Source organism: Rhizobium sp. SRI_017 (genome assembly GCF_057586295.1).
The window spans coordinates 167638-280444 of record NZ_JBYCZP010000002.1 but is presented as its reverse complement, the minus strand read 5'-3'; the positions used below and the strand labels follow the sequence as shown (position 1 = coordinate 280444).

The window sequence follows — 112807 nt, the reverse complement described above, 5'->3', positions numbered from 1 at the left end:
CATGTATCTCGCGGGCTCGTTTCTGATGTTCCTGGCCTTCCTGACTGTCATCGGCGTGCTGATCTCCGATATCGCGCTCGCCATCCTCGATCCGCGCATCCGGCTTCAGGGTGGGAGCACCAAATGACCCACGCTCCCCTGCCCGCGGCCGGCGCGCCGCTCGAACACTATGTCTCCGACGCGCCTTTCGATCCTTACTCGATCGAGAAGATGACGCCCGAACAGGAGCACGTCTTCCGTGCATCCCAGCTCCGGCTGACCTGGTGGAAATTCAAGCGCCACAGACTCGCCGTCGTCTCGGCGATCTTCCTGCTCCTGCTCTATTTCGTCATCGTCATCGTCGAGATTCTGGCGCCCTATAACCTGCATTCGCGCAATGTGGATTTCATTCACGCGCCGCCGCAGCGCGTACGCCTGTTCCATGACGGCAACTTCGTCGGGCCTTTCGTCTATGGCCGCGACATGACGCTCGACATGGACACGCTGAAGCGCAACTACGCGGATAACCCGAACAAGGTCGAGAAGCTCCGCTTCTTCTGCTCCGGCGACAAATACAAATTCTGGGGCATGTTCGAGAGCAGCTTCCATGTCGTGTGCCCAGCCGAGGGCGGTCAATTTTTCTTGATGGGAAGTGATCGGCTCGGCCGCGATGTCTTCTCGCGCTTGCTCTATGGCGCCCGCGTTTCATTGACGATCGGCCTGTTCGGCGTTGCCGTCAGCTTCGTTCTCGGCATTGTGATCGGCGGTCTGGCCGGATACCACGGCGGGTGGTTCGATCTTATTGTGCAGCGCATCATAGAGGTGTTACAGTCCATCCCTAGTATCCCCCTCTGGATGGCGCTCGCGGCCATCATGCCCGTCACCTGGAGTCCCATGCTGATTTACCTCGGCATTACCGCGATCCTCGGCTTGCTCGACTGGACCGGACTGGCCCGCGCTGTGCGCTCGAAGCTGCTCTCGCTGCGGGAAGAGGATTACGTGCTGGCGGCCCAACTGATGGGCGCCAGGTCCGGCCGCATCATCGGCCGGCATCTTGTGCCGGGCTTCATGTCGCACTTGATCGCCACCGCAACGCTGGCTATTCCAGGCATGATCCTCGGCGAAACGGCGCTCAGCTTCCTTGGCCTTGGCCTCCGGGCGCCGATCACCAGCTGGGGCATTCTGCTCACAGAGGCTAGGAGCGTCAGCGTAATTGCCTTCTATCCATGGCTGATGTTCCCAGTGATCCCAGTGATCCTGGTCATCCTTGCCTTCAACTTCCTCGGCGACGGTCTGCGCGATGCCGCGGACCCCTACAAGTAAAGCGGAGTTCGACATGCGGATGCGTAGAGAACTGATTTCCGTCATGCGTGCAACCAAGCCGGAGTGGCAGTCATGACTCGTCGAGTGGAAGACGCCCGTATCCTGATGTACAGCCACGACACGTTCGGCCTCGGCCATCTGCGCCGATGCCGCACGATCGCGCATGCACTCGTGGAAGACTATCGCGGGCTCGAAATCCTGATCATCTCGGGCGCCACGATCGCCGGCGCCTTCGACTACCGCGCGCGCGTCGATTTCGTGAAGATTCCGAGCGTGATCAAGCTGCGCAACGGCGAGTATGAATCGATGGAGCGTCACCGCGGCCTCGAGGAAACGCTCAAGATGCGCGAGTCGATCATCCGCCACACCGCCGAGACCTTCCAGCCCGACATCTTCATCGTCGACAAGGAGCCGATGGGCATGAAGGGCGAGGTCGAATCCACCCTCACCTATCTCAAGACCCGCGGCACGACGCTCGTTCTCGGCCTGCGCGATGTGATGGACGCCCCGCATCTGCTCGACGCCGAGTGGAAGCGCAAGAATGTCATGCCGAAGATCGCGCAATATTACGATCACATCTGGGTCTATGGTCCGCCGGATTTCTACGATCCGCTCGTCGGCTTGGAGGTTCCGGACTCCGTCCGCAACAAGATGAATTTCGTGGGCTTCCTGCAGCGAAGCGTACCGCGTGAAGAGACCACCTCGCGGCGGCCAGACAGCGATTACGTTCTCGTGACCACGGGCGGCGGCGGAGACGGTGCCGATCTCGTGCGCGACGTGCTCAACGCCTACAAGGAGGACCGCAGCCTAGACCACCGGGCGCTCGTTGTTCTCGGCCCCTACATGCCCGCCCGCAAACGGTTCAAGCTCACCCGCAAGGCATCAAGCCTGCCCTTTGTCGAGGTCATCGAATTCGACAACCGCATGGAAGAGCTCGTCGCCGGCGCCAAAGCCGTGGTCGCCATGGGCGGCTACAACACCTATTGCGAGATCCTCTCGTTCGACAAGCCGGCGTTGATCGTACCGCGTGTCCAGCCGCGCGAAGAGCAGTTGATCCGCGCCACCCGAGCGACCGAACTCGGCCTCGTCGACATGCTGCTCCCCGAAGAATCGGCCGACCCGATGCGTCTGGCCGATGCGCTTCGCCGCCTGCTCATCCGGCAGCCGCCGTCGGTGACGGCCCATGAGAGCATCCGCCTGGAGGGTCTGCCGCACATTTCGCAGATGGTCGGCCGGTTGCTCGACCGCCGCCATCCCGATCATCTCGCCGTCGTCAAGGGATGACGCTGGAGCTGTTGCTTGCCTGAACGCCGCAGAACCGCGATCGTGCTGAAGGGCTATCCGCGCCTTTCGGAAACCTTCATCGCACAGGAAATTCTTGGGCTCGAGCGCGCCGGTCTCGACCTCGTGCTCGTCGCGCTTCGCCATCCGACCGATACCAAGCGCCACCCCGTCCACGACGAGATCAAGGCACCTGTGCTCTATCTACCGGAATATCTGCATAAGGAGCCGCTGCGTGTTCTCAAGGCCGTCCTGAAGTGCCTGCCGCGATCTGGTTTCTGGAAGGCGATCGCGGCTGTCTCGCGCGATTTCTCGCATGATCGGACCCGCAACCGGATGCGCCGCTTCGGCCAGGCCGCTGTTCTGGCCGCCGAACTTCCGGAACGCGTCGGCTGGCTGCACGCGCATTTTATCCATACGCCCGCCTCGGCGACAGCCTATGCCAGTCTGATCACCGGCATTCCGTGGACCTGCTCAGCGCACGCCAAGGACATCTGGACGTCGCCGGACTGGGAACTGTCAGGCAAGCTGACCAGCAATCGCTGGACCGTCACCTGCACGCGCACCGGCTACGAGCATCTCCGCGATCTCGGCGGGGCCAATGCCAATGTCCATCTGAGCTATCACGGTCTGGACCTCGCCCGCTTTGGCCATTTCGAGGGCGAACACGCGCAGCGCAATGGCAGCGATCCAGATGATCCTGTCCGCATCGTCAGCGTCGGACGTGCTGTGCCGAAGAAGGGCTACGACATCCTGCTCAAGGCGCTCGCGCGGCTGCCGAAGGAACTCCACTGGCGTTTCGAACATATCGGCGACGGCGAGGTCATCAAGGCGCTGAAGGTTCAAGCCGGGGAGCTCGGCATCGCCGACCGGCTAGCATGGCGCGGCGCGATGGACCAGAAGGATGTTCTGGCGACCTACCGTGCCTCCGACATCTTCGCACTCGCCTGCCGCATCACGCCCGACGGCGACCGCGACGGCCTGCCGAATGTCATCGTCGAAGCCTGCAGCCAGGGGCTCGTCTGTGTCTCGACCACGATCTCGGGCGTACCTGAACTGCTGACGGATGGAGTCAACGGCAGGCTCGTACCGCCGGAAGATCCTGAGGCTCTGGCCGCAGTGCTCGAAGAACTGATCCGCAACCCCGGTCAGCGCCACGTCCTTGGTGCAGCCGCGGAAACGCGCGTCCGCTCCGATTTCGACTTCCATACCAGCATCGACCAGCTCGTCTCGCTCTTCGAAGCAGAATGGGAAAAGGCGTCGTGAGCGAGCAACCCCGCAAGATCTTCTTCTATGTCCAGCACCTGCTCGGCATCGGTCATCTGGCACGCGCGAGCCGCATCGCCGGCGCCGCGGCCCGACACGGCCTCGACATCACCGTCGTCACCGGCGGCGTGCCGGTCGAGGGCTTTCCCGCGCCTGAACTCAAACACATCGCCCTGCCGGCCATTGCATCCGGCGATGCCGGCTTCTCCGGCCTCGTGGACAGCGCCGGCCGTCCAGTCGACAAGGCCTTCGAGGCGATGCGCCGGGAAGCACTGCTCGACGCCTTTCGCCAGTCGAAACCCGATATCGTCGTCATCGAAGCTTTCCCCTTCGGCCGTCGACAGGTCCGCTTCGAACTGTTGCCGCTGCTTGACGAAATCATGGCCATGCCGGATCGTCCCTTGGTCGCCTGCTCGCTCCGCGATATTCTTCAGCAGCGCAGCAAGCCCGGCCGTGACGAGGAGAGCGTGTCGCTTGTCGAGCGCTATTTCGATCGCGTGCTGGTGCATGGCGATCCCGCCTTCGTGCGCCTTGAAGAGACGTTTCCGCTCGCGAGCGGCATCGCCGACAAGATCGTCTATACCGGCATGGTCAGTGCGCCGCCGCCACCTGCACCAAGCGAGACCTTCGATATCATCGTCTCAGCTGGTGGCGGCGCGGTCGGCGCAGGGCTGATCAAAGCGGCTGCCTCAGCCGCGCATCGATTGCCGGGCGACCTGCATTGGGCGCTGATATCAGGCCCGAATCTGCCTCAGGCCGACTTTGACGAGATCGAACGAACGAAGCCTGCAAACGCCGAGCTCTTCCGCTTCCGCCGCGATTTCGCGAGCTTGCTGACGGCGGCCAAAGTCTCGGTCTCGCAAGCCGGCTACAATACAGTCTGCGATATTCTGCGCGCCGGCTGTGGTTCGGTTCTCGTGCCCTTTACGACCGGGGGTGAGACGGAGCAGCACGTACGCGCAGAGCGGCTGCAGGCGAAAAGTCTCGCCTCGATCGTTGCAGAAGAGACCCTCACGGTCAACGAAATGACCACCGCGATCACCGCCGAACTCGCTGCCGGCCGCCGGCCAGAACATGGGCTCGATCTCGAGGGCGCGGACAGGACCGCCGAGATCCTCCGCGATCTCAGGTGATCAAACTGTCCCGATCAGCATGAAGCGTGTATATTTCTTCATCTTGAGACTGCCGGAAAAATCAAGCGTCGAGAGCTGCGCCTGCTCGGCGAAGGCCTCCAGCGAGGGCACGCAATTGATGTGGGTCGGCTCGCTGAAATAGTCGTTCGACTGCAGCATGACCCGTGCGCCCTTCGGCAGCAAGGCGAGCCAGGCTCGGAGGTCGGCAATGTGTTCGCAGCTCGTATTGACGATCAGGTCGGCACCCATCGCAGCATAGTCGAGCCCGTACATATCCGCCGTCACCGCCGAAAAGCGGTCCGCCCATTCCCGGTTTAGCGTTTCCGCGACAGCTCCGACCGCGGGATCGATGTCGTAGCTCGTGATGGCGCCGATCTCGAAGCGCGGATCATCGAACAGGATCGCCGCCAGGATTCCGTACCAGCCGCCGAGAAGCACGACCTTCTCCAACCTTCCACCGAGCGCCTCATGGAGTGAGTCCCGCGCCCACATCTTGCTGCCAATCTGCTTGTGGTTGAAAGCATTGCCGAGATCGGCGTCGGGATGCTTGCCAAGGACGCTGGCCAGTCCCTTCATCAGCGGGCTGCCCGTATAGGCGGCGACACCACGCATAAGGTCGAAAGCACTGTCGCGCCAATCGGTTGCGGAGGGCGGAGCGGGATGGATGGTGTTTGTCATGGCGCTGTTGTAGGCTGGCTCTCAAGGGAGCGCAAGCGATGCCGGAAGCTTGGGGAAGGAAGAAAGGCGGCATGGGACCAGCACATGACCGGGCGCGTTTGCGCCATGCCGTAGGGCCCGTGGAAGACCTTGCGCCGGCTCACAATTTTCTTGACTTCAGTCCATTTTTCGCGACCGTTCAAGGCCGACAGGCGGGCTTGGTTTTTGCGATCTGGCCTCCTATCTTCTGCTCGCCGGTCGTTCGCAAGCCGGTTTCCAATCCCAAGGCTTTTTGATGGAAAATCGCCTTTCCCGATACATCTGGACGCACACGAGGAAGCAGCAGCTTTACATCCTCTTCGTCGTAGCGATTTCGATGATCCCCTATTTCATGTCGTTCGATCTGCCCAAGCAGATCGTGAACGGCCCGATTCAGGGCAAGGGCTTCGATGATCCCTCGGCAACACAGACCTTCGGCGCGATCTCCTTTGATCTGCCGTGGATCGGCCAGCTCAACATTTTCGATGGCTTCGAACTCGGCCGCTTCGGCATGCTCTATGCGCTGAGCGGCGTGTTCCTCCTGCTGGTCGTTATCAATGGCCTCTTCAAGTACTACATCAACACCTACAAGGGCCGCCTCGGCGAACGGCTGCTGCGCCGCATCCGCTTCGAGCTGGTCGATCGGGTGCTACGCTTCCCGCCCGGACAGTTCAAGCGCGTCAAGGGCGCCGAAGTCGCCAGCATGGTCAAGGACGAGGTCGAGCCGCTCGGCGGGTTCACCGGTGAAGCCTTCGTCTCGCCTGCGCTGCTCGGCGGGCAGGCGCTGACGGCGCTTGTCTTCATCTTCGTCCAGAATCTCTGGCTCGGGCTGATCGCAGCCTTCATGGTGGGCATCCAAGGCTTCATCATTCCGCGTATGCGGCGGCGGCTTCTCATTCTCGGCCGCGAACGGCAGCTGACGGCCCGCGAACTTTCCGGTCGCATCAGCGAGATCTTTGACGGGATCGGGACGATCCGCAGTTACGACACCACGAACTATGAGCGAGCGGACATTGCCAGCCGGCTCGGACGGATCTTCAAGATCCGCTACGACCTCTACCAGTGGAAGTTCATGGTGAAGTTCATCAACAACTTCCTGGCCTCGGTCACGCCCTTCCTGTTCTACATCGTTGGTGGCTTTTTGGCGCTCAAGGGCCAGCTCGACGTCGGCCAGCTCGTCGCCGTCATCACCGCCTACAAGGACCTGCCCGGACCGCTCAAGGAACTGATCGACTGGGATCAGCTCCGCCAGGACGTGCAGGTAAAATACGTTCAGGTGGTCGAGCAGTTCAGCGTCGACAACATGATCGACAAGTCGGTGCAGGCGGTAAACGGCGAGGACTTGCCGCTGCGCGATGAGCCGATCTCGGCCGTCAATCTCTCGATCAGCGACGATTCGGGGGCGCGGCTGATCTCGAATGTCTCGATGCAGGTGAAGCCCGGCGAGACCGTCGGCGTCATCGGCACCGCCGCGGCTGGCGGTGAAGCCCTGGCGGATGCCTTCGGACGCGTTCTGTGGCCCGAGGCCGGCAAGCTCACCTTCGGTAGTGACGATATCCTCGCGCTTCCGGATTCGGTCATCGGCCGGCAGCTGACCTATGTGTCGGCCGAGCACTATCTCTTCCAGGGAACCCTGCTCGACAACCTGCTCTATGGCCTCAAGCATGCGCCGCTCAAAGCGGCAGAGTATGATGCCGAGCAGACGGATCACCGCAACTGGGAAATCCGCGAAGCCAAGCTCGCGGGAAATCCCGATCTCGACATTCATGGCGACTGGATCGACTACACGGCGGCCGGTGTCGAAGGGCCCGATATGATGCCCGGCGCGATCCGAGCGGCGCTCGACGCCGTCCAGCTCTCTCGTGACATATTCGAACTCGCGCTGCGTTCTGCAGTCGACACCAATGCCCATTCCGAATTTGCGGAAAACATCGTCCATCTGCGCGCAGCACTACGCGAAGCGCTGGAGAAGGAGGACCTCAGCAGTCTGGTCGTCCCCTTCGACCCCGAGACCTACAATACCGAGGCGACGGTGGGCGAGAACCTGCTTTTCGGCTCGCCGATCGGCCCGGAGTTCGCGGGTTCCGCAATCGGCAAGAATGCCTATTTCCTCGGCGTAGCGATGCGTTCCGGCATCGACCGCGAGCTCTACGGGATGGGCATGGAGATTGCCGAAAACGCGGTCGATCTGTTCAGCGACCTGCCGCCGGACCATCCCTTCTTCCAGCAGCTTACCTTCATGACCGCTGACGATATTCCGCAGTATCAGTTGCTGCTGCAGAAGCTGAAGGGCCGGCCCTTCGAGGATGTCGCCATTGAGGACCGGGTCCGAATCATCCGGTTGAGCTTCCTCTATGTCGAACCCCGGCACCGTTTTGGCCTGCTGACGCCAGAGCTGATGGCGAAGGTTGTCGCGGTCCGCAAGGAATTCCATGCCGGCATGCCCGATACGCTCAAGGGCGCAATCGAGCGGTACGATCCTCAGCGTTTCACCGCATCGGCCACGTTGCTCGACAATGTGCTCTTCGGCCGTATCAGTCACAAATACACCGATGGTTCGGAGCGCATCCGATCAATCATTCTCGACCTTCTCAAGGCGCAGGACCTTTACGAGAACGCGCTTGCCATCGGCCTCGGCTACAATGTCGGCGTCGGTGGCCGCCGCCTGACATCCGTGCAGCGACAGAAACTCGGCATGGCCCGTGCTGTCATGCGCCGGTCGATCCATTATATTTTCAACAGGCCGCTGCCGAGCCTCGACCATCGCGTACAGCAAAAGATCATTGCCAGCACGCAGGAACTGATCCGCAAGCGTGATGCCAACGCATCCATCGTTTGGGTGCTGAGCAGCGCCGAACTGGCGGGCATGTTCGATCGCATCCTCGTCTTCGACAAGGGCAAGCTCGCCGCGGATGGCAGTCACTCGAATCTTGTTGAAAAAAGCGCTATCTTTAAAGAACTTGTATCCGGATAGTCACATCACGCGACTATCAGGAGCAAAACGAACTGGACGACTTTGATGCTCAAGGATGAAGTACAGACATTGCGGCAGGTGCCATTGTTCGCCGGGGTCGCCCCCGCCAAACTGAAGCTGCTTGCCTTCGCCTCGGACCGCGTCAGCTATCGTCCCGGCGAGATCCTTTTTCGTCAGGGCGATCCTGGTGATGCGGCTTACGTCATCCTCGAAGGCAAGGCCGATATTCTCGCCGAATCGAATGGCAGCCTGATCAAGATCGCCGAGCTGGCCGACAATGCGATTGTCGGCGAAATCGCCATCCTCTGTGACGTCTCGCGCACCGCGACCGTCAAGGCCTCCGGCCCGCTCGAAGCACTCCGCATCCGCAAGGACGTTTTCCTGAACCTTCTTGCCGACTATCCCGACATGATGTTCGAGATCCTGCGTTCGCTCGCCCAGCGCCTGACCCGGACAACATCCGAGCTGACCGAAGCGCGTGCCCAGATAAAGAGCGCAAGCTGAGTTCTCCCCGCGCAAAATACGAAGCTCCCGATTCGTCCGTGGTATCCCCCTTGCGCGCGGTTACCAAATATGGCGAAACTTCGACCTGTTCAAAAATCGGACTCAGCGTTTGCGTGATTTCCGTATATTGAGAACGTGACGTGCGGCGGGCAGTATCGGTCCGTCGGGCGGAAGGGAGCAGACGGGTGTTTCGAGTGCATTGTTGGGGCGTGCGGGGCAGTTTGCCCGTGTCCGGCTCCGAATTCCAGCGATATGGCGGCAATACCTTCTGCATTGAGGTTCAATGCGGCGAGAACCGATTGCTGTTCGACGCTGGCTCCGGCCTCCACCCGGCCGCACGCGCAATGATGAGCGAGGGCGTGAAGAACTACAATCTCTTCTTCACCCATTGTCACTACGACCACATTATCGGCCTGCCCTTCTTCTATCCCATCTACATGCCCGGCAACCGCATCCAGATCTGGGCCGGTCATCTCGGCGACACGATGACGACGCGCGAAATGATGGATTCTTTCATCCAGCCGCCATGGTTTCCTGTGCGCATGGAAATGTGCCGTTCCAAACTGGAATTCCACGACTTTAGCGCCGGCGATACGCTCGATATCGCGCCGGGCCTGGCGCTGCAGACGCGGCCCCTGAATCATCCCGGCAACTCGACCGGATACCGGATCGAATGGGAAGGCAAGACCTTCGCTCTCATCAGCGACACCGAGCATGTCCCCGGCGCGCCCCTCGATGAAAACGTGCTGCGCCTCATCGAGGGCGCCGATCTTTTTCTCTACGACTGCATGTATGTCGACTCGGAAATGGAGAAGCATCGCGGCTTCGGCCATTCGACCTGGACGCATGCGATCCGTCTCGCCCAGGCTGCCGGCGCGAGGAAAGTCGGCTTCGTCCATCACTCGCCGCTGCGCAACGACGACGAGCTCGACGAGATTGCCCGCGAGGCCGCAAAGGTCATGCCGGGGGCCTTCCCCGTGGCCGATGGCACCGTCTTTCACCTCTAGAAGTCCTCTGATTTCACATCGCCAAGGCCGTCATATTCGTGGCGCGGCGAACCATTTGCGCCAGCGATAACAAACGGGTTGACTCATTCATATCTCACTGGTTATAGGTTAAATCCATAGCCAGCGAGTTATACGTCTAATGCAATACGCCCGCGACACGCTCTTCCGCACGCTAGCCGACCCGACCAGGCGCGCACTGTTCGAGCGGCTTTGCCGTGAGGGTGAGCAAACCGTCGGAGCACTGACGGCTTATGCGGGCGTATCCCAGCCGGCGGTCTCGAAGCATCTTGGAGTATTGAAGCAGGCCGGGCTGGTGCTTGACCGCCCAGAGGGCCGCCTCACGCATTACAGCGCCGTGGTCGCCGCGCTTTCGCCCTTGATCGACTGGACCAGCGAAATGACCGGCTTCTGGGAAAATCGTTTTGATCGTCTGGAAGACCTGCTGAACAGGATGGACCAATGACCGAAAATGCAACCGCCAAGACCAAGCAGCCCTCCCGATCCGCCGCGAAGTCAGGCAAACCGGCATTGGAGTCGCATACGACGGCCGGCGAGAAGCCAGTCGTGTTGCTGTCCGGCGGCAATCCTCAGATCCCCAAGGGCTATGGCGACGAGCCTGTGCAAGCCTATATCGCTGCCATGCCAGACTGGAAACAGGAAGTCGGCCGGCGCCTCGACGAGATCATCGTGCGAACGATTCCCGACGTGCAGAAAGCCGTAAAGTGGAACACGCCGTTCTATGGCCTCGATGGCAAGCACTGGTTCCTGGGTTTCCACTGCATCACCAAATACGTCAAGGTTGCCTTCATGCAGGGCGCGTCGCTCGATCCGAAACCACCGGGCACGTCGAAGCAGAAGGATGTGCGCTATCTCGATATCTATGAAAATGACGAGATCGACGAGGCGCAGTTTGCCGTTTGGGTCAAGCAAGCAAGCCTGCTGCCCGGCGAAAAGCTGTAGCCTATCTAGCCCCAGAACATTTCGAAGAGAGCCAGGCCCGTACTGATGAATGTGAATTCCACAGAAACGCGCTCCGTCGTCGTCGAGCGTGACTTTCCGCATCCGCCGGAGAAGATCTGGCGTGCGCTGACCCAGCCCATGCTGATCGAGGAATGGCTGATGAAGAACGACTTCGAGCCCGTCATTGACCACCGGTTCAGCCTGCGTGCCGATTGGGGCCATGTCGACTGTCAGGTGCTGGCCGTCGAGCCGCACCGGACGCTGTCCTACACATGGGGCGATACCCGCCTCAAAAGCATCGTGACCTGGACCCTGACGCCCACTGGCAAGGGCACGCGGCTCTCGATGGAGCAGACCGGCTTCCGGCACGATCAGCCACGCTACTTCCAGGGCGCGACTGCGGGATGGCCCAAGTTCCTCGACAGCCTCGAGCAGGTTCTGGAGCGAATGGCCTGAACCCGGGCGACGCTCCGAATGCAACAGCTTGGCATCTGCCGGTCATCGCAGCAGCCGGCGGAACGTCTGCTTTATTCTCGAATGTTGCGTGAAGACGGCGCCAGGCGGCCCGCATGTCCTGAGGAGGAAGTACATATGAACAGATGGATACGGCAGATTCACCGCTGGCTGTCGATAGTCTTTACGATCGGCATGATAGCCAACATTTTCAACATCTTCGTAATGGGCCAGGAACAGCCGGCCGTCTGGGTCGGCCTGATGGCGCTGATCCCGCTCATCCTGCTGTTGCTGAGCGGGCTGTACCTGTTCGCCCTGCCCTATATTGCGCGAGGCGGCAGCCGGCGGGCCACACCGGCCGAGTAGGAGCATAGTGAGGGGCAATCGGGGCGCCGGATCATGGCGCGTCTAATAGCTCACCAAGACCACACCAGCGGCAGGCCGGATGGCCCGCCGTTGCCGCAAGGATCTCGTCGATGAATGTCCAGGCAGCCTCGTCATGCACGAGGTGATGGGTCAGCAGGCCCATCGTGCCGCCGCTACCCTCCATCTCGCCGAGCCGCTTGATGATATTGGCCACGATATCGGCGGTCGGCCGGCAGCCACGCGTGCCGTGCCAATCCATGATGTCGGCATGCGTGTTGACAACGGTCAGGGCGCCCGCTTGTTCGGGACCGAAGACCGAAAGGCCGCTGATTCCGATATCGGCAAGGTGCGGGAGCAGGGTGTTGTCGATCCGGTTCCACGGCGGGACGAGCACGGGCACGAACTGCGCGCCGAACAGCGCGCCTAGACTTTGGACGCCCCTCGCGAGTTCATCGAGCACGACATCCGCTGCCCGATGCGGTCCGAGCTCCTGCTTTTTCTTGTCTGGTGGCGCATAGTTCTCATGCGACCAGCCGTGCAGTGCGACCTCGACGCTGTCCCTTCCACGGAGGGACGCCGCCAGCGCCTCACCGGCATGCGCCGGTATGACCGCCAATATCGCCGGCACGTGATGTCGATCGCAAAGATCCAGCAGGCGCGCCAGAGCAGGCGTCGGCTCCACGGCATCGTCATCCCGGAGCCAGAAGCGCGCGACGCGTCCTTCGGCCTGCCATGTATCGAGGGTGGAAATAAGGGGCACCCAATCCGCCTTGCGCATCACGTCAGACCTGTAAATTCATGGATGATGGACATGAGCCGCTGCGATCCCGCCTCGAGCGACCGTTCGTCTCTTACGAAATCGCGTGCACCCCTTGCAAGCCGGGACCGTTCCTGCTCGTCCGACAAGAGCCGGCGGATCGCTCCGGCATAGGCCGCAACATCGCCCGCTGGCGTGAGAATGCCCGTGCGTCCGTGGATGACCACCGACGGCACGCCTGCAATCTCCTGCGCGATGACCGGAAGCCCAGCCGCTTCTGCCTCGAGATAGGCCAGCCCGTAGGCCTCTCCCACGCCCGGCCAGAGATAGACGCTGCTCCGAGCGAGGAGACGTGCGATCTCTTCCTGGCCCAGCTGACCGTGCCAGACCATCCGCTCCGCCGGAATGCTGCCAAACAACGCCTCGACCTCCGCCCGCACCGGGCCGTCGCCAACGACCGAAAGCGACCAGACCGTGTCCTTCATCTCCGCCAGCGCCGCCGCCAGCATCTTGTAACTGTCGAGTTTGTCGCCGGGCCGCATCATCGCCACGGTGACAAGCCACCCCCGCTCTGGCTCAGGCCTATGCACGAGAAAAGGCGCTGCGTCGAGGAACGGCGGAAGGATGGCCGTGCGCGCGGCAGGGAAGTTGGCGAGCAGTCCGTCACGATCGCGCTCGGTCATGGAAATGTTGACGGAGGCCGCCTCGACAGCGCCGGCGACGAAAGCCTGCATGTCCCGCCACCCGCTCTCGTTCCGGCGCCGCGAATAGGACGCCTCCACCGTCACGTAAGGGATAGCGAAGCTGCGAGACAGCGCCGGCCCGACCAGATCCGGCGCCTTGTAATAGGGATGGTAAGCGAAGAAGAGATCCGGCACGCCATGACGCCGCCAGCCCGCAGCAATTCGTGAGAGCTCTGTCTCAGCCTGAGCCCTCAATTCCGCCAACCCGTCTACCGGCGGCGCCTTGCGGAACGAGCGGAATTCCGAGACGACCTCGACATCCGCCCCCCCCAGCTCCAGCGCCTGGATGAGGAGCCGCGCCATCAGGCGATCGCCCGACGGCACTGGATGGCCCGGCGGCTTGATCGGCGAATAAAAGGCTACCTTCATTGTGGATTTTGCTGGGTTTGCAGCGCTGCCTCGGCCGCCGCCTTCTGCTTCTGGGCAAGATGGGCGGCAGCGGCCACATCGCCCTTGTCGTCGCCACCGACCTGTACGGTCGGCTGGGCAAAGTTGATACCGTTTTCCGCAAAGGATTTCCGGATCATCGCATAGGCGCGGCGGCGGATCATCGACTGGTTGCCGGGCTTTGCCGTGAAGGCGAAGCTCAGCTCGATGCCATATTCACCGATCTCCTCGACGCCCTTCATCTTGACAGTCTCGATGATCAGCGGACCGAGCTCCTCGTCTTCCCGGAGTTCCGCGCCGATGGTCTTGGTCAGCTTCTTTGCCTTGGCGATATCGGTATCGAACGCCACCCGCAGCCTGAACTTGTCGATTACCCAGTCACGGCTCATGTTCTGAACGGCCCCCAGCACGCCGAAGGGCACGGTGAAGACCGGCCCGCGGTGATGCCGCAGTCGCACCGAGCGCAGGCTGAAGGATTCGACCGTGCCCATATAGCTGCCACTCTGGATATATTCCCCAACGCGGAAAGCATCGTCCATAAGGTAGAACACGCCCGAGATCACATCCTTGACCAGCGTCTGCGAACCAAATCCGATCGCAACACCAACGACCCCGGCGCCGGCGACCAACGGCCCGATCTCGACGCCGAGCTCGGCCAATACCATCAACGCCGTCACTACGAGCAGCGTCGCTGCAAGCGCGTTCTGGAAGATCGGCAGCAATGTGCGCAGCCTTGCGCGTCGCGCGGCCTCTTCGCTCATATCATGCTCCTGCCCGCCCGCGACCGTGGCGAGCTTGCGGCTGATCGCAGCCTTGGCCAGCGCCCAACCGAGATCGGCGATCAGCATGACGATCACGCTCTTGAGCAGCCCGAGGAAGATCGAGTCGAATACCGTGTTGCCGTCGCCCAACGCACGCGGATTGATCTGCCACACGACCGAGAGCCAGGCCACGGCAAGGCCGATCACGACGGCCCTGACGCCACGCACGAGAAGAACCGTAGGAATGCTCGTCTCCGCATCGCCAGGCCAGCGGGTCGCGGCAAAGGCGCGCGCCAGGCGGTCGATCGCCGGCAAAAGTTTCGGCAGCATCACGGCATAGAGAAGTGCCCAGAACAGCAGCAAGAGACCCGAAACCCATATCAGCCAAAGCGCCACTAGGCCCAGAATCTTGAAGAGCCTCATTCGGAAGGTCTGCTCTGTCGGGCTGGTGATGACGGCTTCGATGCTGATCGCCAGCAGGATGAGCGACCCAAAGACGGCGAGGACGCGCAGCACATCCTGATCGACCGAAAACGCCCGCGCGATCCCGATCGTTGCCAGCCCGAACACGAATACGGCCGCGAAGGCGACGATGCGGCGAAATCGGTGCCGGCTCAAGCTCCCCACCGAGAGCGCCATGGCATGCAATGCGACGATGATGCGAAAGGCGATTGCCGCAACGAGATAGTGCACGATGACCGTGTCGAAGGCCGGCGGCCAGTCGAAAGAGAAAAACACCACGGCCGAGACAATTGCGAAGACCAGAAGCGGCCCGATCTGCCCGACCGCCTGGGCGACTACGGGAGAAACCGAGGCGGTCGCCGTGCGAAACAGCCTTCGCGACTGCCACTCGCCGACCAGCGCGATCAGCACGATACCGACGATAATAAGCCCAGGCGGCGGCAGTCCCCGCTCCTTCGCCTCCGCCAGCACACGGCCTATGACGCCGGCAACAGCTGTGGGCGTCTGCGGAAATGCCGCGACAAGAGATCGGAACCGACCGCGGAGATCCAGTCCCACCGCATGGAGATCCACACTTGCAGAGGACTCGGTTTTGGTCGCCTGCACCTGCTTCTGCTGGCTTTCGATCCAGGCCTTGACTTCGGGGTCGCTCATCAGCTTGACGAGTTCCGATATCTTCTCCGACGGCGGCGGCGCTGTCTCAGCACGCACAGACAGGCCGAAAGCGACCGCGAACAGGCACGCCAGTACCATCGTGAAAAAGCCGCGCCGCATGAATGCCCTCAAGAATCCCACCCAATGCCAGCCGGATAACACACCAGCCGGCCATTTTCGCGTACTCTATCGCGAGTCATTGGAAGAAGAAACCGCTGACCATTCGGGCCATTTCCCGGTGCCGCCACTGGGCTTTTCAAGGTCTCCATGTGGCTGCAGCCAAGGCACGTTCCAGCAGCTGCCGGCGGAGCCGGTGACGTGTCTCCGCCGGCACAACAACTGCTTCGGACAGCTGCTGCTTCGGCCACAATGGGGCCGCAAGACCGCAACGCGGGGGATGCGGGTGGGTTCCCGTAAGGATGGGCGGAGGATTTCGGACGGATATGATTGTCGGCCGCCACTTACGCGCGGCTTCAATTTCTCGATTTCGCTACCATGACGGCCAAACACGTCGCTCGAAGCGAACCTTGCTTCAAGAATGCAAAATCGCGCGTCCGGCTACGATGGAAAAGTCCAGAGGTTCGTGGGAAAAGTCCGACCTTGCGCGACCGGCTACATACGCGAATAAGGAATTTGGTGGGCCCGGAGGGACTCGAACCCCCAACCAAGCGGTTATGAGCCGCCGGCTCTAACCATTGAGCTACAGGCCCGCGCAGCCCGGGTCCGGGCGGCATGCAATGGTTCGGTGGTCGGGCTCTAGCGGAATTTTTCCACCCCGGCAAGCGGCCGCCGCAAAAGGCGCACAATCGGTTGCGAGCACTGCTTGAGACAATCCGTCGAACAAAAAGGTTCCGCCATGCGCTTCGTCCGCCTTCTCGCCGTCACGCTCGTTGTCGCCACGGCGCTGACACCCCTTGTCCTTTCTGCCCAGGAGCGCGACCGCAAGGAACCAGCCATCGTCGTCAACGGCGTAGGCGATGCGGCGATCGCGCCCGATCTCGCGATCATCTCGCTCGGTGTCGCCGAGACGCGAAAGACGGCGCGAGAGGCGCTCGATGTCGCCAATGCCGCGATGAGCGCGGTCATCGACGCGCTGAAGAAGCAGGGCATTGCGCCGCGCGACCTGCAGACATCAGGCCTTTCGATCCAGGCGCAGTACAACTATCCGCAGAACGAGGATGGCACGCCGAAACCGCCTGTTCTGACCGGCTACATGGTCTCGAATACGTTGACTGTGCGCATCCGTGATCTCGCCAAGGTCGGCGCCGTTATCGACCAGGCGGTGACGCTCGGCGTCAATCAGGGTGGCGATATCCGCTTCACCAATGTGGATGCGGCAAAGACCGTGACCGAAGCACGGACGGCGGCGGTGAAAGATGCCATCGCCAAGGCGCAGACGCTCGCCGATGCCGCCGGCGTCAAGCTCGGCCGCATTCTCGAGATCACAGAGTCGAGCCATACCGAGGACCCGCGTCCGCTGATGAGTGCGCGTATGGCAAAGCAGGCGGAGGACGCCGTACCGGTTGAAGCCGGTGAGAACAGTTACTCGGTCAATGTGAACGTGACTTTCGCCATCGATCAGTAAATGGGCCTGTCGGCCGTTGGCCCGCGTCCTCGGCCGTGCTCCGACCATGCTGCACGGCGTGGATGCATGTCGCAGCGATCATGATCCTCGACCCTCTGGAGGGAGCGACGGCTGAAACACAGTTCCCAAAAAGAGGCGGGCCGGTTCACTTCTCAGTGAACCAGCCCTCGGGCAGGGTAAGACACCACTCAACATCCCTGCCCTTTCGGTCGAGCCCTTCAGATGAGATCATGAAGGGCGGACTCTCCGCTGCTCCGGGGGGACGGCCTTGCAGCGAACGCGACCGGATCAGCCTTTAGAGGCGCGGGCAGCCGCGGACATTGGCGAAGGAAACCTTGGCCCAGCTGCCATGAGCCTTGCCGGATACGACCACGCGGTTCGGACCGATATGGCTGATGGCAACCTTGTTGAGGCCATTGCGCGATGCCTTGGCGAGCGCAAGGCCCGGCTCGCAGCGGCCGTAACCCTTCTTGATCACGATGACCGGGGCGGGTTTCACGATGAAAACCCTCGGCGCCGGCTTGACGATGACATGCGGGGTCTTGATCTTGACATTGACGTCGACGCCACCGGCCTGTGCGGGGGCGGTCATGCCAAACGCACCGATAGCAACGGCAGCGGCAATGGCAATCTTGGTCACGATGGAAGTCATTTTACACTCTCCTGAAACTCTGTCCTGCTTCGCCGGGTGGTCGGGTTTTCGTTCCACCCCGAAGCGTTGAGATGACAATAGGATCGAGCGGCTGAACGGATTTGGAACCAGGTGTTCATGCATGGTTCATCGCGGTAAATTTCCGTTAGCAGACACGCACCGAAGGCGATGACTTGTCTTTGCCGGATGTGCTAGTTTGCTGATATTTCAAGGAAACACACTAAGGACCAGCACACGATGGCCGCCTGCTTTTCGACCGACCGCATGCTCAATTTCGGTGACTGCGACATTTCGGGGACCGCCTACTATCCTTCATATCTCAATCTCCTCAACGGCGTCATCGAGGAGTTCTGGACCTGGATGGGCTATCCCTGGCATGAAATTATCTGGAACGAGCGCTGGGGCACGCCCACGGTCCACCTGACCTGCGATTTCTCCAAGCCTTCCTTCTTCGGCGAAAAGTTGACCTTCGCGCTGACCGTGACGCGCGTCGGGCGCTCGTCGGTGACGATCGAACACACGGTACGCTGCGGCGACCAGGATCGCTGGTCGGGCCATCAGGTACTGGCGGCGAGCCGACTCGACGAGCATATTTCGATGGCCTGGCCGGAAAACGTCAAGGCAAAGCTCGAGAGCTTCCTCACCGCGCCCGCCTGAAGGCCTTTCGGCATTTTGGACCAAGATCACACAAAAATGGCGGCCCATGGCCGCCATTTTCACATTCAGGGTCTGGGTGCCTCAGCTGTCGAGGAAGCTGCGCAGCTTCCTGGAGCGGCTCGGATGCTTGAGCTTGCGCAGCGCCTTGGCTTCGATCTGGCGGATACGCTCGCGGGTGACCGAGAACTGCTGGCCGACTTCCTCGAGCGTGTGGTCAGTGTTCATGCCGATGCCGAAGCGCATGCGCAGCACGCGTTCCTCGCGCGGGGTGAGCGAGGCGAGCACGCGGGTGGTCGTCTCGCGCAGGTTCGCCTGGATCGCTGCATCGATCGGCAGCAGTGCATTCTTGTCCTCGATGAAGTCGCCGAGATGCGAATCCTCTTCGTCACCCACGGGAGTTTCGAGCGAAATCGGCTCCTTGGCGATCTTCAGCACCTTGCGCACCTTTTCGAGCGGCATGGCGAGCTTTTCTGCCAGTTCTTCCGGCGTCGGCTCGCGACCGATCTCATGCAGCATCTGGCGCGAGGTTCGGACGATCTTGTTGATCGTCTCGATCATATGCACCGGAATGCGGATGGTACGGGCCTGGTCGGCGATCGAGCGGGTGATCGCCTGCCGGATCCACCATGTCGCATAGGTCGAGAACTTGTAACCGCGGCGGTACTCGAACTTGTCGACCGCCTTCATCAGGCCGATATTGCCTTCCTGGATCAGGTCGAGGAACTGCAGGCCGCGGTTGGTGTACTTCTTGGCGATCGAGATCACCAGGCGAAGATTGGCTTCCACCATCTCCTTCTTGGCGATGCGCGCCTCGCGCTCGCCCTTCTGCACCATCTGCACGATGCGGCGGAATTCGGTGATCGAGATGCCGGTTTCGCTGGCGAGGTTCTGGATCTCCTGGCGGAGGTCCTTGATCGTCTGGTTCTCGCTCTTGGAAAAATCCTTCCAGCCGCGGCCGGAGAGATTGCCGATCGACTTCATCCAGTTCGGATCGAGCTCGGCGCCCATATACTGGTTGAGGAACTCGTCGCGCGCGACGCCGAAGCTCTCGGCGAGACGCAGCAGCTTGCCCTCGTTCTGCACCAGGCGCTTGTTGATCTCGTAGAGCTGCTCGACCAGGCTGTCGATGCGGTTCTGGTTGAGCGACAGCGACTTGACAGCCGTGATCAGTTCGTCCTTGAGCTCCTTATAGCGGCGCTCCTGGGCGGGCGACAGCGTGGCGGAGGCGGCAAGGCGGGCTTCCACCTGCTGGTCCTGCAGCTTGCGCAGCTTCTTGTAGGTCTCGGCGATCTGGTCGAGGGTCTCCATCACTTGCGGACGGAGTTCCGCTTCCATCGCGGCGAGCGAGAGGTTGGATTCGTCTTCGTCCTCTTCCTCTTCCTCCGTCGGCAGGCCTTCGCCGCCGACATTGGTGATGTCGTCGTCGTCGCTGCCGCCACGGCGTATCCTGCGGGCCGTTTCCTTCTCTTCAGCCGCCTTGCGGTCGGCTTCGATCTTCTCGGGCGACTGGAACTGCGGTGCCGCCTTGGCTTCCGGGCCGGAATAGGTGGTTTCGAGGTCGATGATCTCGCGGAGCAGCGTGGTGCCTTCGTTGAGCTCATCACGCCAGATGATCAGCGCCTGGAAGGTCAGCGGGCTCTCACAGAGGCCCTGGATCATCGTCTCGCGGCCGGCCTCGATGCGCTTGGCGATCGCGATTTCGCCCTCGCGCGAGAGCAGTTCGACGGAACCCATCTCGCGCAGATACATGCGCACCGGATCGTCCGTGCGATCGGTCGGTTCTTTCTTCTTGGTCGTGGCGACGGCCGTGCCGGAGGAGACCGCGATCTCGCCACCTTCGGACTCGTTGTCGGAATCCGTGTCGGTGTCGGTGTCTTCCTGCGCCTGCTCCTCGACGTCCTCATCCTCGACGACATTGATGCCCATGTCGGACAGCATCGCCATCGTGTCTTCGATCTGTTCCGACGTGACTTCCTCGGAAGGCAGCACGGCGTTCAGTTCGTCCATGGTCACATAACCGCGCTTCTTGGCGGCCTTGATCATCTTCTTGACGGCGTCATCAGAAAGGTCCAGAAGCGGGCCATCGGGTGCGCTTTCGCGTTCGGTTTCCGCTTCTTCGTTTTCTTTGACTTTGGTTGCCATATTCCGCGACTTTCTTTACGCCAAGGACGGTTGCGATGCTGTAAGGCCCAAGGTCACCTCGGCCAGACGAATCGACTGCGTCGAACTAACAGGATGACGGATTAAGAGCCGATTAATCGCCAGGCGCCGCTTAAGCAAAGCGACGCTTTCCTGGCGCGCGATTGTAATCGTGCCGATCCTGCCAAGCCTACGATGGATTTATTCTCGGTTTCTGCCAGAGTTGGTGATTCCCGCAATTTCATGTCCCGTCAAGCCAATTAGCTGAAAAAGACGCAAAAAGCCCGATTCAGCGGGCCGGATGGTCGTTCACCGTGTCGCTTATTTAGGAAGCATCGCACGCGAGACAAGACCCGCACCCACGAAAGCCTGCCGCAAACTTGTCCCGTCAAAGTGATTCCCGGCGCATGTTCTGACATGAGCGCCGCAGAGAGCATCAGCGGGAAGACGTCAACATGACGAAGACGACACGCGGGACGATAGGCAGCGACCATCTCGACGGCAGGGCCAAGGCCGACTACATCCTCGGCCTGGACGGTGACGACGTGATCAAGGGCAATGGCGGCGACGATACGCTGAATGGTGGTGCAGGCAACGACTACGCCTTTGGCGGCAACGGCAACGACAAGATCTATGGCGATATCGGCAACGATTTCCTGTTCGGCGATGGCGGCAACGACACGATCAAAGGCGGCGAGGGAAGCGACATCATCGTCGGGGGAGAGGGTGACGACACCCTCCAGGGCGACACCGGCAACGACCGGATGTTCTCCATAACGGGCGACGACAAGATGCAGGGCGGCGTCGGCGACGACTATTATGAGATCGGCGTCGGCTTTGTCACCGCGCTGGATGTTTCCGGCAATGACGAATACTTCATCATCGCCGGCAGCAACGCGACCATCGACGACACCGGCGGCGTCGACAAGATCCGCTTCAAGGATCTCGACAGCGCGACCACAGTCACGATCGACGACCTCATCCTGGAGCGATTCGGCAACGACCTTGTCGTCTCGATCGATGGCGTTGAAGGCCGGACGACAATCACCTCCTTCTATGAAGAAGACAAGTCGCACCGCATTGAACGCCTGTTTGACGAGAACAAGGACGCATCCACGGGCTACAGTCTCGCCACCCAGGCCATCCTCGATCTTGAAAGTGGCGGCTCGTCGATCCGCGGCTCCGACATCTGGGATCTCTAGCAGGCGGTCAGAAGCGCTTTTTCATAAATGATTGCCCTGCAGCGCCCTGATCTCCTTCAAGGCAGCCGAATTCGACAAATCCCTGCCTTTCGTAGAATCCCCTCGCCTGGAAATCATAGGTGTTGACCCACATGCCGATGAGACCCAATTTTCGCGCAATCGCCTCCACTTCATGCAGCAAGCGCGTTCCCAGCTGCTGTCCTCTCATGTCATCCGGTACATAGAGCAAGTCCAGGAAGGCCCAGCCGCAATCGTCGACGGCCCAAGCTCCGCCGACCACCTCGCCGTCGGCGCCGGTCTTTATCAGAACAGCAAAATTGCCCGTGTCCCCGAGGCCCGACTTTCGGCTGTTATCCTCGCCGAGCAACTCGTACAGGACCGTTCTTGCCGCTGGATCCGGCTCGTTGTCCACGATTTCAATGACGATTTCCAATTGCCTAATCCCAGTCCATCACCACCTTGCCTGAATTGCCCGACCGCATCGCCTCGAAGCCGTCGCGGAACTCGTCGATCTTGATTCGATGAGTGATGATCTGGCCGACATCCAGCCCGCCCTGCACGAAGGCGATCATCTTGTACCAGGTCTCGAACATCTCGCGTCCATAGATGCCCTTGAGTGTCAGCATCTTGAAGATGACCTTGTTCCAGTCGATGCCGAAACCATCAGGCGCGATGCCGAGGATGGCGATCTTGCCGCCGTTGTTCATCGTGTCGATCATAGAGCGGAAGGCCGGCGGCGCGCCGGACATTTCAAGGCCGACATCAAAGCCCTCCTTCATGCCGATGGCGTTCATCACATCCTTGAGGTCTTCCTTGGATGCGTCGACCACATAGTCGATGCCGCATTTTCGGGCCAGTTCCAGCCGGTTCGGATTGATGTCGGTTATTACCACCTTGCGCGCGCCGGAGCGCTTGGCGACCATCGCTCCCATGATGCCGATCGGGCCGGCACCGGTCACCAGCACATCCTCGCCGACGAGATCGAAGGAGAGCGCCGTGTGGACGGCATTGCCGAAGGGGTCGAAGATCGCCGCGACTTCATCCGGAACGTCATCGGGTATCGAGACGACATTGTGCTCGGGAATGCAGACGAACTCACCGAAGGATCCCGGACGATTGACGCCGACGCCCTTGGTGTAGTGGCAGAGATGCCCCCTGCCCGCCCGGCAATTTCGGCACTTGCCGCAGACGATATGCCCCTCGCCCGATACCCGCTCGCCAACGCGATATTTTGTCACCGAAGAGCCGATCTCGGCAATCTCGCCGACGAATTCATGGCCGACGACCATCGGCACGGGGATGGTCTTCTGCGCCCAGGCATCCCAGTTCCAGATATGGACGTCAGTGCCGCAGATCGCCGACTTCTTCACCTTGATGAGGACGTCGTTCGGGCCGGGCTCGGGCACAGGAACGTTTTCCATCCAGAGGCCGACCTCGGGTTTGGCTTTGACCAGTGCGCGCATCATGTTGGACATTTCAGATTCCTATCGCATCCCGTCGGGGCAGCTTACCCCTCACCAACTTCGGCCAAGGGTTCGCGTTGCTCACCCGGCCTTTGTATCCTCTCCCACAAGGGGAGAGGTAAACCTGCGGCACCGCCTCGCCTCAAGTGAAGGCCGAACGCATGGCACCCTACCTCTCCCCTTGTGGGAGAGGATAGTTCGTCCCCAAGAGCCGCAGGCGATTGGCTGGACGAACTTGGTGAGGGGTTAGCTCACCAGGCAAGGTACTTAGATCACACCCAGCTCTTTGCCCACCTCGGCAAACACCGAAATCACCTTCTCCACATCGGCCCGCGAATGCGCGGCCGACATCTGCGTCCGGATACGCGCCTGCCCCTTGGGCACGACGGGGAAGGCGAAGCCGATCACGTAGACGCCCTTCTCCAGCATCCGTGCCGCCATCGCCTGCGCGAGCGCCGCATCGCCCAGCATGACGGGAATGATCGGATGCCCCTCGCCGGCAAGCGTAAAGCCAAGCTTGGTCATCTCGGTGCGGAAGAGTGACGAATTCTCGTAGAGCCGCTCGCGGAGTGCACCGCCATTCTCGATCAGGTCGAACACTTTGAGCGAGGCCGCGGCAATGACCGGCGCTAGCGTGTTGGAGAAGAGATAGGGCCGCGAACGCTGGCGGAGCCAGTCGACGACATCGCGCTTACCGGATGTATAGCCGCCTGAAGCACCGCCCAGCGCCTTGCCGAGCGTGCCGGTGATGATGTCGACCCGGCCCTCGACGCCGCAATGCTCGGCCGACCCGCGGCCATGCTTGCCGACGAAGCCGACAGCATGGCTGTCATCCACCATGACCATCGCGCCATATTTCTCGGCCAGATCACAAACGCCGCCGAGATTGGCGATGATGCCATCCATCGAGAAGACGCCGTCCGTCGCAATCATCTTGAAACGACTGCCCTCGGCCTTCTTGAGTTCCTCCTCAAGCGCCTTCATGTCGTTGTTGGCATAGCGGAAGCGCTTGGCCTTGGAGAGACGCACGCCGTCAATGATCGAAGCGTGATTGAGCGCATCCGAGATGATGGCATCTTCCTCGCCGAGCAACGTCTCGAACAGCCCGCCATTGGCGTCGAAACAGGACGAATAGAGGATTGTGTCCTCCATGCCGAGGAAGGAGGAAATCCGCGCCTCGAGCTGCTTGTGCTCCTCCTGCGTGCCGCAGATGAAACGCACCGAGGCCATGCCATAGCCATAGCGGTCGAGCGCCTTCTTGCCGGCTTCCGCGAGTTCCGCATTGTTGGCGAGACCGAGATAGTTGTTGGCGCAAAAATTCAGCACATGGGCGCCTCCGGCGACTTCAATCATGCCGGCCTGCTTCGAGGTGATCACCCGCTCGGCCTTGTAGAGGCCCGCGGATTTCAGCCCTTCCAGCTCTGTCTTGATATGTGTGAGGAAGGTGTCGGTCATGCTGTCATCCCCGTCATTTGATGTGGCACGGATATAGCAGAAGCCTTCGCGCAATGCTGCATTTGCGACGCCGGATTTCTGCCGTTTGAAGGATAGCGGTCAGTAGCGCTCCGGTCGGAACGGCTTCATGTCGATATCAGGCGTCGCGCCATCCATCATTGCGGCCAGCAGCGCGGCACTGACCGGCCCCAGCGTAAAGCCCTGATGGCCGTGGCCGAAATTCATCCACAGGCCCTTCTGATAGTGCGAGGCTCCGATGACCGGCAGCATGTCGGGCATGCAGGGTCGGGTGCCATGCCAGGGCTTGTCCTCGACGCGCGCGCCGAGATCGATGAGCTGCTTGGCGGCGCTTTCGGCGCGCTCGAGCTGACTGTAGGCCGGCGCCGCATCAAAACGGGCGACATGCGCCCCGGTGGTGATCCGCGTACCCGCTGCCATCGGCGCCATGACATAACCGTTCGCCGTATCGAAAACCGGCGCCTGCAACGGAAGGGGCGAACGATAATGCGCGTGATAGCCGCGCTTGCGTACCATAAGAAAGCTATGGCCAAAGGGCTTCAAGAGGTCCGACGACCACGGCCCGAGGCAAACGACGGCCTCCTCGGCCGTGACCTTGCCATTGTCCGTTTCGACCGACCAGCCGGCCCCTTCGCGCTCCAGCGACTCGGCCTTGCCATAAGCGAAGTGCCCGCCCCCGCGGGTGAACAGTTCGCCATAGGCCTCCACCAGGGCGCCCGGATTGCTGGCGGTCCAGGAATCCGTCCAGTGAATGGAGCCGAAGCCGGCATTTGTGAGCGCCGGCTCATCCTGTAGCGTCTCCTGCGGCGAGCGGATGAGGAAGGGCACGCCATAGGTGGCGCGAATCCGCTCGGCTTCGACAATCCCCGCTTCGAGATCCGCCTGGTTGCGGTAGAGCACCCGCCAGCCGGAGCGCCGGACGAGATTGTCGGCGCCCGCCCGCTCGATGAGTGGCTGATGGGCCTCCGTCGAGCGGCGGATAAGGCTTGCCCAGGACTGTGCGATGCGGAGATGGCGCGACGGCTTGGAATGCCACCAGTAGCGCATCAGCGCGCGGACATGGAACGGCAGCTCCTGCAGGGAATAGTGGACGTCATTGCTGCGGCCGGTGACGATGTTGAACAGCTCGCGCAGTGTCCGCGGCATGGCATAGGGCTCGACGGCCTCGGCTTGGATGATACCGGCATTGCCGAAGCTGGTCTCCTGGCCCGGCGCCTTGCGGTCGACCAGCGTCACGTTCCAGCCGCGGTCGCGGAGCGCGAGCGCCGTGGACACGCCGACCATGCCGGCACCCAGAACGATCGCACTCTTCATTGTCCTATCCTATCGGCTCTGCTTCTTGCCCCGCCTTAGTAGATACGGACGCCCTGCCGTTCAAGCTCCCTCTGAACCGGGGCAATATCGATTTCATGGAAATCCCGGCCCGACTTGACCGAAAGCGCCGCCGCCACGCCCGCGCCCTGCCCCGCCACCGCGCAGCAGGCCATGTTGCGGGTCGCGGCATGGGCAATCTTGTCGCCGCCAATCGCCCGGCCGGCGACCAGCAGGTTCTTGACGCCCCTGGGCAACATGGAGCGATAAGGGATCTGCATATAACGGCCCGTGGTCGGCAGAATCAGCACGCCATAACCGTCGATGAATTCGGGATAGATGCCGACCGTGTCCTCGAAGCGGCCTTCATTGCGGGCGTCATTCTCGGTCATGTTGTAGACCGCATCGAGCTTCCGCGTATCGCGAATGCCGATCGACATGCCGAAGTTTCTCAGCCGCGCACCCTCGCAGCCCGGCGTGTAGCGGCGCAGGGCCTCGATCGCCAGCATTGCCTGCTTTCGGCCCTCGATCTCGAATTTCGTCATGCTGTCAGGATCGGTGCCGTCGCAGCCGGCGAGATGGACGAGATTCATATAGGTCAGTTCGCCGGAGTCATGCATCGCGCCCCAGGTGCCCGCGATCGTGTTGAGATGCTTCGGGATGATCCCTTCCTTGATCGCCTGGGCAAACGGCTTTGCCAGGAAAGGCGAGAACATCTCGTCCTCCTTGCCCGAAGTCTCGATCTGCCATTCGCCGGTCGACCAGCTGCCATAGGTCTGCGGGTCGGCCTTGATGCCGTCCATGAACTTCTTCTTGTCGACTCCAGCGAGATGGAACATCACGGACGCTGCCTGCATCTCCTCGACCGGCGTCTTGAAGGCGGGTGCCCCCGCGCGCGTCGCGACATCTGCATCCCCCGTTGCATCGATCACGCGCTTGGCCAGGATCGCCTCTCGCCCTGCCTTGGACTCGACGATGATGCCCGTGATCGTATCGCCATCCATGATCGGCGCGACGAACTGGCGATGCAGCATCGCGTGGATTCCGGCCTCCTCGACCAGAGCATCGGCCACGAGCTTGAAGCCCTCGGAGTCAAGTTCGTAGGACAGCGACTGGCTCTCGGGCACCGCCGCACCCATCGCCTTGGCCCGTTCCTCGAACTCACGGCCGATGCCGTTGGCCTCGACTGTCTTCTCATGCCGATACCAGGCAAAGCCCTCGACACCGACGACGGTGATATTGCCACCGAAGCAGCCGAAGCGCTCGACCAGTGTCACCTCGACACCCACGCGGGCCGCGGCCAAGGCGGCCGCCAGCCCTCCCGGTCCTGAGCCGACCACCAGCACGTCAGTCGCGCGGATGACGTCGACCTGGCGTGCGGGTTCTGTGATGAACTTAGGATGGGCCGGCATGGATACTCCTCCCGAATCTGGGCACTGCCGCAAATTATCCATTTGCATAGCAGCGAAGAAGCACCAGCCGCGACAAAGCTCGACGATTTTCCGGCTGACGAAGCAGCCGATCAACGCCGCTTGCTCGCCGCTTTTCATTGAAAAATCGCGAAATCGAAAACTATTGGTTGTTTGGCCTGCGAAAAAGCCTATATGTCAGCCATCGATGTTTGCTTGATTGGCTTTGTTACCGCACGTTGGCACGTGCCTTAGACGAACTCTTCCCTTCAAAAATCGCGACCAAGAACCGGTGCGCATGGGGCGTCCCGGAAGTTCAAATTGCCAAGAAAGGGTTCGTTATGATCACCGGCACAGTTAAATGGTTCAATTCCACCAAGGGCTTCGGCTTCATCCAGCCTGACAACGGCGGCCAGGACGCGTTCGTCCACATCTCCGCTGTCGAGCGCGCGGGCATGCGCGAAATCGTCGAAGGTCAGAAGATCTCCTACGAACTGGAACGCGACAGCAAGTCGGGCAAGATGTCCGCCACGAAGCTGCAGGCTGCCTAATTATCACATGCCCCGCGCCAACCATGAATGTACTGGCGGCGCCCGGGCATGTATCGACCAAGGAAAGTCAGGCAGATCGCCTGGCTTTTTCTTTTTGGTCTCCGCCCTTCGGCACAAGCGCCTGAAAGAAGTAAAATGTCCCAAATGAACAAGAACCGGGAGCGCGCTGAATCCGCTTTTGGCAAGACTCAGTCACAATCCCTTTCCAAAAACAGGACATTGTCCGAACAGGACGCCGTGGTCCGGGCACGCGATGAAAAGACGACGCGCCTCCGGGAACTGCGCAAGGCAAAGGAAGCGGAAGACCTCGCTGCAGGCCTGACGAAGACTGAACCCAAGAAATCCAAATAGCGGTGGCAAGGCTGCCGGCTGCAAGACAACGGAACCGAACTTGAAGAATCAAAGAAACACCGACCTATCCGACCGACTGAACGGATCTGCCAACGCCAAGAAGGCGCTGCTGGAAAACTACCGCGCGACGCGCGAGGCGCAAGCGCCGCAACTGGCGGCAAAACTGGCTGAACGCCAGGCGATCGCCGCTGCCCGCGAAGAGCGCCGGCTGGAACGCGAGGCGATCAAGACCGCCGAGCAGGAGCGCCTCGTCGCGCTGGAACAGGAAAGGCTCGCCGAGATCGAAAAGCTCGCAAGAGCCGAGACCGAAGAACGCGAAGCCGCCGAAAAGAACCGCATTTCGCGCGTCATCGAAGACGAAGCTGCTCGCAAGGCCGAGCGCGACCGCCGCTACGCTGCCCGCAAAGCACGAAAGAACTAGGCGTTACGCTGCGCCATCCCCGATGGCGCACCCACCCCTCATCCTTGGCACAATCCTCGATCCATGCTGCCATTCTAGAACGGCGGTCGAATCGACGATGCCGGACCGCAGGGGACAGCCATGACAACAGACACTTTCTATTATCCCTCGGGCGGAGAAGATGCCTTCTTCGAAAGCATCACTGCGCTGGCGAAGAAGTATCCGCATGATGTCAGGCACTATCTCGATCTTTTCACGGTCTATACCAGCCGCCGCAGCTTCATCCGGCAGCTCGCTCATTACGAGCTCTTCAAGCTGACGATTGACCTGCCGGGTCACTATCTCGATTTCGGAGTCTATTACGGCAAGTCCTTCTTCAGCTGGCACAAGTTCCTCGAAGTCTTCACGCCAACCGCGACCCACAAGAAGGTCTTCGGCTTCGACACATTCTCGGGCTTCCCGAGCTTTGCGCCGGAGGACGGCACCGAGGACGCAACGATCCAGAAGAAGACGGGCGGGTTGAGCTCGAAAACCTTCTTCGACGAATTCAAGGAACTGCTCGAAATCCACAACAAGGACGGCGTCATCCCCGCCAACCGCGGCAGCATCATCGTCGGCAACATTACCGATACGCTGCCGGAATGGCTGGAAAAGAATCCCGAAGCCCGCTTCTGCCTGATCAATATCGACGTCGACATCTACGAGCCGACCACGGCCATTCTCGAACTCTGCTGGGACCGGATGCCGAAGGGCGGCGTGCTCATCCTTGATGAATATGGCACCAGCAAATGGCCGGGCGAAACCCGCGCCTGGGACGAATTCGCCGCCAAGCGCGGCATCAACGCCGGAGTGAAGCGGTTCCCATTTGCCAATGCGCCGGGTGGATATGTGGTGAAGGAATGAACGGGCACAATCTGCCCTCTTCGGCAGACGGTTCTCAATCATGCTTGACGCTGAGGCTCACGCCTCTCCGCCGTTCAGGCTACTGCCGGTTTATGCGGTGAAACGGTTAGGTCAAAACCCAGCGCTTTGACGACGCGGAGAACGGTAGCGAATTCCGGGTTGCCGTTCTCACTCAGCGCCTTATAGAGGCTCTCACGTGACAGCCCCGCCTGGCGGGCGACCTGGCTCATGCCACGCGCCTTTGCGATCTCGCCGATCGCTGCGGCGATGACGCGAGGATCGCCATCTTCAAAAACTGCTTCGAGAAAAAGCGTGATCCGCTCCTCGTTGTCGAGGTGTTCTGCCAGATCCCATTTGGTCGTTTCTGTCATCGTCGAACCTACACGGTTTCCGCCAAATTCTTTGCCTTGGCTATGTCTTGCGATTGGGAGTCCTTGTCACCACCACAGAGCAGAATGACAATGCTGTCTCCTCGTCGAGTAAAATAGAGCCGATAGCCGGGGCCGTAATCAATCCTCAACTCGCTCACTCCATCGCCAACACTTTTGACGTCACCAAAAATGTCCAATGAGAGGCGCAGCACGCGAGCATCAATGCGTGCTCGCGCCCGTTCGTCGCGAAGCCGATCGAACCATTTTCGGTAGTGCTCGGTCTCACGAACTTCGGCCATATTGTATCCTATGGGCTACGAAAATCAATGCCCGCCGCCGGCTGGTCCCTTCACTCGTCCGGACATTACCCCGAAACCATCGACGAGCGCCTCCTGGTTTTCCAGCCGCGTGATTTCCTGCTGCACTTCCTTGAGGGTCAGCATCAGGCGCTCCGAGTCGACCTCGGCGCTGTCCTCGACGGCCTCGGCGAGTTCGCGTTCGATCTCGTGACGCTGGCGCAGAAGGGCACGGGCTCGGGTCTGGAGCGCAAGCGCCTGCTGGTAGCCCTCCCTTGCATCCTCGATCGCCGCATGTTCCGTGGCAGTCCAGAGCCGTGCGAAGCGGATCTGCTTGTCGAGGCTCGCAAGCAGCGCGTCGAAGCCCTGTGTCTCGAGCGCGGTCAGCAGTTCTTCGCGGGTGAGGTCCGGGCCACTTGCGGCCGCAACGCCCATCATGGCCTGCCAGAATTGCCGCATGTCACGGCTTTCAAACTCGATTTGATGCAACGCCTCGAAGTCTTCAAAGAACAGCGCGGGATGATTGACGATCGTCATGACGAGCGCGCACTCCCTGAGCGACGGCATGCCGCTATAGCCCGCGACCAGCCCAGTGCGCGCCAGTCGGTCCGAGATCGGCGCCGAGCGGCCTAGGCCTTGCGGCTGCTGCGGTCGACCGGTTTGCGGTCCCCTTTGCGTGAATGGCCGCCGCTGTTCGTTGTTGGATTGGTTGGCCGGACGGAAGAATGCATAGAGGCGATCGCGCATGTCCTGCTGATAGTGGCGACGCACACTCTCGTCGCCGATCACCTGGGTCACCTGCTTCAGCCTCGCCTCGAGCTCGGCCCGCCTCTCCGGCGTCTCGAACACGGTCCCCGATGTTTCGCGGAGCCAGACCATGTCGGCCATCGCTCTCGCCTCGGAGATCACCTTGTCGAACGGCGCCCTGCCCTCGACCTTGACGAGATCATCTGGATCCTTGCCGTCGGGCAGAAGCGCGATGCGCAGCGATTGGCCCGGCTTGAGCATGGGGAGTGCGATATCCACAGCTCGCGATGCCGCCCGCATGCCGGCGCCGTCACCATCGAAGCAGAGGACCGGCACCGATGTCATCTTCCAGAGAAGCTGCAACTGGTCTTCCGTCAGCGCGGTGCCGAGCGGCGCCACGGCATTCTCTACGCCGGCCTGGGCGAGCGCGATGACATCCATATAGCCTTCGACGACGATCACAGTGCCGGAGCCATCCGTCCCCATGCCACGCCGCGCCCTGGCGAAGTTGAACAGAACCTGCCCCTTGGAAAAGAGCTCGGTCTCGTTGGAATTGAGATATTTGGCAGGGGCATCGGGCGAAAGCGCGCGACCACCGAAGGCGATCACTTTCTCCCGCGACGACAGGATCGGGAACATGATCCGGTCGCGGAACCGGTCATAGGAGACCGGAACGTCCGGCCCGTGCACGACCAGTCCGCAAGCCTCGATCTGCTCTTTGGCGACGCCCTTGGATGCCAGGAATTCCTTGAGCGCATTGCGGCTGTCCGACGCGTAGCCGAGCCGGAAGGTCTCGATCGTCCGCCCTGTAAGGCCGCGGTCCCGCAGATAGGCCCGTGCCTTCGCGCCGCCCGCCGACTGAAGCTGGTCCTGGAAGAAGCGAGTCGCCAGTTCCATTACGTCGAAGAGATTGTGACGCTCGCGCTCGCGCCGCTCGGTTTCGGGGTCAGGTGCCGGCAGCGCCACGCCGGCAATGTCGGCGACCTGCTGGATAGCCTCGTTGAAGCCCAGGCCATCCAGTTCCATCAGGAAGCGGAAATGATCGCCCGAGACGCCGCAACCGAAGCAATGATAGCGGCCCTTGCGATCCTCGCAGTGGAAGCTCGGCGACTTCTCGCCATGGAATGGGCAGCAGGCCCAATAGTCTCCGCGACCGGGATTGGTCTTCTTCCGGTCCCAGGTCACGCGACGGCCGATGACCTCAGAGATGGTCACCCGGTCGCGCAACTCGTCGAGGAACTGTTGGGAAAAGCGCATGGAGCATCGGATCCTGTTGGCCCGATATAAGCATTACGAGAGGCGCATGCAAAGAAGGCGGCCCGCCATACATGCGCCGCCCGGCACTCAGCCGAGGAGTGACTTGATCTGGCCCGAGGCCTTGCCGAAATCCATCTGGCCAGGATGACGCTCACGCAGCACCGCCATGACCTTGCCCATGTCCTTGATGCTCGCTGCACCTGTCTCCGCGATAACACCCTTGATGACTTCCTCGGCCTCGGCCTCGGAAAGCTGCTTGGGCATGAATTCGGAGATGATCGCGATCTCCTCGCGCTCCTTCTGCGCGAGTTCCGGCCGGCCGCCTTCGTCATAGATCTTGGCGGATTCCTCCCGCTGCTTGACGAGCTTGGCGAGCAGCAGCGCAATGTCGCCATCCGTGGTCTCGGAATTCGGCTTGGTGCGGTTGGCAATCTCGAGATCCTTGATGGCGGCCTGCACCATGCGGATCGTCGAAATTCGCGTGGTTTCCTTCGCTTTCATCGCCACCTTGAGGGCGTCCATCAACTTTTCGCGCATGGCCGGATTCTCCTTTGTATGACGGCGCTTATGGCGAAGGCGGCAAACAAATGCAACGCGATTCACCTAACCATCTGGAATCGCTTTGAATTTAATTCGAGGGAAAAACCCGGCGCGCATTGACCCTTGGGATCACCATGACTATTTTCCCGGCTCAACCATAAAGAAGGGAAACTTGGCAACGCCGGACGAGATGTCCGTGCGCCATTTTTCGCGAGCACGAGGCGCCAGCCACCCCCGAGTGGCGCCGGAATGGAGAAGCATGACTCAAGGATGGACCCGGGAAAAGCCCACAGCGCTCCTCGTACTGGCCGATGGCACCGTCATCGAAGGCAAGGGCATCGGCGCTACGGGCCGAGTCCCGGCCGAGGTCTGTTTCAACACGGCGCTGACCGGCTACCAGGAGATCCTCACGGATCCGTCCTATCTCGGCCAGATCGTCACCTTCACCTTCCCGCATATCGGCAATATCGGCACCAATGACGAAGATGTCGAGGATCTGACGCCCGCCGCTCGGCGCGGCGCCGTCGGCGTCATCTTCAAGGCCGACATCAGCGAACCTTCGAACTATCGGTCCGCGAAGCATCTCGATGCCTGGCTCAAGGCCCGCGGCATTATCGGACTCTGCGGCATCGACACACGTGCGTTGACCGCCTGGATCCGTGAGAACGGCATGCCGAACGCCGTGATTGCACATGACCCGAACGGCGTCTTCGACATCGAGGTGCTGAAGCAGGAAGCCAAGGCCTGGAGCGGGCTCGAAGGCCTCGACCTCGCCAAGGATGCCACCTCAGGCCAGTCCTCGCGCTGGACCGAGAAGCCCTGGGTCTGGAATGAAGGCTATTCCGAACTCGGCGAGACCGAGACCAAGTACCACGTCGTCTGCCTCGACTATGGCGTGAAGCGCAACATCCTGCGCCTGTTCGCTGGCCTCAATTGCAAGGTCACCGTCATGCCGGCGACCGCCTCGACCGAGGAAGTGCTGGCGCAGAAGCCCGACGGCATCTTCCTGTCGAATGGCCCGGGTGACCCGGCAGCGACCGGCACTTACGCCGTGCCCGTCATCAGGGACCTGCTCGGAACCGACATCCCGCTCTTCGGCATCTGCCTCGGCCACCAGATGCTGGGCCTGGCGCTCGGCGGCAAGACGGCGAAGATGCACCAGGGTCATCATGGCGCGAACCACCCAGTCAAGGATCACACGACCGGCAAGGTCGAGATCGTTTCGATGAACCATGGTTTCGCGGTGGATTCGAAGTCGCTGCCCAAGGGCATCGAGGAAACCCACGTCTCGCTCTTCGACGGCACCAATTGCGGCCTGCGCGTTTCCGGCAAGCCGGTCTTCTCGGTGCAGCACCATCCCGAAGCCTCGCCCGGCCCGCAGGACAGCCACTATCTCTTCCGGCGGTTCCTGAACCTGATCCGGGAAAAGAAGGGCGAACCGGCACTGGCCGAGCGCTGATAGAAAAAAGGGAGGCTCAAGCCTCCCTTTCCTTATGTGGATCGGGCCGGAAGACCGTCGATCAGGAGCCGCGCGCCCAGGGCACCCAAGACAGCACCTGCGACGCGATCCACCCAGGTTTTGGAGCTGAGATAGGCCGCCCGCGGGCCGCTCGAAGAGAAGGCGAGCGCGACGATGGCATACCATCCCGCCTCGATCACGAAGATCGTCGGCGGCAGGGCGAAGAGCAGCCACTCGGCCGGCCTGGCCGGCAGGAGCGCCGCGAAGATGCTCGCATAATAGATCGCCGTCTTCGGATTGCTGAGTTGCGTCACCAGTCCGAGCCAGAAGGAACGTAAGACCGGCCTCTTTCGGCCCGCCCCCATGTCATCGACGACGAGCGGCGTGGTCGCGCTTCGCCAGATGCGGATGCCGAGATAGACGAGATAGGCGCCGCCGAGGATCTTGAGTGCGAGATGGAGCCACTCGACCTGTTGCAGCAGTGCGCTGAGCCCCGCGAGAGCCAGCATGCCGAAGATGGCGCCGCCAGCGCCCATTCCAGTCGCCGCCGCAAGTCCATTGGCCCGCGAGGCAGTCACCGCGACCCGCGACACGAGAACGAAGCTCGGCCCCGGGCTGATCGCGCCGATGGCGAGTGCACCGGCAATCGTCAGGAGAATGGCAAGATCAGGCATCGGCGAACTCCTTCATGGCGGGCATATCGAGCCGACGCCGGAGCGGCGTCAGGCTTCGATACGGCGAATGAGAATGACAAATCGGCCCAGCAGCAGGAACGACGCGGCGAGCAGGCCGAAAACGAAGCCCATCCAGATGCCGATGCCACCCCAGCCCAGCGGAAATGCCAGGACATAGGCCAGGACGAAGCCGATCCCCCAATAGGAGATCAGGGCAAGAAGCATCGGTATGCGCGTGTCCTTGATACCGCGCAGCAGTCCCGCTCCAATCGCCTGCAACCCGTCGACAAGCTGGAAGATACCGGCGACGATGACGAAGGTCGTGGCGATGCCGAGCACGGCCGCCGCATCTTCCTTCGTGCGATCCAGGAAAAGAGCCGCGAAGAAGGCGGGGAAGATCGCAAAGAGCAGCCCGCCAATGATCGCGATCCCGGCCGAGATAATCACAACGACCCAGGATGCCCGGATCAACGCTTCGCGGTCGTTGGCACCTGCAGCAATGCCCACCCGCACCGTTGCGGCCTGCGCTAGGCCGAGCGGGATCATGAAGGCGAGCGACGCGCATTGCAGCGCAATTCCATGCGCCGCGAGCTCGGCTGTGCCGATCCAGCCCATCAGCAGTGAGGCAACCGTGAACAGGCTGACCTCGGCGAGAATGGTAAAGCTGATCGGCATGCCGAGGTTGAAAACCTCCTTTAGCACGTGCCAATCGGGCCGCCAGAAGCGGACGAAGATCTCGAAGCGCTGAAGATCGGCCTTGGCGTGTATGTACCAGACAGTCAGCACGAGACTCAGGACATTGACGCCGAGCGCCACGATGGCCGCGCCGCGCAAGCCGAGCGCCGGCATCCCGAAATGGCCGAGAACCAGCGCATAGGCAAAAGCCGCATTCACGACGAGAATGATCAGCGTCACATAAAGCACGAAGCCGGCCTTGCCGACCGCACTCAGGAATGATCGCAGCACCATGAAACCAAGCGCCGGGAACATGCTCCAGCCTGCAATATGAATATAGCTTGCCGCCAGCGCGGACACATGCGGGTCCTGCCCGAGCGCAAGCAGCACCTGCTCGCCGAGATAGATCAGCGGCATGGTCAGGGCCGAGAAGGCAAGGACCACCCAAAGGCCCATGCGCACCGCACGGCGGACCCGCTGGATGTCGCCCTGCGCGAAGGCCTGGGCAGCGAGCGGCACGACTGCGGCCGCAAAGCCCGACCCGAAGATGAAGATGGTAAAGTAGAACTGCGCCGCCAGCACCATGGCGGCCAGCTCGTTTGTACCGATGCGGCCGATGATGACGATGTCGGTGACATGGATGGCGTTCTGCGCGAGCTGGGCACCGATCAGCGGCAGGCCAAGGGCGAGCGTTTCGAGGAAATGGTTCTTCCAACCATTCTCGATCGCTATCTCAGCCCTTTCAGCCACATCCGCCATAGACCTTTCTCTTTCGTTCGCCGCCAAATAAGCGAGTGCAAGCCGCAAATCCACCCAAAGCGACCATGCAACTCAAACTTTCATGCCCCCCATCGGTATCAGTGATGCGTTGCGGCTGCCATTACGCTCGTGCCGCGCCAGTGCGGAACACGGAACACGAAGATCACGAGCCCCACCACCGTCACGAGTGCCGCGGCAAAATAGGGCGCGCCGGGGAAATGGATCGTGGCGCCCGGTCCCGAGAAGGTGGCGAAGATGTAGGAGAACAGCAAAGGCCCACCAATCGATGTGATGCTCGACAGGCTCGTCAGGGTGCCCTGCAGGTCACCCTGCTCGGATGGCGGCACGCCGGCCGCTGTGATTGCCCGCAGTGCCGGATCGGTAATGCCCTCAAGGCAAGCGATCAGGATCACCACGAAGACCATCCAGCCTTCCCAGGCAAATGTGTAGCCGAGAAAGCCGACGGCACAGAAGACGAGGCCGATGACCGATGCGTTCCACTCGCCGTAGCGCTTGACGATTTGCGGCAGCGCCAATCCCATGACGACAGCGCTCATGATGCCGAAGGCGCCGAGCGACAAGCTGATCATCAGCGGGCCCCAACCATAGCGGTAGTCGGACACGAACGGCCAGACGACGGGATAGACGACATGCGCCAGCCAGAACAGGAACATGACGGAGACGATCCAGCCGATTCCGTGATACTTCCGCAGTTGCAGCAGGCCGCCGAGCGGATTGGCGCGCTTCCATTCGAATTTCCGCCGCTGATGCGGCTCTAGCGTTTCCGGCAGAAAGAAGATCGCGACGACGAAATTCAGGAAGGAAAGACCGGCTGCGACATAGAAGGGCACGCGCGGCCCGAATTCGCCGAGCAGCCCGCCGATGACAGGTCCAAGCGTGAAGCCCACGCCGAAAGAGATGCCGACGAGGCCGAAATTCTTCGCCCGCGTCTCGTCCGTCGAGATATCGGCGACATAGGCCGAAGCCGTCGCATAGCTCGCGCCGGAAATGCCGGCCAGCACGCGGCCGACGAAGAGAATCCAATAGCTGCCGGCGAGTGCGCAGATGAGGTTGTCGATCGCGAAGGTCAGGACAGAGGCTAGCAGGATCGGCCGGCGACCGAAGCGGTCCGACAGATTGCCGATGAAGGTGCCGAACAGGAGCTGCATCAGCGAATATACGATAAAGAGCCAGCTGCCTTCCATGACGCCCTGCGTGGCGTCAGCGCCGGTCAACTCCTTCAGATAGGCAGGCATGACCGGCATGATGAGGGCAATGCCCATCATGTCCATCAGCAGAATAAAGAACACGAGCGCGAGCCCGCGGCGGGCGCGTTTTTCGTCGATCATGGCTGAACTACCGGCTGTTTCCACCATGAGATGGCGGAACATATTAAGAACGAGCGCGGTTTCTAGAGCAAAAATTGCCTAAATTCAAGCCATCACGGAAGATGGGTCCCGCCGCGGCGCTGCCTTTGCCAAGACGGTGGTGCTTTTCGGCAACCCCGCTTGGGGTCGCCGCTAATCAGGCATGTTGAGGCTCAAATCGAACCCGAAAACGTGTCGCAGGCGCTGACCTTGCCGGTGTCGAATCCGCGGCGAAACCACTTTGCGCGCTGCTCGGATGTCCCGTGGGTGAAGGAGTCCGGCACGACATATCCCTGCGACCGCTTTTGCAGCGCGTCGTCGCCGATCTGTTCGGCGGCATTGAGCGCCTCATCGAGATCACCGCGTTCGAGAATGCCCTTCTGGTCGGTGTAACGGCCCCAGATGCCCGCATAGCAATCGGCCTGCAGTTCGACGCGCACCGACATGGCATTCGCCTCGCTCTCGCTCATCGACTGGCGCTGGCGATTGAATTTCGGCAGCACGCCGGTGAGATTCTGGACGTGGTGGCCGACCTCGTGTGCGATCACATAAGCCTGGGCGAAATCGCCGGACGCCTGGAAACGATCGCGCATCTCCTCGAAAAAGGCCGTATCGAGATAGACCTTCTGGTCTGACGGGCAGTAAAACGGCCCGGTTGCCGAACTCGCAGTGCCGCAGGCCGAGGGATACTGGCCGTTGAACAGCACGAGCTTCGGTTCGGCATATTTCTCGCCGGCGGCGGCAAAGATGCCGTTCCAGGCATCTTCCGTCTCGCCCAGGACCTTCCGAACGAAGACTACGGATTCATCATTGGAATTCTGTGTTTGCACAGTCTGGCTGTCGCTGGGCCGCGAGGTCGTCGTGCCGTCGCCAAGCAGCGAACCGACATCGACGCCCATGAACTGCAGCACGACGACGACGATGATGATCAGGACAATCGAGCCGATCGAACCGCCGCGCAGGTTGCCGATCGGAATATTGACACCGCGACGCCCTCCGGGGTCGCGGCCCTGCCCCGGCGGGTTTCCCTGGCCGCGAACGTCCTCGACATTGCCCGATTCCCGGCTGCCCTTCAGATCCATGATGCACTGCCTCCACGCTTGCCAGTCTTATAGACCGGCAAGCCGCCGTCGCACAAGCTAAGCGGCCGCCGGTCGGCTCCTGGAAACGTGGAATGGCCGCCAGCAGTTCCTTGAAGAATGTACAGAGGCGACGCTCACACCGGCCGGCCCAACCGACGAGGGCGCGGACGCGAACGCGAGGCAAGAGCCGAAAACATGGTCAGCAAAATCACGAAACCAACCATGATGCCGAGGAACATGGCGAGCCGTGCCAGGTCCGGCCACGCGGTTGGCCAGCTGAATACGATCTCGTGCATGAGTCGGCCTGGCAGCAAGGTGAAGCCACCCGCAACGATGATGCCCCCGACATACATGCCGATCACATTGAGCTTGTGCTCGCGGATACGATGGGCCCGTGCCGCGGCAATCGCTTTCCAGCTGCCATAGAGTACATAGGCCGAGAGCAGATGAATCGGACTGAGACCGAGAAACAGATTGATCGTGTGGATGAAGAAGGACGAAAACGCAGCCACCACCATCAGGCCGAGCCAGACCTTGCCAAGCAGCCGGTGTACAGGCGTACCCTTGCGCGCCCAGAACATGTAGGGTCCTAGGATCGCGGCGGGAATAACGGCGGCGACATGGATCTGGATGGCAAGCGGCGCGTCGAGCAAGGGGGCGAGATTCATAAGAGGGCGGCCTCGACAAGGTTGAATTTGCCCCTGCTCTGGTTCATCTCTCGACCAAGTTCAAACCCACATACGTGAAACCGGCTGATGTCTTCGTGAATAGCCCCTTCCTGCAATCCACGCTTCGTGAAATGCAGACCCTTGGTCGATCGCCGAGGCTCTGGCTGACCTTTGGCGCCGTGGTCCTGCTCTTCGCCATCATGGGTCCCTATGGCTCTGCCGAGCGGCTCGGCTTTCTGCCGCGCTTCGCCTATTGGCTGCTGCTTCATGCCGGTGCCTGGTCTTTCGCACTTTCAGGCGCGGTAGTTGCCGACGTTCTGCTGAGCACGCGGCTCGACAACATGTTCCTGCGCATGCTGGCTGGCTCAATCGCCGCCACCTTGCCGATCGGGCTGGTCATCGGTGTTCTGGAATGCTCATGGTTTGGCGAGCCACTCACCTGGTCCGGCTATCTCCAAGGCCTTCCCACCATCCTGCCGCTCTCGGCAATCTTCTGCGTCATTTCCTACCTGGCGATGTCCGGCGACGGCGCCTCCAATCCCCGCCCCGAGCATGAGCCGGAGCCGGAAATCAGGCACGAGCCTGTGGCCGAGCGTCGCGATATTCCCCTCCTCGACCGGCTCAAGCCCGAGAATCGCGGGCGGCTGCAGCACATCTCGGTCGAAGACCACTATTCCCGAATTCGCACCTCACGCGGCAGCGAACTCATCCTGCTCCGTTTCGCCGATGCAATCCGCGAAACCGGAACGGCGGACGGCCTTCGGGTGCATCGCTCGCACTGGGTGGCGCGCGACTTCGTCGACAGTTTCCGGTCCACCAATGGTAAGCTTACGCTTCTCCTCAATGACCGCACGGAAATCCCCGTCAGCCGCACCTATGCCGACGAGGTGCGCGAGCAATTTCCGCGCGAAAGCAACGGGTAAATGAGCCCAAGCGGCAAAACTCCTTCAACTCTTAATTAATTCGGACCGATTACCCTTGGCTCGCCAGAATGAATCTGCCGATCTGCCGGGATGTCGCTGTCCGGTCGCATGCCACGATGCCCGCATCCATACGACTCTGGGGGAGTTTCATGCTGTTCAAATCGGCGACCAGCCGCAACATTTTCGCCATCGCCGCTTCTGGCCTCGTTGCCACGCTCGCTACCGCCGGCGTTCTGTTCGCCCTCGAGTACCGTAACTCCTATGAGGTCGCCCTCGAGGACATGCGGCAGATCGCCGGCACCCAGGCTCTGGGGATCGAGAAGACCATGTCGCAGGGCATGCAGACGGTCTTCAACCTGAAAAGCACGCTGACAGCGATGAAGCAAGGCGGCAATGCCGACCGCATGAATGCCGACCGGCTGCTCGAAACGCTGCTCAAGGACAACGAGATGGCTCTCGGCGTCTGGACCGGTTGGGATCCGAATGCCTTCGACGGCAAGGATGCCGACTGGGTCGGCAAGAAGGGCCACGACAAGACCGGCCGCTACGTCCCCTATTGGGTGAAGAGCGGCGACAAGATCATCAACGAGCCGCTGCTCGACTACACCGTTCCCGGCGCCGGCGACTATTACATTCTTGCCCATGACCAGATGAAGCCCGTCGTCATAGAGCCCTATGTCTATCCGATCGACGGCAAGCCGCAGCTTATCACCTCGCTGGTGGCGCCGATCACCATCGACGGCAAGGCCGTCGGCGTCGCGGGCATGGATATCTCGCTCGAAAACGCCAACAAGGCACTCTCAGCCATCCGTCCGATGGGTGACGGCTATCTCAGCCTCGTCACCGGTGCCGGCAACATCCTCGCCCATCCGATCAAGGAACTCGCCGGCAAGACCATCAAGGACGCCGGTGAAATGGCGATGGGCTGGGACAAGCTGATTGCCAATGCCGGTCATGTCGAAGAAGCCACGCTCTCGACCGGCGAAACCTTCCTGTCCGTCGCCTTCCCGGTGAAGCTGACTGCAGACAACAATTGGTACGCCGTCGTCTCGGTGCCGAAGAGCACCGTCTTTGCAAGTCTCTACCACATGGCCTGGATGACAGCAGCCGTCACCGCGCTCGCCGCCATCCTGCTCGCCGCACTCGGCTGGTTCATCTCGCGCCGCTTCATCGGCCGCATCACCAACGTGATTGACGAGACCGGCCGCATCGCCGCTGGAGAACTCGACGTCGACCTCAAGGACAAGGAGCGCAAGGATGAGCTCGGTGACCTGAGCCGCTCACTCGCTGTGCTGCTCGACAGCAATCGCGAGAAGGCGCAGCTCGAAGCGGCGGCAGAGAATGCCCGCTCCCGCGAGGAAGCGGAACGTCAGGAGCGCTCCGTCTCTCATGCGGCGCGCGAAGAGTCGATCCGCTTTGCAGTCAGCGAACTCGGCGACGGCCTGTCGCGGCTGTCGAATGGCGACGTAACCGTCCGCATCGACCGTTCCTTCGACGCCCAGCTGGACCCGATCCGCAACGATTTCAACAACGCCGTCAGCAAGCTGCAGGATGCGATGCTGGCCTTCTCGGAAAACGCGGCGACGATCGAAACCGGCTCGAAGGAAATCCGTTCGGCTGCCGACGACCTCGCCCGCCGCACCGAACAGCAGGCCGCTTCCGTCGAGCAGACCGCTGCTGCATTGGAAGAGATCACCACATCGGTCAAGGACTCGACTGTCCGCGCTGAAGAAGCCGGCTCGCTGGTCGCCCGCACCAAGCAGGGTGCTGAGAAGTCCGGCGAGGTTGTGCGCAACGCCGTTGCCGCGATGAGCGAGATCGAGCGTTCGTCGCAATCGATTTCCAACATCATCGGCGTCATCGACGACATCGCTTTCCAGACCAACCTCCTGGCGCTCAATGCCGGTGTCGAAGCCGCCCGCGCCGGTGAAGCCGGCAAGGGCTTTGCGGTCGTCGCGCAGGAAGTTCGCGAACTCGCCCAGCGCTCGGCCAATGCGGCCAAGGAAATCAAGGGCCTGATCACGTCTTCGGGCGAGCAGGTCAAGCGCGGCGTGAGCCTTGTCGGCGAAACCGGCCAGGCACTCGAGACGATCGTCACCGAAGTCCAGCAGATCGACCGCAACGTCCAGGCGATTGTCCAGGCTGCGCGCGAACAGTCGACGGGCCTTCAGGAAATCAACACCGCGGTCAACCAGATGGACCAGGGCACGCAGCAGAATGCCGCCATGGTCGAGGAACAGAACGCCGCCGCCCACACGCTGGCAACCGAAGTCGGCTCGCTGTCGAACCGGCTCACGCAGTTCAACCTCGGCACCCAGCGCCGCGCGTCGGCGCCTGCCGCTGCATCGGTCGGGGCTCCGGCGCGGACCGCCGCTCCCCGTCCAGCGCTCTCGCGCTCAACACCGGCTCCTGTCGCGAGCAATGCCCGCCCCGCAGCCTCCCCGGCCCGCGCCCTCACCGGCAAGCTCGCTGCGGCTTTCGCCCCGAGCACGCCGGCTGCAAGCAGCGGCGGTGGCGATTGGGAAGAGTTCTGATCGCGAAATCTCGGATCGTCAAAACGGCGGGCTGGTCCCGCCGTTTTTCGTTTGGGAGGTTGGCGATTGACCGCCTCCGCATTTCACGGTCCAATGAGGCGGTGAGTGAGGAGGAGCTCCATGAAGGCGCTACGGCTGGAATCAATTGGCAATCTCTTCGTGCGGGACGTCGAAAAGCCCCTGCCCGGTCCCGATGACCTTCTCGTCCGCGTTGAGGCCTGCGGCATCTGCGGTACCGACCGGCACCTCTTTCTCGGCGAGTTTCCGTCCAGGCCGCCTGTCACGATCGGTCACGAATTCGCGGGCATAATCGAAGCCCTCGGCAGGGATGTGACGGGCTTCAAAATCGGAGATCGGATTACCGGCGACCCCAATATTTGCTGCGGTCGCTGCCCACAATGCATGGCCGGCCGCGTCAATCTCTGCCGGAACCTGCAGGCCATCGGCATTCACCGCGACGGCGGCCTTGCCGACTATGTGCTGGTACCGCAAAAGCAGGCCTTTGCCATTCCGCTCAGCCTCAATCCGCTACACGGTGCCTTCTGCGAGCCGCTTGCCTGCTGCCTGCATGGCATCGACATGGCCGAGATCAGGGCCGGATCATCGGTGGTTATTCTGGGTGGCGGTGTCATCGGTCTCCTCACAGTCCAGCTCGCGCGGCTCGCCGGTGCGACAACCGTCATCCTTTCGACCCGCCAGGAATCGAAGCGGCGCCTTGCCGAGGACGTCGGCGCGACCGCCACGGTCGACCCATCCTCCACCGATATCATCGACGCAATCGCCGGTCCGGCTGGTCTTGCCCCGGGCGGCGTCGACGTGGTGATCGAATGTGCCGGCGTGCCCGAGACGATGCGGCAGAGCATGCGGCTCGCCAAGGCTGGCGGCACTGTCGTCATTCTCGGGGTGATGCCGCAGGGCGCCAGGATCGAGATCGAGCCCTTCGATATCCTGTTCCGGGAACTGCGCGTGCTCGGCTCCTTCGTCAACCCCTTCACCCACCGCCGCGCCGCCGATCTCGTGGCGTCGGGAGCGATCAATGTGGCGAAGCTGATCTCCCGCCGCGTGTCGCTCGATGAGGCCGTCGATGCCATCCGCAATCCCGCGCAACGGGGCGACATCAGAGCAATTGTTGTGCCATAGGTTATCCGGCGGCGGTGCGCCGTCAGCCTTGGGTAAACGTGTGAGGGTTGGTCCAGCCCCTTTTCCGAAGATAGTTCTCGAAAAAATGGATCGCGCCGTCCATTGTGGGTCGATCCAAGTCCAGTGGCCAAAAGTCGAAAAGAGTTTCACCGAGGCCGCGAATGTGGCTTACGATAAGCGCGGCTCCATCGCTCGTGCAACAGGGTCGTTCATCGCCGCGGGTCCAATCCGCGTTCCGCAGAACATAATAGAGCGCTACCGCACCGGCATAGGTGTCGGCAAGACTTTTGATCTCGGGTTTCCCATAGAGATCTCGCTGGAGCGGAGCTAGATCTTCATAAATGTGGATTGTCGGCTCATCGGGCGCCTCAACAAAGATGACGTCATCAGGCTCTATCGAAAGCAGTCCCCAACGCCATTTGATGGGCACGTGAACCGGATTGGACACCCAGGCATCTTGGATGTGTGTCAACGGGCGGCGATACCGTTTAGAGAAAACGTTGGCCGGACCGACGCGCCCGCGCGATCCGTCGGGCAACAAAATATTGTCGACGTAGAACGGCACCTTGGAGGCGTAATGGACGATCGCCTCCCCATGCCGCCGCGCATATTCTCGTGGTTTATAGCCTCCCCTCCCAATAGAAATCGGCTCTGTCCCCTGTGCCAGGAAATAGCCGTCCGGATAGTCACCGTCCTCATATGGCCAGACCACGAAAGCACCTCAAAGTAGCGATTGATCGCTCGCTGATAGTCAAACGCAGGTCCAAGGCATATCGAAACGGCGCAACATCGCTAACGAGATCGAAACTTCCTGCTCGAATTTTCCTGTCCATTGTCGCATTTCCGGGGTTCCGTTCCCCCCATCATTTCCCTATAAGCCGCTTCTAGCCTTAAAAGACCCGAACCTGCACCCGGCCGGAAGTTTTCCGTAAGCCGGCCCTTGCTGCAGGCGAAATTGAGATGGAAGCATAGATGCCGAAGCGCCAGGATATCAAATCGATCCTCATCATTGGTGCCGGCCCGATCGTGATCGGTCAGGCCTGCGAATTCGATTACTCCGGCACACAGGCCTGCAAGGCGCTCAAGGAAGAAGGCTACCGGGTTATCCTGGTCAATTCCAATCCGGCGACGATCATGACCGATCCGGATCTGGCGGACGCGACCTATGTCGAGCCGATCACGCCCGAAGTGGTCGCCAAGATCATCGCCAAGGAGCGCCCCGACGCGCTGCTGCCGACCATGGGCGGCCAGACCGCGCTCAACACCGCGCTGTCGCTCCGCCGCATGGGCGTTCTCGACCGCTACAATGTCGAAATGATCGGCGCCAAGCCCGACGCCATCGACATGGCGGAGGACCGTGCGCTGTTCCGCGAGGCGATGAAGCGCATCGGCCTGGAAACACCGAAGTCGATGCTGGCCAATGCCACCGACATCAAGGACCTGGACCGCAAGAGCCATGAGGCCGAGCGCGCCAAGCTGAAGGCGGAGCTGTCCGGCGCCGAACTCGACAGCGCGCTCGACGCGCTGGAGAATAGGTGGAACCTCGGCGAGAGCGACCGCAAGCAGCGCTACATGAGCCATGCCCAGGCGATTGCCGCCCAGGCGATGGATTTCGTCGGCCTGCCCGCCATCATCCGCCCCTCCTTCACGCTCGGCGGCACCGGCGGTGGCATTGCATACAATCGCTCGGAATTCTTCGAGATCGTCGGCTCCGGCCTTGACGCCTCCCCGACCACGGAAGTGCTGATTGAAGAGTCGGTCCTCGGCTGGAAGGAATATGAGATGGAGGTCGTCCGCGACAAGGCGGACAACTGCATCATCATCTGCTCGATCGAGAATATCGACCCGATGGGCGTCCATACCGGTGACTCGATCACCGTCGCGCCGGCGCTGACGCTGACCGACAAGGAATACCAGATCATGCGCAACGCCTCGATCGCGGTTCTGCGCGAGATCGGCGTCGAGACCGGCGGCTCGAATGTGCAGTTCGCCGTCAATCCCGAGAACGGCCGCTTGGTCGTCATCGAAATGAACCCGCGCGTCTCGCGTTCGTCGGCGCTCGCCTCCAAGGCCACCGGCTTCCCGATCGCCAAGATCGCCGCCAAGCTCGCCATCGGCTACACGCTCGACGAGCTCGACAACGACATCACGGGCGGCGCCACCCCGGCCTCGTTCGAGCCGTCGATCGACTATGTCGTGACAAAAATCCCGCGCTTCGCCTTCGAGAAATTCCCGGGCGCCTCGCCGCTGCTGACCACCGCGATGAAGTCGGTCGGCGAAGTAATGGCCATCGGCCGCACCTTCCAGGAAAGCCTGCAGAAGGCGCTGCGTGGTCTGGAGACCGGCCTCACGGGCCTCGACGAGATCGAGATCCCCGGCATGGGCGACGGCGACGATCACAATGCCATTCGTGCCGCAATCGGCACCCCGACGCCGGACCGCCTGCGCCAGGTCGCCCAGGCGCTGCGCATGGGCCTGAGCGAGGACGAAGTCCACGGCGCCTGCAAGATCGACCCGTGGTTCATCGCCCAGATCAAGTCGATCGTCGACATGGAAGCCCGCATCCGCGAGCACGGCCTGCCTGAGGATGCCGACAATCTTCGCATGCTGAAGGCCATGGGCTTCTCAGACGCCCGGCTGGCGACGCTGACGAAGAAGCGGCCGAAGGAAGTCGCGGAAATCCGCAACGCGCTCAACGTCCGCCCGGTCTACAAACGGATCGACACCTGCGCCGCCGAATTCGCCTCCCCGACCGCCTATATGTATTCGACCTACGAGACGCCGTTCGTCGGCACCACCCGATCCGAGGCCGAGGTGTCCGACCGCAAGAAGGTCGTCATCCTCGGCGGCGGCCCGAACCGTATCGGCCAGGGCATCGAGTTCGACTATTGCTGCTGTCATGCCGCCTTCGCATTGAAGGACGCCGGCTTCGAGGCCATCATGGTCAACTGCAACCCCGAGACCGTCTCGACCGACTACGACACGTCGGATCGTCTCTATTTCGAACCGCTGACGGCCGAAGACGTCATCGAAATCCTCAAGATCGAGCAGGAGAAGGGCGAGCTTCTCGGCGTCATCGTCCAGTTCGGCGGCCAGACCCCGCTCAAGCTCGCCGAGGCGCTGGAGCGCAACGGCATCCCGATCCTCGGCACCGCGCCTGACATGATCGACCTCGCCGAAGACCGCGACCGGTTCCAGAAGCTGCTGATGAAGCTCGACATGAACCAGCCGAAGAATGGCATCGCCTATTCGGTCGAGCAGTCCCGCCTCGTCGCCACCGAGATCGGCTTCCCGCTCGTCGTCCGCCCGTCCTACGTGCTGGGTGGTCGCGCCATGCAGATCATCCATCAGGAAAGCCAGCTGCAGAGCTACCTGCTCGACACCGTTCCGGAACTGGTGCCCGAGGATATCAAGCAGCGCTACCCGAACGACAAGACCGGTCAGATCAACACGCTGCTCGGCAAGAATCCGCTGCTGTTCGACAGCTATCTCACAAATGCGATCGAGGTCGACGTCGACTGCCTGTCCGACGGCCATGATGTCTATATCTGCGGCATCATGGAGCATATCGAGGAAGCCGGCATCCATTCGGGCGACTCGGCCTGCTCGCTGCCGCCGCGCACGCTGCCCAAGGACACGCTCGATGAACTCGAGCGCCAGACCAAGATGCTCGCCAAGGCGCTCAATGTCGGCGGTTTCATGAACGTCCAGTACGCGATCAAGGACGGCATCATCTACATTCTCGAAGTCAATCCGCGCGCCTCGCGCACGGTGCCCTTCGTCGCCAAGACCATCGGCGCGCCGATCGCCAAGATCGCCGCCCGCGTCATGGCCGGCGAGACTTTGGAAGCCGCCTTCCGCGCCTACACGCCGTCGCGGCCGGACTCCCGCGCCCTCAAGCACATGGCGGTCAAGGAAGCCGTGTTCCCCTTCGCCCGCTTCCCGGGCGTCGACACGCTGCTCGGCCCGGAAATGCGCTCGACCGGCGAGGTCATCGGCCTCGACCGCGATTTCGCGCTCGCCTTCGCCAAGAGCCAGCTCGGCGCCGGCGTCGAACTGCCGCGCTCGGGGACCGTCTTCGTCTCGGTGCGCGACAGCGACAAGCCGCGTGTCCTGACGGCGATCCGCATCCTCGACGAAATCGGCTTCAAGGTCATGGCGACAGGCGGCACCCAGCGCTTCCTGATCGAAAACGGCATTCAGTCGACCAAGATCAACAAGGTGCTCGAAGGCCGTCCGCATATCGAGGACGCGATCCGCAACCGCCAGGTCCAGCTGGTGATCAACACGACCGACGGCAACAAGGCGATCTCGGACTCGAAGTCGCTCCGCCGCGCCGCCCTGATGCAGAAGGTGCCGTATTACACAACCATGTCGGGTGCATTGGCAGCGGCAGAGGCGATTCAGGCGCTGAAGGCCGGCAATCTCGAAGTCCAACCATTGCAGGCCTATTTCGCCTAGGCATCATTTGCCGACCGATTGGCGGACGCAGATATGGCGACCGTCCGCCAACCAAAGAACACCGCTGCCAACGACGTCGCCAATGCGGCCACGAACACTGGCAGTAGCACGCCGCGCAATGGATCGCCGGTCAGCCCTTCTCTCAAGCCGGCGGCATTGGCCAGAAGTCCGAAAGTCGCGCCGCCGATCGCATAGCCGACCGACTGCAGAGTGGGCAGCAGCGCGGATGTCTTGTCCCGCTCGGCATCCGGCGAGCGGTCCATCAGCAATTGGCTGAGCGTTCCCCAACTAATGCCGAAACCGGTGCCGATCACCATCTGGCTCGCATAAACGAGCCACAACACGTCCGCGCTCATGCTTACCACGATACCGCACATGCCGGCGGCGACGAAGATCGGTCCCGCGAAGATCAGGCGCCTGCGTGTTTCCGTCGATCTTATGCTGGCGACGACAATCGCGGTAAAACTCCACGCCAGCGCCATGACGGCGCTCGCCAGCCCCATCTCAACCGGCCCCAGGCCCCATATGCCCTGTAACCCATACATCAAATAGATTGCATCCGCCGAACCGGCGACAGGCATCAGCAGGATCACCCAGAGACCGGCGCCCGGGAGTATGCGCAACGAAAAGGCGCCTCGCGGCAGGATCGAATCGTTGCTACGACGGTCCGCGCGCATGAAGGTCCATGCGAATAGCGCGGCTATCACCAGCAGCGCCGCGATATAGGCGACTACGTTTGTCAGGCCGCAGACCGCGACCGCCATGATGCCCCCGCCGATCATCAGGAGCCGGAGGAGTGGAACAGGTGGCCTAACCTCCTCGGCCTTGTCTTTGCGCGGCACGATGAACAGGACCAGCAGAATGAAGAGCAAGGCGGCAGGCAGGCTCGAAGCAAAGGCAGCACGCCAGGAGATGTACTGCGTCAATATCCCGGCGAGCAACGGCCCGCCGAAGGCTGCCGTGGCCCAGGCGATGGCCTCGCTGCCGAACACCTTCGGCACCAACGCCTTGGGAAACAGGTCCGGGATCAAGGCATAGCAGAGCGCAATGGTGATGCCCTCGCCGAATCCCTGCAACAGGCGACCGACGACGAGCTGCGAGGAATGCGCCGCCATGCTGGCCAGGCAGGTTCCGGCGATAAAGACGATTGTCGCGGCGACGAGCGTCGCCCTGCTCCCGAACCGCGCCTTGAGATAGGCGGCGAACGCCCCACCGATGATGGCAAAGACGAGAAAGAGGGAAAAGGCCCAGGCGAGCAGCCAGGGCTTGCCGAGATCGGCGACGGCGGAGGGCATGGCAACGGAAACGAAGAACTCATTGAACGCAAAGAGCGCCGTGCCCAAGCAGAGCATGATCGTCGAGGCGAGATATCTCGGCCGCATCAGATCGCGCCAGCCATCGCCGGTGCCTCCTCCGGCGAAGGAAGGGTCACCATCCGTCAACGCGTTTTCAAGGGTCATTCCTGCTTCCTTCCGAACTTCTGGAACTGTGGAAGCAGGATCAATACAACCTCAACTCCGGTTGAGGTAAAGGCCTCATCTGAAAAAATTCTGGCTCGCCTAATGCTGCCAATTTCTGACAGCAAGTCGCGATAGAGTTGCCTTCATCAGAAACGAAGGAGGACGCCAAATGCTCAAGACCTACCAGGGAAGCTGCCATTGCGGTCGGGTTCGTTACGAAGTCGATGTCGACCTCTCGGCCGGCACGAGCCGCTGCAACTGCACCTTCTGCTCGAAGTCGCGTTCATGGGGCGCCAATGTCAAGCCGGAGGCTTTCCGCCTGCTCTGCGAGGAGACCGACACCAACGACTACCAGTTCGGCACCTTCAGCGGCCATCACCGCTTCTGCAAGACGTGTGGCCTGCACGCCTATGGCGACGGCTATGTCGAGCAGATCGGCGGCGCCTTCGTCTCCATCAACGTCGCCTGCCTCGATGACGTGTCGCCCGAGGAACTGGCGAGCCTGCCGATCCATTATTCGGACGGACTGAACTACAATTGGCAGAATTCGCCTTGCATCACGTCCTATCTTTGATCAGGCAGAAGCCGGGTCAGGTGCAGCAAGTTCGCCGCGTTCGGCTTCAGCCTTCATCGCGGCGAGGCCTCTTTCGAAATCCCCACCGACCATCTTGTCCATGTTCATCATGAGGCCCATGAGCTTGAACATGAAGTTGTTGGTGCCGGTCATCTCCCAGAGCACACGCGAGGCGCCATCGACGGGGGTGATGGTGAATATGGTGCGGTTTTCGGCCTTGAATGGCCTGAGGAACGACAGCTTGATATCGATGCGCGTGTGCGGCACGGAATCCAGGATTTCCATCCGCCCTGCACCGACCCGCTTGTCGCCCTGCCATTCATAGACCGAGCCGCGCCCCGCCTCTGTGCCGGAGAGTGTGCGATTGAGATTGGGATCGAGTTTTTCCCAGGGGGACCATTTCGGCCATTGCCGGAAGTCGTTGATCAGACCGAATACCTTGTCGGCCGGCGCGCGGATATCAGCCGTACGCCGAACGGCAAATTCGTCGGGACGGCGGGCGGCAATGATAAACAGAAGCAAGAGAACGAGGGCAAGAAATACGAGGATATAGAGAAGCACGATAAGCATCTGAGTTCTCATGGTTGCAGTGACCGGCCACAGTTTACGATCAAAGTGGCCGCGCGCAACCCTTCATAGGGAAGGATAGTCTTAAGGTCGATGCGGTAGGATAGGTCAGGTCCTCTTGAGAGCGGTCTCGTATGCAGATTTCGATTACCCTTCGGCATCGGACGCCCCTGCTGGCTCGCATACGCCGTATCGTGACCATCGGAATCGCCATGATCCTTGGTGCGATCGTCGCTGGCCTCGCCTGGTATTCCTTTACTGCCTCGCTCCGCGAAACCCTCCTGCCCGGACGGGGCGGGCATCCGGGAACCTATGTGAAGGCCGCCGGTCTGGACATGCACTACATGAGCTGGGGTCCGGCAAGCGGCCAACCGATCCTGCTCATCCATGGCACCCTTGCATGGTCCAAGACCTGGTACGAAATAGCCGAGAGGCTGGCTGATAAGGGCTACCACGTCATCGCGCCGGACCTGCCGCCCTTCGGCTTCTCAGAGCGGCCAGCCGACGGTGACTATTCACGCCAGGCACAGGCCAAGCTGATTATCGCCTTTGCCGACGCGCTCCACCTCGACCGGCTCGTTCTGGTCGGTCATTCCTTTGGCGGCGGAGCGACGCTTGAAGCCGCCTTCATGGCACCTGATCGCATCGAGGGGCTCGTGCTGCTCGACGTCGCGCTGGGGCTCGACAGCCCCGGTGGTTCGGACATGATTGCAAAGCTGTTCGGCGCGCCGATCCTCGGCCGATCGCTGACTGCAGCGACCTTCACCAATCCCTTGATGACGGGCAAAGGCCTTCGCGATTTCATCTATGACGACCGGATCGTCAATGCCAAGCGTATCGCACTCTATCAGCAACCCTTCGTCCTCAGGGATACCACCACCGAGGTGGCAAAGTGGCTCTCGGATGCGCTCTTCGGCGACGAGACGCGGTCACTGGCCGCGGACCGGACAAACTATCGAAATTTCGAGCCGCCGGTCGTGCTGATCTGGGGGCGTGAGGACAGCGTGACGCCGCTGGCCCAGGGCGAGCAGATCAGGTCGCTCTTCCCGAATGTGACGCTGATGGTTCTCGATCGCGTCAACCATATTCCGCATGTCGAGCAGCCCGATCAGGTGGCGGGCATCATCGCGGAATTCGTCGGCGCGCTTCAAGGGGGAAATACGCTGCTGCCACAGGCGATCTTGCGCCGAACCTTCTGAACAACCCGCTCTATCCGGTCGCCGGTTAGCTTGGTCCGCGGGCGCGTCGTCAAAAAAAGCTCGCATTTTCCACGCGGACTCTGCTATATCTGCCACACACGAATTTGCTCACGGTTCTGAAGTTCGCGCTTCTGGAGCCGTTTTCTTTTTGTGCCCGGTTGGATGGGCACGGTATGCCGAAGGTGAATAAAATGGTCGAAAAGGTACCGATGACACAGAGCGGCTTCGTCAAGCTGAACGAAGAGCTGCGCTGGCGCCAGCAGGAAGAGCGTCCCCGGATCATCGAGGCGATCTCCGAAGCCCGTGCCCATGGTGACCTGTCGGAAAACGCCGAATATCATGCCGCCAAGGAAGCGCAGAGCCACAATGAGGGCCGCGTCGGCGAGCTCGAAGACTATATCGCCCGTGCCGAGGTCATCGATCTCTCGAAAATGTCTGGTGCCAAGATCAAGTTCGGCGCCAAGGTGAAGCTTGTCGACGAGGACACCGAGGAAGAAAAGACCTACCAGATCGTCGGCGACCAGGAAGCCGATGTGAAGGAAGGCCGTATTTCGATCTCCTCCCCGATCGCGCGCGCGCTGATCGGCAAGGAAGTCGGCGATTCCATTGAGGTCAATGCGCCCGGCGGCTCGAAGGCCTACGAAATCCTCGCCGTGAACTGGGGCTGAGCACCCGCTCCACCGGCGAAAGGCTGGGAACGCCTTGCCTGACATTCAGGACATCGAAGTTATCGCGCCGCACTTCAAGCGGCGCCTTTCCGGTGTGACCTCGACAATCATCCAGCTGGTCCCGCGTCAGACTGCAGCGGGCGTGAAGATCGCGACGCTCGGTCCCGGCCTGCCCGACAATCTGCCCAAGATGAGATATCACCAGTTTCTCGGCCTTTGGCGCGCCCTGCCCGGCGGCCGTCCGCGCATCTGGCACGCGCGCCGCAATATCGAGATGCTGGCCGGCATCGTGCTGCGCGACATATTCAGGATGAAGCTCAAGCTGCTCTTCACCTCCGCGTCGCAGCGCCATCATACGGGCTATTCCCGATGGCTGATCTCGAAGATGGACCATGTCGTGGCGACCAGCGCCAAGACCGGTTCCTATCTTAAGGTACCCTACACGGTCGTGATGCATGGCATCGATACTGCGCGGTTCCGTCCGGCCGAGCACCGCGAGCGATCACGCCTGCGCATCGGCTGCGCCGGCCGCATTCGCCACCAGAAGGGAACGGACCTCTTCATCGATGCGCTGATCGCCCTACTGCCGCGCTACCCCGATTGGGAGGGCGAGGCGATCGGGCGGGTGACGACAGAGCATGATAGCTTCGCTGAGGAACTGCGGCGCAAAATCGCTGCTGCCGGCCTCTCCGATCGGCTCAGGCTAGCTGAGGAAACGACCCGCGTCGATGCATGGTATCGCAGCATTGACCTCTATGTCGCCCCTTCCCGCACCGAGGGCTTCGGCCTAACCCCACTGGAGGCAATGGCATCAGGCGTCGCAGCGATCGCCGGCGATGTCGGGGCCTATCCGGAAATCATTCGCGCCGGCGAAACCGGCGCCCTCGTGCCGACCGGCGATCTCGCGGCTTACATCGCGGCGATCGAGCCCTATCTAGCAAACCCCGACCTCGCCCGTCGCCATGGCAGGAAAGCACTCGCCCATGTCCAGGCAACGTTCGATATCGGCAATGAGGTGGATGGTTTGACGGCGGTCTATCGCTCGCTCGTTTCCAGCGGGACGTAGTCAAGGCCGATTGAGCGTAGCGCCGATGCCGGCGCGTGGTTCACCAGCCGGATGCCACGTTTTTTGGCCTCATGTCGAGCGATTGCGACATGATCGAGGATGCGTCTTTCGGCGCCGGCCACACCTGAAAACGCCGCTGATCCCACTTCTTCATAGAATCGGGGCGTATCCGCATTGCTGATGTCGATGCCGATGAAGCCGATTTCGGCCGCGCCTGCCGCCAGTGCAAACTGCAGCGCGGAAACGACGACCGAGCCTCCTTGAAACACACCCCTCCCGGGGGCCGACGAGAACCCGGCCCCATCGCGCAATGTCACATGGTCCATGTCACGCAGTTCGGCATCATCCAGCCGCGGATGAGCATAGGGTTTCCTGATGTCATCGATCAGGATGATTGGCCTGCCTCGCAAGAAGCCTGCATCGATATCGCAGAGCGCCCGGATCGCGCCCGGCGACAACAGCATGGGCACATCAAGTGGCACGAGGCGCATGATGGTTGCATGGTGTCGCCAGACAAACCGCTCATCCTCGATCGCAACGGCGAGTGGCTCGGCAAGCCCCTCGGCGAGCAGATTGATCGTACCGTTCAACAACAAGGCTTGACGGGGCGGCACCGATTGGGGCGAAAGCGTCTTCACCGAAGGCCCTGAGCCAATGATCAGGATGCATGAACCCGCCCGTTGCGCGAGCGCGTCCACGCCCAAGAGATCGACGATCTTTTGCCCGCGATAGAACAACGAGCCCGGCGATCCGACTGCGCGACCGTCGATCTTCAATGACGGCAGCCAGGAATGATAATGCGCCCGGCGCCGGCCGAGGAAGAGCTGCGTGAGAAGTTTGATCGCCTGTCTTCGAAATGGCCGGTCGGATGCCAAGATTGCGTCTCTTTTTGCTGCGAAGAGCGAAGCAGATTATGACGGTTTCGTGACGACGCATTTGATGTGCCCGATCAAACCGCCAGCAGCAGCAGATTCACTCACGAAATGCGAATACCGGAAGTTCCATGGCATTGATAGCCGCAGCAACCCACAAGCTCTACCGGAATGTCTACCTGCGCTTCCTCGCGGCGTTCATTGCCGCCTATGGCGTGAGCTACGTGGCCTTGCGGCTGAGCGGCGCACCCAACCGCATCGCCGCGGTCAACGGCCTCTCCTTGCTCATCCTCGCCCTGCCCGTCTGGGGTCTGGCCTTGCTCAGCCGCCGCTATGCGCGCTTCGGTTATATTCTCTATTTCGCCTGGGCGCTCGTCTGGGTCGTGGATTTCTTCGCCGTCGGCTTCACCATGTGGCGTTATGGTCTGCCGATCGAGTCGCCCGTCGTTGTCGAGGCGGTCAGCAACACCAACTACCAGGAAACCAAGGAATATGTCTGGGAGGCAGGAATGCTGATCCTGCCGTTTCTCGTGCTCGTACCCTTGCTTGCCTATGCGCTAATGCGGCTCGCGCGCGGCCTCGGTCGCCATCTTGAGACCGTGAACCCGCCGCGCTGGGTGGCTGTTTTCGTCGGCCTCGTTCTCGTCATCGTTCCCCTCGCCTATCACACGAACCATGTCGTCGCCCGCGCCGACCCTGTGACGCGCTGGGCGAAGTTTGCGCTGGAACTGCGCCAGCAGGAGAAGGATCGTGTCCGGCTCGTCGCTGACCGTGCCGTGGCCGCCCGCGAGGTCCAGAAGTGGCAGCCACGCTATGCCAAGCAGGGTAACCGCACCGTCGTTTTCGTGATTGGCGAGAGCTCGAACCGCAAAAACTGGTCGCTCTTCGGTTACCAGCGCGAGACGACGCCGAAACTCGAAGCGCTCCGCGACAACCTGATCCTCTTCCCCGATACTGTTTCCTCTTTCGGCAGCACTGACATCGAAGTCACCCGAATTCTGACTGGTGCGAGCCACGCCGTCGGCGGCGAGTGGGAGACCGAGCCGGACGTAATCCTCCTCGCCAAGGCAGCCGGCTACAAGGTCTTCTGGCTGTCGAACCAGAACGACTTCTTCCTCAACACCGTCTTCGGTCAGGAAGCCGACTACTTCCAGCTTGTGAACCACGGCCTTGGCCAGCGCAGCGACACCAGCCTCGATGCGACGCTCTTTCCCGAAATCGACAAAGCGCTGGCCGATCCCGCTCCGCTGAAATTCATCGTCGTCCATTCCATTGGGTCGCATCAGCACTACAGCTTGCGCTATCCCGCCGACTTCAATCGCTTCGACAATCTCGATGACGAGGTTTCTGAGGAAATGGCATTGAGATGGAGTGCCTTGAAGACAGCGCGGAACACCTATGACAACACGATCCTATACACCGATTACTTCCTGTCGGAGGTGATCAGCAGGCTCAACAGCGCGAAGGGCACAGATGCGAGCATGCTCTTCGTCTCGGACCACGCACAGGAGGTCGGCCACCTCACCAGCGTCTGGGGGCACAATTTCAAGCTCGAAAGCGGATTTACCGTGCCGATGTTTCTATGGACGAAGGATGCAGCAATGCTGGCCGAGAAGCCGGTACTCGAGAAGCGAGCCTACCAGACCGACGAACTCGACTGGTCGCTTCTGTCGATAATGGGCGTGGCCACCAACCGCCACAAGCCCGAATTCGATCTCTTCGGTCAGGGCTACAAGCCTTGGCAGCGCGTGATCGACGGGCGGCCCTATGTGCCGGGCCGCTCGCATATCACGCTGCCCGCCGGCAGTTGATCCCGCTCACTGGCCAAGCGGCGGCAGCTCCACGCCTGGCAGCCCGCCGTCTGTGTCATTTCCAAGCGTCGGCAGGTCGATCTTGATCTCGATTGAGTTCGGATCAACCTTCGGACCGCTGTCGATCCAGTAGGTCACCGATTCCGGCCAGAAGATCACCACCGCGACCAGTATCAACTGCAAACCCACCCACGGCAGCGCACCGAGATAGATGTCCCTGGTCTTGACCGAAGGTGGTGCGATGCCGCGCAGGTAGAAGAGCGCGAAGCCGAAGGGCGGATGCATGAAGCTCGTCTGCATATTGACGCAGATCAGCACGCCGAACCAGACGAGGTCGATTCCCATCGCATGCGCGACGGGCGCCAGCATGGGCACGATGATGAAGGCGATCTCGAAGAAATCGAGGAAGAACGCCAGGATGAAGATGAAGATGTTGACGAAGATCAGGAATCCGATCACACCGCCCGGCAGGCCCGACAGCAGATGCTCGATCCAGCGGCCACCATCCATGCCCTGGAAGACGAGGCTGAACACCGTCGAACCAATCAGGATGAAGACGACCATCGATGTTATGCGCATCGTCGACTCCATGCCCTGGCGAAGCAACGGCCAGGTGAGGCGACGGTTGATCGCGGCCAGGACCATCGCTCCCACGACGCCCATTGCACCTGCCGCCGTCGGGCTCGCGATACCGGTCAAGATCGTGCCGAGAACGAGGAAGATCAGGACGATCGACGGGATCATACCCATCAGGATCGTCATGATGAGTTTCGAATCAAGTTCGCCGCGCGCCTCTTTGGGCAGCGGCGGCATCAACTTCGGACGGAAGATGGCGATGATGGCGACATATGCGATGAAGATCGCGACTTGCAGCAGTGACGGGCCGATTGCGCCGGCATACATGTCGCCGACGGAGCGGCCGAGCTGGTCAGCCAGCACGATGAGCACCAGCGACGGCGGAATGAGCTGCGTGATCGTGCCCGACGCTGCAATCACACCGGTCGCGAGCTTCATGTCATAACCGTAGCGCTGCATGATCGGCAGCGAGATCATGCCCATGGTGATGACCGACGCCGCCACGGTGCCGGTGATCGCGCCCAGAATTGCCCCAACGAAGATCACGGCAAAGGCGAGACCGCCGGGGATGCCGCCGAAGAGCTTGCCGGTACCCTCCAGCAGGTCCTCCGCCAGACCACATCGTTCGAGGATGGCGCCCATGAAGGTGAAGAACGGGATCGCGAGTAGAAGGTCGTTGGAGATGATGCCGTAAAAGCGAAACGGCAGGTTCTCAAGAAACGCCTCGGTGAAATGGCCGGTCATGATGCCGACAATGCCGAAGAACAGGCCCACGGCTGCCAGCGAGAAAGCCACCGGGAAGCCGTACAGCATGAAGATGACCATGCCGATGAACATCAGCGGCGGGATGATACCGAAATCAAACATGAAATTCTCCCAACCGGCTTACTGCAGCGGCTTTTCGTAGGTGGTGTCGATCTTTACGACGCCCATCAGACCCGCGATGCGCTTGATGAGTTCGGAGATGCCCTGCAGGAACAGGAAGCCAAAGCCCACGACGAGGAGCAGCTTGACGGGCCAGCGGATCAGGCCGCTGGCATTGGGAGACATCTCTCCACCGACATAGGAGCTCACGAAGAAGGGCCAGCAGGCGATGGTGAAATAGAGACAGACCGGCAGCAGGAAGAAGATCATGCCGATCGTGTCGATCCAGAGCCTCGTCCTGTCGCTGACCGCGCCATAGATCAGGTCGACCCGAACATGCTCGTTCATCTTGAGCGTGTAAGAGGCACCGAGCAGGACGATCCCGCCGAACATGTACCATTGGATTTCAAGCCAGGCATTGGACGTGAGCGAGGGCCAGAAATAGGCCACGATGGCATTGCCGGCGGAGATCAGCGAGCAAAACAGGACAAGATAGTCAGCGATTTTGCCAAGCACTTTTGAAAAGGCGTCGATGACGCCGCTCAAGGATAAGAGAGCCTGCATGTCTCCTCCATTTCGATCCGCGGGCGGTCTGTTGTTGTTCTGCGGAGATTCCCCGATCCAACGCTTTAGCGGAGAAAGTACCCTGAGGAAAGCATGTGAGACTCTTCTAATCCGGGGAAAAGGTCGTACTTGACACGAGCGTGAAGTGCCCCGCCCTTGAATATCCATGCGTTGAGGTCATAGATAAGCATGAGTTATGCAGTGGCCGCGCCACCGCACCATTAGGGATTTCGATATGTCTGCTCGTCACACCAAAGTCCTGATCATCGGATCGGGGCCGGCCGGCTATACGGCGGCGATCTATGCCGCACGCGCCATGCTCCAGCCCGTCCTCATCGCCGGCCTCGAACAGGGTGGCCAGCTGATGATCACGACCGATGTCGAGAACTATCCTGGCTATGCCGATCCGATCCAGGGCCCGTGGCTGATGGAGCAGATGCTGGGCCAGGCCAAGCATGTCGGTGCCGAAATCATCAACGATATTGTGACCAAGGTCGACCTGTCGCACCGCCCCTTCCACGTCACGACCGATTCCGGCCAGGAATGGATTGCCGATACGGTTGTCATTTCCACTGGCGCCAAGGCGAAGTGGCTGGGCATCGAGTCGGAGAAGGCCTATCAGGGCTTCGGCGTCTCGGCCTGCGCTACCTGCGACGGCTTCTTCTATCGCAACAAGGACGTGATCGTGGTCGGCGGCGGCAACTCCGCTGTCGAGGAAGCGCTCTATCTTTCGAACATCGCCAAGACCGTGACCGTCATCCATCGCCGTGACAGTTTCCGTGCCGAGAAGATCCTGCAGGAACGCCTGTTCGCCAAGGATAATGTGAAGATCGAATGGTTCAGCGAGATCTCAGAGATTACAGGTGAGCAGTTGCATCCGCCGATGCCCGCTTCGGTCACCGGCGTCAAGATCCGCAATACCCGCACCGGAGAGATCACCGAGCGCGCGATCGACGGCCTGTTCGTCGCCATCGGCCACGCACCGGCGACCGAGCTCTTCGCCGACCATCTCAGGATGAAGCCGAATGGCTATCTCTGGACCGCGCCGGATTCCACGGCAACCAACATCCCGGGCGTCTTTGCCGCGGGCGACGTCACCGACGACATCTTCCGCCAGGCGATCACGGCGGCCGGCATGGGCTGCATGGCCGCGCTCGAGGCCGAGCGTTTCCTGGCCGGACATCTGCACATCGCCGAAGCCGCGGAATAATCCGCGGCCGGCACGAGCCGCGGGGGAACATCGCGGCCGATACCAAGGGGAACTGGGGCGATGGCGCTCGACTGGGATAAATTGCGCATATTTCATGCGGCGGCGGAGGCTGGCTCCTTCACACATGCCGCCGATAAGCTGCACCTGTCTCAATCAGCGATCAGCCGCCAGGTCTCGGCGCTGGAAGCCGATATCAACACCAAACTGTTCCATCGCCACGCCCGCGGCCTGATCCTGACCGAACAGGGCGAGCTTCTCTATCGCACCGCGCATGAGGTGCTGATGAAGCTCGAAATGGTCAAGATGCAGTTGACCGAGACCACCGAAAAGCCGACAGGCCGGCTGCGCATCACCACCACCGTCGGCCTCGGACAGGGCTGGCTGACCGACAAGGTGCAGGAATTCCTGGCACTCTATCCGGAAATGCAGGTGCAGCTCATCCTCGACAACGAGGAGCTCGACGTCAACATGCGCCACGCCGACTGCGCCATCCGGCTCCGCGAGCCGCAGCAGTCCGACCTCATCCAGCGCAAGCTCTTCACCGTCCATATGCATGTCTATGCAGCGCCGTCCTATATCAGCCGCTATGGTGAGCCGCTGACTCTCGAAGAGCTCGACAACCACCGCATCATCTCCTTCGGCGAGCCTGCGCCGAACTACCTCCTCGACGTGAACTGGCTGGAAACCGCTGCCCGTCCCGACGACGATCCGCGCGTGCCGGTGCTGCAGATCAACAGCCTGACTTCGATCAAGCGTGCCTGCTTGCTGGGCATCGGCATCGCGATGCTGCCGGATTATATCGTCGGACGCGACCCTGGCTTGGTGCAACTCGTCACAAATGCCGATGTGCCCTCCTTCGATACCTATTTCTGCTATCCCGCAGAAATGAAGAACGCAGCCAAATTGAAGGTCTTCCGCGACTTCATCGTCGCCAAGGCGCGCAACTGGAATTTCTGACGCATTGCCCGTTGCCTGAGCGTGTGGGCCCGCTTTGGGGGCTCATTCATCGTGCTTCAAGCATCCAAACCCGCTTATATGACAGATTCAAAAATGTTATTTTTTACGAGGCGTTAGCTAAGGCGATGCGGAATTTGACAATAATTCAGCATTTTTGGGTACTTAGCCCAGCGTTCAAATAACCATGCGTCGCGCGCATATCTGGCATGCGTCGCGCACCATTGTGCCGTGCACAAGAAACGACCATATCGCCTGTAGTTGATGCACATGGCGGTTTTCCTCCCAGTGCCGCCGCATCAGCTGTTCCCCTCTGGAGGTTAATTACCTTCACAACTATAAAGGGCCCAGCTATTGCTGTGGCCCTCTTTTTTTTGCCTGCATTTCAGCCGCCGACATTGCGCAACTCTCACCCGGCTGAAACTTTCCATTGGAATTTCCAGGGAATTTCCGATTAATTTTTGCTATTCTGTAATATTGCCAGAATATCTTTTGCTTCTTCGTCGTTAAGCTGACAAGAAGGCGAAGTTCGCGAAACTCCGCCGTGCGAAGCGGAGGTTGCCATGGCTTACACCGGCGGCAAGGAAAAGCGGGTCAATACCGCAACAGCAGGCAATCAGTCAGATCCAGAGATAACTACGCTCGACGATGGCGGCTGGATCGTCAGTTGGACATCTTATGGGCAGGACGGCTCGAGCGGCGGCATCTATCAGCAGCGCTACAATGCCAATGGGACCAGATCGGGCGTCGAGACGCAGGTGCCAACGACGACCGGCAACAGTCAGTTTCAGCCCCATATCGCGTCATTGACGGATGGGGGTTGGGTGGTGAGTTGGAGCACGAATACCGGCGATCCCAGTACCGACCCGGAGATCAGGCTGCAGGCCTACAATGCCGATGGCACCAAACAGGGCGTCGAGATGCAGGCCAACACCACGTCGCTTGGCGCACAGTCGACGTCCTCACTCACCGGCCTCACAACCGGCGGCTGGGTGGTCACCTGGCAGGGCGAAGACGACGACCCGGGCGATGGCAACAGCAAATTCGACATCTATCAGCAGGTTTATAGCGCGAATGGCGACAAGGTGGGCGGCGAGACGCTGGTCAACACCTTCGCGACCGCCGACCAGTTCGCCTCCAGCGTCACCGCGCACGCCAACGGCCGGTGGGCGGTTACCTGGTGCTCCTATGGCCACGCCGGCGACACGAGCGGCATCTATGCACAGATCTATAACGCCAACGGCAGCAAGTCGGGCAGCGAGTTCCACGTCAACACCTACACACCCGGAAACCAGTATGATCCAGAGATCACCACGCTGGCGAATGGCGATTTCCTCGTCACATGGGAAAGCCAGAATCAGGATGGTAGCGGCTACGGCATCTACCAACAGCGTTTCGACGCCGATGGCACGGTGGACGGTGTCGAAAGGCGGGTCAACAAGACGACAACCAGCGACCAGGACGCGGTCGACGTCACTGGGCTTTCCACCGGCGGCTATGTGGTCACCTGGCAATCCGAAAACCAGGACGGCAACGGCTACGGCATCTTTGGCCAAGTCTACGATGCGTCCGGTCTAAAGGTCGGCAAGGAACTGCTGATCAACAAGCATACCAACAGCGAACAGTGGGAGCCATCGGTTGCGGCGCTCGACAACGGCAAGTTCGTCGTGACCTGGCAGAGCTTCGACACCGACGGCGACGGCAGCGCAATCATGCAGCGCGTTTTCACCGACGCCGGCAAGAAACTCGCGGCCGACAAGCTGACCCTCGATGTTCGCCCTGTCATCGAAGGCAACGGCAAGGACAACACCCTGACCGGCCAGGATATCGGCGAGAAGTTCTACGGAAAAGGTGGCAACGACACGATCAACGGCAAGGGTGGCAACGACCTGCTTGACGGCGGCAAGGGCGACGATCTTCTGATCGGCGCCGATGGCAAGGATGTGTTCGTGTTCAAGACCGGCTATGGCGGCGACACGATCCGCGGCTTCTTCGACGGCGACCGCATCGATCTGCGCGGCTTGCAAGGTATCGACAGTTTCGACGACCTGGTGACCAATCATATCTCGCAGGTTGGCGCCGACGCCCGCATCGAGGGGCCGGATGGCGACGTCCTCTACATCCGCCACGCGCTGGTCGGAACGCTGGACGAAACGGACTTCCTCTTCGTCGCGTAAGATGCTGGGGCGGGTGCTACCCGCCCCGATTTCTCTTTAACGGCAGGCGGCGCAGAAGCGCTGGATGCGACGGCATGCCTCTTCAAGCAATGTCTCCGACGTCGCATAGGAAATGCGGAAATTCGGGCCGAGGCCGAAGGCGGAGCCGTGCACGACCGCCACGCCTTCGCTTTCGAGCAGTTCGGAGACGAAATCCTCATCCGTCTCGATGACCTTGCCCGAAGGCGCGGTTTTGCCGATCAGGCCTTCGCAGGACGGGTAGACGTAGAAGGCGCCTTCCGGCGTCGGGCACTTAAGGCCTTTGGCCTGGTTGAGCATCGAGACGACGAGATCGCGGCGGCCCTGGAAAACCTTCTTGTTCTTCTCGATGAAATCCTGCGGCCCTTCGAGCGCCTCGAGTGCCGCCCACTGGGCGATCGAATTGGTGCCCGACGTCTGCTGACCCTGAATCATGTCCATGGCCTTGATGAGCGCCAACGGACCTGCCGCATAGCCGATACGCCAGCCGGTCATCGCATAGGCCTTCGAGACACCGTTCATCGTCAGCGTCCGATCATAAAGCTTCGGCTCGACTTCGGCCGGTGTCGTGAACTTGAAGTCGTCGAAGGTCAGATGCTCATACATGTCATCCGTCAGGATCCAGACCTGCGGATATTTCACCAGCACGTCGGTCAGCGCCTTGAGCTCTTCAAGCGTATAGGCGGCACCCGTGGGGTTGGACGGCGAGTTGAAGATCAGCCACTTGGTCTTTGGCGTGATCGCCTTTTCGAGATCGGCCGGCTGCAGCTTGAACTGGCTTTCGGTCGTCGTCGGCACGAAGACCGGCGTGCCGCCGCAAAGCGCCACCATCTCCGGATAGGACACCCAGTAGGGCGCGGGCACGATGACCTCGTCACCTGCGTTCAACGTTGCCATGAAGGCGTTGAACAGGATCTGCTTGCCGCCGGTCCCGACGATCACCTGATTGGCGGTATAGTCGAGATTGTTCTCGCGCTTGAATTTCCTGGCAATCGCTTCACGCAGTTCGATGATGCCCGCCACGGCGGTGTATTTCGTCTCGCCGCGATCGATCGCATCGACCGCTGCTTTCTTGATATTGTCGGGCGTGTCGAAATCCGGCTCGCCGGCGCCGAGGCTGATGATGTCCCGACCCTTGGCCTTCAATTCGCGGGCTTTCTGCGAGACGGCGATGGTTGCAGAGGGCTTCACGCGGGAAAGAGCGTCGGCGAGGAAGGCCATTATCAGGTTCCTTATCAGGGATGTTGTTTGAGGCGGTGGCTTTATAGGAGATGGCACCGCATCGATCAAGAAAGGATTGCGCCCGTAAAAACCGCCGCAAAGGCGAAGAATCTCGGGTTTCGCTTAAGCGGGAGGTAATGAATTCCGATGTAACCTTACCGGGTATGGCAGGATTTCTGCGGAAGGCACAATGGCGAGCATCTTTTCAAATCTCCGGCGAGACGACGACGAAGCCTGGGTGGCGGACTACGGTACCTATACGCTCCACTCCGCGCTGCAGCCGATTTTCAGCCAGGATGACGAGGGCACGCTGGCGCTCCAGGCCTTCGAAGGCCTGATCCGACCGAAACGAAACGGCGAACTGGTGCGCCCCGGCGAGTTTTTCTCGAGCATCGCACCACAGGACCGCGCCAAGGTCGACAGCCTTTGCCGCTCACTCCACATCTTCAACACCGGCGCGCTCAACCGCCGCCATGCCAAACTCTTTGTCAACTTCCATCCGGGTCTCTTCGTGACCGACATGGCGATCCGTCGCGAAGTCGAGATCATCAAGCTCGCCGCGATCGAGGCCGGTATGACTCCGGAACGCATCGCCTGCGAGATCACGCAGAAGGAAAACGACTCCTCCGACATGCTCTCGCTGTTCGTCGAGGAACTGCGCCGCCACGGTTTCCGCATCGCGATCGACGAATATGGCGCGGAAGAACGCGACATTGCCCGTCTCAATCTGCTGAAGCCCGACTACGTGAAGTTCGAAGCGGATTGGGTCAAGGAGTTCCTCGAGAATTCCGCCGGCTCTGCGCTGCTGCGCGTCATGGTCAACCAGTTCCGCGAAAAGGGGATCCTGGCGATCTTCGAAGGCCTCGAAGACCTGCGCCAGGTCGACATGTGCCACAATCTCGAGGTTCCACTGCTGCAGGGCTACGCCCTCGCCAGGCCGGAGCTCGCGCCGACCCATTTCAACGCCGACTTCCCGGAAAGCGATCAGCCGATCCGCAACGACGTGCGGCCAAAGGTCGAACTCGAGCGCTACGATCCGTCGCTGCATCTGCCGCGCGCGAGCGCGCCGACCTTTGGCGGTGGCCGCAAGGTGGCCGCTTTCGGCAAACGCACGGGCTGACCAAAGCCCCTTCACCGGCTTGACATCATGATCCGGCCGCATCCGAGATCTTGAGGAAGCGCCCGACGGTGCGCTTCTTGCCGTGACGGACGACGATAACGGTCTTTTGATCAGGTCTCGCGGATGGAGGTGCCTTTTTCCGCCGCCCAAGTCGAGCACTGACGCGTTATGGCCTCACTTGGCTGGGAGTCTCTTCCCGGTCCGAATGAGGAGAACCGATAATGCCGACATTCTCGAAACTGATGTTCCCTGCTCTCGCTGCCGTTCTCGCCTGCGGCACGGCCCAGGCGGATGAATTCGCGACGCAAAAGGTCAAGGTAAAGATCGAGGCCGTCGCGTCGGGCCTGGAATTCCCCTGGGCCATCGAGGTTTTGCCGGATGGCGCCTATATCGTCACCGAGCGACCCGGGCGCCTGCGCATCGTCAGGGACGGCAAGCTATCCGAACCGATCGAGGGCGTGCCCGAAGTCGCCGTGCGCGGCCAGGGCGGCTTGCTCGATGTGGCGCTGAGCCCCGATTTCGCCAGGGACCGCACGATCTTCATGACCGCCGCACTTGCCTATGATGGCGGTGCCGGAACCGCCGTTATCAAGGCAAAGCTATCGGAGGACGAACGCTCTCTGGGCGACGTGCAGACGATCTTCAGGATGAAGAAGATCGGCACAACCGGCCGGCATTTCGGTTCGCGCATCGCCTTCGGCACTGATGGCAAGCTCTACTTCGCGATCGGCGACCGCGGCGACATGAAGCGTGGCCAGGATTTCATGGATCACGCAGCAAGCATCATGCGGATCAACACCGACGGCTCGGTGCCCGACGACAATCCCTTCGCAGATGGCAAGCAGGCGCTGCCGGAAATTTTCTCCAAAGGCCATCGCAACGCCCAGGGCCTGGTGCTAGATCCGGTGACCAGAGGCATCATCACCGCCGAGCATGGCGCGCAGGGCGGTGACGAGATCAACCTGCCGAAGGCCGGTCTCAACTACGGCTGGGCGACCATCACATTCGGCAAGAACTACGACGGCCGAAAGATCGGCGTCGGCACGTCCTCCCCCGGTCTCGAACAGCCAGCCTTCTATTGGGATCCGTCGATCGCACCGGGTGCATTGGTCGTCTATCAGGGCAAAATGTTCCCCGAATGGAAGGACGACATCTTCACGACCTCTCTCAAATTCGGCCTGATCTCGCGCATCGATCGCGACGAGAGCGGCAAATTCGGTGAGGAGGAACGCTTCCTCGATGCCGACTATGGCCGCCTGCGCGACATCATCGTCGCCCCCGACGGTGCGCTCCTGGTGACCACGGATGACCCCGACGGCCAGGTCCTGAGGATCAGTCGTGCGGACAATGCCTCATAGGGCTGCCCGCAACTCCTTGCGGAACATGAACTTGAGCCCGGACCAGGTCTCGTCCATCGCGGCAACCTTCACATCGACGAGGCCGGTCGCCAGGAAGATGTCGCGCAGCACATCCTCGGTGATGTCGGTCTTCACTTTCGAGGCCTTCTTGGGCCAGGAGAACCAGACCATGCCATCCGGCTTGAGCGACGCGCGGATACCAGACTCCATAGCTTGAAGCCTGCCGCGATCCGTCTCGAACACATGAGCATAGTCGAACACGCGTTCGACAGGCGACGGCAGCGCGTGCTCCACACTCGCGTAGCCAGGAAACCCCGAGATCTCTGGCAGCGCATCCGGCACGCCGATCAGCAGCGCCTGCATTCCGTCCTTGAGGCCGAGCTTTTTGATGAGCGGCGTCCCGGAATAGCCTGCGCTCATTTCTCGGCCTTCCAGACGAGCGGGAATTTCGTCGGATCGTTGTCGCCTTCGTCACAATCGGGCTTGTTGCGCATTTCCAGAAGCGACAGCCTGTCGCCCCGCTCATCGAACTGCCACTTCATATACTCGCCGCAATCGCCGATCCCACGGCCGCGGAAGAAGGACGTCAGGGTTTTGGTCACCGGATCGAAGTCGATGTTCATCGCGACCGTCATCGCCGTTGGCTTGCCTTCGTCCATATAAGGGAAGGAAATCCGCTCAACCACTTCGTTCATCACATAGAGCGCATAGGGCTGGTTATAGGCGCCACCCGTGGCACAGGGCACGCCGATGAGCCGGATTGATCCGATGGCCACGTCGAAACCCTCGAATTGCTTGATCCTCTCGGGCGGAAGATCGGAGCAGGCACCGCCGGAGTCGGTGAAATCCTTTCTCACGATCTCGGGCATGTCCTCGAGCGTCAGGATATCCTTTGCCGTCCCATCCCTCGGCAGTTTCTTGTCGCCCTTCGCCTCAAGCGCATCGACACGGTCAAGCCTACCCTGCGCTTCGTCGAGATAGAGCATGGCGCCTTTGACACCATCAAGCTTGACCGGGAGCATCTGGCTGCCGGCCTTGCCGGTTACCGTGCCGTCGGCAGTCTTGCCACTCTCCATCGCATCCAGCAACGCCAGTACTTTGGCCTGGTTGGAATAGAAGTAGACGTCGCTATGCTCTTCCTGCGTGAGGTCCTTGGCGGCAATCCGGAGCAGTTCTCTGCCGTCGACGGTGAAGCGATAGGTCACCGTCGGATCCGCATCGGGCGAGAAATCCGGCGCAGTGCTCAGGCGAAGGTCGACCGGAGCATTCGGTGCCCCCTTTCGCTGGAAGCTGACATATTGCAGGCCCTTTGCATTCAAATCCCAGAAGCCCATCTTACAGGTGAGCCCATTGGAGCATTCCGCATTCCAGTCGCCGACCTGTTTCGAAACCCAGGCCTGTGCTGTCTGCCCCGGCAGCCAGGCAGCCGCAAACGCTGCGGCGAGAACGAAGTTGCGCAAATTCATATCGTCTCCAAAATGTCGATGGTATCGTCAACCGTTTTCGTGTCGGCGGTCAATGACGTGCAGCACTGCCGGCTTTATTCTCACGGTGATGACAGATCCCTTCGCTATTCTTCTGCGATATCCTTGGCCGTCATCGCCAGCGCGGATGCCGCGCCGAGCAGCAACGACACGCGGCAGGCAGCGGCAGACAGGCTTCCTGTTTGCATCGTCCACTCCAAATTCGACAACCGTGCAATTTGGCAATTGCAAAGGTGCGGCCAACTGCCTATCCCTAACGAAACGCCATCGAAATCTCCGGTATCATTGCAGCTATGACGCGCATCCAGGCCAATCTTATTCTGTTGCTGACCGCAGCAATTTGGGGCGCTGCCTTCGTCAGCCAGAATCTCGCAATGAAGAGCATGGGGCCGCTGTGGTTTGTCGGCATTCGCTTCTTCATCGGCTTTCTCGTCGTCCTGCCCTTCGCCATCCGCGAAAACGGCAGGGCCAAGACACCTCTCGACGGCCGAGCAATCGCCGCCTATGGCCTGTGCGGCGTCGCCCTGCTCGCGGGCGCCATCACCCAACAGATCGGCATGCTGACAGCCACGGTTACCAATGCCAGTTTCCTGACCGGCCTTTACGTCATCATCGTGCCGGTGTTGAGCGTGATCATTCTCCGCCGCCTGCCGCACTGGATCGTCTGGCCTGCCGCACTGATGGCGCTGGCCGGCATCTTCTACCTCGCCGGCGGCAAGCTGTCGGCGCTGGTGGTCGGCGATTTCTGGATCATCCTCTGCGCATTCTGCTTCGGCACGCAGGTGCTTTTGGTCGGCATGTTCATGGCAGGCAGCGACCGGCCTCTCGCCCTCTCCGCCGTCCAGTTTCTCGTGACGGGCGCGGCCGCTCTCCTGATCGCCGCCTTGATCGAACCCACTAGCTGGGCTGGCATCGTCGAGGCGGCGCCCCATCTGCTCTATTCCGGAATCGTCTCCTCGGGCATCGCCTACACTTTGCAGGTGGTGGGCCAGCGCTGGACCACGGCACCGCAAGCAGCAATCTTTCTCGCGAGCGAGTCATTGTTCGGCGCATTCTTCGGTGCCGTGATCCTCGGCGAACGCATCCCTTTACTTGGGTATTTTGGCTGCGCACTTATCTTCCTGGCAATGTTACTGGTCGAAATCGTACCGGAATTTACAAAGAAGCGCCGCACGGCGTGACTTTCTGAAGAGATCGAGCCAAACTCTCAGCAAGTCTTGCCTACTATTAACGCAAATTGCCCTGAGGCGCCGAAAATGGACAATTTTCGGCGCGCAAAGAAACTTTCGCTTGCCAAAATTCACCAAAACAATCACCTTACTTGCGTTCGGGCAATTGCGAACAACGGGAAGAACCTAGAGAACAGCGTGCCGGAGGCGCAATACGCTCCGGGTGGCGAGTGTCGGTCAAACGTCTTGAGCCACGATAGACAGGACTTTCCTTATCGAAATCTGCCTGCTGACGCCTGAAAAGGCTTGGACGATGCTGTCTGTTCGACAGCACAGATAAGGATGGGTACAGCAATGGCCGATACCGGCACCGTGAAGTTCTTCAACGCCGACAAAGGTTTTGGTTTCATCAAACCCGATAAGGGCGGTTCCGACATTTTCGTTCACATTACCGCGGTCCAGGCATCGGGCCTGACGGGTTTGACCGAAAACCAGAAAGTGACCTACGACACCGAGCCGGATCGTCGTGGCAAGGGTCCAAAGGCAGTTAACCTGCACGTCACCGGCTAAGATATTCTGCCGTCAGGCACCTGACGCCGCCCCGGCTTCTGCCGGAGGGCGGCGTTTTGCCTTTGTGGTTGGCATTCGCGAACCGCCTGCCACAAACATGCCGTCTTTCATTCAGCCAGCATTCATCGCGGCGGCAATAGCGTTTCCAGCAAGTGAAGCCCCGGATGTCTCGGGGTCGGTAGCAGGGAGCGCCATCCATGAACAGGGTTGCCAAGGCCGTCATTCTTTCCATCGCGGCACTGACGACAGTCGCCTCGACCGTCGAATTCGCATCCGCCGGCGATCGCCACTGGCGCAGGCACCATGCCGTGAAGCCATGGAAGAAGCGCGTCTTCGTTACCGGTGTCACGGCGGGCATCGTCGCCGGTGCAGTCATCGCGACCCGGCCGCGTGTCGTCTATCGTGAAGAACCCGTCATCGTCGACCAGGCACCGATCTATGATCAAGAGACGATCTACGACGACGACGCGGTCTATGCAGACCCGGACGAGAACGACGAGGTCGGCATCTATCGCGACGATGCGCCGGAGGCCGAAGAATATGCCGCACCGCGCTATCAGGATGGCGACGCGCAGGCCTATGACGAGGATCAGATCGTCGGAACCGAGAACAACTATTTTCCCGACCGTCCTGAGCCACTCGTCGAGCGCAAGACCAAGACCATCGACCGAAAGCCGGCAACTGTCGCCAAGCAGCCGAGGAAGGTCGACACCGTCAAAGAGGCGAATGCCGCCGGTCTGAAGCCTTGGACCAAGGAATGGAAGGAATGGTGCGCGGGCCGCTTCGCGTCCTTCAACCCGCAGAACGGCACATATCTCGCCTATGACCAGAAGCGCCGCTTCTGCAAAGCGGGCTGAGTGTCCTAAGGCCGGGACAAACTCCCGGCCTTTTGTCGTGAGAGTCCGCGGAGAAACGGATTGGAGCGCCGCTCGTCGCCGATCCGGCTACCCGGGCCATGGCCGCAGATGAAGCCGACATCGTCGCCCAACGGCAGCACCTTGGTTCGGATCGACTCCAGAAGCTGATCGTGATTGCCGCCCGGCAAGTCGGTACGGCCGATCGAGCCGTTGAACAGCACATCGCCGAGATGGGCAAAGTTCTGCTCGCGATTGAAATAGATGACATGTCCCGGCGCGTGGCCGGGTGTGTGGTAGACTTCAAACACATGGCCGCCGAAGGTCACGGTCTCCCCTTCTTCCAGGAAGCGATCCGGCACCATGTTGCGCACCTTCATGTCGCTGGCGCCGAAGCGTGCGGCACTCGCTTCGATGTTCTGCAGAAGCGGCAGGTCGTCCTTGTGCGGGCCGATGATGGGAATTCCAAGCGCTTCCTTTAGGTCGAGCGCTCCCCCAGCGTGATCGAGATGACCGTGAGTCAGCCAGATCTCCTTGAGTCGGATGTCGTTCTCCTTGAGCGTCGGGAGAATGACCTCCTCGACATCGCCACCGGGATCGACAATCACGCCTTCCATCGTGTCCGGGTCGAACAGAATTGTGCAATTCTGCTGGAAGGGCGTCACGGGAATGATCCCGGCTTGAAGCTTGGCCATATCAGCTCCTGATTTCCGCAGCATGTCTCCCGAAAGTGGACACCGGTTTCGGGACAAAGACATGCGTCATCAAAGTGTCAGGCGGGATATAGGCCGGCAGTGTGGCTTTGTCATTACCCGGGAGGTAATTGAGATCATTCCCTCCACTCGCAATCATGGCCCCGTCAACAAGACGAAAGGAAACGACCATGACCACCGCGAACGAAATCGCCGAGAACTATATCGCGACCTGGAACGAGACAGATGCGGACGCGCGCGCGGCGCTCATCGCCCGTTATTGGAGCGAAGCGCCACGCTACGTCGACCCACTGATGTCGGCGTCGGATGCCCACGAACTCTCTGGAATGATCGGTGCCGTGCACGACCGCTTTCCGGGATTCCGTTTCAAGCTGATCAACCAGCCGGGTGGTCATAGCGACTATGTCCGCTTCGCCTGGGGTCTCGGTCCCGAAGGTCAGGAGACCGTGATTGAAGGCAGCGACATCGTCGAGACCAGGAGCGGCAGGATAGATCGTGTCGTGGGCTTTCTCGACAAAATACCGGCAGCCTGACGGTTGCCGGGAGTTGGTGCTGAAACTGTAATCTCAAGCATGCTGCTTCCATCTGGAAACAAGCCGCTTCAGCCTTCCTGGAAGCTCGCGACTTCCATCGAATTGATCGGCGACGCGCCAAGGCTCGCGGTCGTCACGAGCAGGGCCGCGACGGAAAGGCTGAAGGCAGCAACCAGCATCACGACCGGGCGGAGCTGTTTGGCGGCAGAATTCTCTTGAGCGAGCGTAGTCATCGGAAGTCCCTCTTGGTCGGCGTTAGCAGCCGTTGCAAACTCGACGTCCTTATCGTCCGGTTTGTTCGCCAATGCTGTAACCGAAGTTACAGTTTCCTCGCCGATGCAATAAAAGTGACGAGAAATTCGGTTGCCGGGCTGCCAGTCGTCTGATGCAGACCATATAATGTCGGATATGTTTCAGCCAAACGTCGGGCCATCCGCTTGGATGTTACAATTGGCGCGGCAATGCCGCTTCACCTCCGGGGTAGCCGTAATGCGGCACCCAAAACAAAGAAGCGGCCCGCAGGCCGCTTCCGAAGGCTTTGTGGCGAAAAAGTCACTCCGCGGCTTGCGCCGCTGCGGGGTACACTTCCTTCGTATAGTCGTTCATCAGCGTCTCGCAGATCGTCGAGGGCGTGAAACGATAGGGGCCGATCTCCGAGACCGGCGTCACCTCGGCGGCCGAGCCGGTGAGGAAGCATTCAGTGAACTCGGTCAGCTCTTCCGGCATGATCGCCCGCTCGATCACCTGGATACCGCGGCGCTTGGCAAGCTCGATCACCGTCTGTCGAGTGATACCGTTGAGGAAGCAATCCGGATCCGGCGTGTGGATGACGCCGTCCTTGACGAAGAAGATGTTTGCGCCGGTCGCCTCGGCCACACGGCCGCGGTAATCGAGCATCATCGCATCGGCATAGCCCTTGGCCTCAGCCGCGTGCTTGGAAATGGTGCAGATCATGTAGAGGCCGGCGGCCTTCGCCTTCGACGGAGCAGTCTTCGGATCCGGGCGGCGATACTCCGCCATGTCGAGCTTGATGCCCTTGAGCTTCTCGGCCGGGTTGAAATAGCTGCCCCACTGCCAGATGGCGATCGCGACGTTGATCTTGTTGTTCTGGGCGGAAACACCCATCATTTCCGAGCCGCGCCAGGCGATCGGCCGGACATAGGCATCGCTGAAGCCCTGGCGCTTCAGAAGCTCGATCGTCGCTGCATCCAATTCGGCCACCGTATAAGGGATCTTGAAGCCCATGAGTTCGGCGGAATCATGCAGGCGCTGGTTATGCTCGGTGAGCTTGAAAACCCGTCCGCCATAGGCGCGCTCGCCTTCGAACACGGCGCTCGCATAGTGCAGGCCATGGGTCAGCACATGGATCTTGGCGTCCTTCCACGGAACGTACTCGCCGTTCATCCAGATCTGGCCGTCTAGCTGGTCAAAAGGAACTGCCATGTCATACCTCCGCGGCGCCGTCCAAAGCGTCATTCTTCAAGGGGTGTGTCTACCCATCCATCGGTCCGCGATTGATGTCGAAGAAAGGGACAGGGGCTTGAGGAAAAAGCCGCGATCAGGGCCGGCGATCGTCTCTGTCCTCCAAGTGGGTTTTACGCTAACAGTGGGCTGAATTTATGTCAACGAAGCTGACTTATCGCGCAGACCGCGCGGCGGAATTGCGGGTGAGATGGACAAGCGCGTGAAAAATGGTGGTGAAATCGATATCGTCAGGGCGCCGATGACCGGCGACGGCATCGACTTCGAAATCATCGAACTCTTGTTCTTTGCCTATCGCGACTTCATCTCCGATCCCGATGCAATCCTCGAAAAGAAGGAGTTCGGCCGCGCGCATCACCGCGTCGTGCACTTCGTCAATCGCAATCCCGGCATGACGGTCGCCGACCTGCTCGACACGCTGAAAATCACCAAGCAATCTCTCGCCCGCGTGCTGAAGCAATTGATCGACTCAGGCTATATTGCGCAGGTCGAGGGAACCGAGGATCGCCGTCAGCGGCATCTCTTTCCGACAGCCGCCGGACGCCAACTGGCGCTCGACCTCGCAAGGCCGCAATCGCGCCGTATTGGCCGTGCATTCGGCAAGGCAGGACTGGAGATGCGCGAAGACGTGGTGCGCTTCCTCTCCGGAATGCGCGACAAGGGAGGTGAGCAATGAGCGAACAGGCGGTGATGCCCGACGACGCGCCGCATCTCCTGATCGTCGACGACGACACGCGTATCCGCGAACTGCTGCAGAAATTCCTCACCGGCAAAGGTTTTCGCGTCACGGTCGCCGCCGATGCGGCCGAAGCCCGCCGCAAGCTCGAAGGTCTCGATTTCGACCTCCTCGTGCTCGACGTGATGATGCCTGGCGAAACCGGCATGGCCCTCACCCAGTCGCTCAAGAAAGTGCGCGACGTTCCCGTCATTCTGCTGACTGCACGCGCCGAAGCGGAGTCGCGTATCGCGGGCCTTGAAGCCGGCGCCGACGACTATCTCGCCAAGCCATTCGATCCGCGCGAACTGGTGCTTCGGATCAACAACATCCTCAAACGTGCCACCAATCCGGGCCGACCGAAGATCGACCAGCTCATCTTCGGCCCCTACACCTTCTCGCTCGTCAAGCGAGAGCTCCGCAGGGGCTCCCAACTCGTCGGCCTCACCGGGCGTGAACAGGACATCATGATGATCTTCGCCGCCAATGCCGGCCAGACCATCGCCCGCCACGAGCTCGCCGGCACCGGTGCCGATGTCGGCGAGCGGACGATCGACGTGCAGATCAACCGCCTGCGCCGCAAGATCGAGGACGATCCCGGCAATCCCGTCTGGCTGCAGACGGTGCGCGGCATCGGCTACAAGCTTTCGCTGGACCAAAGCGGATGACCACCGACACGGACATCGCCCCACCTTCGATCGACGAGCCCCGGCCCAGCCCGCTCGCCGGCATCGGGCGGTTCTTCCGGCGCAACCTGCCGCGCGGCCTCTTCGCCCGATCGATCCTGATTATCGTGATCCCGATGCTCATCCTGCAGACGGTGCTGGTCTTCGTTTTCATGGAGCGGCATTGGCAGATGGTGACGAGCCGGCTCTCCGCCGCCGTGACGAGGGACATCGCCTCGGTGATCGACCTGCTCGACAAGATGCCGGACCAGCAGGACGAGATCATCCGCATCGCCGAGGAGCGGATGGGCCTCACGGTCAAGGTCCTGCCGGGCACCAAGCTGCCGCCGCGAAAGCCCGTGCCGTTCTTCTCGATCATCGACCGGATGCTGTCGCGCCAGATCAATACCCAGATCAGCCGCCCTTTCTGGATCGATTCGACAGCCGGCCCGAAGGAGGTCGAGGTCCGGATCGCAATCGATGGCGGTCGCATCCTCAGCGTCATCACCCGCCGCGACCGGACATCGGCTTCCAACAGCCATATCTTCCTGATCTGGATGTTCGGCACCTCGCTGGTGTTGCTCATCATCTCGATCCTCTTCTTGCGCGGCCAGATCCGGCCGATCCTGTCGCTTGCACGCGCCGCCGAGAGTTTCGGCAAGGGCCAGAAACCGGTCGAGACCTATCGTCCGCGCGGCGCGGTCGAAGTCCGCAAGGCCGGTCTTGCCTTCATGCAAATGCGAGAGCGCATCGAGCGCCAGATCGAGCAGCGCACGGCGATGCTGTCGGGCGTCAGCCATGACCTCCGCACCATCCTGACCCGCTTCCGCCTTCAGCTCGCCATCGCCGAGGACAAGAAGGATCTCGAAAGCCTCAACCGCGACGTCGACGACATGAATGCAATGCTCGACGGCTATCTCGACTTCGCCCGTGGCGAGAGCGAGGAAGCCGAAGGCCAGCTGGATCTCGTGGCCCTCCTGCGGCAATTGGAAGAGACCGCCGAACTCCACGGCAAGTCCCTGACTTCGACCATCGACGGTCCGACACGCGTGAAGGTGCGCCCCAACTCCTTCACCCGCCTCATCACCAACCTCGCCGCCAATGCCTGGCGCCATGGCAACAATGTGAAGATCGAGGCTCGCAGTTCCGGCCGCTTCCTGACCGTCACCGTCGACGACGACGGCCCCGGCATTCCGGCCGAGATGCGCGAGGAGGTCTTCAAGCCCTTCTTCCGCCTCGACGAAGCCCGCAATCTCGACGCGTCAGGCACGGGCCTCGGCCTCGCCATCGCCCGCGACATAGCCCGCAGCCACGGCGGTGACGTGACGCTGGCGGAGAGCCAGATGGGTGGACTGAGGGCGACGGTGCGCGTGCCGGTGTGATGCTTGACGTCACGCGTCATTCGCTTAGAATGCCGCCATGATCCAAAGCTACAGGGACAAGCGGACGGAGGCTTTTTCACGAGGAGATTTCGTTCGCGAGTTCCAGGGTTTTGCGAAACAGGCATACAAGCGGCTCGAAATCCTCAATGCAGCGACCAGCCTGGACGAACTTCGGCAACTTCCAAGCAATCGATTGGAAGCACTGCGCGGAGATCGCAACGGGCAGTTCAGCATCCGGATCAATGAGCAATACCGGTTATGTTTCGTCTGGCAGAACGATGAGCACGGACCGAACAATGTTGAAATTGTCGACTATCATTAGGTGATCCATGAATATGCGGCCAGCGATACATCCGGGAGAAATCCTGAGCGACGAACTGCAGGAGATCGGCGTCTCGGCTGCCGAACTCGCCCGTCAGATCGACGTGCCTGCGAACCGGGTCAGCCAGATTATCAATGGCAAGCGCAGCATTACTGGCGACACGGCGCTGCGGCTTGGCCACTGGTTCGGAACATCGGCACAGTTCTGGCTGAATTTGCAGACCAGTTACGAACTGCGACTGGCTGAACAGCAAGCTGGTGAAGCCATTGCCAAGCTTCCGAAGCGCGTCGCCTAACCCCTACCGCCCATAAACTTCCTGTGGCACGAGCTCAAAGAACCGTCGCTTCTTGTTGAACCGATCCCACGCCAGTATCCGCCGCGGATAGCGTTCGCGCATCGCATCAAGCGGCTTGAGCAGCGCGCCGTCGCGCTCCCATTTGCGGTCGAGGACTTCGATGATACGGCGGTTCGGCCAGGGCTTGTTGACGATGGACAAGAACGCGCCGAAGGCTTCGTTCTCCATGCCCCTGCCCGCGCGATGCGCGATCATCGCGTAACAAAATGCCGTCGAGCGTGAAACACCGGCGTGGCAATGAACGAGGATCCGTGAGTGCGGGCTCTCGATCGCCGGACGAACCGTCTCGAACAGGCTTTCGATGATCTCGGGGAAGTGGCTGGTGACTTCGGCGGTTTCCTGGTCGCGCAGGCGTGCCACAATATGCTCGGCGCCACGGATTGCAGGCACATGCTCGGGCCCAATCGCAGGGTCGATCAGAGAGATAACGTGGGTCGCACCCCATTCTTCAGCGACGATCGCCGCCTTCGGCAGGCATGAAACGCGAAAGCGCTCATGGACCCCTGAGAGTGGCATGTCATAGTTCCCCCGCATCATTGCTCCTTATCGAAGATTGGGACCGAAACTGGGAGAAAATGAGTCAGAGAAGCTTCCTGCCATCAGGAACGGGCAAGCCCGGCTGGGCCAGAACGACAGCGCCACTGGCATCCTCGAAGCCGAGCGTCAGCACCTCGGAACGGAATGGCCCGATTTGCCGTGGCGGGAAATTGACGACGCCCAAAACCTGCCGCCCGACCAGGGACTCCGGCGTGTAGTGCACCGTAATCTGCGCCGAGGATTTCTTGACGCCGATCTCCGGACCGAAATCGATCACCAGCTTGATCGCCGGCTTGCGCGCTTCCGGAAAGGGAGAGGCCTCGACGACCGTGCCGACGCGGATATCGACCCGCTCGAAGTCGGCATAGGTGATCTGTTCTGACATGATGGATTATCCTGCGAGTTCCTGCGCCCGGTCGCGGGCCGCCTTGATCGCCCTGTCGAAAAGCGGCTGCATGCCGTCCTCGGCCATCAGCACCTCGAGTGCCGCAGCGGTCGTGCCACCGGGCGAGGTCACGTTCTTCCGCAACTGCGCAGCCTCATCGGGCGACTGGTGAAGCAATTCACCAGCGCCCGACACGGTTGCCCTCGCAAGACGCATGGCGAGGTCCGCCGGCAGACCGAGCTTTCGGCCTGCCTCTGCCATGCACTCGGCGAGATGGAAAACATAAGCCGGACCGGAACCGGAAACGGCGGTCACGGCATCGATGAGCGCCTCGGTCTCAACCCATTCGACCGGGCCGGAGACTTCGAGGAGCGAATGAACGAGCTTGCGCTGGGCATCCGAAACCAAGCCGTTGGCGAACGCGCCTGTAACGCCGCGGCCGATCATCGCCGGCGTGTTCGGCATAGCGCGCACCATCGGCGCTTTGCCAAGATGCTCTTCGAGGAAGGAAAGCGTTTTCCCCGCAGCGATCGAAACGACGATTGTATCCTTGCCGATCAGCGCCCTATAGGCTGGCAGGACCTTGTCCATCACTTGCGGCTTCACCGCGACGAAGATCACGCCAGCGGTCACGCCTTCGGGCGCAGCGGCGGCAAACTGAATACCGCCCTCGCTGAGCCGTGCCTTCATCGCTTGCGGCGGATTGGGATCGGCGGCGATGATCGAGCTTCCCGCGATCCCATTCCTGACCCATCCCGTTGCCATCGCGCCGCCCATATTGCCGGCACCGATGAGGATGATGGGCCCCGAAAGCGTAAGGCTCATGCTTCCCCCACGGTTTCGAACATCACCGCGCTAACCGCGGATTGCGCATCCATGCCCGACCAGACGACGAACTGGAACGCCTGGTAGTAGGCCTCGCAGGCTTCGAGCGCGGACGACAAGAGCACCTCGACCTGACGGCCCGTGGGCTCGACGCCGCCCGAAAGCAGCAGCGACTGGCGGAAGATGACGATGTCGGCATTCTGCCAGACATCGAAATGCCCGAGCAGCACCTCGCCATTGATATGAGCGATCAGCTTGATCACCTCGACGATGCGGTTGTCAGGGATCTTGAGATCGAAGGCGCAAGAGAGATGAACCGCCTCGAACTCCTCCATCCAGGCGAAGGAGACGCGGTAGTCGGCCCACTTGCCTTCTACCGTCAATGCCAACTCATCGTCGGCAGAGCGCTCGAACGACCAGTCGTTCGTGTCAGCCACGAATTCGATGAGATCGACGGGATTGGAGAGACGTTCGGTCTTCAGGTCATAAAGGCTCATGCGGCACCTAATTACAGAGTCCTAGCCACATCGCGCCGGGGAACAGACCAACGCGACCGGAGAACACCGGAAACTCAATGGAATGATCCGCGAACCGATAAACCTAACCTAGGCCACCTAGCCTGCCCGGAACTTACGCGTCCGCTTCGAATCATCTTGTAAAATCAGTGTATAACGGGGGAGTCCTGAAACCAGTCCCGCGCTCGCAAAAAGCTGGTGATGACTATTTCGGGCGCATCAGAAATTGATTCAAATTTAATGCTTAACTGACTCTCGAATATGGTTTTTTCGACTCTCGGCGCAGCCCGAAAAAAATCAGGGCCGCTCTTCGGCGGCCCTGTGGATAACCTCGTGGGGTCAGGATTTGAGTGAAGCTATCCTTGCTTCCAGCTCGGCAATCCGCGCGGAAAGCGCGTCATTCTCCTCGCGAGCCTTGATCGCCATCTCTCGCACTGCCTCGAATTCCTCGCGCTTGACGATGTCCATCGAGTTCAGCCAGCGCTCGGCCTGCGACTTGAAGGCGGTCTCGACCTCCTTGCCCACGCCTTGCACGGCTCCCGCCGCATCGGTCATCAGCTTGGCGAAGTCGTCGAGGATGCGATTGGGACCCTGGTTCATGGGACGTGCCTCCAGAAAGATTAAGCTGGATTGGAGGTAGGATGCCGGCCCCTGCGATGCAAGGAAAAAGCCCGCCACGCGGCAAATTCGCAGCCGATCCGCACCACCGCACCGTCTGTGCGGATGAAAACTTCATGCTATAAGCCGGCAACCCGAAACCGAATCCGGACAGTCCGTTGATATCGATCGCCGAAACGCTCGCCACCATGCCCTTCCCCGACATCGATCCGATCGCGATATCGATCGGCCCGATCGATATCCGCTGGTATGGGCTGGGCTATGTCGTCAGCATCCTGCTCGGCTGGTGGTATGCGCGAAAAATCGCGAGCACGCCACGCCTCTGGGCCAATGATACGCCGGCCATGACGATCACCGATCTCGACGATTTCCTGCTTTGGGCCGCAGTCGGCATTGTCGTCGGCGGCCGCGTCGGCTTCATCCTGTTTTACGATTTGCCGCTCTATCTCGCCAATCCGTCTCTTATATTCGAGATCTGGAAAGGAGGCATGTCCTTCCATGGCGGGATCGCCGGCACCACTATCGCCATGATCCTCTTCGCCAGGAAGCGCGGTATCAGTGTCTGGTCGCTTTTCGACGTGGTCGCCACAGTCTGCGTGACCGGCCTCTTCCTCGTCCGCCTCGCCAATTTCATCAACGGCGAACTCTATGGTGGCCTCTCCGACCTGCCCTGGGCCGTGGTCTTTCCGGGACAGGAGCCCTTCGCCCGCCATCCGAGCCAGCTCTATGAGGCTGGGCTCGAAGGCCTGCTGACGGGCATTGTCCTGGCCATCATGGTCTTCCGCCTCAGCGCGCTCAAACGTCCCGGCCTCGTCGCCGGCACCTTCGTAAGCCTCTACGCGGTGAGCCGCATCGCCGTGGAATTCGTCCGACTGCCCGACGCCCAAGTCGGTTATCTCTTCGGCGGCTGGCTCACCATGGGCATGGTGCTTTCGCTGCCGATGTTGCTGCTCGGTCTCTGGGCGATCTGGCGCGCCAGCCGTGTTGTGACAAAGCCAGTATGACCACGCCGCTTGCCGAGAAAATCAAGGCGATCATTTCAGTGCATGGCCCGATCAGCGTGACGGATTATTTCGCACTCTGCCTTGCCGACCCTGAATATGGCTACTACAAGACCCGCGACCCCTTCGGTCGCGGCGGCGATTTCGTGACAGCCCCTGAGGTCAGCCAGCTCTTCGGTGAGATGGTTGGCATCTTCCTGGTTCATGCCTGGGAAAAGCACCTCAAGCCGCGCCGCAATGTCCGCATTGCCGAGATCGGGCCGGGTCGCGGCACCATGATGGCTGACATCCTGCGGGTGGTGCGGAAGCTTGAACCTGAGCTTTATGACATCGCCACGATCCACCTCGTCGAGACCAGTCCGACGCTCCGCGACGTGCAGCGGAAGACGCTTGATGCTCATTCCGGCAAGGTTGCCTGGCACGACGGTTTCGACGAAATTCCGCCCGGCTTCCTGCTGCTTGCCGCCAATGAATTCTTCGACGCAGTGCCCATCCGCCAGTTCGTGAAGACACAAAACGGGTTCCGGGAACGGTTGGTCGGTATCGGCGATAAGGACGAACTGACCTTCGTCGCCGGCGCTGGCGGCGTCGAACCGGATCTGCTCCCCTCGGGCCACCAGGCCGCACCGGCAGGCACGGTCGCCGAAATTGCCCCGGCCCGCGCCGCGATCATGCAGTTCCTGTCCGACCGACTTTTCAACGGCGGCGGCACCGCACTCCTTATCGACTACGGCCATCTCGAAGCAGGCTTTGGCGACACGCTGCAGGCCGTCTTCAAACACGCATTTGACCCGCCGCTGGCCCATCCCGGCGAGGCGGACTTGACCAGCCATGTCGACTTCTCGGTCCTTGCCGACGTCGCTCGGTCGCGGTCCATATCGGTCAATGGCGTGATGACCCAGAGCCAATTCCTGTTGAAGCTCGGCCTGATCGAACGCGCCGGCATGCTCGGTCGAGGCAAATCGCAATCCGGCCAGGAGGCGATCCGCGCAGCCGTCGAACGCCTTGCGGGCAATGGCCCCAACCAGATGGGCGACCTCTTCAAGGTCATGGCTGTATCGAGCCCCGCGGTCGCGCTCACGCCCTTCGGCGGCTGAGTTGACACCCAGCCACCCCTTCTGCAACATCCCGCCGCAATGACCGCTTCGCCTCACAGCCTGCGACAGACTTCGAAAGGCCGATCATCATGACCTCAGTCCAGCGGCCCTCCCCACTGCAAAGTCCTTTCCTCAGCGAACGCGCTGGCTCAGGTATCGCACATGGATTCTTCACCCGCGAAGGCGGCGTCTCGGAAGGTCTCTATGCGGGCCTCAATGTCGGGCTTGGCTCGCATGACGAACCGGAACGGATCCACGAAAACCGTACACGCGTCGCAGGCTGGTTCGGCGCGGATCTCGATCATCTCGTGACAATCTACCAGGTCCACTCGCCCCACGTCGTCGTCGTCGATGGCCCGGTGTCCGGCGATAGGCCGAAGGCTGACGGACAGGTTACCGCCGCGCCCGGCATCGTCCTCGGCGTGCTGACGGCCGATTGCGGGCCGGTGCTGTTCGCTGACGCGGAGGCAGGCGTTATCGGTGCGGCCCATGCGGGCTGGAAGGGCGCCTTCGACGGCGTACTCGAAAACACGATCGCCGCGATGGAGTCTCTTGGCGCACACCGGGAAAACATTGTCGCAAGCCTTGGGCCGTCGATCTCGCAGCGGAACTATGAAGTCGGGCCAGAGTTCTACGATCGCTTCGTGGCGCGGAACCCGGATTGGGCGAGCTTCTTCGCGCCATCGGACAATGAGGAACACTATTTGTTCGACCTGCCTGCTCTAACTGTAAGCCGCCTTGCGGCCGCCGGCGTGAAGGCGGAGAATCTCGACATCTGCACCTATGCCGACGAGGACCGTTTCTTCTCCTATCGGCGCACCACACATCGCAAAGAGCCGGATTACGGCCGACAGATTTCCGCAATCATGCTCAGGGAGGGCTGAATGGCGCTGCATTTTTCCAAGGACGAATTTGCCTCCCGGCTGGAGCTGGTCAAGGCACGGATGAAGGAGGAGAAGCTCGATGCCCTCCTCGTCTTCGCACAGGAAAGCATGTACTGGCTGACGGGCTACGACACGTTCGGCTACTGCTTCTTCCAGTGCCTGGTGGTCAAGGCCGACGGCCAGATGGTCCTGCTGACCCGCTCGGCCGACCTCCGCCAGGCGCGCCATACGTCGATCATCGAAGACATCAGAGTCTGGGTCGACCGCACCAATGCCGACCCGGCGCAGGACCTCAAGAACCTGCTCATGGACCTCGACTTGCTCGGCGCCAAGATCGGCGTCGAATATGACACCCACGGCCTGACCGGTCTCAATGCGCGTCGGCTCGACAATCAACTGACGTCGTTCGGTACCTCCGTCGACGCCTCCTACATTGTCTCCAAGCTGCGGCTGGTGAAGAGCCCCACCGAGATCGCCTATGCGGAAAAGGCCGCGGCGCTGTCGGACGATGCGCTCGACGCCGCGTTGAAGCTCATCAAGCCCGGCGCCAACGAGGCCGACATCCTCGCCGCCATGCAGGGCGCGATCTTCGCCGGAGGCGGCGACTATCCGGCCAACGAGTTCATCCTCGGCTCCGGCGCCGATGCACTTCTCTGCCGCTACAAGGCCGGCCGCCGCAATCTCGACGCGACCGACCAGCTGACGCTCGAATGGGCCGGCGTCTTCGCCCATTACCATGCGCCGATGATGCGTACGATCGTGATCGGCAAACCGACAGACCGGCAGAAGGAACTGTTTGCCGCCTGTCGCGACGCCATCGAGGCAATCGAGGGCGATCTCGTGACCGGCAACACCTTCGGCACGGTCTTCGATACTCATGCCCGGATCATGGACGAGCGCGGCCTTGCCAAGCATCGGCTCAACGCCTGTGGCTACTCCGTCGGTGCGCGCTTCTCACCCTCCTGGATGGAGCACCAAATGTTCCATGCCGGCAACCCGGAACCGATCCTGCCGGGCATGACGCTCTTTGTGCACATGATCATCATGGATTCGGAATCCGGCACGGCCATGACGCTCGGCCGCACCTATCTCGTGACGGATGGTCCGGTGCGCAATTTGTCGCGCCATAGTCTGGACCTGATTTCAGTGTGATGTGCCCCCTGCAGCAGAAACAGGCCCGGCCATCCTGGGCCGGGACGATTGACTCGCACAAGGCTTCGCTCTCATAGTCCCGTGCCGAAGAGATGACCTCATCGGGGAGTCAGTCCATGTCCGGCAGGACGATCCAAGCGATCATCGCCGCGCTCACCTTGCTGCTTGCGGGCTGCAACACCGATGGCTTGACACCACAGGCAGAGATCCCAGGCACCCAAAAGACCGCCGATGCCACGCCGACGGATCAGCAGCCGGCGCAGATCGACGAAATCCCGCAGCAGACAACCGACAGAAAGCCTCTCATCGATTCGGAAAACACCGAGCCGGTCGCCGTCCAGGAGCGCCAGCCGCAGAATACCCTTGAGGCCCAGGCCAAGGCGATCGAACAGGGTCAGGACAATCCCTCGGTCACCAAGGCGAAGGATCCCGGAAATCTCGGCGCCAACCTCTACAAGTCCGACGCGAAGACGCAGCAAGTGACAAGCCTCTATACGGCGAATACCACCAAGGGCACGATCCGCTTCCTGCCGATTATCGGCGCGCCCGTACAGTCCGTGACTCCGCTTTCCAAGGAGCTTGGTGCCTCGGCCCGCGGCAATGGGCTGACGATCAAGAGCTCGAACGACCAGACGGCTGAACATGTGCTCAAGGGTTATCTCTCCGCCTTCAGCGACAGCGGCAAGGTAACCGTCGTCTATGTCTGGGACGTGCTCGACAATTCCGGCGCCCGCCTGCATCGCATTCAGGGCCAGGAGAGCGTGAGAGGCGATGGTGCCGACGCCTGGTCGGCCGTGCCGCCGGAGGTGATGAAGGAGATCGGCATCGCCACGATCGCTGAATATATGAAGTGGCGCCAATCGCAGGGCTGAGACGGCCGATCACGTCCCGGCTAACCATGCGGTGGAATGTACACGGAAAAACCCGGCCAAGCACTTGCAATCATGTGAAAGCACGATAAGAAGCCGCCATCCGGCATGAAAACAGGCGGGCGATCATGAAGGTATTTTCTGGTAATTCCAATCGGCAGTTGGCCGAGGCCATCTGCGCCTACCTCAAGGTAGCGCTTGGAAAAGCCAGCGTTCGCCGTTTTGCCGACCAGGAAATTTTCGTTGAAATCCAGGAGAATGTGCGCGGCGAGGATATCTTCCTCATCCAGTCGACGTCCTACCCTGCCAACGACAACCTGATGGAATTGCTGATCATGATCGACGCCATGCGCCGGTCGTCGGCACGCCGCATCACCGCCGTCCTGCCCTATTTCGGCTATGCCCGCCAGGATCGGCGCGCATCGGGCCGCACGCCGATTTCGGCGAAGCTCGTGGCCAACCTCATCACCGAAGCCGGCGCCGATCGCGTGCTGACGCTTGATCTCCATGCCGGTCAGATTCAGGGTTTCTTCGACATCCCGACCGACAATCTGTTCGCTGTGCCGATCCTGACGCGTGACATCAAGTCGACTTACGACCTCAACAACGTCGTCGTGGTCTCGCCCGACGTCGGCGGCGTGGTGCGCGCGCGTGCTTTGGCAAAGCGTCTCGACGACCGCAACCTCGCCATTGTCGACAAACGCCGCGAGCGCGCCGGGGAGTCGGAAGTCATGAACATCGTCGGCGATGTCGAAGGCAGAGACTGTCTGTTGATCGACGACATCGTCGACTCCGGCGGCACGCTGTGCAACGCCGCCGATGCCTTGCTCGCCCAGGGCGCGAAAAGCGTGACCGCTTATATCACGCATGGCGTCCTCTCGGGCGGCGCTTGCGATCGCGTCGCGTCATCCAAGCTTCGCGAATTGGTGATAACGGATTCGATACAGCCGCCCACAAGGGTGCTCTCCGCGCACAACATCCGCGTCATCAGTACGGCGCCGCTGATCGGTGAAGCGATCAACCGCACCAGCCTTGAAGAGTCCGTTTCGAGCCTGTTTGATTGACACATGAACCATAGAGCCGCCACACTTACAAAAGGGAGGCGGCCATGGCGCTGAGTCAGTCAGAAATCATGCAGCATTCCGACCTGTTTCGCGTCGTCAAGCTGCAGTCGGCCAGCATGCTGTCGATGCGGGAGGACGACCCGCGCCTTAGCGCCGCCTTCGCAACGCAGCAGCGTTGGCTGATGTCCCATACCGGGCTCGCTCTCTATCTTCGTGGGTTGAATGCGGGCCACAGAAGCGGTCTGCACATCACCAAGTTTCTCGACGCCGTGGTCGCGGCCGATATCGCCAGCCGCAACACTGCTGACGCCTACATCAAGGAAATGATCTACTACAAATATGTCCAGTTGCTCCCCTCGCCGGCCGACCGGCGCATAAGGCCACTTGCGCCGGCACCGCATGCATTGGCGACCGTCGATGGCTGGGTTCGCGCGCATCTCTACACGCTCGATCGCCTCGCAGGCGGCAACCGGCTAAACACCTATGAAAACGCGCCCAATGCGCTCCAACTGATGCAGCCGCTGATTTCGGACGGTCTCATCGCAGCCCACGCGGTGCGCAATCCGGAGAAGACATTCTCGCTGTTCACCTGGCTCGACAATGGCGGAACGGTCATGGACTGGCTGATGGCCAGCATGGAAGATGCACCAATAGAGGCGGAGCGTGTCGCCGTCGGCCCGATATCGACGGTGGAAATGGCGCAACACCTGACGCTCAGCCGAACCCACCTCGCGCGCAAACTGCGCGAAGCTGAAAACCTCGGCTCGCTCGGCTGGGAAGGGCGCCGCGGTCATTCGATCATGTGGGTTTCGCGCGGCTTCCGCGAGGAATATGCGTCAGCCCAGGCGATCAAGCTCTCCATCATCGACCACGCCTTCGAAGCGATGCTCGGCCCGGCGAGCCCGTAAGTCATCCGGAACCCAATGGGCAAGTCTCCCGTTACAGTCGGGCGGCGTCCGGGAAAATGCCCTGCTTGTCGTTCGGGAGCCCCATCCTGACGACTACCGGGCGTCCGCACCTTCCATCAGGCGTGCAAGCCGAGCCGGTTGATTTTGCGATGTAGCGTGGCCCGGCTTATGCAGAGCATCTGCGCAGTCTGCGAGACATTGTTGTTGTTGCGCGACAACGCCCGCCGAAGCGCGGCGCGCTCGGCTTCCAGAAGATCCTTTCCGTCTACGTCGAGATGCTCGTTCAGCAGGTCCGCCGCCGGCATCCCGCTGTCGATCATGTGATCGTCGAGCTTCAGAGCGAGCCGCGCCGCCCTTGTGGCGCCCAACACCATGTCGTCGCGGTCGACAGCAAGCAGCGCCGAACCGGCATGCGAAGTCGACGGAACAAGCACAATGCGGGCATCGCGATAGGCGCGCCGGAATAGGTTGACTTCGATGCGGCCGGCCGAGTCGCGGACGGCCTGGGCAAGCACGGGCATTATCATCTCGGTCGCGTCCCGACGCGCGGTCGAGATATCGATTGCGGCAACGATCCGGCCCTTGTGATCGCGCACCGGTGCCGAAGTGCAGGAAAGCCCGATATTGGCGGAAAGGAAATGCTGGTCGCGAAAGACGGTGACCATGCGACCCTCGGCAAGGGCGGTGCCGATGCCGTTGGTGCCGACACTTGCCTCGCTCCAGAGAGCGCCCATCCAGAGCCCGAGGTCGCGGAACTCCTTGTCCTCCGACTGCACGCCGCGGCGGTCGAGCACAACGCCATCGCTGTCGGTCATGACGAGACAGCATCCCGCCTTGCCAACCATGGCGAACAGCCATTCGAGCTCGGAGGTCGCTTCTTCCAGCACCGCGTGCGAGCGGCCTAATCTTTCCTGGAACTCCGCTTCGGTCAATTGCACGGGAAGCCGCGCCACATCCGGCGCAAGCCCGTGCTTGGTCAGACAGCGGCGCCAGGAGGCCGCAATCGGCGAGGACGCCGGACCTGATTTTTCATTCGCGAGCGTATAGACTCGATCCGCATGCTCGTTCTGCTCAAGCATCTGCTCCTCCCAAAGCGTCATCTCGGCACTTCAGGTCGCCACCTTAGCACGCAGTCCTAGCAATGACAGCGATCATTTGGTCGTAGGCAGCAACCTCGGCTTCAGCCCATATTAGGCGTCGATTCCCCCGCTGCGAGAGCCCGCCGAGAGGATTCAGCTTGGATCGGGCATGGAGTGGCGCAATATTGCGACAGCACCGGCTAATTCATGGGTAGCGTTTGGCCGTTGATGGTGACCTTGCCATCATCGTCAAACCTGACGTCCCACACCATCGTTCCATCTGGACGGGACTTACCGAAGCCCTTCATCATCATCGCCATGAATGCGAACCGCCCAAAGATCGGCGCGCTAGCGGCGTTGTCCTGGAGATATTTGACGGTTCCGTCGAGATCCCGAGCCGTAACAGTGAATTGTGCCGTCGCCCTCTCCCGCTCGCCCCGGATGAGTTGCGCCTGACCAGACAGTGTCACATCATAGAAGCGCGACCGCGCGAAACTGTCCGTTATGTCGATTGTAATCGTCCCATTGGGTAAAAGGATCTTCGAATAGTGATCACGGGGCAGTAGTGCATTCTCATTCTTTGTCCGCAGTTGCCCCAGGTCCTTCCAGAGGGCGCCCATATCGAAACCCGATGCTTTGACATTCAGCGCCGCTTCCTTGGGCAGGATTGCCTCGATGCCAGTCGGCCAGATTCCGGGGTCAATACCGAGATTGGTAATGTGTGCGCCCATGACCAGCGCGCCGCGCGCCCCCAATTCCTCCCAGCGAGAATGGTACTCGAGCCTCTCGAGATTGAAGCCCTTTCCTCCTTCCGATGTGGCGAGGTCTGTCGCAACCACCGTTCCACCGATCTCATCGATCACCGGCGCGTGCTTAGCGAACAGCGCCTTCAGTTCTTCCCGCTGCATATCGGATAGCGCCGCGAAATCCTGGCCCGGCGCCTTCACCTGCCAAAAGCTGAGCATGGCCGCCAGGCCGGCGAGATCAAGCTTCTCAAGCGTGTAGCTCCCGTCGATCCGGGCGGCAGAAATCTTGACCTCGGGCTGTGGGAAAGTGCCATGCGTCGCAGAGACGTCCTTCATAGAGAAGGTCGCATCAACGTTGCCGTGGCCGTCGGGAAGATCCTTTACGCTCGATGACAGGTTGGCATCCTTGATGCCGACCTTGAGCGTGTCCCGAGCGTCCCGCAGCTTCGCCACGCCGTTGGTAAAGCCGATATCGGCCTGGCGCGGCAATATGATGGCGGGGTCGAACACGCCCTTGATCACGCCGGAGTCGGTCACCACCGAAAGATTTGCAGACCTGTCAGCCGCCAGATATTCGGTGGTCAGTTTGAATGGACTGGAGGAATTGTAGTCCCATATGCCGTCCGGTCGGGCAATGAGCTCGAAGGCTCTCGGCGGCGCTTCCTTGATTGTCATAGGCGCGACCGCGTCCTCGATCAGCTTGGCCATATCGAAGATCACACGATAGACCTCGCCATCTGGGTTTACCCGCAGCAGGCCCGGCTTGAAGAGCACACGAGGGCCGTATGTCTTCATCGCTTTCTCGATCTTCTTTGCGCCCGCCTCGCTGGGCGTTTCCGCCCATGCGGAAGCGGGTTGCAGAAGCGTTGTGGCGATCAGGAATGCCTTGATGGTCCGGTGCATAGAATCCCCTCCGTTGGCGATACGCAGCTCAAATCCAGCCCTGCATTTGCGCACAAGTTGTGGCGGTGGCCAAAAAGCAGAACGCCGGGCGGCTGGCCCGGCGTTCGCTCTTCTAGCCTGAATTTATCAGATCTTCATTTCCTGGCCGTTTATCGTGACCTTGCCGGTCTCGTCGAGCTTGACGGCCCACACTGTGGTGCCGTCGGCGTCGGCTTTTCCGAAGCCCTTCATCATCAGCACCATGAACGAAGCCTGGCCGAATTCCGGCACCTTCTGGGCATTGTCCTGCAGATACTTGATGGTCTTGTCGAGGTCCTTCGCCTTGATGACGACGTCAACGATCGGCTTGTCGCTGTCATTCGGATTGACCTGCATCTGGCCGGCGAGAGAAAGGTCATACACCGCCGACTTCGCGTAGACGTCGGTGAAGTCGATATGCATCTTGCCATCAGGCAACACGATCTTGCCGAGCTCGTCGGACTGTGCCGGTGTCAGCGGCTCCGGCTTGGTGAAATCGGCATGTTCGAGCATGTAGTTCACCACGCCCTCGAGATTGAGATTCGAGATGGCGACAGCAAAATTGGCGGAGTCCGGAACCGCGCCCTCCGTGCCTGGCGGCAGGAGATGCGCTGGAATGACCGGCTTGGTCACGCCCATGTTGAACCGCGCGCTCGCATCCTTCTTGAGGCCGGTGAAGCCCAGGCCATAGGTGAAGCTCTCGAATGATACATCCATGCCCTCGGCGGCGACCTTGACGCCCTTGAATACGAGCTGCTCGTCGAACTTGTCGGTCAGCGGCATGTTGGCGCGGATCAGGGTCTTGAGTTTGTCGGCCTGCGCCTGATCGAGCTGCTTGGCTTCGGCCTTAACCAGATCAAGGCCGAAGACGAGGAGATCACGGAGAGCGTTGACACCGAGCCGCTTGAACTCGATCGAACCGGTCATGGAGTCGGCCGAGATATTGAAGACGCTGCCGGCCTTCTCGGTCACGGTCTCGCGCAGGTTCGACATCGACATTGTGCCGGAGAGATCGACAATACCCTCGGCGATCTTCTCGCCCTTCATGTCGGCGCCCATCTGGTCGATGGTCATCGCGATGTTGGCATCGCCGCCCATGCTGTTGAAGGCGAGCCTGTCGACCGAGTATTTGCCTGTCGTGAAATAGGTAATCGAAGGATCGAACATGCCGTCAAAGACAATGCTGTCGATCTTGTAGGTAAAATCCTGCTTCTTGCCCTCGGCGGTGAAGCTGCCATTGACGTCGAAGTGATCGTTCACCTCGACCTTCCACATGCCGTCATCCTGCGGTGTGAGGTAGTGCACGAAAGGCTTGAGGCCGTTGATGGTGAACATCTCCGGCTTGATATCCTTGAGGAAAGGCTGCAGGTCGACCGACAGTTCATAGCGGTTCGCGCCTGGCGTCACCTTGAGAAAGCCGCTGTCGGCAATGTCCTTCGGCAGGTAGTAGGTGAGCTTTTCCTTGATCTGGTCGGCGCCGGCCTGGTCGATCTGGGCGGCATGCGCATGGATGGGAAGAATGATCGCGAGCGATGCGACGGTCGAAAGAAGCGTCTTGCGCATGTTTGTCCTCCGGTGCCTGTGGGGCTTTTGATTTGTCGGGCGGGAGATTGCCCGCTGGTGTCGGGCCCGTCAATGCCGCAATGAGGCTGACGGACTCCTCGGAAACGGCTGAGACCACCGAGAAATTCGCGAGCCCTTCGCTCTTGCAAACACGGACCTTCTGGTCTATGAGCCCGCATCCGCCCAGACACCCTTGGAGGCACGGCGGAGGCTTGCCTATGGCAAGTCGGTGACGAGGTCCACGGGCCGCGCCACTCTCCGTAACACTGAAAGGAATAGCCATGAGCCACGCTACTTACGAGCTCAAGGCCGAGCTGCGCGAACGGGTTGGTAAGGGGTCCTCCCGCGAACTTCGCCGCAACGGCCTGATTCCTGCCGTCATCTATGGTGACAAGCAGGAACCCATCTCCATCGCACTTCCCAACAAGGAAGTGACCCTCAAGATCCATGCCGGCGGTTTCATGACCACGGTTGCGACCATCGATGTGGACGGCAAGAAGATCTCTGTCCTGCCGAAGGACTACCAGCTCGACCCGGTGCGCGATTTCACCATGCATGTCGACTTCCTCCGCCTCGGCAAGGACACCGAAGTCAATGTCGAAGTGCCGGTTCACTTCATCAACGAGGCCAAGTCTCCCGGCCTCAAGGTCGGCGGCGTCCTGAACATCGTTCGTCACGAAGTCGAACTGCACTGCCCGGCTGACAGCATTCCGGAATTCCTCACCGTCGATCTCTCCGGCCTCAAGATCGGCGACAGCGTCCACATCTCGCACATCAAGCTGCCTGAGGGCGTTCGTCCCGTCATCGGTGACCGCGACTTCACCGTCGCCACCATCGTTACGCCTGCTGGCGGCACGACCGGCGATGAAGAAGCTGCTGGCGACGAAGCCGCCAAGGCCTGATAGTCAGAGGCAATATGCCGAAATTGACGCCGCTCGGCCCCGCCGGGCGGCGTTTGTTTTGCGAGAAGATCGGGATTTAGCAACATCTTAACAATCCATCGTCTAATGTAGCCCTCAATCCTTCGGGGAGACACGGTTTGCCAGCCGGCGCGTACCGGGTCTGTGTAGAGCGAGACGTCACATAGATGTTGGCCCATTCTGTCGAAAGGCGGTTTATCGCCATCATCCTGGCCGTTCTGGTCCTGCTGGTCGCTCCGCTCTTCCTGCTATTCTTCCATCTCGCCAATGAGCGCTACCGTCAGGACGCGATGGATCGCGGCCGGATCATGCTCGAAGCCAATGCTAAGGCGCTCGGCAAGCCGCTCTGGGATCTCGACAGCGAGAGCGTGCGCCAGATCACGCACGCAATCGCGGTCGGCCGATCTGTGACGAGCGTCCATGTGCATGATACGGCAGGAATAATCGAAGTGCGGATGCCCGACAATGGGCGCGAGGCAGTCGAAAAGGGCAGCACCCGCGTCTCGGCCGAGATCACCTACAATTCCGTCGATGGTCTGCAGAGGGTCGGCGTAATCGAGATGGATATCTCGCCGGGCTCGATGTTCGTCGACGACCGCCGCAGTGATTTCGCCTTCATCGCGATCTTTGTCGTGGCGGTACTTGCGATTTTTGTCGCGGCCATCATCGGAAACCGCCAACTGGTCATGCGCCCGCTGCTGAAATTGACCGCGGCCATCGAAGCAACGCGGCGCCTCGGCTCGCGCCATCATGTCGATTGGTATTCCGAAGACGAAATGGGCATGCTCGCCTCCAACTTCAACGAGATGCAGGAGCATCTCGCACGCGAGGAGGACCGGCTGAAACAGGCGCATGCGCGCGTCAGCCGGATCTACAACCGCACACCGGCAATGCTCTACTCCGTCGACAGCAAGGACCGCATCATCGCGGCGAGCGACTACTTTCTGCTCTATACCGGCTATGATCGAGATCAGGTCATCGGCAGGCACTTCGCCGATCTGGTCGAGCCCGAATTCCGGACGCTCTACGCCGAGCGCAGCCGTTCCGTCCAGAGTGGCCCTGGCAATCAGGCAATTACGCTCAAGTTCCGCTGCGCCGACGATCGGCTGATCGACATTCTCGTCCGCGAGACGTTCATGGAGCCGATGCTGAGCCAGACTGCCTCAGCACTTTCGGTCATGACGGATGTGACCGAACTCAAGGCCGCCGAAAATCGCAACCACATCCAGGCGATCACCGATCACCTCACCGGCCTCCTCAATCGCCAAGGCTTCGAGACCGCAATTGAAGAAGCGATTGCGGCGGCTGACCGCGAGAAATCCGAGCTCGCCTGCCTCTTCATCGATCTCGACCGATTCAAGTGGATCAACGACAATCTCGGCCATGCCGCAGGTGACGATATCCTCCGGCATGCCGTGTCCGTCATCCGCGAAGAAATCGGCCCGGCCGACATTGTCTCGCGACTTGGTGGCGATGAATTCGCCATCCTGCTCAACGGCAAACCTGCGGTGGACACCGCGATGGAAACCGCCGATCGCATCAGCCACGCCATCGAGCGCAAGGTGGAAATCGCGGGCAGCGTGGTGCAGCTCAGCGCTTCGATCGGCGTAGCACTCTATCCGCAACATGCGCCCAACGCCTCGGAACTCTTGCAAAAGTCCGACCTTGCCATGTATGCCCGCAAGAAAGCCGGCAAGAATGGCACGCGGCTGTTCGATCCGGCCCTTGCCAACGAGGCCCGCGACCGCGCCTTCATGGAAAAGAACATCGAGGCCGGCCTACGCGAAGACTGGTTCGACGCCTTCCTCCAGCCGATCCATAGCCTCAAGACGGGCCGCATCGCGGGTTTCGAAGCGCTGATGCGCCTCGTCCATCCGATCGAGGGCATCATCGCACCGGGCGGCATCATCAAGATCGCAGAGGAAACCGGCTCTATCGTCCGCATCGGCGAGCGCATCTTTGAAAAGGCGGTCAGCCGGCTCAAGAGCTTCTCTCACATTCCCGAACTTGCTGATGTCTATGTTTCGGTCAATATCTCGCCGCTGCAATTCGAGCCGGCGCTGCTCGATCGCATGGCCGCTACTCTGCTGAAATGGGGCATTCATCCGTCCCGAATCGTCGTGGAGATCACCGAGGCGGTCCTGATGCACAATGACCCGGTCATCCACCAGGTGCTGGAGGCGATGACATCGGCCGGCTTCCGCATCGCACTCGACGATTTTGGCACTGGCTACTCGTCGCTCAGCTACCTCAACCGCTTCCAGGTCGACATCGTGAAGATCGACCAGTCTTTCGTACGATCGATGACTGGCGACGATGAGACCGCCAGCCGCAAGAGCCGCATGCTGGTCGAAGGCATCAACACGATCTCCCACCAGATGGGCTGCGTCGTCGTTGCCGAGGGTGTCGAGACCGAGGAGCAGCGCGACAAGTTGCGGGCAATCGGCGTCGATGCCGGTCAGGGCTATCTCTTCAGCCGGCCGGTTCCGGCAACCGAGATCGTCGCGCGCTTCGCAGATATGGCGGCAGAAGGAAAGTCCAGACGCGTCGCCAACGCCTGACCTACACCGTCGGAGGAAATAATGAGAAGCCTGATTGCAAGCATTTTCGCCCTACTCGCGACCACCGCCTTCGCCGATCCGCTGAAGCTGGTCACGGAAGAATATCCACCCTACTCCTTCCGCGATGGCGCTATTCTCAAGGGCACCTCCATCGACCAGGTCAACCTCCTGATGAAGGATGCGGGCCTCGATCACACCGTCGAGATCATGCCCTGGGCGCGTGCGCTGGCCCTTGCGGAAAGGCAACCGGACCATTGTGTCTTCACCGCCGCGCACAATGCCGAGCGCGACCCGAACTTCAAATGGGTCGAGCCTCTGCTCGCCGGCCGCACCTTGCTGATTCGCAAGTCCGGCGCATCCGTCAATCCGCAAAATCTCGATGAAGCCCGGCAGTTCCTCGTCGGCGCGACACGCAACGACTTCACCGCCGACATCCTGAAGGCGAAGGACTTCAAACGCGTCGATCTCGCCACCGATTTCAACCTGACGCTCAAGAAGCTGACGGTCGGCCGCATCGACCTGATGCCGATCGCGGAGGATTACTATGTCAAGCTTCGCCGCGACGGCGCCGAGATCGAGAAGGTCCTGGTGCTCTCTGAACAGATCTATTCCATAGCCTGCAACAAGGCAGTTCCGGATGAGCAGATCACGAAGATGCAGAAATCGCTCGATAAGCTGATTGCCGATGGCTCGCAGGCCGCACTCTTCAAGAAATACGGCCTCGACGTCGAATCCCAGTGACGGGCCTGGCGCCTCTCGGTTGACAGAACCGGAAATCTGGACTTTGAAGGGCGCCACAACTTTGAAGGCGCCCATTTCCGTGTTCATCATCGCAGGTCTCGGCAATCCAGGTCGGCAATATCAGGACAACCGGCACAATATCGGCTTCATGGCCGTGGATGCGATCGCGCGCGCTCATTCCTTCGGTCCCTGGTCGAAGAAGTTCCGGTCCGAGATTTCGGAAGGCTCCATTGGCACCGAGAAGGTCCTGTTGATGAAGCCGCAGACTTTCATGAACCTCTCGGGCGAAGCAGTCGGCGAGGCGATGCGCTTCTATAAGCTGACACCATCAGACATCGTCGTCCTGCACGACGAACTCGACCTTCCCGCCGGCAAGGTCCGCGTGAAGATCGGCGGCGGCCATGGCGGGCATAACGGGCTCAAGTCGATGGACGCCAATTGCGGCCGCGACTACAAGCGCGTCCGCCTAGGTATCGGCCATCCCGGCGACAAGGAGCGCGTCCACGGCCATGTGCTGGGAGACTTCCACAAGGTCGACCAGGAATGGCTCGCGCCCTTGCTCGACGACATTGGCCGTTATGCCGATTTGATGCTGACAGGCGACGGCAGCCAGTTCATGAACAAGCTAACCGGACAAACCCCTGCCCCCAAGGCGGAAAAGCCGGCACCGAAGGCGCAGTCGCATATCCATCAAGCGCGTGGCCACAAGCCTGCGCTGGAGCCCTCCGGCCCGATGGCGGCGATGCTCAGGAAGCTGATGGGCAAGGAATAGGCGCCTACGACAGCGTCATCCAACTGTCACAGGTCAACAATATCAGACGGCACTCCTGGAGAGCTTCATGACACCGTCCATCCGCCCCGTCGGACCGTATGATCTCGACGCCTTGCTGAAGCTCTACGTCCATCTCGATCCGGCCGATACGCATCTGCCGGAAAACCTCGCAAAGGCGCGCTTTCGCGAAATGCTGGAGCACCCCGGCCTGACAGTGTTCGGAGTCTTCGCCGATGATCGCCTCGTCGCCTCCTGCGTGCTGCATGTCCTGCCCAATCTCACCCGCGGCGGCGCATCCTACGCATTGATCGAGAATGTCGTCGCCGATGCGAGCGAACGGCGCCAGGGTCATGCCGGGCGCGTCGTCCGCGCCGCCACCGATGCCGCCTTCGCCGCAGGTTGCTACAAGATCATGCTGCTCACCGGGCGCACCGATTCCGGCGTGCATCGGTTCTATGAAAGCTGCGGCTTCAAGCAGTCCAAGACCGGTTTCGAGATGCGGATGGCTTGAGGTCAGACCTCGATGATCCTTGCCCTGATCTCCGGCCCTGGCAGGTCACAGGCTTCGGGCCGACCAAACCAAGCGATGCGATTGCGGGCAATCAGCTTGTAGAAAGCGTCGCGGAACGGCTTCGGCACCGCCCTCAATGCTTTGGTCCACCCATAGCCCGGCAGACGGCTTGCGATGGCGATTGCCGCATCCGAATAGAGATGCGCCCTGCCGTCGATGATCACGGCGTTGGTTGCCGGATTGTCAGGATCGATCCCCAGGCGAACCGCCATGGCGCGGCCATATGCCGAGCCGATCGCGGTGAAACGAAATATCGCGTCGGGGTCATGCCGCACGACCCATTTGACCCAGCGTGAGCACAGTAGGCAGTCCCCATCATAGAGGATCACGCCGTCATCATGCAGGGCTTCGGGTCGCATGTTCATAGAGCGAAGATAGGAAATTCCAGCGTCGCCCGCAATGCGATCCGTTGCCCATCGGCAACAATCAGGCCGCGTATTCATGGCGATCGAATAAGCAGGATTTCCAATTCGTAAGAGTTGGCGTATGTCACACACCTGATTTTCGAACACAGGAGCGGTCAATGAACATTGTCATTTCCCACCGCCCTTCGGGGCTTAACGCTTGATCCAGCGCATGCGCGCTTGATCGACGTTCTCTCTCGCTGATCCCTGGCCAACACCGGGATCGGAAGCTTACCCAATTCGGAAATCCATATCATGGGCAATCCATCCGGGGACAAGATCCCCCATGACGCGACTGCGCGCGGCTGCGCCATTTCGCGTTTCTACTCTTCGACGACCTGGATCGAGGGCGAGGCTATCCGCCAGCTCGACGAGGTCGCCGCGCGTCCGGGCATGGTAGAGCTTGCAGCCTTCCCCGACCTCCATCCAGGCAAATACGGGCCGGTGGGCATGGTCGCATTGGCTGACAGGCTCTATCCGCAGTTCGTCGGCAACGACATCGGCTGCGGCATGTCGCTCTTCGAGCTCGACCTTCCCCTCCGGAAGTTCAAGCTCGAAAGGGCGGCCGACCATCTCCGCAAGCTGGAGGATGTCGACCTCGACGACCCCGCCGAGCGTCTTGAAGCGCTCGGCATGGCTGGCGATTATTTCGCAGGCGCGCTCGGCACGATCGGCGGCGGCAACCACTTCTGCGAAGTGCAGGCAGTGGATGACGCCGGCGAAACGAGCCCGCTGGACCGGCAACGGCTGCATCTCCTGGTGCATTCCGGTTCCCGGTCGCTCGGCGCCAGCATCTTCGCCGACGTGATCGCGGCCAATGGGGCGATGCACGAGGGCCTGGAAATCGGCACCGAGGCGGCCGTCGACTATCTGCTTGACCACAACTCCGCGGTGGCCTGGGCCAGCCTGAACCGGCAGATCATCGCCGAACGGGCGGCCTATGTGTTGCGGGCTGACGTGCGGCTGGTGGCCGATGTGCCGCACAATCTCGTGCGGCTCACCGAGCGCGGCGTCGCGCACTACAAGGGCGCGGCCCATGTCGAGACGGGGATGCTCGCGCCGGTCGCCGGGTCGCGCGCGACACTCAGCCATGTCGTCCGGGCGCTTGACGGCGTCGAACGCTCGCTCGATGGCATCTCGCACGGCGCTGGTCGCAAATACGACCGCAACGCCATGCATGGCCGGGCGGGCAGCACCAAGTCGGAGCGTGAGGCGCTTGCCGGCAACCAATGGGGTGGCGTCGCGATCTGCGACGATCGCAACCTGCTCGTCGAGGAAGCCGCCAGTGCCTACAAGGATGCCGGCAAGGTGGTTGCGGACCTCGCTGGCTTCGGCCTCGTCGAGCCCGTCACCACCATGCGTCCGCTCGTGACCTACAAGTCCGTGCAGACGGATATCAGGGAACGAGAGCGCGGCAAGTCGCGCGACCGCGCGACGATCCGGAGGATGAGCCATGGCTGATCGCTCGCTCTTCCTCACCTCGGGCAACGGTCCTGCGGAATGCCGGGCTGCGCTCGCAGCACTGATCGGCATCATGGAGAAGGAGGCCGGTGCCCAGGCACTGGCCTTCGAATGCACGCCCGGCCACATGCCGGACGGTCATGGGCCGAAGTCGGCGATCGTTACTGTCACTGGCAGGGAGGCCGATGCGTTCGCAGACGGTTTCCTCGGCTCGGTCCAGTTCATCTTCAAGAGCCGGATACGTCCGGGCCATAAGCGGCAAAACTGGTTCGTCGGGGTGAAGCCGCTAGACCTTTCTGCCTTTGACACGGATGTCCCGGATATTCGGCCGGAAGACTTGCGCTTCGAGACCTTGCGCGCCGGTGGTCCAGGCGGCCAGCACCAAAACACAACTGACAGCGCGGTGCGAGCGACCCATGTCCCGAGCGGCATCACGGTCACCTGCCGCGACGAACGCTCACAACATCGCAACAAGGCCTTAGCGGTCAAGCGCATCGCCGCGATGCTGAGAATTCTTGCAGATCGGCGGGAGGAGGATGCGAAATCCTCGCTCTTCATGGCAAGCAAGGAACTCGAACGCGGCAATGCCGTGAAGGCCTTCAGGCTGTAACATGTGCGAGCGGATGACGAGCAGTGCCGTTACAGCTCCACGCTCCGCCGCAGCGGAGCGTGGACACAAGAAAAAGACCTCAAAAAACATCAGGAACATACTGATTCAATAGAATCTTCTCAAATTTTGGTTGCCGTTAATCCTGTCTAAACCAAGCTGAGGGAACTTTCCCCCAGTGGACGGGCAATGATGCGCCCGTGGTCGGGCAGGGGCCCGGCAGCCGAGGCCTGTTGTCACGACGACAGGCCGGGTTCCAGGTGGATTTGGGCCCTGGCGAAGCGTTTGGCGACACGGTGCCCAACTTTGGCGATTATGGGGCACTTATGAATCCTTCTCTTAGAACGATACTGGTTGGCATGTTTCTTGTTCTTGCTGTCGGCGTATGTGCGCTGACCGGATCGGCAGCTTACAAAGCCTACAATGCCGACGCGGTATTTGCAGGTGTCTCAAAGCTGACGCGCATTGACCGGTCGCTGTTCCGGACGCTCGCAAGCTTTCGCAATGAACGCGGCGGTGGCTCTTCTGCCTCCAAGCTTGAGATCGGAAAGCTCGACGTCACGCTCACGCGGCTGAAAAATGACCGCAGCCTGGTGGACAGCAACATGGCCGATGCGAAGGCCGTCTACGCGGAGATGGATGAGCCGGCGCTCAAGGCCGAGATCGACAAGATCATGAGCGTCTATGACGAGGTCGTCGCCTTCCGCGCCACGCTCGACAGCGAAATCGCAAAGAAGCTCGCCGACCGCGACCCTGGTCTTCAGGCTACGACCCTTGACTTGGGCCAGAAGTTCCTGACCGCACTCGAAGAGGGATCGGCAGCCATCGAAGGCAAGATCCGTTCGATGGATCCCGAGATGACCGCTATGATCCAGGTTCGCTCGCTCGCCTGGTATGCCCGCGCAAAGGCAGGTGTGGCCAACCTTCAGATCGTCAATACGCTGGCCTCGGGCGAAGCCATGACGAAGGATGAACTGAATGGAATTCTGACGAACGATTTCACCGCCAACTTCATCTGGTCGCAGGTCGGGAGCCTGGTCAATCACCCCTCGACGCCCCAGAATGTGAAGGACGCCTACAAGGTTGCAGATGGCGACTATTTCAACGGCGACTTCAAGGCCAAGCGCGGCGCCCTCCTGGAGAAATTCACGGCCGGCGAGAAACAGCCCATGGCGCTCGACGACTGGCGTTCCCACAGCACTGCCGCGCTCCTGACCATTGCCAACACCGCCGGTGCAGCCGCGGACGGCATGGTCGATGACGCTGATGCGAGCAAGGCGTCTTCCCTCGCTGGCCTGATCACCTATGCTCTGCTGTTCATCGGCGCGGCACTGTTGAGCGTCGCCGGCATCTGCACCATCGTCTTCCGCGTGACCAGACCAATCGCCAAGCTGACCCACTCCATGGCGGCGCTGGCCGAGGGTGATCTCTCCGTCGCCATCGATGGCGTCACCCGCCACGACGAGATCGGTGACATGGCGCGCTCCGTCCAGGTCTTCCAGCAGGCCGCGATCCGCAACAAAGCGCTCGAGGCTGAAGCAACCGAGACGCGCCTGTCGTCGGAACGCGAACGCGTGGAAGTCCAACAGCGCGCCGAAGCAGAGGCCGAAGCACGCCTTCAGCAGGCCACCGGCTCGCTCGCCGCAAGCCTCAAGCGGCTGGCCTCCGGCGATCTGATCTGCGAAATCGAAACCCCACTTGCCGAGCAGTTCGAATCGCTGCGCCAGGATTTCAACGCTTCCGTGGCTCAGCTCCGTACGGCCATGACGGGCGTCGGCCAGGCCGCATCGCTGGTCAAGAGCGGCAGCCACGAAATCTCGCAGGCGTCCGACAGCCTTTCCAAGCGCACTGAACAGCAGGCGGCCTCACTCGAGGAGACTGCCGCCGCGCTCGAGGAGGTCACGGTAAATGTCAAGTCGACGTCGAAGCGCGCCGGAGATGCCCGCGACCTCGTCCGAGGCGCCCGCAGCCGTGCTCAGGACTCGAGCCAGGTTGTCAGCAACGCCGTCACGGCCATGGGTCGCATCGAGCATTCGTCGAAACAGATCAGCCAGATCATCGGCGTCATTGACGAAATCGCCTTCCAGACCAACCTGCTGGCGCTGAATGCCGGCGTCGAGGCCGCCCGCGCCGGTGAGGCCGGCAAGGGCTTCGCCGTCGTCGCCCAGGAAGTGCGCGAACTCGCCCAGCGCTCTGCGAATGCCGCCAAGGAAATCAAGGCCCTGATCGGCAATTCGGAAGTGGCAGTCAGCGAGGGCGTGAAGCTGGTCAGTGATACCGGTGAAGGACTCTCGGCAATCGCCGAACTCGTGCAGCAGATCAACCAGCACATGGACGCCATCGCGACGGCAGCCCAGGAGCAGTCCATGGGACTTTCCGAGATCAACAGCGCGGTCAATCATATGGACCAGGCGACCCAGCAGAATGCGGCTATGGTCGAGGAGATGAACGCGGCGGGCGCCGGGCTCGCCGAGGAGAGCAGCCGCCTTGGCGAACTCCTCAGCACCTTCCGCCTCGACGATGGTGGCCGCGCGAGTGCAGCCAGGCCTGCCGCCCGTCCAAGCGCCGCGCCGCCGCGTGCGGTGACCTCGGCCCCGCCGCGCGCCATTCCCGCGACACAGGGCAATGCGGCGCTCAAGCAACTCCAGCAGGAGTGGTCGGAATTCTGATCGTTCCGACACGATCCGCAACGAGATAGCGCGGCCCTCTGCGCCCACGAAGCCGCCCCGGACCAACCGTCCGGGGCGGCTTTGCGTTGTAGATATGGTCACAGCATGCAGTGGATGGACGCCCGAAGCCGCGTTCACATCCACTGCGCCTCGGCCAAGCGCCGCATGAAGAGGTCTCCGGCCCATGCAAAGACTTCGTTTATGGCATAGACGAACGAAAGCGCGACGTCGGTTGAAAACAGCATCGAGCCCCAGCCCAAAGCCAGAACCGAGAGGACGCAGACAGAAAGGTTGCGAAAGCTGTCGAGTCTGTAATAGCCGGCTTCGTCATATTCGGTGCCGAACAGGCGGTCGCTCATGTCGTAACCGTCGCTGACGGCCATATCGAGCCAGGGCTTGTCTGAGAGCCGATCGGGATAGACGTTGAAGACGGCGCGGCTGACATGGGCGACGGCGCCGAAAAGCGCAAAGAGCACGCCGGCAAGAAGATAATACCAGAGCCCGAGCAGCGTCATCATGGCAGCATCCTACCGTGCCTGTCGGAACAGGGGCTTAAGGACATGGTTTCAATTTTCACAAAGCGGATGTATCGAATGCGGCGCGCAAGCAGGAGAGCCCCATGCCAGAGACCAGGATCGCCGACGAACTCATAACCGTCAGAGACTATTGGCGCTACGCGATCAGCCGCTTCACTGCCGCCAAGTTGAGCTTCGGCCATGGCACGACGACGGCAACCGACGATGCGGCCTTCCTCGTGCTCGACTCGCTCGACCTGCCGATCGACACGCTCGATCCCTTCCTCGATGCCCGATTGACCTCCGCAGAGCGCAAGCTGCTGGCCGAACGCATCGAGGCACGGGTGACCACCCGCAAGCCTTCGGCCTATCTCACAGGCCGTTCCTATATCCAGGGCATCCGCTTCTTCGTCGACGAGCGGGTGATCGTGCCGCGATCCTTCATCGGCGAGATCCTGTTTTCCGAGTATGACGGCGAGGAGGATTCGCTCTACCTGCCGGATCCGAACGATGTCGAAAGCGTCGTCGATATCTGCACCGGTTCCGGCTGCCTTGCGATCCTCGCGGCCCGCCTCTTCCCCAATGCCGAGGTCGATGCCGTCGACCTTTCAAGCGACGCGCTTGAGGTCGCCAAGATCAACGTAGCCGAGCATGAACTCGAAGACCGGGTGAGCCTCCACAAGGGCGACCTCTTCGCGCCGCTCAAGGGCAAGACCTACGACCTCATCATCACCAACCCGCCCTATGTCGATCACGAGGAAATGGCGGTCCTGCCCGAGGAGTATCGCACGGAGCCCGCCATGGCCCTCGACGGCGGCCCCGACGGCCTCGACCTCGTCCGGCGGCTGCTGACCGAAGCACCGAAGCATCTCAACCCCGGCGGCGGCATGATCTGCGAGATCGGCACGGGGCGCGAATTGCTGGAAGAGGAATTCCCCGATTTGGACCTCTTCTGGCTCGACACCGAAGAGAGCCAGGGCGAAGTATTCTGGGTCACAGCCGAGGCGCTAGGGGTCGGGGAGAAAAAGGCGAAGAAGCGGAAGTGAGGATAGGCTGATGCCTACTCCTCCGGCTCGGCCGTGAACATCAGCGGGAACCCCGCTTCCTTGGCATAATCCATTGCCTCCGCGACCTTGGTCTCGGCAATGTCCTTGGCATAGACCGCGACCACGCATGAGCCCTTCTGGTGGGCGGTAATCATGATGTGATAGGCGACCGAGTCACCGGTCTTGAACACGGCCTGCAGGATCATCTGGACGAATTCGCGCGGCGTGTAATCGTCGTTGAACAGAATGACCTTGTAGAGCTTGGGCTTGTCGACCTTGGGGATGACCTTGGTCTTCGGCGTAATGACAATGTCGTCCTGGCTCATGGGCGAGCCTCCCGATGCAATACGAACAGAATGTGATGAAGTCTCCGGCAACCGGCTTCAGCGGGCGCCTGCCCTTATATTGCAACGCCACAAGGGTGATTTCAAGAGCACCCCGGCCTATATAGCTCTTGACCTTGCGGGCGCCATTGCCCATAGCCAGCGCAACAGATTTCAGGAACACCGGACCATCCCATGGGCTTTAAATGCGGAATTGTCGGGCTGCCGAATGTCGGCAAGTCCACCCTCTTCAACGCGCTGACGCGGACTGCCGCTGCGCAGGCGGCCAATTATCCGTTCTGTACCATCGAGCCGAATACTGGCGAAGTGGCCGTGCCCGATCCGCGCATGCAGAAGCTCGCCTCGATTGCCGGTTCCAAAGAGATCATCCCGACCCGGATCTCCTTCGTCGATATTGCCGGCCTCGTGCGCGGCGCGTCGAAGGGTGAAGGCCTGGGCAACAAGTTCCTGGCCAATATCCGCGAAGTCGATGCCGTGGTCCATGTGCTGCGCTGCTTCGAAGACGATGACATCACCCATGTCGAGGGCCGCATCAATCCGGTCGGCGATGCCGATACGATCGAGACAGAGCTGATGCTCGCCGACCTCGAAAGCCTGGAACGCCGCGTCGACCAGACCCGCAAGCGCGCCACCGGCAAGGACAAGGAATCGGCGGCACAGCTGCCGATCATGGAAGCCGTGGTCAAGCTGCTCAACGATGGCAAGCCGGCCCGACTGCTGCTCAAGAGCCTTGCTGCGGACGAGATCGAGATCCTCAAAGGCCTCAACCTGCTGACCTCGCATCCGGTCCTCTATGTCTGCAACGTCTCCGAAGCCGATGCCGCCACCGGCAACGCACACACCAAGGCCGTCGAGAAGATGGCTGCCGAACAGGGCGCGGAATGCGTGACCATCTCGGCGGCGATCGAAGCCGAAGTCGCCCAGCTGCCGGACGAGGAGTCGAAGGAATTCCTCGAAGCGCTCGGCCTGCATGAGGCCGGTCTCGACCGGCTGATCCGCGCCGGCTACCACCTGCTCGACCTGATCACCTACTTCACGGTCGGTCCCAAGGAGACCCGCGCCTGGACAATCGTGCGCGGCACCAAGGCGCCCCAGGCGGCGGGCGTGATCCACACCGATTTTGAACGCGGCTTCATTCGCGCCTTCACCATCGCCTATAACGACTTCGTCACGCTCGGCGGCGAAGTGCCGGCCAAGGAAGCCGGCAAGGCGCGCGACGAAGGCAAGGAATATGTCGTCCAGGACGGCGACGTGATCCACTTCCGGTTCAACACCTGAGGCCATAAAGCCCCGGGAAAGGATTGACGGCTAGGCTTCGCGGCAAACGAGGCCTGCCATGTCGACACCCACCCTTTCCATCTGCGTTCCCTCCCGCAACCGGCAGGTCTATTTCCAGGAGACGATCCGGGCGCTGACGGCGTCGCTTCGGCCGGATGTGGAATTCGTGTTTGCCGACAATTCCGATGACGGCTCGATCATGGACGACTTCATGGTCGATCGCCTTGCTGATCCGCGCGTCCACTACCTGCCTGCGACGGGCAAGACGCTGTCGATGATGGACAATTGGGAACGCGCGATCAGGGCCGCGACCGGCCGCTATGTCGCGTTCATCGGCGATGACGACCACATCGATCCAGATCTCGCCGGCTTCATCCTCAATCTCGAACGAGCCATCCAGCCCGATGCCATCGCCTGGACCGGGCCGAACTACATCTGGCCGACGCCGGGCAGCCCTGCCCGCTCCATCGCAATTTCGCTGGGCAGCCGGGTAAGCCGCATGTCGAAGGAAGCACTCGTTCGCAAGGCCTTCATGTGGGAGGGAGCGAGCCATGTGCCGCTCAGCGGCTTCTCGATCTATCACGGCGCCCTGTCGCGGTCGCTGCTCGACCGGATCCGGACGCTCGGCAACGGCCGTGTCTTCGAATTCCCGGTTGTCGACTATGAACTGGCCTTCAAGTCGATCCTGCTCGGCGAGACCTTCATTCATTCCGAGCGCCCCTTCTCAATCCTCGGCGCCTGCCCGCTTTCGAATTCCGTCATGACGGGCAAGCTCGCCGCTGAACGAACAGCGCAACGCACCTTCAACGAGGAGCAGGGCTGGGACCTCAACGAGGCGGAATGGATGAGCGACATGCCCTTCCGCACATGGCACGGCATGACCGCATGCATCTATGTCATCCAGCACTGGTTGACCCGGAAGATCGGTATGAAGCAGGAGGGCCACGAGGAAAACCTCGTCCGCGCACTGACCAGGAATTGCAGCCTCTATCGCAACCGCGAGGACTTCGAAACGATCGTCGCAGACATCCGCGAGGCTCTCCGTTCCTGGCAAGGCGGTCGGTTCCTTGCGGACTTCACGCCGGAATTCGTCGAGCCGCCGGTCGCAAGGGTGAGCACTCCTTTCACTGGCACGAGCGCCAAGGGGATGCTCTACTTCCCTGACAATACGGCTGGCGTCAAAACACCTGGCGAACTCTTCAACCTGATGTCAGGCATGATCTGTCCCGCCACAGATATCCCCATCAATGCCACGGCTCTCTGGAGCGCGGGCATCAATCTCGGGCGGAATATCGCGGCAGCCTAGCCTCTCACTGGCGGGACGAGTTCCCGCAAACCATTGGGCAGATTACCCAGGATCAGGCGCCGTAGCGGCTGCCAGCCGATGCCGAGCGACAGAACGACGATGCCGATGGCAAGGAAGGTGATGAAGACCAGCGTGTCGGTCGACGCCGCGAGCTTGGCGAAGCCACCTTCGGTCAACAGCACCTTGAAGGCATAGCCGAACGAGATCAGGCCCGAGGTCACGAACGCGCGGCGGTCGAGAACGATGCCGATCAGCATGAGCAGCACCACCGCGCCGACGATGGCCGACGCCTGCCAGACGGTCGTATCGGTCGAGAACCAGTCCTTCTGATTGCCGAGATAGATCTGCGCCATGATCGTGTAGAGGATCGCGGGCGCTGCCGCGAGATGCATCCAGAACGCCACATCCGAGCGGCGCGTCACGCGATGGCGGTCGGCGAAATCGAAGCGTAGCGCGGTGCCGAAGACAAGGAGGGCGAACAGGCCGAGGAAGCCGACCAGCACCGTCGGTCGCGTCTCGAAGAAGGCTGGATTGCCGCTCATCCAGCGCATGCCGAGACCCGCGCTGAAGACCACCGTTGCGTAGAGAGTGACCAGCCCGCCTGCCAGCGCCAACGGCACCTTGTAGCGCCAGTAGACGAGGAAGCCGACCACCGAGATCGTCGCAAAGATACCCGGCGGGATCCAGTCCTGATAGGCCTCCGACAATCCGTCCCAGGCCGGGACCATGCCGATCGACGCTGCAATTGCGACAGCGGCGGTCAACGTCACCGCAGGCAGCGCCAGCCGCTGGCGCCGCACGAGAATCTCGGCCAGCACGATCGCGGCAGGGATCACGGCATAGACGGAGGCGAGGCCGCCGAGGCCAACGAGGCCAACAATGATACCGATTGTGATCAGGATATCGTGGAAGCCGCGGATGAATCTTGGAGTCTCGCTCTCCTCGACCGGCGAGGCCGGTTCGCTCGCACGCGGCGTATCCAGGCCGGTGCCGGAAGGATTGCCGACAACGGGGACGGATGACACATCGACGCCGCGGCCGAGCAGGAACTCGCCGAGCTTCGCCGTTCCGTCGCCGGGAATGAGGCCTGCCGCTGCGGCATCATGAAGAATGGGGAGCAGTCGTGCCTGGCGGCTTTGCCAGTCGCTGAGGTCAAATTTCACTTGCAAGCCCCTTGCGAAACATCTTTTCTCCGGCAGACCATTCCACAAGGCAAGTTGCAATCTGAAATGACCGAAATCCGATATTGGCTCGAAGATTTCACACCCGGCCGGGTATTCCATCATGCGCCCAGGGAGATAACGGCTACGGAAATCATAGAATTCGCTTCCGAATTCGATCCGCAGCCCTTTCATCTCTCCGAAGAGGCGGGCAAGGCGAGCATCCTCGGCGGCCTCGCGGCCTCGGGCTGGCACACTTGCTCGATCGTCATGCGGTTGTTCTTCGATACGATCCTGCAGCATAGCGCGGGCGAAGGCTCGCCGGGCGTGGATTTCAACGAATGGCGGAAGCCGGTGCTGGCAGGCGACACACTCGCCGGCAGCATCACGGTACTCGAGGCACGGCCGATGCGCTCGCGTCCCGGCCTCGGCGTCGTGCGGCTGCGGCATGAGGTCCTCAATCAGCGCGGCGAGCTGGTGCTGGCGATGGAACATCCCTTCATGGTGCGCATGCGTGCGGGAGCGGCAGCATGAAAGTCCGGGACCTGATGTCGGTCGGCGAGCAGATCGAGATCGGCAGCTTCGAATTCACGGCCGAGAAGATCATCACGTTCGCAAAGAAATTCGATCCGCAATATTTTCATCTCGATGCGGAGCGCGCGAAGGAGTCGGTTCTCGGCGGCCTCTGCGCCTCGGGCTGGCACGTCTCCGCAGCGATGATGAAGTGCAATGTCGCGGCCATTGAGCGCCAGGCGCGCGAGGTCATGGCGCGTGGCGAGACCCCGCCGAAATTCGGCCCTTCGCCTGGATTCAAAAATCTCAAATGGCTCAAGCCCGTCCATGCAGGCGACACCATTACCTATTTCATGCGCTTCAACGGCGACCGGCCCATTCCGAACCGTCCGGGTCGCAACCTCGTCGACATAAGCTATGCGGGCGTGAACCAGCGGGGCGAGCTGGTCTACTCGATGGATGGCAGCGTCGTGGAGTTCGACTAGTCTCGCCTGGAGAATGCAAACCGCAGGCAGCAGCAGGGGGTGTCGCATGAATTTCTTCGAAAGCCTTCTGCTCCTCATGTTGATCGCGATCATCCTGCTGCAGGTCGCACGTCGTCTGTCGATACCCTACCCGTCCATGCTGGCGATGGCCGGCGTGCTGATTGCTCTGATACCTGGCACGCCCTCTTTCAACTTCGACCCGCATATCGCGCTGGCACTCTTCATCGCCCCGGCGCTGATGGACGCAGCTTTCGACTTCCCGCTGGGAATCGCGCGGCGCTTCTGGGTGCCGCTGGTCGTCTTCGCCATCGGCGGCGTGGTGGTGACGGCGGCGGCGGTCGCCTATCTCGGCTGGGCCTTTGCCGGCCTGCCGCTCGCCGCCGCGATCGTGCTTGGCGCCATCGTCGCACCGCCCGACGCCGCCGCCTCGACTGCGGTCCTCTCCTCCATGGCCATTCCGCGGTCGACCGACACGGTGCTGCGCGGTGAGAGCCTGTTCAACGATGCTGCCGCCCTGTTGATCTTCGGCGCGGCGCTATCAGTGCAGTCGGCCGGTGGGGTCGATACGTCAGTCGCCCTGCATCTGACGGCCGCCGCGCCGGGCAGCATCCTGCTCGGCGTGGCTGCGGCCTATGCGATGGGTTGGCTGAACCGCTATGTCGCCGACACCCTGGGCGGCAACCTGCTGCAATTCGTGCAGACCTTTCTGCTCTGGATCATCGCCGAATGGCTCGAACTGTCGGCCGTGCTGGCGGTCGTGGCCTGCGCCATGACGATCGCCGGCCGCAACACCGTGCGCACATCGGCGCGCATGCGCGTCCAGTCCTACGCCGTCTGGACGGTGGTCGTCTTCGTCCTCAATGTCGTGGCCTTCCTGATGATGGGCATGCAGGCGCGCAGCATCGTCGCGGACATGAGCGGCGCGCGGCTGCAGGAGTCGATCATCTTTGCTGCCCTTGTCGTCACAATCGTCATCATCGCCCGCTTCGTCGTCTGCGTCGGCTTCAACAGGATCAACGCCTATGTCGCGCGACGAAGAGGTCGGCCGGAGCCCGCCACGATCAGGCAGGCGATCCTCGCAAGCTGGTGCGGCATGCGAGGACTGGTCACGCTGGCGACCGCCTTCGCACTGCCAGCGGATTTCCCGGAGCGCGACATGGTCGTGCTCGCGGCCTTCGCCGTCGTGCTGGCCACCTTGGTGATCCAGGGCCTCACGCTCTCCTATCTCGTACGCCTTCTCGGCCTCGACTTCCACGACAAGGGTATCAGCGAACTGACGGGCCTGCGCGCGGAGCTTGCCACGGCGGCGCTCTCCAAGCTCGACGGCTTCGAGCATCCCGAGGCCGAGCTGCTCCGCACCGTCTTCCGACTCGAGCAACAGGCGATCCACGACCCGGAGCGGACCCATCCGTTCGAAAAATATCGCAAGCTGGCGCTGAAAGCCGTGATGGCGCAGCGCGAACTGCTCGAACAACTCCGCGCCGAAAACCGGGTCAATATCGACGAATACAATCTGCTGCTCGAGGAGATCGACTGGCGCGAACTCTCGGTATTGCCGGCCGAAGCACGGCGGATCGAGGAGACGTCCTGAACACGCCAAGCTTCCTTCGCCATCCTGACCCGCCTTTTGGACTTTCGATCAAAACTGATGGACCTGCGGCCAAAGACGTGACGTCATCACCCCCCTACACTTCCGGCATAACGCAAACACGGAAGGTTTGAACCATGCAGAACACCACCGAAAATCTCGTCGTACTCCTGACCAAGGGCATCGACTCCGAACTCTCGTCGGTCGCCATAACCATCGCCAATGGCGGCATTACTGCGGGCCTCAAGGTCTCGTTGTTTCTCACCAGCACGGCCATCGATCTCGTCCGCAAAGGTGGCAACCGCATGACGCAAGTCGCCCCGCTCGAACCGCTCGCGGCCCTGATGGACGACTTCATGAAGCGCGGCGGCACGATCTGGGCCTGCCCACCTTGCGTGAAATCGCGCGGCTATGAGCAGGCTGATCTCATGGATGGTGTAATCATCATCGGCGCCAGCGCGATGCACGCCGAAATCAAGGCCGGCGCCGCGACACTGTCGTTCTGATTGGGTGATGTGAGGCCGCCGCTGCCATGCAAATACCCCGCAACTTCGTTGCGGGGTCTGTCTCGTTGAGCAAGTGATTTATTGCTCGCTCTACCGGGCCGCCCACAGCGCGCCGCGGCCGAAAATCGTCCGCATCTGCGGCACGGCGAATTCATCCGCGGTGTGGCCGAGCGAGGAATAGAAGACCCGGCCCTTGCCGTAGCGCTTCTTCCACACGACAGGCATCACGACACCCTTGATGAAGCCGAGATGCTCGCCCGAGAAGGTCGTTGTCGCCAACACCTCGTTCGAAGGATCGACATGCATGTAATATTGCTCGGAGCGATAGGGGAAATCGCCCACGCCCTGCATGATCGGATCATCCGGCCGGGTGACCTCGACCGTGTAGTCGATGATGTTACCAGGATGCGAGACCCATTGGCCGCCGACCATGAATTGGTACTCGGTCTCGTTGCGGAACGAGTCACCCATCGTGCCATGGAAACCGGCAAGGCCGATGCCCTCGCTGATCGCCTTGGTCAAGGCCTGGAGTTCAGGTTTCTCGATCGCCGACATGGTGACCATGGGAACGATGAGGTCGTAGGACAGAAGATCAGCCGAAGCGAGGATCGCGGTGCCCGCATGGACATCGACGGCAAAATCGTTCGCCGTCAGCATTTCGTTCACGACAGCCGCGCTGCGGTCAGGCGTGTGCCCGTCCCAGCCGCCCCAGAATATCAGTGCCTTCCTCCCCATGACGTCCTCCTCAATGCCCTTCGTATTCGATCAATGTCCTGACAGTCACCCCAAGCGCCTCGAGCTTCTTGCGGCCGCCGAGATCCGGCAGGTCGATAACGAAGACGGCCGCGACAATGTCGGCACCCATCTGGCGCAGCAGCTTGGTCGCGCCCTCGGCTGTGCCGCCGGTCGCGATCAGGTCGTCGACGAGAATGACCTTCTCGCCGGGCTGCACCGCGTCTTTGTGCATCTCCATCTCGTCCAGCCCGTATTCCAGGCTGTAGGCGATGCGCACGGTCTCATGCGGCAGCTTGCCCTTCTTGCGGATCGGGATGAAGCCTGCCGAAAGCTGGTGCGCCATTGCGCCGCCGAGGATGAAGCCACGCGCCTCGATGCCGGCGATCTTGTCGATCTTGGTACCGGCATAGGGATGCACCAACTCGTCGATCGCGCGGCGATAGGCCTGCGGATTGCCGAGGAGCGTGGTGATGTCGCGGAAGAGAATGCCGGGCTTGGGATAATCGGGGATCGTGCGGATCGCAGCGAGCAGGCTTTCCTTGACGGTGGTCATATGGCTTTCCGTTGTTGGATGACGGGCGAACATAGCAACAAGCTTGTCCCCTGACAGCAAAAAAGGCGGCACCGGGCCGCCTTTTCATGGAAGTGCGAAGTGATCAGTGATCCTTGCCCGCGTAGATCGCGCGCTTGGTCATCCACACGAGAGCCGTAAGGCCCAGCAGGAAGATGATGACCATGAAGCCCATCCGCTTGCGCTCTTCGAGATGCGGCTCGGCCGCCCACATCAGGAAGGCCGAGACGTCCCGAGCGTATTGGTCGAGCGTCTGCGGCGAACCATCGTCATAGGTCACCTGATCATCGGACAGTGGCGGGGCCATGGCGAGCGAGATGCCGGCCACGAAATGCGGGTTGAAGTGCGTGCCTTCAGCCACCTCAACGCCAGCCGGCGGCTCCTGATAACCGGTCAGCAGCGAATGGATGTAGTCAGGGCCACCTTCCTGGTAGGGAATGAACATGTCTATGACGAACTGCGGGAAGCCGCGTTCGACACCGCGTGCCTTGGCGATGAGCGAGAAGTCCGGCGGAGCGGCACCAGCGTTGGCCGCAGCCGCAGCTTCGTCGTTCGGGAAGGGCGATGGGAAGTAGTCGGACGGAACCGCCTTGCGGGTGAACATTTCACCAT

112 protein-coding genes and 1 tRNA gene (2 of these 113 running past the window's edge) are annotated in these 112807 nt (G+C 61.1%); 65 read left to right on the top strand and 48 right to left on the bottom strand.

The window, feature by feature from the left end; translation table 11 throughout:
* The 5 genes from AC2YI2_RS06155 to AC2YI2_RS06135 form a co-directional block, all read left to right on the top strand.
* Positions 1-127, top strand: partial view of an ABC transporter permease gene (locus tag AC2YI2_RS06155; RefSeq protein WP_487385559.1) — the 3' end only. 872 nt of this gene lie to the left of the window's left edge; the window shows 127 of its 999 coding nt (coding positions 873-999); its start codon lies off the left edge, out of view; it ends in the stop codon at positions 125-127.
* Entirely contained in the window at positions 124-1302 is a 1179-nt protein-coding gene (locus AC2YI2_RS06150) for an ABC transporter permease (RefSeq protein WP_487385558.1), read from the top strand. Before AC2YI2_RS06155 ends, AC2YI2_RS06150 begins: the two co-directional genes overlap by 4 nt.
* 72 nt (positions 1303-1374) lie before the next feature.
* Complete coding sequence (locus tag AC2YI2_RS06145; RefSeq protein WP_487385557.1) at positions 1375-2586, top strand: glycosyltransferase family protein; 1212 nt, start codon at positions 1375-1377, stop codon at positions 2584-2586.
* A gap of 15 nt (positions 2587-2601) precedes the next feature.
* Positions 2602-3849, top strand: coding sequence for a glycosyltransferase family 4 protein (locus tag AC2YI2_RS06140; RefSeq protein WP_487385556.1), 1248 nt, complete (start codon positions 2602-2604; stop codon positions 3847-3849).
* Positions 3831-4982 carry a glycosyltransferase family protein gene (locus AC2YI2_RS06135; protein WP_487385555.1) on the top strand — a complete coding sequence of 384 codons (1152 nt, stop codon included), beginning with the start codon at positions 3831-3833 and terminating at the stop codon, positions 4980-4982. The genes AC2YI2_RS06140 and AC2YI2_RS06135 overlap by 19 nt, the downstream gene beginning before the upstream one ends.
* Here AC2YI2_RS06135 and AC2YI2_RS06130 read toward each other — a convergent pair whose 3' ends face one another.
* Positions 4983-5660, bottom strand: a complete 678-nt coding sequence (locus AC2YI2_RS06130) for a class I SAM-dependent methyltransferase (protein ID WP_487385554.1) — start codon at positions 5658-5660, stop codon at positions 4983-4985.
* Between the two features lie 274 nt (positions 5661-5934).
* Here AC2YI2_RS06130 and AC2YI2_RS06125 point away from each other — a divergent pair, with 274 nt between their 5' ends.
* The 7 genes from AC2YI2_RS06125 (at position 5935) to AC2YI2_RS06095 (ending at position 11942) form a co-directional block, all read left to right on the top strand.
* Entirely contained in the window at positions 5935-8652 is a 2718-nt protein-coding gene (locus AC2YI2_RS06125) for an ABC transporter transmembrane domain-containing protein (RefSeq protein WP_487385553.1), read from the top strand.
* A gap of 42 nt (positions 8653-8694) precedes the next feature.
* A complete protein-coding gene (locus AC2YI2_RS06120; RefSeq protein ID WP_487385552.1) occupies positions 8695-9156 on the top strand; it encodes a cyclic nucleotide-binding domain-containing protein in 462 nt (153 codons plus the stop codon).
* A gap of 221 nt (positions 9157-9377) precedes the next feature.
* Positions 9378-10163, top strand: coding sequence for an MBL fold metallo-hydrolase (locus AC2YI2_RS06115; RefSeq protein ID WP_487385861.1), 786 nt, complete (start codon positions 9378-9380; stop codon positions 10161-10163).
* A 139-nt stretch (positions 10164-10302) separates the two neighbouring features.
* Positions 10303-10626: an ArsR/SmtB family transcription factor gene (locus AC2YI2_RS06110; RefSeq protein WP_487385551.1), complete on the top strand. Its 324-nt coding sequence runs from the start codon at positions 10303-10305 to the stop codon at positions 10624-10626.
* On the top strand, positions 10623-11123 hold the full coding sequence (locus tag AC2YI2_RS06105; RefSeq protein WP_487385550.1) for a DUF1801 domain-containing protein: 501 nt from the start codon (positions 10623-10625) through the stop codon (positions 11121-11123). Before AC2YI2_RS06110 ends, AC2YI2_RS06105 begins: the two co-directional genes overlap by 4 nt.
* A gap of 45 nt (positions 11124-11168) precedes the next feature.
* Positions 11169-11579, top strand: coding sequence for an SRPBCC family protein (locus AC2YI2_RS06100; protein ID WP_487385549.1), 411 nt, complete (start codon positions 11169-11171; stop codon positions 11577-11579).
* A gap of 135 nt (positions 11580-11714) precedes the next feature.
* Positions 11715-11942 carry a hypothetical protein gene (locus AC2YI2_RS06095; protein ID WP_487385548.1) on the top strand — a complete coding sequence of 76 codons (228 nt, stop codon included), beginning with the start codon at positions 11715-11717 and terminating at the stop codon, positions 11940-11942.
* A 31-nt stretch (positions 11943-11973) separates the two neighbouring features.
* Here the strand turns inward: AC2YI2_RS06095 and AC2YI2_RS06090 are convergent, their stop codons facing one another.
* From AC2YI2_RS06090 to AC2YI2_RS06075, 4 genes are all read right to left on the bottom strand, one after another.
* Complete coding sequence (locus AC2YI2_RS06090; protein WP_487385547.1) at positions 11974-12720, bottom strand: polysaccharide deacetylase family protein; 747 nt, start codon at positions 12718-12720, stop codon at positions 11974-11976.
* Entirely contained in the window at positions 12720-13811 is a 1092-nt protein-coding gene (locus tag AC2YI2_RS06085; protein ID WP_487385546.1) for a glycosyltransferase family 4 protein, read from the bottom strand. The genes AC2YI2_RS06090 and AC2YI2_RS06085 overlap by 1 nt, the downstream gene beginning before the upstream one ends.
* Complete coding sequence (locus AC2YI2_RS06080) at positions 13808-15826, bottom strand: mechanosensitive ion channel family protein (RefSeq protein WP_487385545.1); 2019 nt, start codon at positions 15824-15826, stop codon at positions 13808-13810. The genes AC2YI2_RS06085 and AC2YI2_RS06080 overlap by 4 nt, the downstream gene beginning before the upstream one ends.
* A gap of 514 nt (positions 15827-16340) precedes the next feature.
* A tRNA-Ile gene (locus AC2YI2_RS06075) sits at positions 16341-16416 on the bottom strand.
* Between the two features lie 146 nt (positions 16417-16562).
* On the opposite strand from AC2YI2_RS06075, the gene AC2YI2_RS06070 reads away from it, so the two are divergent.
* Entirely contained in the window at positions 16563-17291 is a 729-nt protein-coding gene (locus tag AC2YI2_RS06070; RefSeq protein ID WP_487385544.1) for an SIMPL domain-containing protein, read from the top strand.
* A 295-nt stretch (positions 17292-17586) separates the two neighbouring features.
* Here AC2YI2_RS06070 and AC2YI2_RS06065 read toward each other — a convergent pair whose 3' ends face one another.
* The gene (locus AC2YI2_RS06065; protein ID WP_487385543.1) at positions 17587-17943 is read right to left on the bottom strand and encodes a hypothetical protein; all 357 of its coding nucleotides are present in this window, start codon (positions 17941-17943) and stop codon (positions 17587-17589) included.
* Between the two features lie 237 nt (positions 17944-18180).
* Here AC2YI2_RS06065 and AC2YI2_RS06060 point away from each other — a divergent pair, with 237 nt between their 5' ends.
* On the top strand, positions 18181-18600 hold the full coding sequence (locus AC2YI2_RS06060) for an acyl-CoA thioesterase (protein ID WP_487385542.1): 420 nt from the start codon (positions 18181-18183) through the stop codon (positions 18598-18600).
* A gap of 81 nt (positions 18601-18681) precedes the next feature.
* On the opposite strand, the gene rpoD is transcribed toward AC2YI2_RS06060, so the two are convergent.
* Positions 18682-20742 carry an RNA polymerase sigma factor RpoD gene (rpoD, locus tag AC2YI2_RS06055; protein ID WP_487385541.1) on the bottom strand — a complete coding sequence of 687 codons (2061 nt, stop codon included), beginning with the start codon at positions 20740-20742 and terminating at the stop codon, positions 18682-18684.
* Positions 20743-21194: 452 nt separating this feature from the next.
* Between rpoD and AC2YI2_RS06050 the strand changes: the two genes are divergently transcribed.
* A complete protein-coding gene (locus tag AC2YI2_RS06050; protein ID WP_487385540.1) occupies positions 21195-21941 on the top strand; it encodes a calcium-binding protein in 747 nt (248 codons plus the stop codon).
* A 7-nt stretch (positions 21942-21948) separates the two neighbouring features.
* On the opposite strand, the gene AC2YI2_RS06045 is transcribed toward AC2YI2_RS06050, so the two are convergent.
* The 5 genes from AC2YI2_RS06045 to AC2YI2_RS06025 form a co-directional block, all read right to left on the bottom strand.
* Positions 21949-22374: a GNAT family N-acetyltransferase gene (locus AC2YI2_RS06045; RefSeq protein WP_487385539.1), complete on the bottom strand. Its 426-nt coding sequence runs from the start codon at positions 22372-22374 to the stop codon at positions 21949-21951.
* A gap of 4 nt (positions 22375-22378) precedes the next feature.
* Positions 22379-23416 carry an L-threonine 3-dehydrogenase gene (gene tdh / locus AC2YI2_RS06040; protein ID WP_487385538.1) on the bottom strand — a complete coding sequence of 346 codons (1038 nt, stop codon included), beginning with the start codon at positions 23414-23416 and terminating at the stop codon, positions 22379-22381.
* A gap of 255 nt (positions 23417-23671) precedes the next feature.
* A complete protein-coding gene (locus AC2YI2_RS06035) occupies positions 23672-24859 on the bottom strand; it encodes a glycine C-acetyltransferase (protein ID WP_487385537.1) in 1188 nt (395 codons plus the stop codon).
* Positions 24860-24958: 99 nt separating this feature from the next.
* The gene (locus tag AC2YI2_RS06030) at positions 24959-26191 is read right to left on the bottom strand and encodes an NAD(P)/FAD-dependent oxidoreductase (RefSeq protein ID WP_487385536.1); all 1233 of its coding nucleotides are present in this window, start codon (positions 26189-26191) and stop codon (positions 24959-24961) included.
* 35 nt (positions 26192-26226) lie between these two features.
* Positions 26227-27600, bottom strand: a complete 1374-nt coding sequence (locus AC2YI2_RS06025) for an FAD-dependent oxidoreductase (RefSeq protein WP_487385535.1) — start codon at positions 27598-27600, stop codon at positions 26227-26229.
* A 338-nt stretch (positions 27601-27938) separates the two neighbouring features.
* Here AC2YI2_RS06025 and AC2YI2_RS06020 point away from each other — a divergent pair, with 338 nt between their 5' ends.
* From AC2YI2_RS06020 to AC2YI2_RS06005, 4 genes are all read left to right on the top strand, one after another.
* Positions 27939-28148, top strand: a complete 210-nt coding sequence (locus tag AC2YI2_RS06020; RefSeq protein WP_487385534.1) for a cold-shock protein — start codon at positions 27939-27941, stop codon at positions 28146-28148.
* A gap of 144 nt (positions 28149-28292) precedes the next feature.
* Positions 28293-28499 carry a hypothetical protein gene (locus tag AC2YI2_RS06015; protein WP_487385533.1) on the top strand — a complete coding sequence of 69 codons (207 nt, stop codon included), beginning with the start codon at positions 28293-28295 and terminating at the stop codon, positions 28497-28499.
* A 40-nt stretch (positions 28500-28539) separates the two neighbouring features.
* Positions 28540-28920 (top strand): DUF6481 family protein, encoded by a 381-nt coding sequence (locus tag AC2YI2_RS06010; protein WP_487385532.1) that lies wholly within the window; start codon positions 28540-28542, stop codon positions 28918-28920.
* 120 nt (positions 28921-29040) lie between these two features.
* Complete coding sequence (locus AC2YI2_RS06005) at positions 29041-29802, top strand: TylF/MycF/NovP-related O-methyltransferase (RefSeq protein ID WP_487385531.1); 762 nt, start codon at positions 29041-29043, stop codon at positions 29800-29802.
* Positions 29803-29876: 74 nt separating this feature from the next.
* Here AC2YI2_RS06005 and AC2YI2_RS06000 read toward each other — a convergent pair whose 3' ends face one another.
* The 4 genes from AC2YI2_RS06000 to AC2YI2_RS05985 form a co-directional block, all read right to left on the bottom strand.
* Entirely contained in the window at positions 29877-30173 is a 297-nt protein-coding gene (locus AC2YI2_RS06000; RefSeq protein WP_487385530.1) for an addiction module antidote protein, read from the bottom strand.
* 8 nt (positions 30174-30181) lie between these two features.
* A complete protein-coding gene (locus tag AC2YI2_RS05995; protein WP_487385529.1) occupies positions 30182-30472 on the bottom strand; it encodes a type II toxin-antitoxin system RelE/ParE family toxin in 291 nt (96 codons plus the stop codon).
* A gap of 24 nt (positions 30473-30496) precedes the next feature.
* Positions 30497-32473 (bottom strand): DNA primase, encoded by a 1977-nt coding sequence (gene dnaG, locus AC2YI2_RS05990; RefSeq protein WP_487385528.1) that lies wholly within the window; start codon positions 32471-32473, stop codon positions 30497-30499.
* Positions 32474-32560: 87 nt separating this feature from the next.
* On the bottom strand, positions 32561-33010 hold the full coding sequence (locus AC2YI2_RS05985; protein ID WP_487385527.1) for a GatB/YqeY domain-containing protein: 450 nt from the start codon (positions 33008-33010) through the stop codon (positions 32561-32563).
* Between the two features lie 262 nt (positions 33011-33272).
* Here AC2YI2_RS05985 and carA point away from each other — a divergent pair, with 262 nt between their 5' ends.
* Positions 33273-34472, top strand: coding sequence for a glutamine-hydrolyzing carbamoyl-phosphate synthase small subunit (carA, locus tag AC2YI2_RS05980; protein ID WP_487385526.1), 1200 nt, complete (start codon positions 33273-33275; stop codon positions 34470-34472).
* A 32-nt stretch (positions 34473-34504) separates the two neighbouring features.
* On the opposite strand, the gene AC2YI2_RS05975 is transcribed toward carA, so the two are convergent.
* From AC2YI2_RS05975 to AC2YI2_RS05955, 5 genes are all read right to left on the bottom strand, one after another.
* The gene (locus AC2YI2_RS05975) at positions 34505-35146 is read right to left on the bottom strand and encodes a LysE family translocator (RefSeq protein WP_487385525.1); all 642 of its coding nucleotides are present in this window, start codon (positions 35144-35146) and stop codon (positions 34505-34507) included.
* 48 nt (positions 35147-35194) lie between these two features.
* Entirely contained in the window at positions 35195-36580 is a 1386-nt protein-coding gene (locus AC2YI2_RS05970) for an MATE family efflux transporter (RefSeq protein WP_487385524.1), read from the bottom strand.
* Between the two features lie 98 nt (positions 36581-36678).
* Entirely contained in the window at positions 36679-38004 is a 1326-nt protein-coding gene (locus AC2YI2_RS05965; protein ID WP_487385860.1) for a TCR/Tet family MFS transporter, read from the bottom strand.
* A gap of 116 nt (positions 38005-38120) precedes the next feature.
* A complete protein-coding gene (ypfJ, locus tag AC2YI2_RS05960) occupies positions 38121-39029 on the bottom strand; it encodes a KPN_02809 family neutral zinc metallopeptidase (protein ID WP_487385523.1) in 909 nt (302 codons plus the stop codon).
* Positions 39030-39163: 134 nt separating this feature from the next.
* Positions 39164-39697 (bottom strand): DUF2306 domain-containing protein, encoded by a 534-nt coding sequence (locus AC2YI2_RS05955; protein ID WP_487385522.1) that lies wholly within the window; start codon positions 39695-39697, stop codon positions 39164-39166.
* A 95-nt stretch (positions 39698-39792) separates the two neighbouring features.
* Between AC2YI2_RS05955 and AC2YI2_RS05950 the strand changes: the two genes are divergently transcribed.
* The 3 genes from AC2YI2_RS05950 to AC2YI2_RS05940 all read left to right on the top strand — a co-directional run bounded on the left by AC2YI2_RS05950 (position 39793) and on the right by AC2YI2_RS05940 (position 44294).
* On the top strand, positions 39793-40620 hold the full coding sequence (locus AC2YI2_RS05950) for a LytTR family DNA-binding domain-containing protein (RefSeq protein ID WP_487385521.1): 828 nt from the start codon (positions 39793-39795) through the stop codon (positions 40618-40620).
* A 149-nt stretch (positions 40621-40769) separates the two neighbouring features.
* Entirely contained in the window at positions 40770-43154 is a 2385-nt protein-coding gene (locus AC2YI2_RS05945; RefSeq protein WP_487385520.1) for a methyl-accepting chemotaxis protein, read from the top strand.
* 120 nt (positions 43155-43274) lie between these two features.
* A complete protein-coding gene (locus tag AC2YI2_RS05940; RefSeq protein ID WP_487385519.1) occupies positions 43275-44294 on the top strand; it encodes a zinc-dependent alcohol dehydrogenase family protein in 1020 nt (339 codons plus the stop codon).
* A 22-nt stretch (positions 44295-44316) separates the two neighbouring features.
* On the opposite strand, the gene AC2YI2_RS05935 is transcribed toward AC2YI2_RS05940, so the two are convergent.
* Positions 44317-45006, bottom strand: coding sequence for a hypothetical protein (locus tag AC2YI2_RS05935; RefSeq protein ID WP_487385518.1), 690 nt, complete (start codon positions 45004-45006; stop codon positions 44317-44319).
* Between the two features lie 260 nt (positions 45007-45266).
* On the opposite strand from AC2YI2_RS05935, the gene carB reads away from it, so the two are divergent.
* Entirely contained in the window at positions 45267-48755 is a 3489-nt protein-coding gene (carB, locus tag AC2YI2_RS05930) for a carbamoyl-phosphate synthase large subunit (RefSeq protein ID WP_487385517.1), read from the top strand.
* Here carB and AC2YI2_RS05925 read toward each other — a convergent pair.
* On the bottom strand, positions 48752-50215 hold the full coding sequence (locus AC2YI2_RS05925) for an MFS transporter (protein WP_487385516.1): 1464 nt from the start codon (positions 50213-50215) through the stop codon (positions 48752-48754). The two genes, carB and AC2YI2_RS05925, sit on opposite strands and share 4 nt — an antisense overlap.
* Before the next feature lie 169 nt (positions 50216-50384).
* On the opposite strand from AC2YI2_RS05925, the gene AC2YI2_RS05920 reads away from it, so the two are divergent.
* Positions 50385-50789 (top strand): GFA family protein, encoded by a 405-nt coding sequence (locus AC2YI2_RS05920; protein ID WP_487385515.1) that lies wholly within the window; start codon positions 50385-50387, stop codon positions 50787-50789.
* Here AC2YI2_RS05920 and AC2YI2_RS05915 read toward each other — a convergent pair whose 3' ends face one another.
* Complete coding sequence (locus AC2YI2_RS05915; protein ID WP_487385514.1) at positions 50790-51359, bottom strand: SRPBCC family protein; 570 nt, start codon at positions 51357-51359, stop codon at positions 50790-50792.
* Between the two features lie 209 nt (positions 51360-51568).
* Here AC2YI2_RS05915 and AC2YI2_RS05910 point away from each other — a divergent pair, with 209 nt between their 5' ends.
* The 3 genes from AC2YI2_RS05910 (at position 51569) to AC2YI2_RS05900 (ending at position 54289) form a co-directional block, all read left to right on the top strand.
* Positions 51569-52555: an alpha/beta fold hydrolase gene (locus AC2YI2_RS05910; RefSeq protein WP_487385513.1), complete on the top strand. Its 987-nt coding sequence runs from the start codon at positions 51569-51571 to the stop codon at positions 52553-52555.
* Positions 52556-52746: 191 nt separating this feature from the next.
* Complete coding sequence (greA, locus tag AC2YI2_RS05905; protein WP_487385512.1) at positions 52747-53223, top strand: transcription elongation factor GreA; 477 nt, start codon at positions 52747-52749, stop codon at positions 53221-53223.
* Positions 53224-53257: 34 nt separating this feature from the next.
* Positions 53258-54289, top strand: a complete 1032-nt coding sequence (locus AC2YI2_RS05900; protein WP_487385511.1) for a glycosyltransferase family 4 protein — start codon at positions 53258-53260, stop codon at positions 54287-54289.
* Here the strand turns inward: AC2YI2_RS05900 and AC2YI2_RS05895 are convergent.
* On the bottom strand, positions 54259-55065 hold the full coding sequence (locus AC2YI2_RS05895; RefSeq protein ID WP_487385510.1) for a glycosyl transferase: 807 nt from the start codon (positions 55063-55065) through the stop codon (positions 54259-54261). The two genes, AC2YI2_RS05900 and AC2YI2_RS05895, sit on opposite strands and share 31 nt — an antisense overlap.
* A gap of 227 nt (positions 55066-55292) precedes the next feature.
* Here AC2YI2_RS05895 and AC2YI2_RS05890 point away from each other — a divergent pair, with 227 nt between their 5' ends.
* A complete protein-coding gene (locus tag AC2YI2_RS05890) occupies positions 55293-56972 on the top strand; it encodes a phosphoethanolamine transferase (RefSeq protein WP_487385509.1) in 1680 nt (559 codons plus the stop codon).
* A 6-nt stretch (positions 56973-56978) separates the two neighbouring features.
* Here AC2YI2_RS05890 and AC2YI2_RS05885 read toward each other — a convergent pair whose 3' ends face one another.
* Both AC2YI2_RS05885 and AC2YI2_RS05880 read right to left on the bottom strand, forming a co-directional pair.
* The gene (locus tag AC2YI2_RS05885) at positions 56979-58415 is read right to left on the bottom strand and encodes a TRAP transporter large permease (RefSeq protein ID WP_487385508.1); all 1437 of its coding nucleotides are present in this window, start codon (positions 58413-58415) and stop codon (positions 56979-56981) included.
* A gap of 18 nt (positions 58416-58433) precedes the next feature.
* Complete coding sequence (locus tag AC2YI2_RS05880; RefSeq protein ID WP_487385507.1) at positions 58434-58976, bottom strand: TRAP transporter small permease subunit; 543 nt, start codon at positions 58974-58976, stop codon at positions 58434-58436.
* A gap of 235 nt (positions 58977-59211) precedes the next feature.
* Between AC2YI2_RS05880 and trxB the strand changes: the two genes are divergently transcribed.
* The 3 genes from trxB to AC2YI2_RS05865 all read left to right on the top strand — a co-directional run bounded on the left by trxB (position 59212) and on the right by AC2YI2_RS05865 (position 63317).
* A complete protein-coding gene (trxB, locus tag AC2YI2_RS05875; RefSeq protein WP_487385506.1) occupies positions 59212-60186 on the top strand; it encodes a thioredoxin-disulfide reductase in 975 nt (324 codons plus the stop codon).
* A 60-nt stretch (positions 60187-60246) separates the two neighbouring features.
* Positions 60247-61143 carry a LysR family transcriptional regulator VtlR gene (locus AC2YI2_RS05870; protein ID WP_487385505.1) on the top strand — a complete coding sequence of 299 codons (897 nt, stop codon included), beginning with the start codon at positions 60247-60249 and terminating at the stop codon, positions 61141-61143.
* Positions 61144-61703: 560 nt separating this feature from the next.
* A complete protein-coding gene (locus AC2YI2_RS05865) occupies positions 61704-63317 on the top strand; it encodes a hypothetical protein (protein ID WP_487385504.1) in 1614 nt (537 codons plus the stop codon).
* 36 nt (positions 63318-63353) lie between these two features.
* Here AC2YI2_RS05865 and AC2YI2_RS05860 read toward each other — a convergent pair whose 3' ends face one another.
* Positions 63354-64556 (bottom strand): pyridoxal phosphate-dependent aminotransferase, encoded by a 1203-nt coding sequence (locus tag AC2YI2_RS05860; RefSeq protein ID WP_487385503.1) that lies wholly within the window; start codon positions 64554-64556, stop codon positions 63354-63356.
* A gap of 190 nt (positions 64557-64746) precedes the next feature.
* On the opposite strand from AC2YI2_RS05860, the gene AC2YI2_RS05855 reads away from it, so the two are divergent.
* Positions 64747-65676 (top strand): EAL domain-containing protein, encoded by a 930-nt coding sequence (locus tag AC2YI2_RS05855; RefSeq protein ID WP_487385502.1) that lies wholly within the window; start codon positions 64747-64749, stop codon positions 65674-65676.
* A gap of 221 nt (positions 65677-65897) precedes the next feature.
* Positions 65898-67034, top strand: a complete 1137-nt coding sequence (locus tag AC2YI2_RS05850; RefSeq protein ID WP_487385501.1) for a PQQ-dependent sugar dehydrogenase — start codon at positions 65898-65900, stop codon at positions 67032-67034.
* Here AC2YI2_RS05850 and AC2YI2_RS05845 read toward each other — a convergent pair.
* The gene (locus tag AC2YI2_RS05845) at positions 67029-67454 is read right to left on the bottom strand and encodes a DUF3052 domain-containing protein (RefSeq protein WP_487385500.1); all 426 of its coding nucleotides are present in this window, start codon (positions 67452-67454) and stop codon (positions 67029-67031) included. The genes AC2YI2_RS05850 and AC2YI2_RS05845 overlap by 6 nt on opposite strands.
* Positions 67451-68500 (bottom strand): DUF1176 domain-containing protein, encoded by a 1050-nt coding sequence (locus AC2YI2_RS05840; RefSeq protein ID WP_487385499.1) that lies wholly within the window; start codon positions 68498-68500, stop codon positions 67451-67453. The genes AC2YI2_RS05845 and AC2YI2_RS05840 overlap by 4 nt, the downstream gene beginning before the upstream one ends.
* A gap of 311 nt (positions 68501-68811) precedes the next feature.
* On the opposite strand from AC2YI2_RS05840, the gene AC2YI2_RS05835 reads away from it, so the two are divergent.
* From AC2YI2_RS05835 to AC2YI2_RS05825, 3 genes are all read left to right on the top strand, one after another.
* Positions 68812-69699, top strand: a complete 888-nt coding sequence (locus tag AC2YI2_RS05835; RefSeq protein ID WP_487385498.1) for a DMT family transporter — start codon at positions 68812-68814, stop codon at positions 69697-69699.
* 342 nt (positions 69700-70041) lie between these two features.
* The gene (locus tag AC2YI2_RS05830) at positions 70042-70257 is read left to right on the top strand and encodes a cold-shock protein (RefSeq protein WP_449112227.1); all 216 of its coding nucleotides are present in this window, start codon (positions 70042-70044) and stop codon (positions 70255-70257) included.
* A 197-nt stretch (positions 70258-70454) separates the two neighbouring features.
* Complete coding sequence (locus tag AC2YI2_RS05825; RefSeq protein WP_487385497.1) at positions 70455-71114, top strand: BA14K family protein; 660 nt, start codon at positions 70455-70457, stop codon at positions 71112-71114.
* A 5-nt stretch (positions 71115-71119) separates the two neighbouring features.
* On the opposite strand, the gene AC2YI2_RS05820 is transcribed toward AC2YI2_RS05825, so the two are convergent.
* Positions 71120-71806, bottom strand: a complete 687-nt coding sequence (locus AC2YI2_RS05820; RefSeq protein WP_487385496.1) for an MBL fold metallo-hydrolase — start codon at positions 71804-71806, stop codon at positions 71120-71122.
* A gap of 188 nt (positions 71807-71994) precedes the next feature.
* Between AC2YI2_RS05820 and AC2YI2_RS05815 the strand changes: the two genes are divergently transcribed.
* The gene (locus AC2YI2_RS05815) at positions 71995-72357 is read left to right on the top strand and encodes a nuclear transport factor 2 family protein (RefSeq protein ID WP_487385495.1); all 363 of its coding nucleotides are present in this window, start codon (positions 71995-71997) and stop codon (positions 72355-72357) included.
* Positions 72358-72425: 68 nt separating this feature from the next.
* Here the strand turns inward: AC2YI2_RS05815 and AC2YI2_RS05810 are convergent, their stop codons facing one another.
* Together AC2YI2_RS05810 and AC2YI2_RS05805 are read right to left on the bottom strand one after the other, a co-directional pair.
* The gene (locus tag AC2YI2_RS05810; RefSeq protein ID WP_487385494.1) at positions 72426-72590 is read right to left on the bottom strand and encodes a hypothetical protein; all 165 of its coding nucleotides are present in this window, start codon (positions 72588-72590) and stop codon (positions 72426-72428) included.
* A 319-nt stretch (positions 72591-72909) separates the two neighbouring features.
* Entirely contained in the window at positions 72910-73800 is an 891-nt protein-coding gene (locus tag AC2YI2_RS05805) for a branched-chain amino acid aminotransferase (protein WP_487385493.1), read from the bottom strand.
* A gap of 280 nt (positions 73801-74080) precedes the next feature.
* On the opposite strand from AC2YI2_RS05805, the gene AC2YI2_RS05800 reads away from it, so the two are divergent.
* Genes AC2YI2_RS05800 through AC2YI2_RS05780 form a run of 5 tightly spaced genes read left to right on the top strand, consistent with a single transcriptional unit; the run spans position 74081 to position 77218 of the window.
* Complete coding sequence (locus tag AC2YI2_RS05800; RefSeq protein WP_487385859.1) at positions 74081-74515, top strand: MarR family winged helix-turn-helix transcriptional regulator; 435 nt, start codon at positions 74081-74083, stop codon at positions 74513-74515.
* Positions 74512-75222 (top strand): response regulator, encoded by a 711-nt coding sequence (locus AC2YI2_RS05795; RefSeq protein ID WP_487385492.1) that lies wholly within the window; start codon positions 74512-74514, stop codon positions 75220-75222. Before AC2YI2_RS05800 ends, AC2YI2_RS05795 begins: the two co-directional genes overlap by 4 nt.
* On the top strand, positions 75219-76601 hold the full coding sequence (locus AC2YI2_RS05790; RefSeq protein ID WP_487385491.1) for an ATP-binding protein: 1383 nt from the start codon (positions 75219-75221) through the stop codon (positions 76599-76601). The genes AC2YI2_RS05795 and AC2YI2_RS05790 overlap by 4 nt, the downstream gene beginning before the upstream one ends.
* A gap of 37 nt (positions 76602-76638) precedes the next feature.
* Positions 76639-76923, top strand: coding sequence for a type II toxin-antitoxin system RelE/ParE family toxin (locus tag AC2YI2_RS05785; RefSeq protein WP_487385490.1), 285 nt, complete (start codon positions 76639-76641; stop codon positions 76921-76923).
* Positions 76924-76930: 7 nt separating this feature from the next.
* Positions 76931-77218, top strand: a complete 288-nt coding sequence (locus AC2YI2_RS05780; protein WP_487385489.1) for a HigA family addiction module antitoxin — start codon at positions 76931-76933, stop codon at positions 77216-77218.
* Between the two features lie 3 nt (positions 77219-77221).
* Here the strand turns inward: AC2YI2_RS05780 and AC2YI2_RS05775 are convergent, their stop codons facing one another.
* The 5 genes from AC2YI2_RS05775 to AC2YI2_RS05755 all read right to left on the bottom strand — a co-directional run bounded on the left by AC2YI2_RS05775 (position 77222) and on the right by AC2YI2_RS05755 (position 80140).
* Positions 77222-77794 (bottom strand): protein-tyrosine phosphatase family protein, encoded by a 573-nt coding sequence (locus tag AC2YI2_RS05775; RefSeq protein WP_487385488.1) that lies wholly within the window; start codon positions 77792-77794, stop codon positions 77222-77224.
* A 64-nt stretch (positions 77795-77858) separates the two neighbouring features.
* Positions 77859-78200, bottom strand: a complete 342-nt coding sequence (locus AC2YI2_RS05770) for a tRNA-binding protein (protein WP_487385487.1) — start codon at positions 78198-78200, stop codon at positions 77859-77861.
* Positions 78201-78206: 6 nt separating this feature from the next.
* On the bottom strand, positions 78207-79025 hold the full coding sequence (proC, locus tag AC2YI2_RS05765) for a pyrroline-5-carboxylate reductase (protein ID WP_487385486.1): 819 nt from the start codon (positions 79023-79025) through the stop codon (positions 78207-78209).
* The gene (locus AC2YI2_RS05760; RefSeq protein ID WP_487385485.1) at positions 79022-79522 is read right to left on the bottom strand and encodes a type III secretion system chaperone family protein; all 501 of its coding nucleotides are present in this window, start codon (positions 79520-79522) and stop codon (positions 79022-79024) included. The genes proC and AC2YI2_RS05760 overlap by 4 nt, the downstream gene beginning before the upstream one ends.
* Before the next feature lie 357 nt (positions 79523-79879).
* On the bottom strand, positions 79880-80140 hold the full coding sequence (locus AC2YI2_RS05755) for an accessory factor UbiK family protein (RefSeq protein WP_487385484.1): 261 nt from the start codon (positions 80138-80140) through the stop codon (positions 79880-79882).
* Positions 80141-80346: 206 nt separating this feature from the next.
* Here AC2YI2_RS05755 and lgt point away from each other — a divergent pair, with 206 nt between their 5' ends.
* The 7 genes from lgt to AC2YI2_RS05720 all read left to right on the top strand — a co-directional run bounded on the left by lgt (position 80347) and on the right by AC2YI2_RS05720 (position 87133).
* The gene (gene lgt, locus AC2YI2_RS05750) at positions 80347-81162 is read left to right on the top strand and encodes a prolipoprotein diacylglyceryl transferase (RefSeq protein ID WP_487385858.1); all 816 of its coding nucleotides are present in this window, start codon (positions 80347-80349) and stop codon (positions 81160-81162) included.
* On the top strand, positions 81159-82256 hold the full coding sequence (locus AC2YI2_RS05745) for a class I SAM-dependent methyltransferase (RefSeq protein ID WP_487385483.1): 1098 nt from the start codon (positions 81159-81161) through the stop codon (positions 82254-82256). Before lgt ends, AC2YI2_RS05745 begins: the two co-directional genes overlap by 4 nt.
* A gap of 89 nt (positions 82257-82345) precedes the next feature.
* Positions 82346-83140 (top strand): peptidoglycan editing factor PgeF, encoded by a 795-nt coding sequence (pgeF, locus tag AC2YI2_RS05740; protein ID WP_487385482.1) that lies wholly within the window; start codon positions 82346-82348, stop codon positions 83138-83140.
* Positions 83141-84292 (top strand): M24 family metallopeptidase, encoded by a 1152-nt coding sequence (locus AC2YI2_RS05735; protein ID WP_487385481.1) that lies wholly within the window; start codon positions 83141-83143, stop codon positions 84290-84292.
* A gap of 116 nt (positions 84293-84408) precedes the next feature.
* Positions 84409-85164, top strand: coding sequence for a hypothetical protein (locus tag AC2YI2_RS05730; protein WP_487385480.1), 756 nt, complete (start codon positions 84409-84411; stop codon positions 85162-85164).
* Positions 85165-85289: 125 nt separating this feature from the next.
* Positions 85290-86225: a ribose-phosphate pyrophosphokinase gene (locus AC2YI2_RS05725; RefSeq protein WP_487385479.1), complete on the top strand. Its 936-nt coding sequence runs from the start codon at positions 85290-85292 to the stop codon at positions 86223-86225.
* Between the two features lie 44 nt (positions 86226-86269).
* Positions 86270-87133, top strand: a complete 864-nt coding sequence (locus AC2YI2_RS05720; protein WP_487385478.1) for a hypothetical protein — start codon at positions 86270-86272, stop codon at positions 87131-87133.
* A gap of 116 nt (positions 87134-87249) precedes the next feature.
* Here the strand turns inward: AC2YI2_RS05720 and AC2YI2_RS05715 are convergent, their stop codons facing one another.
* The 3 genes from AC2YI2_RS05715 to AC2YI2_RS05705 all read right to left on the bottom strand — a co-directional run bounded on the left by AC2YI2_RS05715 (position 87250) and on the right by AC2YI2_RS05705 (position 91442).
* On the bottom strand, positions 87250-88212 hold the full coding sequence (locus AC2YI2_RS05715) for a GAF domain-containing protein (protein ID WP_487385477.1): 963 nt from the start codon (positions 88210-88212) through the stop codon (positions 87250-87252).
* A 200-nt stretch (positions 88213-88412) separates the two neighbouring features.
* Complete coding sequence (locus AC2YI2_RS05710) at positions 88413-89861, bottom strand: hypothetical protein (RefSeq protein ID WP_487385476.1); 1449 nt, start codon at positions 89859-89861, stop codon at positions 88413-88415.
* Between the two features lie 126 nt (positions 89862-89987).
* Positions 89988-91442: a hypothetical protein gene (locus AC2YI2_RS05705; protein ID WP_487385475.1), complete on the bottom strand. Its 1455-nt coding sequence runs from the start codon at positions 91440-91442 to the stop codon at positions 89988-89990.
* 281 nt (positions 91443-91723) lie between these two features.
* On the opposite strand from AC2YI2_RS05705, the gene AC2YI2_RS05700 reads away from it, so the two are divergent.
* The 5 genes from AC2YI2_RS05700 (at position 91724) to AC2YI2_RS05680 (ending at position 96947) form a co-directional block, all read left to right on the top strand.
* The gene (locus tag AC2YI2_RS05700) at positions 91724-92344 is read left to right on the top strand and encodes a 50S ribosomal protein L25/general stress protein Ctc (protein ID WP_487385474.1); all 621 of its coding nucleotides are present in this window, start codon (positions 91724-91726) and stop codon (positions 92342-92344) included.
* 185 nt (positions 92345-92529) lie between these two features.
* Complete coding sequence (locus AC2YI2_RS05695) at positions 92530-94923, top strand: putative bifunctional diguanylate cyclase/phosphodiesterase (protein ID WP_487385473.1); 2394 nt, start codon at positions 92530-92532, stop codon at positions 94921-94923.
* A 21-nt stretch (positions 94924-94944) separates the two neighbouring features.
* A complete protein-coding gene (locus AC2YI2_RS05690) occupies positions 94945-95664 on the top strand; it encodes a substrate-binding periplasmic protein (protein WP_487385472.1) in 720 nt (239 codons plus the stop codon).
* Positions 95665-95743: 79 nt separating this feature from the next.
* Positions 95744-96436: an aminoacyl-tRNA hydrolase gene (gene pth, locus AC2YI2_RS05685; RefSeq protein ID WP_487385471.1), complete on the top strand. Its 693-nt coding sequence runs from the start codon at positions 95744-95746 to the stop codon at positions 96434-96436.
* Positions 96437-96503: 67 nt separating this feature from the next.
* Positions 96504-96947, top strand: coding sequence for a GNAT family N-acetyltransferase (locus AC2YI2_RS05680; RefSeq protein WP_487385470.1), 444 nt, complete (start codon positions 96504-96506; stop codon positions 96945-96947).
* Between the two features lie 2 nt (positions 96948-96949).
* Here AC2YI2_RS05680 and AC2YI2_RS05675 read toward each other — a convergent pair whose 3' ends face one another.
* Positions 96950-97366 carry a thiol-disulfide oxidoreductase DCC family protein gene (locus tag AC2YI2_RS05675; protein ID WP_487385469.1) on the bottom strand — a complete coding sequence of 139 codons (417 nt, stop codon included), beginning with the start codon at positions 97364-97366 and terminating at the stop codon, positions 96950-96952.
* A gap of 300 nt (positions 97367-97666) precedes the next feature.
* On the opposite strand from AC2YI2_RS05675, the gene AC2YI2_RS05670 reads away from it, so the two are divergent.
* The 3 genes from AC2YI2_RS05670 (at position 97667) to AC2YI2_RS05660 (ending at position 102148) form a co-directional block, all read left to right on the top strand.
* A complete protein-coding gene (locus AC2YI2_RS05670) occupies positions 97667-98872 on the top strand; it encodes an RNA ligase RtcB family protein (RefSeq protein ID WP_487385468.1) in 1206 nt (401 codons plus the stop codon).
* On the top strand, positions 98865-99482 hold the full coding sequence (gene prfH, locus AC2YI2_RS05665) for a peptide chain release factor H (RefSeq protein WP_487385467.1): 618 nt from the start codon (positions 98865-98867) through the stop codon (positions 99480-99482). Before AC2YI2_RS05670 ends, prfH begins: the two co-directional genes overlap by 8 nt.
* 323 nt (positions 99483-99805) lie before the next feature.
* On the top strand, positions 99806-102148 hold the full coding sequence (locus AC2YI2_RS05660; protein ID WP_487385466.1) for a methyl-accepting chemotaxis protein: 2343 nt from the start codon (positions 99806-99808) through the stop codon (positions 102146-102148).
* Between the two features lie 134 nt (positions 102149-102282).
* On the opposite strand, the gene AC2YI2_RS05655 is transcribed toward AC2YI2_RS05660, so the two are convergent.
* Complete coding sequence (locus AC2YI2_RS05655; protein WP_487385465.1) at positions 102283-102666, bottom strand: hypothetical protein; 384 nt, start codon at positions 102664-102666, stop codon at positions 102283-102285.
* A gap of 101 nt (positions 102667-102767) precedes the next feature.
* Here AC2YI2_RS05655 and prmB point away from each other — a divergent pair, with 101 nt between their 5' ends.
* On the top strand, positions 102768-103709 hold the full coding sequence (gene prmB, locus AC2YI2_RS05650) for a 50S ribosomal protein L3 N(5)-glutamine methyltransferase (RefSeq protein WP_487385464.1): 942 nt from the start codon (positions 102768-102770) through the stop codon (positions 103707-103709).
* A gap of 14 nt (positions 103710-103723) precedes the next feature.
* Here prmB and clpS read toward each other — a convergent pair whose 3' ends face one another.
* Positions 103724-104035, bottom strand: coding sequence for an ATP-dependent Clp protease adapter ClpS (gene clpS / locus AC2YI2_RS05645; protein ID WP_487385463.1), 312 nt, complete (start codon positions 104033-104035; stop codon positions 103724-103726).
* A 192-nt stretch (positions 104036-104227) separates the two neighbouring features.
* On the opposite strand from clpS, the gene ychF reads away from it, so the two are divergent.
* Together ychF and AC2YI2_RS05635 are read left to right on the top strand one after the other, a co-directional pair.
* On the top strand, positions 104228-105331 hold the full coding sequence (gene ychF / locus AC2YI2_RS05640; protein WP_487385462.1) for a redox-regulated ATPase YchF: 1104 nt from the start codon (positions 104228-104230) through the stop codon (positions 105329-105331).
* A 58-nt stretch (positions 105332-105389) separates the two neighbouring features.
* A complete protein-coding gene (locus AC2YI2_RS05635; protein WP_487385461.1) occupies positions 105390-106637 on the top strand; it encodes a glycosyltransferase family 2 protein in 1248 nt (415 codons plus the stop codon).
* Here AC2YI2_RS05635 and AC2YI2_RS05630 read toward each other — a convergent pair.
* Positions 106634-107800, bottom strand: a complete 1167-nt coding sequence (locus tag AC2YI2_RS05630) for a hypothetical protein (protein WP_487385460.1) — start codon at positions 107798-107800, stop codon at positions 106634-106636. The two genes, AC2YI2_RS05635 and AC2YI2_RS05630, sit on opposite strands and share 4 nt — an antisense overlap.
* A 66-nt stretch (positions 107801-107866) precedes the next feature.
* On the opposite strand from AC2YI2_RS05630, the gene AC2YI2_RS05625 reads away from it, so the two are divergent.
* The 4 genes from AC2YI2_RS05625 to AC2YI2_RS05610 all read left to right on the top strand — a co-directional run bounded on the left by AC2YI2_RS05625 (position 107867) and on the right by AC2YI2_RS05610 (position 110889).
* Positions 107867-108331 carry a MaoC family dehydratase gene (locus tag AC2YI2_RS05625; protein ID WP_487385459.1) on the top strand — a complete coding sequence of 155 codons (465 nt, stop codon included), beginning with the start codon at positions 107867-107869 and terminating at the stop codon, positions 108329-108331.
* Positions 108328-108795, top strand: a complete 468-nt coding sequence (locus tag AC2YI2_RS05620) for a MaoC family dehydratase (RefSeq protein WP_487385458.1) — start codon at positions 108328-108330, stop codon at positions 108793-108795. The genes AC2YI2_RS05625 and AC2YI2_RS05620 overlap by 4 nt, the downstream gene beginning before the upstream one ends.
* A 46-nt stretch (positions 108796-108841) precedes the next feature.
* Complete coding sequence (locus tag AC2YI2_RS05615) at positions 108842-110386, top strand: cation:proton antiporter (protein WP_487385457.1); 1545 nt, start codon at positions 108842-108844, stop codon at positions 110384-110386.
* A gap of 134 nt (positions 110387-110520) precedes the next feature.
* Positions 110521-110889 (top strand): DsrE family protein, encoded by a 369-nt coding sequence (locus AC2YI2_RS05610; RefSeq protein WP_487385456.1) that lies wholly within the window; start codon positions 110521-110523, stop codon positions 110887-110889.
* A gap of 90 nt (positions 110890-110979) precedes the next feature.
* On the opposite strand, the gene AC2YI2_RS05605 is transcribed toward AC2YI2_RS05610, so the two are convergent.
* The 3 genes from AC2YI2_RS05605 to AC2YI2_RS05595 all read right to left on the bottom strand — a co-directional run.
* Positions 110980-111624 carry a ThuA domain-containing protein gene (locus tag AC2YI2_RS05605; protein ID WP_487385455.1) on the bottom strand — a complete coding sequence of 215 codons (645 nt, stop codon included), beginning with the start codon at positions 111622-111624 and terminating at the stop codon, positions 110980-110982.
* A gap of 10 nt (positions 111625-111634) precedes the next feature.
* Positions 111635-112177, bottom strand: coding sequence for an adenine phosphoribosyltransferase (locus tag AC2YI2_RS05600; RefSeq protein WP_487385454.1), 543 nt, complete (start codon positions 112175-112177; stop codon positions 111635-111637).
* 103 nt (positions 112178-112280) lie between these two features.
* Positions 112281-112807: the 3' portion of a cytochrome c1 gene (locus AC2YI2_RS05595; RefSeq protein ID WP_487385453.1), read on the bottom strand. It continues 355 nt past the right edge of the window; the window shows 527 of its 882 coding nt (coding positions 356-882); its start codon lies beyond the right edge, outside the window — the gene reads right to left on this strand; the stop codon is at positions 112281-112283.

Coding starts and splice junctions, on each gene's coding strand:
- lgt (WP_487385858.1), top strand. CDS start 80,347: ATGCCCTTCCCCGACATCGATCCGATCGCGATATCGATCGGCCCGATC.
- greA (WP_487385512.1), top strand. CDS start 52,747: ATGGTCGAAAAGGTACCGATGACACAGAGCGGCTTCGTCAAGCTGAAC.
- AC2YI2_RS05745 (WP_487385483.1), top strand. CDS start 81,159: ATGACCACGCCGCTTGCCGAGAAAATCAAGGCGATCATTTCAGTGCAT.
- AC2YI2_RS05940 (WP_487385519.1), top strand. CDS start 43,275: ATGAAGGCGCTACGGCTGGAATCAATTGGCAATCTCTTCGTGCGGGAC.
- AC2YI2_RS05725 (WP_487385479.1), top strand. CDS start 85,290: ATGAAGGTATTTTCTGGTAATTCCAATCGGCAGTTGGCCGAGGCCATC.
- AC2YI2_RS05620 (WP_487385458.1), top strand. CDS start 108,328: ATGAAAGTCCGGGACCTGATGTCGGTCGGCGAGCAGATCGAGATCGGC.
- AC2YI2_RS05660 (WP_487385466.1), top strand. CDS start 99,806: ATGAATCCTTCTCTTAGAACGATACTGGTTGGCATGTTTCTTGTTCTT.
- AC2YI2_RS05625 (WP_487385459.1), top strand. CDS start 107,867: ATGACCGAAATCCGATATTGGCTCGAAGATTTCACACCCGGCCGGGTA.
- AC2YI2_RS06125 (WP_487385553.1), top strand. CDS start 5,935: ATGGAAAATCGCCTTTCCCGATACATCTGGACGCACACGAGGAAGCAG.
- AC2YI2_RS05920 (WP_487385515.1), top strand. CDS start 50,385: ATGCTCAAGACCTACCAGGGAAGCTGCCATTGCGGTCGGGTTCGTTAC.
- AC2YI2_RS05805 (WP_487385493.1), bottom strand. CDS start 73,800: ATGGCAGTTCCTTTTGACCAGCTAGACGGCCAGATCTGGATGAACGGC.
- AC2YI2_RS06090 (WP_487385547.1), bottom strand. CDS start 12,720: ATGCGCAAGGCGGATTGGGTGCCCCTTATTTCCACCCTCGATACATGG.
- trxB (WP_487385506.1), top strand. CDS start 59,212: ATGTCTGCTCGTCACACCAAAGTCCTGATCATCGGATCGGGGCCGGCC.
- AC2YI2_RS05605 (WP_487385455.1), bottom strand. CDS start 111,624: ATGGGGAGGAAGGCACTGATATTCTGGGGCGGCTGGGACGGGCACACG.
- AC2YI2_RS06105 (WP_487385550.1), top strand. CDS start 10,623: ATGACCGAAAATGCAACCGCCAAGACCAAGCAGCCCTCCCGATCCGCC.
- AC2YI2_RS05735 (WP_487385481.1), top strand. CDS start 83,141: ATGGCGCTGCATTTTTCCAAGGACGAATTTGCCTCCCGGCTGGAGCTG.
- rpoD (WP_487385541.1), bottom strand. CDS start 20,742: ATGGCAACCAAAGTCAAAGAAAACGAAGAAGCGGAAACCGAACGCGAA.
- AC2YI2_RS05775 (WP_487385488.1), bottom strand. CDS start 77,794: ATGCCACTCTCAGGGGTCCATGAGCGCTTTCGCGTTTCATGCCTGCCG.
- AC2YI2_RS05855 (WP_487385502.1), top strand. CDS start 64,747: ATGGCGAGCATCTTTTCAAATCTCCGGCGAGACGACGACGAAGCCTGG.
- AC2YI2_RS05820 (WP_487385496.1), bottom strand. CDS start 71,806: ATGGCCAAGCTTCAAGCCGGGATCATTCCCGTGACGCCCTTCCAGCAG.
- AC2YI2_RS05690 (WP_487385472.1), top strand. CDS start 94,945: ATGAGAAGCCTGATTGCAAGCATTTTCGCCCTACTCGCGACCACCGCC.
- AC2YI2_RS05615 (WP_487385457.1), top strand. CDS start 108,842: ATGAATTTCTTCGAAAGCCTTCTGCTCCTCATGTTGATCGCGATCATC.
- proC (WP_487385486.1), bottom strand. CDS start 79,025: ATGAGCCTTACGCTTTCGGGGCCCATCATCCTCATCGGTGCCGGCAAT.
- AC2YI2_RS06015 (WP_487385533.1), top strand. CDS start 28,293: ATGAACAAGAACCGGGAGCGCGCTGAATCCGCTTTTGGCAAGACTCAG.
- AC2YI2_RS05925 (WP_487385516.1), bottom strand. CDS start 50,215: ATGACCCTTGAAAACGCGTTGACGGATGGTGACCCTTCCTTCGCCGGA.
- clpS (WP_487385463.1), bottom strand. CDS start 104,035: ATGAGCCAGGACGACATTGTCATTACGCCGAAGACCAAGGTCATCCCC.
- AC2YI2_RS06070 (WP_487385544.1), top strand. CDS start 16,563: ATGCGCTTCGTCCGCCTTCTCGCCGTCACGCTCGTTGTCGCCACGGCG.
- AC2YI2_RS05770 (WP_487385487.1), bottom strand. CDS start 78,200: ATGTCAGAACAGATCACCTATGCCGACTTCGAGCGGGTCGATATCCGC.
- AC2YI2_RS05850 (WP_487385501.1), top strand. CDS start 65,898: ATGCCGACATTCTCGAAACTGATGTTCCCTGCTCTCGCTGCCGTTCTC.
- AC2YI2_RS05890 (WP_487385509.1), top strand. CDS start 55,293: ATGGCATTGATAGCCGCAGCAACCCACAAGCTCTACCGGAATGTCTAC.
- AC2YI2_RS06050 (WP_487385540.1), top strand. CDS start 21,195: ATGACGAAGACGACACGCGGGACGATAGGCAGCGACCATCTCGACGGC.
- AC2YI2_RS05655 (WP_487385465.1), bottom strand. CDS start 102,666: ATGATGACGCTGCTCGGGCTCTGGTATTATCTTCTTGCCGGCGTGCTC.
- AC2YI2_RS05760 (WP_487385485.1), bottom strand. CDS start 79,522: ATGAGCCTTTATGACCTGAAGACCGAACGTCTCTCCAATCCCGTCGAT.
- AC2YI2_RS05995 (WP_487385529.1), bottom strand. CDS start 30,472: ATGGCCGAAGTTCGTGAGACCGAGCACTACCGAAAATGGTTCGATCGG.
- AC2YI2_RS05695 (WP_487385473.1), top strand. CDS start 92,530: ATGTTGGCCCATTCTGTCGAAAGGCGGTTTATCGCCATCATCCTGGCC.
- AC2YI2_RS06000 (WP_487385530.1), bottom strand. CDS start 30,173: ATGACAGAAACGACCAAATGGGATCTGGCAGAACACCTCGACAACGAG.
- AC2YI2_RS05710 (WP_487385476.1), bottom strand. CDS start 89,861: ATGCACCGGACCATCAAGGCATTCCTGATCGCCACAACGCTTCTGCAA.
- AC2YI2_RS05675 (WP_487385469.1), bottom strand. CDS start 97,366: ATGCGACCCGAAGCCCTGCATGATGACGGCGTGATCCTCTATGATGGG.
- AC2YI2_RS05800 (WP_487385859.1), top strand. CDS start 74,081: ATGACCGGCGACGGCATCGACTTCGAAATCATCGAACTCTTGTTCTTT.
- AC2YI2_RS06085 (WP_487385546.1), bottom strand. CDS start 13,811: ATGAAGGTAGCCTTTTATTCGCCGATCAAGCCGCCGGGCCATCCAGTG.
- AC2YI2_RS05600 (WP_487385454.1), bottom strand. CDS start 112,177: ATGACCACCGTCAAGGAAAGCCTGCTCGCTGCGATCCGCACGATCCCC.
- AC2YI2_RS05720 (WP_487385478.1), top strand. CDS start 86,270: ATGGCGCTGAGTCAGTCAGAAATCATGCAGCATTCCGACCTGTTTCGC.
- AC2YI2_RS05880 (WP_487385507.1), bottom strand. CDS start 58,976: ATGCAGGCTCTCTTATCCTTGAGCGGCGTCATCGACGCCTTTTCAAAA.
- AC2YI2_RS05680 (WP_487385470.1), top strand. CDS start 96,504: ATGACACCGTCCATCCGCCCCGTCGGACCGTATGATCTCGACGCCTTG.
- AC2YI2_RS05985 (WP_487385527.1), bottom strand. CDS start 33,010: ATGCGCGAAAAGTTGATGGACGCCCTCAAGGTGGCGATGAAAGCGAAG.
- AC2YI2_RS06100 (WP_487385549.1), top strand. CDS start 11,169: ATGAATGTGAATTCCACAGAAACGCGCTCCGTCGTCGTCGAGCGTGAC.
- tdh (WP_487385538.1), bottom strand. CDS start 23,416: ATGTCCAACATGATGCGCGCACTGGTCAAAGCCAAACCCGAGGTCGGC.
- AC2YI2_RS05705 (WP_487385475.1), bottom strand. CDS start 91,442: ATGCGCAAGACGCTTCTTTCGACCGTCGCATCGCTCGCGATCATTCTT.
- AC2YI2_RS05910 (WP_487385513.1), top strand. CDS start 51,569: ATGATCCTTGGTGCGATCGTCGCTGGCCTCGCCTGGTATTCCTTTACT.
- AC2YI2_RS06110 (WP_487385551.1), top strand. CDS start 10,303: ATGCAATACGCCCGCGACACGCTCTTCCGCACGCTAGCCGACCCGACC.
- AC2YI2_RS06135 (WP_487385555.1), top strand. CDS start 3,831: ATGGGAAAAGGCGTCGTGAGCGAGCAACCCCGCAAGATCTTCTTCTAT.
- prfH (WP_487385467.1), top strand. CDS start 98,865: ATGGCTGATCGCTCGCTCTTCCTCACCTCGGGCAACGGTCCTGCGGAA.
- dnaG (WP_487385528.1), bottom strand. CDS start 32,473: ATGCGCTTTTCCCAACAGTTCCTCGACGAGTTGCGCGACCGGGTGACC.
- AC2YI2_RS05670 (WP_487385468.1), top strand. CDS start 97,667: ATGGGCAATCCATCCGGGGACAAGATCCCCCATGACGCGACTGCGCGC.
- AC2YI2_RS05780 (WP_487385489.1), top strand. CDS start 76,931: ATGAATATGCGGCCAGCGATACATCCGGGAGAAATCCTGAGCGACGAA.
- ychF (WP_487385462.1), top strand. CDS start 104,228: ATGGGCTTTAAATGCGGAATTGTCGGGCTGCCGAATGTCGGCAAGTCC.
- AC2YI2_RS05830 (WP_449112227.1), top strand. CDS start 70,042: ATGGCCGATACCGGCACCGTGAAGTTCTTCAACGCCGACAAAGGTTTT.
- AC2YI2_RS05755 (WP_487385484.1), bottom strand. CDS start 80,140: ATGAACCAGGGTCCCAATCGCATCCTCGACGACTTCGCCAAGCTGATG.
- AC2YI2_RS06035 (WP_487385537.1), bottom strand. CDS start 24,859: ATGACCGACACCTTCCTCACACATATCAAGACAGAGCTGGAAGGGCTG.
- AC2YI2_RS05840 (WP_487385499.1), bottom strand. CDS start 68,500: ATGAATTTGCGCAACTTCGTTCTCGCCGCAGCGTTTGCGGCTGCCTGG.
- AC2YI2_RS05975 (WP_487385525.1), bottom strand. CDS start 35,146: ATGCCTGATCTTGCCATTCTCCTGACGATTGCCGGTGCACTCGCCATC.
- AC2YI2_RS05835 (WP_487385498.1), top strand. CDS start 68,812: ATGACGCGCATCCAGGCCAATCTTATTCTGTTGCTGACCGCAGCAATT.
- AC2YI2_RS05885 (WP_487385508.1), bottom strand. CDS start 58,415: ATGTTTGATTTCGGTATCATCCCGCCGCTGATGTTCATCGGCATGGTC.
- AC2YI2_RS06080 (WP_487385545.1), bottom strand. CDS start 15,826: ATGCGGCGCGGCTTTTTCACGATGGTACTGGCGTGCCTGTTCGCGGTC.
- carB (WP_487385517.1), top strand. CDS start 45,267: ATGCCGAAGCGCCAGGATATCAAATCGATCCTCATCATTGGTGCCGGC.
- AC2YI2_RS05915 (WP_487385514.1), bottom strand. CDS start 51,359: ATGCTTATCGTGCTTCTCTATATCCTCGTATTTCTTGCCCTCGTTCTC.
- AC2YI2_RS06005 (WP_487385531.1), top strand. CDS start 29,041: ATGACAACAGACACTTTCTATTATCCCTCGGGCGGAGAAGATGCCTTC.
- ypfJ (WP_487385523.1), bottom strand. CDS start 39,029: ATGGATCTGAAGGGCAGCCGGGAATCGGGCAATGTCGAGGACGTTCGC.
- AC2YI2_RS05865 (WP_487385504.1), top strand. CDS start 61,704: ATGGCTTACACCGGCGGCAAGGAAAAGCGGGTCAATACCGCAACAGCA.
- AC2YI2_RS05730 (WP_487385480.1), top strand. CDS start 84,409: ATGTCCGGCAGGACGATCCAAGCGATCATCGCCGCGCTCACCTTGCTG.
- AC2YI2_RS06150 (WP_487385558.1), top strand. CDS start 124: ATGACCCACGCTCCCCTGCCCGCGGCCGGCGCGCCGCTCGAACACTAT.
- AC2YI2_RS05700 (WP_487385474.1), top strand. CDS start 91,724: ATGAGCCACGCTACTTACGAGCTCAAGGCCGAGCTGCGCGAACGGGTT.
- AC2YI2_RS05860 (WP_487385503.1), bottom strand. CDS start 64,556: ATGGCCTTCCTCGCCGACGCTCTTTCCCGCGTGAAGCCCTCTGCAACC.
- AC2YI2_RS06130 (WP_487385554.1), bottom strand. CDS start 5,660: ATGACAAACACCATCCATCCCGCTCCGCCCTCCGCAACCGATTGGCGC.
- AC2YI2_RS06145 (WP_487385557.1), top strand. CDS start 1,375: ATGACTCGTCGAGTGGAAGACGCCCGTATCCTGATGTACAGCCACGAC.
- carA (WP_487385526.1), top strand. CDS start 33,273: ATGACTCAAGGATGGACCCGGGAAAAGCCCACAGCGCTCCTCGTACTG.
- AC2YI2_RS06065 (WP_487385543.1), bottom strand. CDS start 17,943: ATGACTTCCATCGTGACCAAGATTGCCATTGCCGCTGCCGTTGCTATC.
- AC2YI2_RS05635 (WP_487385461.1), top strand. CDS start 105,390: ATGTCGACACCCACCCTTTCCATCTGCGTTCCCTCCCGCAACCGGCAG.
- pgeF (WP_487385482.1), top strand. CDS start 82,346: ATGACCTCAGTCCAGCGGCCCTCCCCACTGCAAAGTCCTTTCCTCAGC.
- AC2YI2_RS06030 (WP_487385536.1), bottom strand. CDS start 26,191: ATGAAGAGTGCGATCGTTCTGGGTGCCGGCATGGTCGGCGTGTCCACG.
- AC2YI2_RS05790 (WP_487385491.1), top strand. CDS start 75,219: ATGACCACCGACACGGACATCGCCCCACCTTCGATCGACGAGCCCCGG.
- AC2YI2_RS05825 (WP_487385497.1), top strand. CDS start 70,455: ATGAACAGGGTTGCCAAGGCCGTCATTCTTTCCATCGCGGCACTGACG.
- prmB (WP_487385464.1), top strand. CDS start 102,768: ATGCCAGAGACCAGGATCGCCGACGAACTCATAACCGTCAGAGACTAT.
- AC2YI2_RS06060 (WP_487385542.1), top strand. CDS start 18,181: ATGGCCGCCTGCTTTTCGACCGACCGCATGCTCAATTTCGGTGACTGC.
- AC2YI2_RS05715 (WP_487385477.1), bottom strand. CDS start 88,212: ATGCTTGAGCAGAACGAGCATGCGGATCGAGTCTATACGCTCGCGAAT.
- AC2YI2_RS05610 (WP_487385456.1), top strand. CDS start 110,521: ATGCAGAACACCACCGAAAATCTCGTCGTACTCCTGACCAAGGGCATC.
- AC2YI2_RS05810 (WP_487385494.1), bottom strand. CDS start 72,590: ATGACTACGCTCGCTCAAGAGAATTCTGCCGCCAAACAGCTCCGCCCG.
- AC2YI2_RS05845 (WP_487385500.1), bottom strand. CDS start 67,454: ATGAGCGCAGGCTATTCCGGGACGCCGCTCATCAAAAAGCTCGGCCTC.
- AC2YI2_RS05870 (WP_487385505.1), top strand. CDS start 60,247: ATGGCGCTCGACTGGGATAAATTGCGCATATTTCATGCGGCGGCGGAG.
- AC2YI2_RS05795 (WP_487385492.1), top strand. CDS start 74,512: ATGAGCGAACAGGCGGTGATGCCCGACGACGCGCCGCATCTCCTGATC.
- AC2YI2_RS05955 (WP_487385522.1), bottom strand. CDS start 39,697: ATGAATCTCGCCCCCTTGCTCGACGCGCCGCTTGCCATCCAGATCCAT.
- AC2YI2_RS06095 (WP_487385548.1), top strand. CDS start 11,715: ATGAACAGATGGATACGGCAGATTCACCGCTGGCTGTCGATAGTCTTT.
- AC2YI2_RS05945 (WP_487385520.1), top strand. CDS start 40,770: ATGCTGTTCAAATCGGCGACCAGCCGCAACATTTTCGCCATCGCCGCT.
- AC2YI2_RS06025 (WP_487385535.1), bottom strand. CDS start 27,600: ATGCCGGCCCATCCTAAGTTCATCACAGAACCCGCACGCCAGGTCGAC.
- AC2YI2_RS05970 (WP_487385524.1), bottom strand. CDS start 36,580: ATGGCGGATGTGGCTGAAAGGGCTGAGATAGCGATCGAGAATGGTTGG.
- AC2YI2_RS05815 (WP_487385495.1), top strand. CDS start 71,995: ATGACCACCGCGAACGAAATCGCCGAGAACTATATCGCGACCTGGAAC.
- AC2YI2_RS05785 (WP_487385490.1), top strand. CDS start 76,639: ATGATCCAAAGCTACAGGGACAAGCGGACGGAGGCTTTTTCACGAGGA.
- AC2YI2_RS06020 (WP_487385534.1), top strand. CDS start 27,939: ATGATCACCGGCACAGTTAAATGGTTCAATTCCACCAAGGGCTTCGGC.